At 60.9% G+C, this 114,804-nt stretch carries 102 protein-coding genes and 1 tRNA gene; 57 read left to right on the top strand and 46 right to left on the bottom strand.

The genetic code is table 11. The annotated features are described in order from the left end of the window. Positions 1-579 precede the first annotated feature (579 nt). The 4 genes from AC6GQJ_RS10215 to AC6GQJ_RS10200 all read right to left on the bottom strand — a co-directional run bounded on the left by AC6GQJ_RS10215 (position 580) and on the right by AC6GQJ_RS10200 (position 4,170). Positions 580-2,187 carry a phage/plasmid primase, P4 family gene (locus AC6GQJ_RS10215; RefSeq protein ID WP_500767857.1) on the bottom strand — a complete coding sequence of 536 codons (1,608 nt, stop codon included), beginning with the start codon at positions 2,185-2,187 and terminating at the stop codon, positions 580-582. Then, entirely contained in the window at positions 2,177-2,695 is a 519-nt protein-coding gene (locus AC6GQJ_RS10210) for a bifunctional DNA primase/polymerase (protein ID WP_500767855.1), read from the bottom strand. Before AC6GQJ_RS10210 ends, AC6GQJ_RS10215 begins: the two co-directional genes overlap by 11 nt. Then, positions 2,692-2,883, bottom strand: a complete 192-nt coding sequence (locus AC6GQJ_RS10205; protein ID WP_500773883.1) for a helix-turn-helix transcriptional regulator — start codon at positions 2,881-2,883, stop codon at positions 2,692-2,694. Before AC6GQJ_RS10205 ends, AC6GQJ_RS10210 begins: the two co-directional genes overlap by 4 nt. 150 nt (positions 2,884-3,033) lie before the next feature. Further along, positions 3,034-4,170 carry a tyrosine-type recombinase/integrase gene (locus tag AC6GQJ_RS10200; protein WP_500767853.1) on the bottom strand — a complete coding sequence of 379 codons (1,137 nt, stop codon included), beginning with the start codon at positions 4,168-4,170 and terminating at the stop codon, positions 3,034-3,036. A 530-nt stretch (positions 4,171-4,700) separates the two neighbouring features. Between AC6GQJ_RS10200 and AC6GQJ_RS10195 the strand changes: the two genes are divergently transcribed. From AC6GQJ_RS10195 to cysG, 10 genes are all read left to right on the top strand, one after another. Beyond that, a complete protein-coding gene (locus AC6GQJ_RS10195; RefSeq protein ID WP_500767851.1) occupies positions 4,701-5,285 on the top strand; it encodes an ANTAR domain-containing response regulator in 585 nt (194 codons plus the stop codon). Beyond that, the gene (locus AC6GQJ_RS10190) at positions 5,282-6,424 is read left to right on the top strand and encodes a CmpA/NrtA family ABC transporter substrate-binding protein (RefSeq protein WP_500767849.1); all 1,143 of its coding nucleotides are present in this window, start codon (positions 5,282-5,284) and stop codon (positions 6,422-6,424) included. The genes AC6GQJ_RS10195 and AC6GQJ_RS10190 overlap by 4 nt, the downstream gene beginning before the upstream one ends. A gap of 252 nt (positions 6,425-6,676) precedes the next feature. After that, positions 6,677-8,047: a CmpA/NrtA family ABC transporter substrate-binding protein gene (locus AC6GQJ_RS10185; protein ID WP_500767847.1), complete on the top strand. Its 1,371-nt coding sequence runs from the start codon at positions 6,677-6,679 to the stop codon at positions 8,045-8,047. A gap of 81 nt (positions 8,048-8,128) precedes the next feature. Further along, entirely contained in the window at positions 8,129-9,202 is a 1,074-nt protein-coding gene (locus tag AC6GQJ_RS10180; protein ID WP_500767845.1) for an ABC transporter permease, read from the top strand. A 5-nt stretch (positions 9,203-9,207) separates the two neighbouring features. After that, positions 9,208-10,893 carry an ABC transporter ATP-binding protein gene (locus tag AC6GQJ_RS10175; RefSeq protein WP_500767843.1) on the top strand — a complete coding sequence of 562 codons (1,686 nt, stop codon included), beginning with the start codon at positions 9,208-9,210 and terminating at the stop codon, positions 10,891-10,893. A gap of 4 nt (positions 10,894-10,897) precedes the next feature. Next, a complete protein-coding gene (gene nirB / locus AC6GQJ_RS10170; RefSeq protein ID WP_500767841.1) occupies positions 10,898-13,324 on the top strand; it encodes a nitrite reductase large subunit NirB in 2,427 nt (808 codons plus the stop codon). Beyond that, positions 13,321-13,656: a nitrite reductase small subunit NirD gene (gene nirD, locus AC6GQJ_RS10165; protein WP_500767839.1), complete on the top strand. Its 336-nt coding sequence runs from the start codon at positions 13,321-13,323 to the stop codon at positions 13,654-13,656. The genes nirB and nirD overlap by 4 nt, the downstream gene beginning before the upstream one ends. Continuing rightward, positions 13,653-16,229 carry a nitrate reductase gene (locus AC6GQJ_RS10160; RefSeq protein WP_500767837.1) on the top strand — a complete coding sequence of 859 codons (2,577 nt, stop codon included), beginning with the start codon at positions 13,653-13,655 and terminating at the stop codon, positions 16,227-16,229. Before nirD ends, AC6GQJ_RS10160 begins: the two co-directional genes overlap by 4 nt. Further along, the gene (locus tag AC6GQJ_RS10155) at positions 16,226-17,161 is read left to right on the top strand and encodes a glycosyl transferase family protein (RefSeq protein WP_500767835.1); all 936 of its coding nucleotides are present in this window, start codon (positions 16,226-16,228) and stop codon (positions 17,159-17,161) included. Before AC6GQJ_RS10160 ends, AC6GQJ_RS10155 begins: the two co-directional genes overlap by 4 nt. Then, the gene (cysG, locus tag AC6GQJ_RS10150) at positions 17,158-18,555 is read left to right on the top strand and encodes a siroheme synthase CysG (protein WP_500767833.1); all 1,398 of its coding nucleotides are present in this window, start codon (positions 17,158-17,160) and stop codon (positions 18,553-18,555) included. Before AC6GQJ_RS10155 ends, cysG begins: the two co-directional genes overlap by 4 nt. Positions 18,556-18,644: 89 nt before the next feature. On the opposite strand, the gene AC6GQJ_RS10145 is transcribed toward cysG, so the two are convergent. From AC6GQJ_RS10145 to AC6GQJ_RS10130, 4 genes are all read right to left on the bottom strand, one after another. Continuing rightward, on the bottom strand, positions 18,645-19,634 hold the full coding sequence (locus tag AC6GQJ_RS10145; protein ID WP_500767831.1) for a LacI family DNA-binding transcriptional regulator: 990 nt from the start codon (positions 19,632-19,634) through the stop codon (positions 18,645-18,647). Positions 19,635-19,917: 283 nt separating this feature from the next. Next, positions 19,918-21,327: an NADP-dependent phosphogluconate dehydrogenase gene (gene gnd, locus AC6GQJ_RS10140; protein ID WP_500767829.1), complete on the bottom strand. Its 1,410-nt coding sequence runs from the start codon at positions 21,325-21,327 to the stop codon at positions 19,918-19,920. 51 nt (positions 21,328-21,378) lie between these two features. Continuing rightward, positions 21,379-22,416, bottom strand: coding sequence for an L-idonate 5-dehydrogenase (locus tag AC6GQJ_RS10135; RefSeq protein ID WP_500767827.1), 1,038 nt, complete (start codon positions 22,414-22,416; stop codon positions 21,379-21,381). 7 nt (positions 22,417-22,423) lie between these two features. After that, positions 22,424-23,371, bottom strand: coding sequence for a 2-hydroxyacid dehydrogenase (locus tag AC6GQJ_RS10130; RefSeq protein ID WP_500767825.1), 948 nt, complete (start codon positions 23,369-23,371; stop codon positions 22,424-22,426). Between the two features lie 84 nt (positions 23,372-23,455). On the opposite strand from AC6GQJ_RS10130, the gene AC6GQJ_RS10125 reads away from it, so the two are divergent. The 6 genes from AC6GQJ_RS10125 (at position 23,456) to AC6GQJ_RS10100 (ending at position 28,717) form a co-directional block, all read left to right on the top strand. Then, complete coding sequence (locus AC6GQJ_RS10125; RefSeq protein WP_500767823.1) at positions 23,456-24,223, top strand: SDR family oxidoreductase; 768 nt, start codon at positions 23,456-23,458, stop codon at positions 24,221-24,223. Continuing rightward, positions 24,223-24,720 carry a gluconokinase gene (locus AC6GQJ_RS10120; RefSeq protein WP_500767821.1) on the top strand — a complete coding sequence of 166 codons (498 nt, stop codon included), beginning with the start codon at positions 24,223-24,225 and terminating at the stop codon, positions 24,718-24,720. The genes AC6GQJ_RS10125 and AC6GQJ_RS10120 overlap by 1 nt, the downstream gene beginning before the upstream one ends. Further along, entirely contained in the window at positions 24,717-25,604 is an 888-nt protein-coding gene (locus tag AC6GQJ_RS10115) for an NAD(P)-dependent oxidoreductase (RefSeq protein WP_500767819.1), read from the top strand. Before AC6GQJ_RS10120 ends, AC6GQJ_RS10115 begins: the two co-directional genes overlap by 4 nt. A gap of 120 nt (positions 25,605-25,724) precedes the next feature. Next, positions 25,725-26,753: a TRAP transporter substrate-binding protein gene (locus AC6GQJ_RS10110; RefSeq protein ID WP_500767817.1), complete on the top strand. Its 1,029-nt coding sequence runs from the start codon at positions 25,725-25,727 to the stop codon at positions 26,751-26,753. Positions 26,754-26,846: 93 nt separating this feature from the next. Then, the gene (locus AC6GQJ_RS10105; RefSeq protein WP_500773881.1) at positions 26,847-28,139 is read left to right on the top strand and encodes a TRAP transporter large permease; all 1,293 of its coding nucleotides are present in this window, start codon (positions 26,847-26,849) and stop codon (positions 28,137-28,139) included. Next, positions 28,136-28,717, top strand: coding sequence for a TRAP transporter small permease (locus AC6GQJ_RS10100; protein WP_500767815.1), 582 nt, complete (start codon positions 28,136-28,138; stop codon positions 28,715-28,717). The genes AC6GQJ_RS10105 and AC6GQJ_RS10100 overlap by 4 nt, the downstream gene beginning before the upstream one ends. 2 nt (positions 28,718-28,719) lie before the next feature. Here the strand turns inward: AC6GQJ_RS10100 and AC6GQJ_RS10095 are convergent, their stop codons facing one another. Beyond that, on the bottom strand, positions 28,720-29,043 hold the full coding sequence (locus AC6GQJ_RS10095) for a hypothetical protein (RefSeq protein WP_500767813.1): 324 nt from the start codon (positions 29,041-29,043) through the stop codon (positions 28,720-28,722). A gap of 83 nt (positions 29,044-29,126) precedes the next feature. On the opposite strand from AC6GQJ_RS10095, the gene AC6GQJ_RS10090 reads away from it, so the two are divergent. The 3 genes from AC6GQJ_RS10090 to AC6GQJ_RS10080 all read left to right on the top strand — a co-directional run bounded on the left by AC6GQJ_RS10090 (position 29,127) and on the right by AC6GQJ_RS10080 (position 31,288). Then, positions 29,127-29,954 carry an alpha/beta fold hydrolase gene (locus AC6GQJ_RS10090; protein ID WP_500767811.1) on the top strand — a complete coding sequence of 276 codons (828 nt, stop codon included), beginning with the start codon at positions 29,127-29,129 and terminating at the stop codon, positions 29,952-29,954. 4 nt (positions 29,955-29,958) lie between these two features. After that, complete coding sequence (locus tag AC6GQJ_RS10085) at positions 29,959-30,885, top strand: aldo/keto reductase (protein WP_500767809.1); 927 nt, start codon at positions 29,959-29,961, stop codon at positions 30,883-30,885. 64 nt (positions 30,886-30,949) lie between these two features. Beyond that, complete coding sequence (locus AC6GQJ_RS10080; protein WP_500767807.1) at positions 30,950-31,288, top strand: hypothetical protein; 339 nt, start codon at positions 30,950-30,952, stop codon at positions 31,286-31,288. An 89-nt stretch (positions 31,289-31,377) separates the two neighbouring features. On the opposite strand, the gene AC6GQJ_RS10075 is transcribed toward AC6GQJ_RS10080, so the two are convergent. The 5 genes from AC6GQJ_RS10075 to AC6GQJ_RS10055 all read right to left on the bottom strand — a co-directional run bounded on the left by AC6GQJ_RS10075 (position 31,378) and on the right by AC6GQJ_RS10055 (position 37,231). After that, entirely contained in the window at positions 31,378-32,478 is a 1,101-nt protein-coding gene (locus AC6GQJ_RS10075) for a flagellar basal body P-ring protein FlgI (RefSeq protein ID WP_500767806.1), read from the bottom strand. Beyond that, positions 32,475-33,482 carry a flagellin gene (locus tag AC6GQJ_RS10070; protein ID WP_500767804.1) on the bottom strand — a complete coding sequence of 336 codons (1,008 nt, stop codon included), beginning with the start codon at positions 33,480-33,482 and terminating at the stop codon, positions 32,475-32,477. Before AC6GQJ_RS10070 ends, AC6GQJ_RS10075 begins: the two co-directional genes overlap by 4 nt. A gap of 2 nt (positions 33,483-33,484) precedes the next feature. Next, a complete protein-coding gene (gene flgK / locus AC6GQJ_RS10065; RefSeq protein ID WP_500767802.1) occupies positions 33,485-34,939 on the bottom strand; it encodes a flagellar hook-associated protein FlgK in 1,455 nt (484 codons plus the stop codon). A 43-nt stretch (positions 34,940-34,982) separates the two neighbouring features. Continuing rightward, a complete protein-coding gene (locus tag AC6GQJ_RS10060; RefSeq protein WP_500767800.1) occupies positions 34,983-36,284 on the bottom strand; it encodes a flagellar hook protein FlgE in 1,302 nt (433 codons plus the stop codon). 104 nt (positions 36,285-36,388) lie between these two features. Next, on the bottom strand, positions 36,389-37,231 hold the full coding sequence (locus AC6GQJ_RS10055; RefSeq protein ID WP_500767798.1) for a flagellar motor protein MotB: 843 nt from the start codon (positions 37,229-37,231) through the stop codon (positions 36,389-36,391). A 130-nt stretch (positions 37,232-37,361) separates the two neighbouring features. On the opposite strand from AC6GQJ_RS10055, the gene AC6GQJ_RS10050 reads away from it, so the two are divergent. Next, positions 37,362-38,576 (top strand): MFS transporter, encoded by a 1,215-nt coding sequence (locus tag AC6GQJ_RS10050; RefSeq protein ID WP_500767796.1) that lies wholly within the window; start codon positions 37,362-37,364, stop codon positions 38,574-38,576. Positions 38,577-38,583: 7 nt separating this feature from the next. On the opposite strand, the gene AC6GQJ_RS10045 is transcribed toward AC6GQJ_RS10050, so the two are convergent. The 3 genes from AC6GQJ_RS10045 to AC6GQJ_RS10035 form a co-directional block, all read right to left on the bottom strand. Beyond that, the gene (locus tag AC6GQJ_RS10045; protein ID WP_500767794.1) at positions 38,584-38,814 is read right to left on the bottom strand and encodes a DUF2798 domain-containing protein; all 231 of its coding nucleotides are present in this window, start codon (positions 38,812-38,814) and stop codon (positions 38,584-38,586) included. 79 nt (positions 38,815-38,893) lie between these two features. Further along, entirely contained in the window at positions 38,894-39,646 is a 753-nt protein-coding gene (locus tag AC6GQJ_RS10040; RefSeq protein ID WP_500767792.1) for a hydroxypyruvate isomerase family protein, read from the bottom strand. 30 nt (positions 39,647-39,676) lie between these two features. After that, complete coding sequence (locus tag AC6GQJ_RS10035) at positions 39,677-40,255, bottom strand: DUF1285 domain-containing protein (RefSeq protein ID WP_500767790.1); 579 nt, start codon at positions 40,253-40,255, stop codon at positions 39,677-39,679. 68 nt (positions 40,256-40,323) lie between these two features. Here AC6GQJ_RS10035 and AC6GQJ_RS10030 point away from each other — a divergent pair, with 68 nt between their 5' ends. From AC6GQJ_RS10030 to AC6GQJ_RS10015, 4 genes are read left to right on the top strand one after another with little or no spacing between them, the layout of a single operon-like run. Beyond that, positions 40,324-41,331: an AAA family ATPase gene (locus AC6GQJ_RS10030; RefSeq protein WP_500767788.1), complete on the top strand. Its 1,008-nt coding sequence runs from the start codon at positions 40,324-40,326 to the stop codon at positions 41,329-41,331. Then, positions 41,328-42,209 (top strand): DUF58 domain-containing protein, encoded by an 882-nt coding sequence (locus AC6GQJ_RS10025; protein WP_500767786.1) that lies wholly within the window; start codon positions 41,328-41,330, stop codon positions 42,207-42,209. The genes AC6GQJ_RS10030 and AC6GQJ_RS10025 overlap by 4 nt, the downstream gene beginning before the upstream one ends. Then, positions 42,206-44,977 (top strand): DUF4159 domain-containing protein, encoded by a 2,772-nt coding sequence (locus tag AC6GQJ_RS10020; protein WP_500767784.1) that lies wholly within the window; start codon positions 42,206-42,208, stop codon positions 44,975-44,977. The genes AC6GQJ_RS10025 and AC6GQJ_RS10020 overlap by 4 nt, the downstream gene beginning before the upstream one ends. After that, positions 44,974-47,019, top strand: coding sequence for a hypothetical protein (locus AC6GQJ_RS10015; RefSeq protein ID WP_500767782.1), 2,046 nt, complete (start codon positions 44,974-44,976; stop codon positions 47,017-47,019). Before AC6GQJ_RS10020 ends, AC6GQJ_RS10015 begins: the two co-directional genes overlap by 4 nt. Here the strand turns inward: AC6GQJ_RS10015 and pbpC are convergent. Together pbpC and AC6GQJ_RS10005 are read right to left on the bottom strand one after the other, a co-directional pair. Then, entirely contained in the window at positions 47,016-49,013 is a 1,998-nt protein-coding gene (gene pbpC / locus AC6GQJ_RS10010) for a penicillin-binding protein 1C (protein ID WP_500767780.1), read from the bottom strand. The two genes, AC6GQJ_RS10015 and pbpC, sit on opposite strands and share 4 nt — an antisense overlap. Further along, positions 49,010-54,391, bottom strand: a complete 5,382-nt coding sequence (locus tag AC6GQJ_RS10005; protein WP_500767778.1) for an alpha-2-macroglobulin family protein — start codon at positions 54,389-54,391, stop codon at positions 49,010-49,012. Before AC6GQJ_RS10005 ends, pbpC begins: the two co-directional genes overlap by 4 nt. Positions 54,392-54,545: 154 nt before the next feature. Here AC6GQJ_RS10005 and AC6GQJ_RS10000 point away from each other — a divergent pair, with 154 nt between their 5' ends. Then, positions 54,546-56,738 carry a response regulator gene (locus AC6GQJ_RS10000; protein ID WP_500767776.1) on the top strand — a complete coding sequence of 731 codons (2,193 nt, stop codon included), beginning with the start codon at positions 54,546-54,548 and terminating at the stop codon, positions 56,736-56,738. Here the strand turns inward: AC6GQJ_RS10000 and yaaA are convergent. The 3 genes from yaaA to AC6GQJ_RS09985 all read right to left on the bottom strand — a co-directional run bounded on the left by yaaA (position 56,726) and on the right by AC6GQJ_RS09985 (position 59,953). Further along, positions 56,726-57,496 carry a peroxide stress protein YaaA gene (gene yaaA, locus AC6GQJ_RS09995; RefSeq protein WP_500767774.1) on the bottom strand — a complete coding sequence of 257 codons (771 nt, stop codon included), beginning with the start codon at positions 57,494-57,496 and terminating at the stop codon, positions 56,726-56,728. The genes AC6GQJ_RS10000 and yaaA overlap by 13 nt on opposite strands. Positions 57,497-57,525: 29 nt before the next feature. After that, positions 57,526-59,568, bottom strand: coding sequence for a DNA helicase RecQ (recQ, locus tag AC6GQJ_RS09990; protein ID WP_500767772.1), 2,043 nt, complete (start codon positions 59,566-59,568; stop codon positions 57,526-57,528). A gap of 97 nt (positions 59,569-59,665) precedes the next feature. Beyond that, entirely contained in the window at positions 59,666-59,953 is a 288-nt protein-coding gene (locus tag AC6GQJ_RS09985) for a YggT family protein (RefSeq protein WP_500767770.1), read from the bottom strand. A gap of 122 nt (positions 59,954-60,075) precedes the next feature. On the opposite strand from AC6GQJ_RS09985, the gene AC6GQJ_RS09980 reads away from it, so the two are divergent. The 5 genes from AC6GQJ_RS09980 (at position 60,076) to AC6GQJ_RS09960 (ending at position 64,506) form a co-directional block, all read left to right on the top strand. Further along, complete coding sequence (locus AC6GQJ_RS09980; RefSeq protein WP_500767768.1) at positions 60,076-60,642, top strand: acyl-CoA thioesterase; 567 nt, start codon at positions 60,076-60,078, stop codon at positions 60,640-60,642. A 71-nt stretch (positions 60,643-60,713) separates the two neighbouring features. Further along, positions 60,714-62,084, top strand: a complete 1,371-nt coding sequence (locus tag AC6GQJ_RS09975; RefSeq protein ID WP_500767766.1) for an MFS transporter — start codon at positions 60,714-60,716, stop codon at positions 62,082-62,084. Beyond that, positions 62,081-63,010: a penicillin-insensitive murein endopeptidase gene (mepA, locus tag AC6GQJ_RS09970; RefSeq protein ID WP_500767764.1), complete on the top strand. Its 930-nt coding sequence runs from the start codon at positions 62,081-62,083 to the stop codon at positions 63,008-63,010. The genes AC6GQJ_RS09975 and mepA overlap by 4 nt, the downstream gene beginning before the upstream one ends. Further along, positions 62,983-63,816 (top strand): esterase-like activity of phytase family protein, encoded by an 834-nt coding sequence (locus AC6GQJ_RS09965; RefSeq protein ID WP_500767762.1) that lies wholly within the window; start codon positions 62,983-62,985, stop codon positions 63,814-63,816. The genes mepA and AC6GQJ_RS09965 overlap by 28 nt, the downstream gene beginning before the upstream one ends. Positions 63,817-63,873: 57 nt before the next feature. Next, complete coding sequence (locus AC6GQJ_RS09960; protein WP_500767760.1) at positions 63,874-64,506, top strand: queuosine precursor transporter; 633 nt, start codon at positions 63,874-63,876, stop codon at positions 64,504-64,506. Between the two features lie 266 nt (positions 64,507-64,772). On the opposite strand, the gene AC6GQJ_RS09955 is transcribed toward AC6GQJ_RS09960, so the two are convergent. Further along, positions 64,773-65,162, bottom strand: a complete 390-nt coding sequence (locus tag AC6GQJ_RS09955; RefSeq protein WP_500767758.1) for a SpoIIAA family protein — start codon at positions 65,160-65,162, stop codon at positions 64,773-64,775. Positions 65,163-65,238: 76 nt separating this feature from the next. Between AC6GQJ_RS09955 and arfB the strand changes: the two genes are divergently transcribed. Further along, positions 65,239-65,661: an alternative ribosome rescue aminoacyl-tRNA hydrolase ArfB gene (gene arfB, locus AC6GQJ_RS09950; RefSeq protein ID WP_500767756.1), complete on the top strand. Its 423-nt coding sequence runs from the start codon at positions 65,239-65,241 to the stop codon at positions 65,659-65,661. On the opposite strand, the gene AC6GQJ_RS09945 is transcribed toward arfB, so the two are convergent. Continuing rightward, a complete protein-coding gene (locus tag AC6GQJ_RS09945; protein ID WP_500767754.1) occupies positions 65,658-65,840 on the bottom strand; it encodes a hypothetical protein in 183 nt (60 codons plus the stop codon). The genes arfB and AC6GQJ_RS09945 overlap by 4 nt on opposite strands. A gap of 190 nt (positions 65,841-66,030) precedes the next feature. Between AC6GQJ_RS09945 and AC6GQJ_RS09940 the strand changes: the two genes are divergently transcribed. Then, positions 66,031-66,954 carry a DMT family transporter gene (locus tag AC6GQJ_RS09940; protein WP_500767752.1) on the top strand — a complete coding sequence of 308 codons (924 nt, stop codon included), beginning with the start codon at positions 66,031-66,033 and terminating at the stop codon, positions 66,952-66,954. Here AC6GQJ_RS09940 and AC6GQJ_RS09935 read toward each other — a convergent pair. After that, the gene (locus tag AC6GQJ_RS09935) at positions 66,926-67,849 is read right to left on the bottom strand and encodes a hypothetical protein (protein ID WP_500767750.1); all 924 of its coding nucleotides are present in this window, start codon (positions 67,847-67,849) and stop codon (positions 66,926-66,928) included. The genes AC6GQJ_RS09940 and AC6GQJ_RS09935 overlap by 29 nt on opposite strands. A gap of 112 nt (positions 67,850-67,961) precedes the next feature. Continuing rightward, positions 67,962-69,254: a nicotinate phosphoribosyltransferase gene (gene pncB, locus AC6GQJ_RS09930; RefSeq protein WP_500773879.1), complete on the bottom strand. Its 1,293-nt coding sequence runs from the start codon at positions 69,252-69,254 to the stop codon at positions 67,962-67,964. 167 nt (positions 69,255-69,421) lie between these two features. On the opposite strand from pncB, the gene AC6GQJ_RS09925 reads away from it, so the two are divergent. Further along, on the top strand, positions 69,422-70,039 hold the full coding sequence (locus AC6GQJ_RS09925; protein WP_500767748.1) for a hypothetical protein: 618 nt from the start codon (positions 69,422-69,424) through the stop codon (positions 70,037-70,039). An 11-nt stretch (positions 70,040-70,050) separates the two neighbouring features. Here the strand turns inward: AC6GQJ_RS09925 and pncA are convergent, their stop codons facing one another. Beyond that, positions 70,051-70,647, bottom strand: a complete 597-nt coding sequence (gene pncA / locus AC6GQJ_RS09920) for a bifunctional nicotinamidase/pyrazinamidase (protein WP_500767746.1) — start codon at positions 70,645-70,647, stop codon at positions 70,051-70,053. An 87-nt stretch (positions 70,648-70,734) separates the two neighbouring features. Between pncA and trhO the strand changes: the two genes are divergently transcribed. Then, entirely contained in the window at positions 70,735-71,655 is a 921-nt protein-coding gene (trhO, locus tag AC6GQJ_RS09915; RefSeq protein WP_500767744.1) for an oxygen-dependent tRNA uridine(34) hydroxylase TrhO, read from the top strand. 42 nt (positions 71,656-71,697) lie between these two features. On the opposite strand, the gene polA is transcribed toward trhO, so the two are convergent. After that, positions 71,698-74,493, bottom strand: a complete 2,796-nt coding sequence (polA, locus tag AC6GQJ_RS09910; protein WP_500767742.1) for a DNA polymerase I — start codon at positions 74,491-74,493, stop codon at positions 71,698-71,700. Positions 74,494-74,628: 135 nt separating this feature from the next. Then, on the bottom strand, positions 74,629-74,808 hold the full coding sequence (locus AC6GQJ_RS09905; protein WP_500767740.1) for a zinc-finger domain-containing protein: 180 nt from the start codon (positions 74,806-74,808) through the stop codon (positions 74,629-74,631). A gap of 341 nt (positions 74,809-75,149) precedes the next feature. Between AC6GQJ_RS09905 and AC6GQJ_RS09900 the strand changes: the two genes are divergently transcribed. After that, complete coding sequence (locus AC6GQJ_RS09900; RefSeq protein WP_500767738.1) at positions 75,150-78,053, top strand: error-prone DNA polymerase; 2,904 nt, start codon at positions 75,150-75,152, stop codon at positions 78,051-78,053. 117 nt (positions 78,054-78,170) lie between these two features. Here the strand turns inward: AC6GQJ_RS09900 and AC6GQJ_RS09895 are convergent, their stop codons facing one another. Continuing rightward, positions 78,171-78,728 carry a hypothetical protein gene (locus tag AC6GQJ_RS09895; protein WP_500767736.1) on the bottom strand — a complete coding sequence of 186 codons (558 nt, stop codon included), beginning with the start codon at positions 78,726-78,728 and terminating at the stop codon, positions 78,171-78,173. 78 nt (positions 78,729-78,806) lie between these two features. Between AC6GQJ_RS09895 and AC6GQJ_RS09890 the strand changes: the two genes are divergently transcribed. The 4 genes from AC6GQJ_RS09890 (at position 78,807) to AC6GQJ_RS09875 (ending at position 83,583) form a co-directional block, all read left to right on the top strand. Then, on the top strand, positions 78,807-79,382 hold the full coding sequence (locus tag AC6GQJ_RS09890; protein ID WP_500767734.1) for a Crp/Fnr family transcriptional regulator: 576 nt from the start codon (positions 78,807-78,809) through the stop codon (positions 79,380-79,382). Positions 79,383-79,591: 209 nt separating this feature from the next. Next, positions 79,592-81,106, top strand: coding sequence for a 2,3-bisphosphoglycerate-independent phosphoglycerate mutase (gene gpmI, locus AC6GQJ_RS09885; protein ID WP_500767732.1), 1,515 nt, complete (start codon positions 79,592-79,594; stop codon positions 81,104-81,106). After that, positions 81,103-82,236: a murein hydrolase activator EnvC family protein gene (locus AC6GQJ_RS09880; protein ID WP_500767730.1), complete on the top strand. Its 1,134-nt coding sequence runs from the start codon at positions 81,103-81,105 to the stop codon at positions 82,234-82,236. The genes gpmI and AC6GQJ_RS09880 overlap by 4 nt, the downstream gene beginning before the upstream one ends. A 6-nt stretch (positions 82,237-82,242) precedes the next feature. Then, positions 82,243-83,583, top strand: a complete 1,341-nt coding sequence (locus AC6GQJ_RS09875) for a S41 family peptidase (protein ID WP_500767728.1) — start codon at positions 82,243-82,245, stop codon at positions 83,581-83,583. 39 nt (positions 83,584-83,622) lie between these two features. Here the strand turns inward: AC6GQJ_RS09875 and AC6GQJ_RS09870 are convergent, their stop codons facing one another. Genes AC6GQJ_RS09870 through AC6GQJ_RS09850 form a run of 5 tightly spaced genes read right to left on the bottom strand, consistent with a single transcriptional unit; the run spans position 83,623 to position 89,048 of the window. Beyond that, a complete protein-coding gene (locus AC6GQJ_RS09870) occupies positions 83,623-84,711 on the bottom strand; it encodes a mandelate racemase/muconate lactonizing enzyme family protein (protein ID WP_500767726.1) in 1,089 nt (362 codons plus the stop codon). After that, on the bottom strand, positions 84,704-85,636 hold the full coding sequence (locus tag AC6GQJ_RS09865) for a 2-hydroxyacid dehydrogenase (protein ID WP_500767724.1): 933 nt from the start codon (positions 85,634-85,636) through the stop codon (positions 84,704-84,706). Before AC6GQJ_RS09865 ends, AC6GQJ_RS09870 begins: the two co-directional genes overlap by 8 nt. After that, positions 85,629-86,471, bottom strand: coding sequence for a fumarylacetoacetate hydrolase family protein (locus AC6GQJ_RS09860; RefSeq protein WP_500767722.1), 843 nt, complete (start codon positions 86,469-86,471; stop codon positions 85,629-85,631). The genes AC6GQJ_RS09865 and AC6GQJ_RS09860 overlap by 8 nt, the downstream gene beginning before the upstream one ends. Before the next feature lie 37 nt (positions 86,472-86,508). Continuing rightward, a complete protein-coding gene (locus AC6GQJ_RS09855) occupies positions 86,509-88,308 on the bottom strand; it encodes an IlvD/Edd family dehydratase (protein ID WP_500767720.1) in 1,800 nt (599 codons plus the stop codon). After that, positions 88,305-89,048, bottom strand: coding sequence for an SDR family oxidoreductase (locus tag AC6GQJ_RS09850; protein WP_500767718.1), 744 nt, complete (start codon positions 89,046-89,048; stop codon positions 88,305-88,307). Before AC6GQJ_RS09850 ends, AC6GQJ_RS09855 begins: the two co-directional genes overlap by 4 nt. 79 nt (positions 89,049-89,127) lie before the next feature. Between AC6GQJ_RS09850 and AC6GQJ_RS09845 the strand changes: the two genes are divergently transcribed. From AC6GQJ_RS09845 to AC6GQJ_RS09830, 4 genes are all read left to right on the top strand, one after another. Continuing rightward, a complete protein-coding gene (locus AC6GQJ_RS09845; protein WP_500767716.1) occupies positions 89,128-90,042 on the top strand; it encodes an NAD(P)-dependent oxidoreductase in 915 nt (304 codons plus the stop codon). Beyond that, entirely contained in the window at positions 90,039-91,010 is a 972-nt protein-coding gene (denD, locus tag AC6GQJ_RS09840; protein WP_500767713.1) for a D-erythronate dehydrogenase, read from the top strand. Before AC6GQJ_RS09845 ends, denD begins: the two co-directional genes overlap by 4 nt. 99 nt (positions 91,011-91,109) lie before the next feature. Beyond that, positions 91,110-91,745: a DUF998 domain-containing protein gene (locus tag AC6GQJ_RS09835; RefSeq protein ID WP_500767711.1), complete on the top strand. Its 636-nt coding sequence runs from the start codon at positions 91,110-91,112 to the stop codon at positions 91,743-91,745. Next, positions 91,742-92,275: a DUF421 domain-containing protein gene (locus tag AC6GQJ_RS09830; RefSeq protein WP_500767709.1), complete on the top strand. Its 534-nt coding sequence runs from the start codon at positions 91,742-91,744 to the stop codon at positions 92,273-92,275. The genes AC6GQJ_RS09835 and AC6GQJ_RS09830 overlap by 4 nt, the downstream gene beginning before the upstream one ends. A 4-nt stretch (positions 92,276-92,279) precedes the next feature. Here the strand turns inward: AC6GQJ_RS09830 and AC6GQJ_RS09825 are convergent, their stop codons facing one another. After that, positions 92,280-92,936, bottom strand: a complete 657-nt coding sequence (locus AC6GQJ_RS09825; protein ID WP_500767707.1) for a GntR family transcriptional regulator — start codon at positions 92,934-92,936, stop codon at positions 92,280-92,282. A 201-nt stretch (positions 92,937-93,137) separates the two neighbouring features. On the opposite strand from AC6GQJ_RS09825, the gene AC6GQJ_RS09820 reads away from it, so the two are divergent. The 12 genes from AC6GQJ_RS09820 to AC6GQJ_RS09765 all read left to right on the top strand — a co-directional run bounded on the left by AC6GQJ_RS09820 (position 93,138) and on the right by AC6GQJ_RS09765 (position 106,109). Next, complete coding sequence (locus tag AC6GQJ_RS09820) at positions 93,138-94,163, top strand: TRAP transporter substrate-binding protein (protein WP_500767705.1); 1,026 nt, start codon at positions 93,138-93,140, stop codon at positions 94,161-94,163. Positions 94,164-94,200: 37 nt separating this feature from the next. Beyond that, positions 94,201-95,148 (top strand): TRAP transporter small permease subunit, encoded by a 948-nt coding sequence (locus tag AC6GQJ_RS09815; RefSeq protein ID WP_500767703.1) that lies wholly within the window; start codon positions 94,201-94,203, stop codon positions 95,146-95,148. 4 nt (positions 95,149-95,152) lie between these two features. Continuing rightward, positions 95,153-96,775, top strand: coding sequence for a TRAP transporter large permease (locus AC6GQJ_RS09810; protein ID WP_500767701.1), 1,623 nt, complete (start codon positions 95,153-95,155; stop codon positions 96,773-96,775). Positions 96,776-96,932: 157 nt separating this feature from the next. Then, positions 96,933-98,432, top strand: a complete 1,500-nt coding sequence (locus AC6GQJ_RS09805; RefSeq protein ID WP_500767699.1) for a UxaA family hydrolase — start codon at positions 96,933-96,935, stop codon at positions 98,430-98,432. Beyond that, positions 98,429-99,265, top strand: coding sequence for a shikimate dehydrogenase family protein (locus AC6GQJ_RS09800; protein ID WP_500767697.1), 837 nt, complete (start codon positions 98,429-98,431; stop codon positions 99,263-99,265). Before AC6GQJ_RS09805 ends, AC6GQJ_RS09800 begins: the two co-directional genes overlap by 4 nt. A gap of 72 nt (positions 99,266-99,337) precedes the next feature. Continuing rightward, positions 99,338-100,225 (top strand): NAD(P)-dependent oxidoreductase, encoded by an 888-nt coding sequence (locus tag AC6GQJ_RS09795; RefSeq protein WP_500767695.1) that lies wholly within the window; start codon positions 99,338-99,340, stop codon positions 100,223-100,225. 3 nt (positions 100,226-100,228) lie between these two features. After that, positions 100,229-101,122 carry a DMT family transporter gene (locus AC6GQJ_RS09790; protein ID WP_500767692.1) on the top strand — a complete coding sequence of 298 codons (894 nt, stop codon included), beginning with the start codon at positions 100,229-100,231 and terminating at the stop codon, positions 101,120-101,122. Continuing rightward, positions 101,119-102,000, top strand: a complete 882-nt coding sequence (locus tag AC6GQJ_RS09785) for a sugar kinase (protein WP_500767690.1) — start codon at positions 101,119-101,121, stop codon at positions 101,998-102,000. The genes AC6GQJ_RS09790 and AC6GQJ_RS09785 overlap by 4 nt, the downstream gene beginning before the upstream one ends. Before the next feature lie 29 nt (positions 102,001-102,029). Further along, positions 102,030-103,064: a Gfo/Idh/MocA family protein gene (locus tag AC6GQJ_RS09780; protein WP_500767688.1), complete on the top strand. Its 1,035-nt coding sequence runs from the start codon at positions 102,030-102,032 to the stop codon at positions 103,062-103,064. Further along, a complete protein-coding gene (locus AC6GQJ_RS09775; RefSeq protein WP_500767686.1) occupies positions 103,061-104,068 on the top strand; it encodes a Gfo/Idh/MocA family protein in 1,008 nt (335 codons plus the stop codon). The genes AC6GQJ_RS09780 and AC6GQJ_RS09775 overlap by 4 nt, the downstream gene beginning before the upstream one ends. After that, positions 104,065-105,108: a Gfo/Idh/MocA family protein gene (locus AC6GQJ_RS09770; RefSeq protein ID WP_500767685.1), complete on the top strand. Its 1,044-nt coding sequence runs from the start codon at positions 104,065-104,067 to the stop codon at positions 105,106-105,108. Before AC6GQJ_RS09775 ends, AC6GQJ_RS09770 begins: the two co-directional genes overlap by 4 nt. After that, positions 105,105-106,109: a Gfo/Idh/MocA family protein gene (locus AC6GQJ_RS09765; RefSeq protein ID WP_500767684.1), complete on the top strand. Its 1,005-nt coding sequence runs from the start codon at positions 105,105-105,107 to the stop codon at positions 106,107-106,109. Before AC6GQJ_RS09770 ends, AC6GQJ_RS09765 begins: the two co-directional genes overlap by 4 nt. Before the next feature lie 40 nt (positions 106,110-106,149). Here the strand turns inward: AC6GQJ_RS09765 and AC6GQJ_RS09760 are convergent, their stop codons facing one another. From AC6GQJ_RS09760 to AC6GQJ_RS09735, 6 genes are all read right to left on the bottom strand, one after another. Beyond that, a complete protein-coding gene (locus AC6GQJ_RS09760) occupies positions 106,150-106,821 on the bottom strand; it encodes a cupin domain-containing protein (RefSeq protein WP_500767683.1) in 672 nt (223 codons plus the stop codon). Positions 106,822-106,901: 80 nt separating this feature from the next. Further along, on the bottom strand, positions 106,902-107,669 hold the full coding sequence (locus AC6GQJ_RS09755; protein ID WP_500767682.1) for a LamB/YcsF family protein: 768 nt from the start codon (positions 107,667-107,669) through the stop codon (positions 106,902-106,904). A 4-nt stretch (positions 107,670-107,673) separates the two neighbouring features. Further along, on the bottom strand, positions 107,674-108,702 hold the full coding sequence (locus tag AC6GQJ_RS09750) for a 5-oxoprolinase subunit C family protein (protein WP_500767681.1): 1,029 nt from the start codon (positions 108,700-108,702) through the stop codon (positions 107,674-107,676). Next, entirely contained in the window at positions 108,699-109,445 is a 747-nt protein-coding gene (locus AC6GQJ_RS09745) for a 5-oxoprolinase subunit B family protein (RefSeq protein ID WP_500767680.1), read from the bottom strand. Before AC6GQJ_RS09745 ends, AC6GQJ_RS09750 begins: the two co-directional genes overlap by 4 nt. A gap of 60 nt (positions 109,446-109,505) precedes the next feature. After that, a complete protein-coding gene (locus AC6GQJ_RS09740) occupies positions 109,506-110,714 on the bottom strand; it encodes a winged helix-turn-helix domain-containing protein (RefSeq protein ID WP_500767679.1) in 1,209 nt (402 codons plus the stop codon). Next, positions 110,711-111,739, bottom strand: a complete 1,029-nt coding sequence (locus tag AC6GQJ_RS09735; RefSeq protein WP_500767678.1) for a LacI family DNA-binding transcriptional regulator — start codon at positions 111,737-111,739, stop codon at positions 110,711-110,713. Before AC6GQJ_RS09735 ends, AC6GQJ_RS09740 begins: the two co-directional genes overlap by 4 nt. Positions 111,740-111,870: 131 nt before the next feature. Here AC6GQJ_RS09735 and AC6GQJ_RS09730 point away from each other — a divergent pair. After that, a tRNA-Arg gene (locus AC6GQJ_RS09730) sits at positions 111,871-111,947 on the top strand. 361 nt (positions 111,948-112,308) lie between these two features. Here AC6GQJ_RS09730 and AC6GQJ_RS09725 read toward each other — a convergent pair. Beyond that, positions 112,309-112,887 (bottom strand): lytic transglycosylase domain-containing protein, encoded by a 579-nt coding sequence (locus AC6GQJ_RS09725; RefSeq protein ID WP_500767677.1) that lies wholly within the window; start codon positions 112,885-112,887, stop codon positions 112,309-112,311. 64 nt (positions 112,888-112,951) lie between these two features. Next, positions 112,952-113,278 carry a hypothetical protein gene (locus tag AC6GQJ_RS09720; RefSeq protein ID WP_500767676.1) on the bottom strand — a complete coding sequence of 109 codons (327 nt, stop codon included), beginning with the start codon at positions 113,276-113,278 and terminating at the stop codon, positions 112,952-112,954. Positions 113,279-113,537: 259 nt separating this feature from the next. Between AC6GQJ_RS09720 and AC6GQJ_RS09715 the strand changes: the two genes are divergently transcribed. Further along, on the top strand, positions 113,538-113,729 hold the full coding sequence (locus AC6GQJ_RS09715) for a hypothetical protein (protein WP_500767675.1): 192 nt from the start codon (positions 113,538-113,540) through the stop codon (positions 113,727-113,729). A gap of 422 nt (positions 113,730-114,151) precedes the next feature. Here the strand turns inward: AC6GQJ_RS09715 and AC6GQJ_RS09710 are convergent, their stop codons facing one another. Then, positions 114,152-114,352: a hypothetical protein gene (locus tag AC6GQJ_RS09710; protein ID WP_500767674.1), complete on the bottom strand. Its 201-nt coding sequence runs from the start codon at positions 114,350-114,352 to the stop codon at positions 114,152-114,154. A gap of 2 nt (positions 114,353-114,354) precedes the next feature. After that, positions 114,355-114,567 carry a helix-turn-helix domain-containing protein gene (locus tag AC6GQJ_RS09705; protein WP_500767673.1) on the bottom strand — a complete coding sequence of 71 codons (213 nt, stop codon included), beginning with the start codon at positions 114,565-114,567 and terminating at the stop codon, positions 114,355-114,357. Between the last annotated feature and the right edge of the window lie 237 nt (positions 114,568-114,804).

Here is a 114,804-nt window from a genome sequence, read left to right as displayed (position 1 = left end):
GCGTGGTACACGTCAAGGTCGTGAATGTGTTCGACTTGGATCATGGTCGGTGGCTCTCCTCTAAGAACGCGCTCCCGGTCTTGCGCGAACTGACGTTCAAATACATCGACCCGGCTTTGAATGCCGCCGGTTCCTTCCGACAGGATGGGGCAGACCTCCCTAAAGAAATCCATACATTGGTCTTCGTACGAATAAGTCATGCCAAGCCTACTAGCGGACCAAGTTCGAAGAGCGCCATACTGATAGTATAGCGGGCGGCCTTGTGTCGGGCGTAGGTACATAGGTGGGTATGGCCTAGGCCCCTGATTGCGGGCTCGCCAACTGTGCAGGGTGGCAGGCTTTACATTTAGCAAGGCAGCTGCGTCAGTGGAGGGTACCAACCACCAAGGCGGAATAAGCGGCCAATTGGCAGGTTCTTTAAAGAGCTTCGCAGATGAGTTTTCGTTCATATTTACCTCGGTTTTGCAAATGGGGGGGCTGCTGCGGACGAGGTGTAGGTGGTGTAGCTCTAATCCTAAACTTCTCTAATTTTTTTCTATGGGGAAGTTAAGGAAAGAAGCTACACCACCTACACACCTCTTACCCTTGGTGATGGAGCCGCCGCAGCCGCAATCCCTGCCAGGCCTGACCGCGGCTGGACCGCTTGGGTGCATAACTTTTCTTCAGCATTTCTTGGCGAAACTGAGGCATGCTAAGAGCGCGGATGCCACTCATCCCACACCAAGTCCGATAGTGGATATACAAGGCCTTTGCGCCGACGGTTCCACCTGCGATCGATTCTGTCTCATCCTGAAGAAAGGCCGCAACCATGTCGGAGGAAACAACAAACTTAGCTACCTCTTCTTTAAGATCGCTAGGCAGCGCTAAGCCGATCTCCCGATATTGCCGTAAGCCTTCCAAGAGCAAGTTGAGAATGCCAGAGGCTTCAGCTTCAAGCTTCCGAGCAAGATTTGGATCGCGATCCGCTTCAGGCACCACACTATTGAACGGCAACAAGACTAACCGGCGCGCGAGGGCGGGGTCACCACCGTCAATCACCGGCAGCGCATTGGTTGTCATTACCAAAGCAAACTTTGCCCTGTATTCGACCTCTGCGCTATAGAGGGCGCGGGCGGTGATCTTATCATCCCCAGTAAACCGCTTGACCAACGGTGCGTCGAGGATTTCTCCAGTAGCAAGCTCGGAGGTTACCGCAAGGTGAACACCCTGCAGGCGAGCGACGTCGCTGCGGACTTTATCTGATTTCTGTTTAATCAGGGTGGCCGGTTCTACATTCGCAGAATAGTCCCCGAGAAGGTGGCTAACCGCGTTAATGACTGTCGACTTCCCATTCGCACCTGCGCCGTAGAGGATCGCAAACACCTGTTCCCGAGGGGCGCCGAGAAGCGCATAGCCAAGATAACGAAGCAGAAATGCGGCATGTTCGGGCGGCAGGGCCCAAGAAAGTACCTGCTTAAAGTGAGGGCAATCCGCGTCAGGATCGTAGGTCACGTCAGCGAGCATTGACAGCAGGTCTGTCGCATTGTGGGGCATCAGCTGGCCTGTCTCGAGGTCGAGCGTTCCGTTCCGCAAGTTCAATACTGACGGACGGGTGTCGAAGTCTGCAAGATCAGATACGATGTTTGGGTCGCTCATGATCAAGGTAGTTACCGCATTGATCCGCGTATTGGACAGATACTTGCGAGCTTCACGAACTGCTTCCACGTCGCCACTAGCCTTAACGGCTTCCACAAGGGCCGCCAACTGACACTTGATGCGTTCCTTGGCATAGCTACCGCTTGGATCGTGCTTCCAGTGCCGCCCGTCGAAGACACGCCAGCCGGTTTCGGGGATGTATCTGCAGAAGTATGAAATATCCCCTGCGACGATCCTTGATACCGGAAGGTCATGCAATTCCGCCTTTGGGTCGGCTTGATAATTCCTAGATACACTGTTGGAGATTGACGCAACCTCCCCTGCATCGAGCGGATCTGTACTGTTCAAATTGACTGCCTGAAGCTGCGCAAAAATTTCTCTCTCATCAAAGCCACGGCGCCGGAAGTAACCGGCCAAGCTTGTCAGGTCAGTGTTGCGCCGACCTTCGGACATGAAGTCCGCCGGTGCGTGGTTTGAGTTTGCAGCGGTCGGCCGAGCCAGGGCATTGACCAGCCATTCGGGAGCTTCGGGGAGTTGGATGTTAGTAAGCATTTGTGTTTTCCCACGTGTAGCGGTTACCGGAAAGGTGAACGGAAGGGGGCGCGACCACGTAGCCGCCTTCCCCACGGATATCGATGAAGGGGGCTAATTGGCCCGCGCTGTTGCGGATTTGGGCACTCGGCGCCGAGAGGTAAAGGTGCATGCCACCGCTTCCAGTGGTTACGCAAAAATCCCGGGGGATTTTTCCGTGCTTCGCGTCCAAATCGGCCAAACTCGAGTAGCCAGTCTTGTTCGGCCCGTCGTCCACGTCGATCACGATCAGGCCTGATACGGAGCCGGTCGCGATTCCGATGTTGGCGCTGGGGTGGCTCGTCCACCAATCAGTGATGGTCTGTGGATCGGTGGTGGCAGCCTTGGATCCACCTCCTACGAGAGGATGTTTACCAGCCGAGTTACAGTCGTGCTTACCGCAAGAACACTGGCCGTTTTTGATCCAATAAAGCGGCAGAACCGCCCAGCCGCGCGAAGCGTATTCAAGAGCGTGGTCAAGCATATTCATTGCGAAACTCCTTCGAACTGGCGGGTGGGCTGAGTTTCATTCTTCGCAAGCCACCTTTCGATGGCCTTTTTGCGGTAAAGGACCGTCCGCCCGACCTTGCAGCGGGCAGGTCCGACACGCAGAGCGTGCCAGCGGCTAAGAGTGCGCAATGAGACGCCCAAAAGGGCCGCTACGTCAGCGGGTCTCATATGAGAATTGCTAGTGTCCATCAGTATCTCCATTTGGTTTCTGATGGAGATAGATTTAGCAATGGTTGCCAGATTTCGCAAAGCCGACTTCGCGAAATTGTATTTGATATCAGTGGGTTAATTTCGCGAAATGCTATGGATTTCCCTAACTCACCTATTGACGGTGGACGCGGAAAAGCTGTTCGCGGCTCTCCGAAGAGGGTCATCCATCAGGTGCGCATAGCGCAACGTTGTTTGATGTTGGGAGTGCCCCAAGAGCTTGCCAATGGCTTCTAAAGGTACGCCATCGGAGATCAACACAGACGCAAAAGAATGCCGTAGATCGTGGACACGAAGTTCGTGCAACCCCGTCTCTTTCTTGAGCCAGGCCCAAGGACGGTTCAAATCTGGCATATGGGCGCCGGTCGATGTGGGGAAAAGATAACGGCTAGTCGCGCGTTCTCCCATGGTCTTCAAGAGAACCAGCGCTTCATTCGAAAGCGGAATTCGCTTCCGCTTTCTGTCTTTGCTCTTGTGAGGTGGACGGTTCCACAGGCCTTGGTCAAGGTCGAGGTCTTTCCATTCAAGCGACAGCACCTCGCCCCGGCGGGCCCCGGTGAGGATAAGGAGTCGGATAGCGTTGGCTGCCTGCTGATTTTGCATCCGGTCGAGGGCGTCAAATACCCGCTGGTACTCTGCGGTGGTCAGATACCGTTCGCGCGGATGCTCTGCATTCCTGCGGAACCCATCGGCAGGGTTCTTGTCAATCCAGCCCCAACGAATTGCCAAGTTGAGGGCTTTTCTGAGAACCTCAAGCACCCGATTTGCACGCGTGTTCCCAGCTTCGCTTACACGGGCATGCAGGCGATCCACATGGCTGCTAGAAAGCTCTTGAACCTGAACAAGCTGAAGCTCAGGCAGGATGAATTTCAACCACATGCTGCGTTGATCTGATTGGCTTCTATCGGCAAGGGTTGGTAGGTGGACGCGCTCGTATTCAGACCAAAGGTCTGTGACATTCGGTGCTTTTTTGCGTTGGTTTCGCTCCTCAAGTGGATCTTCACCTTGATCAATCCGGCGTCGGAGACCCTTTGCCGCTTCGCGGGCTGCGGCTGCGCTCCAAGCTGGATAGGAACCAATCGTCAATCGCCGTTCGCGCCGATTGATGGTGTAGTTTAGAATGAAGGCCTTAGCACCGGCCTTGGTGACACGAAGGCCGAAGCCCTTGATGGCGTCATCGTAATGGATTTTGTGGCCTTTTTCTGGCGCATCCGCCCGCTTGGTATATGTCTCTGTGATATTTGGCATGTGTCCGCTCTGTGTCCGGCTTCTGTCGGACATAGGTGGCATAATGTGACTCTTTAGGTCAATATATGACCAAGTCGATTTCCCGAAATTGGATATAATACAAGAGTTTATCCTGAAATTTGCATTATCGACCTTCAGGCTCATAACCTGAAGGTCGTAGGTTCAAATCCTACTCCCGCAACCAACTTCAGCGAGTAATCGCTTTCAGCAAGGCCCGCCTCTCCGGCGGGCCTTGCTGCGTTTCGGGGGCTAACTTTTTGTTCATTTTGCTAGCTGTCCAAGTGGATTTCCTTTCAGCTAGGCCTTTCGCGAAGAGCAGACGTTAGGCTGCAGACCGATTGATAAGGCTTCGTCATACCAGTGGGATCAGAGAGAGATCCGCGAAACTAATCTGAGAACCCGCTCGCAATGTGTGGAAAAGATGGGCGGCCGAGCGCCGAATGCTCATTTGCCGTGCAGTTCAATAAGGCCAAACGCCAGGCGGCTGTCTGTTCGTTGACGTTTCTATAGCTTACGCAAATGACGGTCCCATGAACCGTGACTTGCGCATCCTTGTTGTCGAGCCTGATCCCGAGCGCGTGCTTGGTATTATCGCCGCTTTGACGGAAGCGGGCTGGGAGGATGTCAAAGCCCTCGGGCAGATTTCTGCGCTGGACCGGACGGTCAAGGAATTCATGCCGGATATCGTTCTAATCGACCTTACCAATCCGGACCGCGATACGCTTGAACACATCTCTTTCGCGACGGAGACGTCGAAACGGGCTGTGGCGCTTTTTGTGGACCAGACGGATGAGAACCTGACGCAGGCGGCGTTGAACGCGGGGGTCAGCGCATATGTCGTCGATGGCCTCAAGATGGAGCGGATCAAATCAGTTCTTGAGACGGCAATCGCGCGCTTCAAGATCATGCGGCAGATGCAATCGGAACTGGATGCTGCAAAGCAGGCGCTCGAGGATCGCAAAACCATCGACCGCGCCAAGGGCATCCTGATGCGCCAGCGGAATTGTTCTGAGGATGAGGCCTATACGCTGCTGCGCAAAACGGCGATGGGGCAGAACCGCAAGGTCATTGACGTGGCGCAGGCTTTGGTCACGGCGGCGGATCTGTTGTCATGAAGGATATCGTCCTCAATTGCGGCTATGTGCCATTGGTCGATTGCGCGCCCTTGGTGATTGCCAAAGACCTCGGCTTTGCCGCCGAAGAAGGTCTGGCCTTTAACCTTGTGGCACAACCGTCGTGGTCGGCGCTGCGTGACATGCTGGCGTTGGGCCATCTGGATGCGGCTCACATGCTCTCTCCGATGCCGGTTGCGATGTCGATCGGGCAGGGCGGACTGCCTGCGCGGATTGATGCGCTGATGGTTCTGTCGGTGAATGGCACGGTGTTCGGGGTGTCGAATGCCGTCGCGGCAGAGCTGGGTGACTTGCCGTTCGGCGATGCGCAGGCGCTGTTGGCGGCCCTCGCTGCGCGGCGGTCGGGCCCGCTGCGGATCGGCGTTCCATTTCACTACTCTATGCACCGCCTGCTACTGTCCTACTGGACTTCGTCGGTCGAGGGCCTTGAAGTCCAAGAGATTACGGTGCCGCCGCCGCGCATGGCAGATGCGGTTGCCGAAGGTTTTGTCGATGCGTTTTGGGTAGGCGAGCCTTGGGGCAGCGTCGCTGTGCAGCAGAACGTCGGGCAGCTGATGATGACAGGCAGCGACGTCTGGAATTTTGCCCCCGAAAAGGTGTTGGCAGTACGCCATGATTGGGCCGAGGCCAACGAGGACGCTGCGCGCCGCCTGATGCGGGCGGTCTTTCGTGCGTCGGCTTGGCTGGACGCGCCCAAGAACCGCACACTCGCCGTCGAGATTCTGGCGCGCAGCGAACATCTGAGCATGTCGCCCGACCTGATTGACCCTGCTCTGTCGGGGCAAATCACACCCCGTGTGAACCACGCACCCGAACCTGTTGCGCGCTTTGTGCAGTTTCACAACCACGCGGCCTCCTTTCCTTGGCGTAGTCAGGCGGCGTGGATCGCCCAGCAGCTTGGAGCGCATGCTGCTGGTATCGAGAAGGCCAAGGCGTGCTTCCGGACTGATCTGTACCGCCAGAACCTTGCCGGAATCGGGGCCGACATGCCCGGCGCGTCCGAAAAAGTCGAAGGCGCATTGCGGTTCGAGACCGCCGTTGCCTCGACAGGCGGCCAAATGATTCTTGCACAAGATGCTTTCTTTGACGGCAGAACCTTCGAATTCCCGCGAGAAACGTGATGAATTATTGGGCAGCTTCTGCATTGCGGCAGAAATTGATGCGGCATTGCAGCATTTCCATTGCCGAGAACGCAGCGCCTTAGGCATCATGATCTCAAGGGGCAACGTCGCCCGTTAATCAGCGCTGGCCGATGTAGGTCGCGCACCATTCAAGAGCAAAGCCGCTCGTAGGGACCACGGAACTCCTCCCCCGTGATCTTTACGTGCGGCTTTTTTGTTTTTGCCCCTCGGGGCCGGGAAAGGAACGGAATTATGAAGACGACACTCGCGATGCTATTGGCCACTTCCAGCTTGCTGGCGACGACTGCGGCGGCCCAGTCCCTTGATCTGGAGAAAGAGGAACTGACCCTCGGCTTTATCAAGCTGACGGATATGGCACCTTTGGCCGTGGCCTACGAACTGGGATATTTCGAGGATGAAGGCCTGTTCGTGACGCTTGAGGCGCAGGCGAACTGGAAGGTCCTGCTTGACGGTGTCATCAGCGGCGAACTTGACGGCGCGCACATGCTCGCCGGTCAACCGCTGGCCGCAACGATCGGGTACGGTACCGAGGCACATATCGTCACGCCCTTTTCGATGGACCTGAACGGCAACGCCATCACCGTTTCCAATGAAATCTGGGAAGAGATGCGCCCAAATGTGCCGCTGATGGATGATGGTCGCCCGCAGCACCCGATCAGCGCCAGCGCATTAGCCCCCGTGGTCGAGGATTACCTTGATCGCGGAGAACCCTTCAACATGGGCATGGTTTTCCCCGTCTCTACTCACAACTACGAAATCCGCTACTGGCTGGCGGCTGGTGGGCTCAAGCCTGGCTATTATAGCGAACAGGACATTTCCGGTCAGATCGGCGCGGATGTATTGCTGTCGGTGACGCCACCGCCGCAAATGCCCGCGACGATGGAGGCTGGCACAATCTTTGGCTATGCCGTGGGCGAACCTTGGAACCAGCAAGCGGTGTTCAAGGACATCGGCGTGCCCGTCATCACCGACTATGACATGTGGAGGAACAACCCCGAGAAGGTCTTTGGCATCACCGCCGAATTTGCCGAGGAAAACCCCAACACGACACTGGCCCTGACCAAGGCGCTGATCCGCGCCGCCATCTGGTTGGACGAAAACGATAACGCCAACCGTCCCGAGGCGGTCGATATCCTGTCACGCTCGGAATATGTCGGGGCGGATTACGAGGTAATCGCCAACTCGATGACAGGGTTCTTTGAATTCGAGAAAGGCGATGTGCGCCCTGCGCCGGATTTCAACGTCTTCTTCCGCTATAACGCGACCTATCCATTCTATTCCGACGCGATCTGGTATCTCACCCAGATGCGCCGTTGGGGTCAAATCGACGAAACCAAGTCTGATGAGTGGTATTTCGAGACAGCCGCCGACGTCTACCGCCCCGACATCTACCTACAGGCTGCGCGCCTCTTGGTTGACGATGGCATGGCGAACGAGGCGGACTTCCCTTGGGACAGCGACGGCTTCAAAGAAGCGACACCAGCGAGCGACATCATTGACGGTATCCCCTTCGATGGCCGCACACCCAACGCTTACATCGACAGCCTGCCGATTGGCCTGAAGTCGGGACAGACCGTCATCGACGGCGAAGTCCAAGGCTAAGCCACAGCTGCCCGCCCTGCCACGCAGCAGGGTGGGCGGCGCATCCCCCTACAATTCAAAAGCAGCAGTTGGACACCCGATATGACCGCGATTGACCCTTCCACACTCGATATTGAGGCCCGCCGCCAGCGCCGGTTTGCCCGCATCAACAATGCCGACGCATGGTTCCGCGTGCTTGGCCTGTCATGGATGACGCCAATCCTGAAGGCTGCCGCAGGGGACAACCCACGCGGACAGGCCAAGGAAATCTGGCGTCTTCTGGGGGTGCCCCTTCTTGCGATTGCGGTGTTCATCGGGCTTTGGGCGACGCTGGCGCCGCAAGTGCAGACCTCTCTCGGTGCGGTTCCCGGGCCGGCGCAAGTGTGGGAGCAGGTGGGCGAGTTGCGTGCGGATGCCGTGCGCGAAGGGGAGCGCGAAGCGGCGTTCTATGAACGTCAGGAAGAACGCAACGCCAAACACATCGCCAATGGCGAACCGGATAAAGTCCGCGACCGCGTCTATACCGGCAAGCCGACCTATTACGATCAAATCTGGACCTCGATCAAAACCGTCTTCTTCGGATTTCTGATCGCCTCCATCGTGGCCATTCCGTTGGGTATTGCAGCCGGTTTGTCGGCCACGGCCAACGCGGCACTGAACCCGCTGATCCAGATTTTTAAACCCGTCTCGCCGCTGGCGTGGTTGCCGATTGTCACGATGATCGTCTCGGCCACCTACACGACCAGCGACGGGATGTTCTCTAAATCCTTCCTGATCTCGGCCATCACGGTGACGCTCTGTTCGCTCTGGCCCACGCTGATAAATACCGCCCTTGGTGTCGCGAGCATCGACAAGGATCTCGTCAGCGTTAGCCGCGTGTTGAAGATGAACACATACACCAAAATCACCAAACTGGTGCTGCCCTCGGCTCTGCCGCTGATCTTTACCGGCTTGCGCCTATCGCTGGGTGTTGGCTGGATGGTGTTGATCGCCGCCGAAATGCTGGCCCAGAACCCCGGTCTTGGGAAATTCGTGTGGGATGAATTTCAGAACGGCAGCTCGCAGTCGTTGGCACGGATCATGGTCGCGGTGTTCACCATCGGCATCATCGGCTTCCTGCTGGATCGGGTGATGTATGCGCTCCAGTCCATGTTCACCTTCTCGAACAACCGGTGATCGACATGGGTATTCTGCAATTCAAAGATGTCTCCAAAAGCTACGGCGAAACGCCGGTCCTGAAGGACATCAACCTGGACGTGGCTGATGGTGAATTTGTCGTCATCCTCGGCTTTTCGGGCACGGGGAAGACCACGCTGATCAACCTGATGGCAGGGCTGGAACTGCCCACCACGGGCAGCGTGACGTACAAAGGGGCGCCCGTCACTGAACCTGGTCGCGAGCGTGGCGTGATCTTTCAGAACTATTCACTGATGCCGTGGCTGACAGTGCAGGGCAATGTGGCCTTGGCGGTGAACACCATGTTCCCCGATCTGTCCAAAGCTGAACGTGCCGCCAAGGTGGATCACTATGTGAACATGGTGGGGCTGTCCCATGCGGCCACCCGCCGCCCCGCGGAACTGTCCGGCGGGATGCGACAGCGGGTGAACGTGGCGCGTGCGCTGGCGATGGACCCTGAAATGCTTTTGCTGGACGAACCGCTTTCGGCGCTTGATGCCCTGACCCGCGCCAATCTGGCTGACGAGATCGAGGCGATCTGGGACGAGGACAAGAAAACCTGTGTGCTGATCACCAATGACGTTGATGAGGCGATCATCCTTGCTGACCGGATCATCGCGCTGAACCCTGACGGCACGCTAGGAGAAGAGTTCAAGGTCGACATCCCGCGCCCGCGTGACCGCGTCGCGATGAACATGGATGCATCGTTCAAAGCGCTGCGCGCATTAGTCACGAACTATCTGATGGATGTGGGCATTGCGGCCAAAGTCGAAGAAACACGCGTGTTGCCCAATGTCACGCCAATCCATTCGGTGCCTGCGGCCGTTGCCAAGGCGCAGGAAAGCGTCATCGACGAGAAATTCCTGAACTTCTCGCAACTCGACAAGGTGTATCCGACCCCAAAAGGTCCACTGACCGTGGTCGAGAATTTCGACCTGAAAATCAACAGGGGCGAATTTATCTCGCTGATCGGTCATTCCGGCTGCGGAAAGTCCACCGTGCTTACGATGGCGGCGGGGCTCAATTCCATTTCCAAAGGGGCGATCCGCCTTGATGGCTGGAATGTCGAAGGCGCCGACCCCGAGCGGGCGGTCGTGTTCCAATCCCCCAACCTCTTCCCGTGGCTGTCGGCCAAGGAAAACGTCGCGATCGGTGTCGACAAGGTTTATCCCCGCGCCAGTCAGGCGGAACGTCAGGATGTGGTGGAATACTACCTTGAACGTGTCGGTCTGGCCGACAGCATGGACAAGAACGCGGCAAGCCTTTCGAACGGGATGAAACAGCGCGTCGGCATCGCCCGCGCCTTTGCACTGTCGCCCAAGCTGCTGCTGCTGGATGAACCCTTCGGCATGCTCGACAGTCTGACACGTTGGGAGCTTCAGGAAGTGCTGATGGAGGTCTGGTCGCGCACCAAGGTGACGGCGATCTGCGTCACCCACGACGTGGACGAAGCGATCCTGCTGGCAGACCGCGTGGTGATGATGACCAACGGGCCACAGGCCACGATTGGCAAGATTACCGATGTGAACCTGCCGCGCCCCCGTACCCGCAAGGCGCTGCTCGAACACCCTGATTACTACACCTATCGGCAGGAAGTGCTCGATTTCCTCGAGGAATACGAACACGGCAATGCGCCGAAATCGCCCTCCTCAAGTGGAACACCGAAACCCAATGCAATCGCGGCGGAGTGAAACCATGAAACAGAAACTTGTCGTTATCGGTGCCGGAATGGCCTCCGGTCGGGTGTTGGAGCACCTTCTGGAACAAGATCCCGATGCCTATGACATCACCCTTTTCAACGCAGAGGCACGCGGCAACTACAACCGCATCATGCTTTCGCCCGTGCTGTCTGGCGAAAAAACCTATGCCGACATCGTAACACATGACGACGATTGGTATGCGCAGAACGGTATCACCTGCCGTTTTGGCGAACATGTGACGGGGATCGACCGCGAGGCCAAGACGGTCACAGGTCAGAACGGCACGGTGTCCTATGACAAGCTGCTGATCGCCACAGGCTCTGCCCCTTTCATCATTCCGGTGCCAGGCAAGGATTTGCAGGGCGTCATCACCTACCGTGACCTAGATGACACCAATGCGATGATCGACGCCGCCGCCAGAGGGGGCAAGGCCGTTGTCATCGGTGGCGGTCTGTTGGGGCTTGAAGCGGCGGCGGGACTGGCCGAGCGCGGGATGGACGTCACCGTTCTGCACCTGATGGGCCACCTGATGGAACGCCAGTTGGACGAAAGCGCTGGTTTCCTGCTGCGCCGTGATCTGCAGGAGAAGGGCGTTAAGGTCATCTGCCAAGCCTCAACATCCGCAATTCTGGGCGAGACCCATGTCGAGGGGGTGTTGCTGGAAGATAAAACCGTGCTGGAGGCCGATCTGGTTGTCATGGCCGTGGGCATCCGCCCCGAGACACGCCTTGCCGCCGATGCAGCGCTGGATGTGGCGCGCGGCATCGAGGTGAATGCCCAGTTGCAAACATCCGATCCTGATATCTTTGCCGTCGGCGAATGCGTGGAATTTGACGGGCTGTTGTTCGGCCTTGTCGCGCCCCTTTACGATCAGGCCAAGGTGGTCGCGAAATCACTGTTGGGGCAGGGCGACGCCTTTGTTGCCAAGGAACTGGCCACAAAACTCAAGGTGACGGGCTGCGATCTGTTCAGCGCTGGCGACTTTGCCGAGGGCGAGGGCCGCGAGGACATCGTGTTCCGCGATCCCGCACGGGGCGTCTATCGCCGTCTGGTGATCGAGGATGACACGCTTGTGGGCGCGGTCATGTATGGTGACACCGCCGACAGCAACTGGTTCTTCGGCCTCATACGCGACAAGACCGATATTTCGGAGATGCGCGAAACCCTGATCTTCGGCCCCGCTTACCAAGGGGGGACCCCCCTTGACCCTTTAGCAGCTGTTGCAGCCTTACCGCGTGACGCGGAGATCTGCGGCTGCAACGGAATCTGCAAAGGGCAAATCGAAGACGCGATTGCTGCGGGCGCCTCTGATCTGGGCGCAATCAAAGCCACAACAAAGGCCAGCGCATCCTGCGGAACATGCACGGGATTGGTGGAACAGGTGCTGGCCGTCACGTTGGGCGACGATTTCGTCATGCCTGCCGCTGCGTCGATCTGTGGCTGCACCGACATGACCCACGAAGACGTGCGGCGCATGATCAAGTCCCGCCGGCTGACCTCCATGCCAGCCGTTTGGCAGGAATGCGGTTGGAAAACACCCGACGGTTGCCATGTCTGCCGTCCCGCGCTGAACTTTTACCTGCTGGCCGATTGGCCGCTTGAGTATCAGGACGACCCGCAATCGCGGTTCATCAATGAACGCAAGCACGCCAACATCCAGAAGGATGGCACCTATAGCGTCGTACCGCGCATGTGGGGCGGGATCACAACGCCGGCCGAGCTGCGCGCCATCGCGGACGCGGCGGACAAATACATGGTCCCGACCGTCAAGGTCACAGGCGGCCAGCGTATCGACCTGCTTGGCGTCAAGGGCGAGGATTTGCCCGCCATCTGGGCCGATCTCAATGCCGCCGGAATGGTATCGGGCTATGCCTATTCCAAGGGGCTACGCACGGTGAAAACCTGTGTCGGTACCGATCATTGCCGGTTCGGGACGCAAGACAGCACCGGCCTTGGCATCAAACTGGAAAAGACGCTGCACGGTGCGTGGACCCCTCACAAATTGAAGCTGGCCGTATCCGGCTGCCCGCGCAATTGTGCCGAGGCGACCTGCAAGGATATCGGCGTGGTCTGTGTCGACTCCGGCTATCAGATCAGCATCGGCGGTGCGGCGGGCATGGACGTCAAGGAAACCGAATTGCTGTGCCAAGTTGAGACCGAAGAGGACGCGATTCTTGTGATCAAGGCGGTCACGCAGCTTTATCGCGAGAACGCCAAGTACCTCGACCGGATTTACAAATGGATGGCCAAGGTGGGGCTGGACTGGATCAAGGAACGCGTCGCGACCGAACGCGATGCTTTGGTCGAGCGGTTCGAACTCAGCCAGACCATCTATCGCAAAGACCCGTGGGCCGAACACGTCACCCAAAAGGCCGACCGTTATCAACCCCTCGCCAACCTGTCGCTGGAGGCTGCGGAATGAACGACTGGATCGATATTGCCGCTTTGGATGATGTGCCACAACGCGGGGCGCGGATGATCAAAACCGCCCTTGGATGTGTGGCCGTGTTTCGCACCGCTGGGGACGAGGTCTTTGCGCTCGACAATGCATGCCCACACAAGGCGGGGCCATTGGCCGAAGGCATCGTACATGGCAAATCCGTAACCTGCCCGCTGCACAACTGGGTAATCTCGCTGGAAACCGGAGAGGCGCAGGGCGCGGACGAAGGGCAGGTCGCGACCTATCCGGCGCGGGTGGACGGTGGGCGCATCCTGCTGGATCGCACCTTTTTGCAAGCGCGGAGCGCCGCATGACCCTGACCCGCACAACCTGCCCCTATTGCGGCGTGGGCTGTGGCGTACTGGCCAGTGCGGACGGCACGATCAAGGGCGACCCAGAACATCCGGCAAACTTCGGGCGGCTGTGTTCTAAAGGCGCGGCGCTGGGCGAAACGATTGACCTCGTGGGGCGTCTGCTGCTCCCGATGGTGAACGGGAACGCCGTCCCTTGGGACAGCGCCCTTGAACTGGTTGCCAAGAAGTTCAGCGCGGCCATCGCGGAACACGGCCCCGACAGCGTGGCCTTCTATGCCTCCGGCCAGTTGCTGATCGAGGATTACTACGTCGCCAACAAGCTGATGAAGGGGTTTATCGGGTCGGCGAATATCGACACGAACTCACGTCTGTGCATGGCGTCCTCGGTCGCGGGCCATAAACGCGCCTTTGGCACAGACACTGTGCCGGGGACGTATGAAGACCTCGAACAGGCGGATCTGATCGTGCTGGTCGGATCGAACCTCGCGTGGTGCCATCCGGTTTTGTACCAGCGCATCGTGGCAGCCAAAGAGGCGCGGCCGCACATGCGCATCATCAACATTGATCCGCGCCGCACGGCTTCTAGCGATCTGGCTGATCTGCATCTGTCCATCGCGCCCGATGGGGATGTCGCGCTGTTCAACGGGCTGCTGGCGCATCTGGCAAAGACGGGGCGGATCGACGCCGCCTATACGTCGGCCCATGTGAAAGGGCTGGCCGAGGCGGTGGAAACGGCGCAGGCATCCGACCTCGCTGATACGGGGCTAAGCGCGCAAGACCTCGAAACCTTCTTTGACCTCTGGGCGCGCACGGAAAAAGTTGTCACCGTTTACTCCCAAGGCGTGAACCAATCGCAAAGCGGCACCGACAAGGTGAACGCAATCCTGAACTGCCACCTAGCAACGGGACGGATTGGCAAACGCGGCATGGGGCCGTTTTCCGTCACGGGGCAACCCAACGCTATGGGCGGTCGCGAGGTCGGCGGGTTGGCCAATATGCTCGCCAACCATCTTGAGATTGATAATGCCGACCACCGTGCCGCGGTGCAGGGTTTCTGGAACAGCCCGACGATCTGCACCAAGCCGGGGCTGAAGGCGGTTGATCTGTTTCAGGCCTGCGCCGACGGCAAGATCAAGGCGCTGTGGGTGATGTCGACCAACCCTGCCGTATCGCTGCCGGATGCCGATGGCGTGGCCGAGGCGATCGCGAATGTGCCCTTCGTCGTGACATCAGACATGATCGAAAAGACGGACACCAATGCGATAGCGGATGTGCTGCTGCCCGCTGCTGGCTGGGGGGAAAAGGACGGTACAGTCACGAATTCCGAACGCCGTATTTCGCGCCAACGTGCGTTTCTGAAAGCCCCGGGCGAGGCGCGTCCTGATTGGCGGATCATCAGCGACGTGGCCACGCGAATGGGGTTTGGCGATGCCTTCGCCTACCGCTCTCCAGCCGAGGTATTTGCCGAATACGTGGCGCTTGATATGTCCTTGTCGCCCGAACCCCGCGACCTTGATCTAAGTGTCTTTGCTGACGCTGACTATGTGAACCTGATACCGACCCAGTGGCCGCGCAACGGCCATCGTTTTTTTGCTGACGGGCGATTTTATCATCCTGACGGCAAAGCGCGGATGATCCCCGTGGCGGCGCCGACTTTGACCAAGCCACGGTTTGCCCTGAACACGGGCCGCAATCGCGACCAATGGCACACGATGACGCGCACCGGCAAATCCCAACGGTTGGGCGCACATTTGGCCGAACCTTACGTCGAAATTCACCCCGCCGATGCCATCGAACTGGGCGCTGGGCCGGGTGCGCTGATCGAGGTGGCAAGCCTCTATGGCGCGGCGCTGTTGCGCGCGTTGATCACGGATCGCGCCCCGCAAGGGCAGTTGTTCGCGCCGATGCATTGGACACGCCAGCGATCCAGTCGCGGGACGATCAACAGCTTGACGGCAACTGTGGCTGATCCCGTTTCGGGCCAGCCCGCGCTGAAATCGGGCGCAGTCACCGCGCAGGTTTACCGCGCGGCGTGGTACGGGTTTCTTGCCTGCCGTCAGCAGCCGCGCCCACAGACACCCTATGCTGCCGTGGCCCGCACGACGACGGGCTGGCAGGTCGAACTGGCAGGAGGCGAAACGCCAACTGATTGGGAGGTCGAGGCGCGAAACCTCGCAGGGCTGCAGCAGGCAGAGGTTTCAGTCCATACCGATATGGCCACCGGAACCACACGCGTGGCACTGGTACAGGACGGCGTGATCGAGGCACTTTTGTTCGTGTCGCCCCGCCCTGTTGTCGTGGCACGCAGCGCAGTTATCGGCATGATCGGCACTGAAACGCCCCCGCTTGCGGCGCTTGCCGGACGCAATTCCGCCAACCTGCCTGATCCCGGCGCGACGGTTTGTGCCTGTTTCAATGTGGGGCGCAACACGCTGATTTCTGCCATCGCCGCTGGCGCGGATACTGTTGCCGCCCTTGGGAACGCGACGTGCGCGGGTACGAATTGCGGATCCTGCAAGCCCGAACTTAAAACCCTCATCGCGGAGGCGTCGATGCCGATGGTCGCCGAATGAGCCTTGCCCCGTTCGTTCGCATCGTCGCACGCGGCGCTGGGCGGGCGCGCCCCCTGACAATGGCCGAGGCGCAAGAGGCAATGGCGCTGATCTTGCAAGGAGAAGCCGCGCCCGAAGCCATTGGTGCCTTGCTGATGGTGCTGCGTCTGCGGGGGGAAACGCCCGAAGAGATCGCGGGCTTTACCGCTGCCTTGCGGGCCCACGTGACTGGCAAGCTTCCCGCCGCCGACATTGACTGGCCATCCTATGCGGCAGGGCGCACGCGGGGGGCGCCGATGTTCCTTTTGGCGGCGCGGTTGGTGGCACAGGCCGGATACCGTGTGTCGATGCATGGCTGGAACTCGCATCAAGCCGCCAGCGCGTCGGTGCGCGAGGCGATTGATCTGGCCGGACCGCGCGTGACCTATACGCCGCTCGAAGTGCTCAGCCCCGCGGCGTTCGACCTTCTGAACCTTCGGGATACTTTCGGGCTGCGATCCTGCATCAACACGGTGCTGCGTATGTGGAACCCGTCGCGGGCACCGGTCAGCGTGCAGGGCGTATTCCACCCGTCCTATCGTAGTTTGCAGGCGCAGGCTGCGGACCTTTTGGGCCAGCGCGATCTTGCGATCATCAAGGGCGGCGGGGGCGAATTCGAACGCCACCCGTCAAAGGATATCGCGATTTTCGGTCTGCGGGATGGTGCGCATATCACGGAATCTGCAAATGCCCTTCTGGATGACGCGCGACGGTTACATGAGGCGGGCGAAATCGTCGATCTGCGCGGCCTCTGGCATGGTGCGGTCGAAGACGAGTTTGCCGTCGCGACCGTTACTGGCACCGCCGCACTCGCGCTCTATGCGCTCAAGGCCGCGCCGACGCTGAGTGATGCCGATCACATGGCCCGCGCCCTTTGGAACACCCGCCACCAAACAGAGAGTCTTTCCGCATGAAAACCTTTCCGATGTTCCTGCAAATGGCGGGTCGCCGCGTTGTAATCGCGGGCGGTGGAGAACAGGCCGCCCAAAAGGCGCGCTTGATCCTGAAGACACAGGCACGGATCGAGGTCTTGGCCGAGGAACTAGACCCCGAACTGGCAGAGCTTGCAGCGAGCGGGCGCATCATACACCGCGCCGGTCCGATCATCCCGCAGCATTTTGCCAACACCGCACTTGTTTTCATTGCTACGGGGTGTCCCGGGGTGGACATGGCCTTGCACGCGCTTGCCAAAGTGGCCGGTGCCACAGTGAACGTGGTGGACCAGCCGGATCTTTGCGATGCGATCACGCCGTCCATTGTCGACCGTGATCCAGTGGTTGTCGCAATTGGAACAGAAGGTACTGCCCCCGTTCTCGCCCGCCAGATCAAGACCCGACTGGAAGAAAGCCTTGAACCCCGCCTTGGTGACCTTGCGGCCCTTGCAGGGCGGATGCGAACGGCTGCGGTGGCACGGCTTGCGCCCCGTGCGCGTCGCGATCTGTGGCGCTGGGTATTCAACGATACACCACGTCGCCTGTTCGCAAGCGGTGCCGAGCGGGAAACAGCAAAGCTTATCAAGACGGCCATTCAGACGGGTGATTTCGGCGGATCGGAAGGCGGTAGTGTGAGTCTTGTCGGCGCTGGCCCGGGTTCCAAGGACCTTATCACCCTGCGCGGTGTCCAACGTCTGCAAGAGGCCGATGTAATCTACTATGACCGTCTGCTTGACCCCGAAATCCTTGAGCTGGCGCGGCGCGACGCGACACGCGTGTATGTGGGCAAGGCACCGGGATGCCATTCATGGCCGCAAGAGAAGATCACGCAGACGCTGGTGTCGGCGGCAAAACGCGGTCAACGCGTTGTGCGCCTGAAATGCGGTGACCCGGGCATCTTTGGTCGCAGTACGGAAGAGACCGATGCCCTTTGGGCGGCAGGCATCCCGTTTGAAATCGTCCCCGGTGTGACGGCGGCATGCGCGGCAGCTGCTAGCGCGGGCCGGAGCCTTACCGATCGGGGGGAGATTGACACGCTGGTGCTGACAACGGGGCACCGGACGGACGGCTATGCTGTCCCTGCGTCGATTGCGGACATCCGGCCCGGTACCTGCGTGGCCCTATACATGGGGGTCGGCGCGGCACAACAGATCGTCGATAGCCTGAGTGAACTGCACCCGCATATCCAGTTCGACGTGCAGATCGCGGCAAAGGCACAACGGAAAGGGCAAGTCCTGCTTGACTGCGCCCTTGGGGATTTGCCGGACACGCTGGAGGCCAATGAGATCACCGGCGAAGCGATCCTGTTTGTGCGATGGCCGCGTCGTTACGAGGAAGCTCAACGGGGCGGCGCGGTGCTGGAGGCTGTGTCGTAAACACAGGCCCGCGTTAGCTTGACTGCCAAGGCTCTGCTATCAAAGTGGTCGCGCAATCATGCAAGATCGGTTTCGGCGTGTGGCCGCGCTTATCGGCTTGAGCCGCGGATCAGCAGGCGGGGGGCGATGTGGATTTGTTTAGCGTCGGTATCGTTCCCTTCCATCAGGTCCAACAACAGTTTCGCTGTACGCGCGCCGATCTCGCGCGGGAAGGGGTTGATCGTTGTCAGGGACGGCACGCTGACCTCTCCGACTTCATAGTCCCCAAAACCGGCGATGGAGAGGCGCTCTGGCACCGCGACGCCGCGCCGTTGGCATTCGGTGAGGGCGCCGTAGGCCGACAAGTCGGACACGCAAATGACGGCCTCGGTGTCGGGCAAGACTTGTAGAAGATGCGCCATGGCGGTGGCCCCTTCGCGCATCGAGATCGGGGGCGCGCCAGCGTCGATCAGGCGCGTCGCGTCGAGCCCGTGCTTGTGCATGGCTGACAAAAAACCGGCCCGTCGCGCGGCACCGCGTGCGTCGCGGTCCACCTCGCCGCCGATGAAGGCGATGCGGGTAAGACCTTGGGCGACGAAATGGTCAACAAGGTCGCAGACCGCCTCGGCGTTGGAGAAGCCCACTGCGTGACCGATGGGTTCTTCGGGCAGATCCCATGTCTCGATCACCGGAATGTTGGCGTTTTCCAACAGCCGCCGCGTGCGTGCTGTGTGCCGCCCGCCGGTGACAACGATCGCACCGGGGCGGCGGCGGAGGAGTTGTTCCACCAGCCGCTCTTCCTCGGTCTGGTCATAGTTGGTGTAGCCTAGCAGGATTTGCAGGTTGTTCTCTTTGATCACGTCGGACAGGGCGCTGACTGTGTCGGCAAAGTTCGCGTTGTTCAGCGACGGGATCGTGACGGCAACAAAGTCGGTGCGCTGCGACCGCAAGCTCGACGCGGTGCTGTCAAACACGTAATTCAGTTCGTCCGCAGCCTTCAGGATGGCGGCGCGCGTTGCCTCGCTGACGGAGGTGTTGTTCTTGAACGCGCGGCTCACGGTCATGGTGGAGACGCCTGCCGCGCGGGCGACGTCGCTCATCTTGGGAGGCTTGCGAGATGTGCTCATTAGATTTTTATATCGTTACCTTTTGGCCAAAGAAAGCGTTCGGTTGCGTATGTTGAGGCGCTGACTTGGGGCATTGGGATAGGTTTTGGCGTCGGAACGTCCATTCGGTCAGCTGCGTGGTAAGAGCAGCCTGCAATAACTGTTTGGTAATGAACATGACCGCCGCAAACGGTGAACATTTGCGGCGGTTTATTGTTTTAGGGTGGCTGTCTAACCTGTCGCACGCAGGCGGAGGCAGACCTGCCCTTGGGCCGTATCAGGCCGGTTTCATGCCCCACGGACCGTGGTGGTTACTGCCGCCGTCAATGCGTTCAAACCCGTGCGCGCCAAAGAAATCGCGTTGCCCCTGAATCATGTTCGCGGTGGAACGACCTGTGCGCATCATATCGAAATAGGCGATGCCCGAGGCCAGCGCGGGAACAGGCAGGCCGTGGGAGATGGCTTGGGCCACGGTCTGGCGGAAGTCGGTATCGCCTGCCTTGATCAGATCCGCGAAATAGGGCGCGCGCATCAGGTTGCGGTCGCCATCTTCTTGCAGGGCTTCGGCCATGTCATCAAGCATGGCCGAGCGGATGATGCAGCCCGCGCGCCAAACCTTGGCGATTTCCGGCAGGGGCAAATCCCATCCAAAATCCTCTGACGCAGCGGTCAGCAACTGGAAGCCTTGAGCATAGCACAGGATTTTGCCAACGATGAGCGCCTGTTCCAGCGCGTCGATGGTCAGCGCATCGTCAGCCAGTTTGCGCGGTGCTGCGCCGAACAGTGCTTCGCCCTGGCGGCGTTCGGGCAGGCGCGAAGACAGGTTGCGCGCGGCAACCGCCGCCTCGATTGCTGGAATGGGCGAGGCGAGGCGTTGGGATTCAATGACCGTCCAGCGCCCTGTGCCCTTTTGTCCCGCGCGGTCCACGATCACGTCCAGCATGGGGCGACCAGTGGTTTCATCCATGGCCTCGGCCACTTTGCCCGAAATTTCGATCAGGTAGGATTGTAGCGGCCCCTCGTTCCACTTGGCGAACACCTTGCCGATGGCGGCGGCGTCCAAGCCCATGCCGTCGCGCAGAATGCCATACACCTCGGCAATCATTTGCATGTCGGCATATTCGATCCCGTTGTGGACGGATTTTACGAAATGGCCCGCGCCGCCTTCGCCCATCCATGCGGCACAGGGAGAGCCTTCGTATTTCGCGCTGATCGCCTCGAAAATGTGGGCGACCCGATCCCAGTGCGCTTTGGACCCGCCGCCCATGACAGAAGGGCCATGTCGCGCGCCTTCTTCACCGCCGGAAACGCCAACGCCAAGGTAGGGCAAAGGACCAGCCGCCAGCGCGCGGCGGTTGGTGTCGTGGAAATCGGCATTGCCGGCGTCAATGATCAGGTCGTCTGGGCCAAGAAGCCCGCGCAGTGTTTCAATTTGGTGGTCCACAGCCTCACCTGCGGGGACCATCAGGATGATCGTGCGCGGCTGTGCGATGGTGTCTACCAGCTCTTCCAGCGACGTGGTCGGCAGTACAGAGTCGGCAAGCGCCCCTGCGGATGCGTGGAAATCCAGTGTCACCTGTGTGGTCCGGTTCCAGACTGCGATGGGAAACCCCTTTTCCGCAATGTTCAGTGCTAGGGCGGCCCCCATGGTGCCAAGGCCGACAAGGCCAATCTCTGGTTTTTTCAACGTCTCGCTCCCTTAATTTTTAGGTGTGACGGGTATGGTGTTTTGAAATGGTCAGGCAGTGCCGAACGCGATCTGTGCCTTCATCGTCTGGTTGCGATCTCCGGCAAGGCGAAAGGCGGTTTCGGCCTCGGCAAGGGGTACGGTGTGGGTGATCAAAGGCGTCACATCGATCAGACCCTTTTGCATCAGGCTGACACCGGTAAAGAATTCTTCGTGAAAGCGGAAACAACCGCGCAATTCGAGTTCTTTGGCGGTGATTGCCATCATGGGCAGGCTCATGTCGCCACCCAAACCGAGCTGCGCAATGATGCCGCGTGGGCGCAGGGCCGCAACGCCGGCTGTCAGGGCAGGGGCAGCGCCGGAACATTCATACAGCACGTCGAATGTGCCCTTGTCGGCGGCGAAACGGTCAAGGCCGTCCGGGGTTTGCGCCATGTTGATCACCTCGTCCGCGCCCGCCTTGCGCGCCATGTCGAGGACAAAGGGCGACAGGTCCGTGGCGACAATGCGGTCCGCACCTGCGCGTCGTGCGGCAAGGATCGACAGCAGGCCGATGGGGCCACAACCGGTGACCAGAACGGATTTACCTACCATATCGCCAATGCGGCGCGTCGCGTGGAGCGTTACGGCCAACGGTTCGGCCATCGCCGCCTCACCCGCTGTCAGCCCGTCTGCTGGGGCGCATTGCGCGGCGTCCGCCACCAGATGTTCGCGGAACGCGCCCTGAATATGCGGAAAGGGCATGGCAGAGCCGTAAAAGCGCATGTTCAGGCACTGGTTGGGCAGGGCGCGGCGGCACTGTTCGCAATCATTGCATGGCCGCGACGGCGAAACGGCGACCAGTTGGCCGACTTTCAAACCAGTCACACCGTCACCCAAGGCGGTGATGTGGCCGGAAACTTCGTGCCCGAGGATCATCGGCTCTTTCAACCGGATCGCGCCGAACCCACCGTGGTTGTAGTAGTGCAGGTCGGACCCGCAGACGCCACCAGCGGCAAGGCGGATTGCCACTTGGTTCGGGCCAGGCGTTTCTTCGGGACGCTCCTCGATGCGCAGATCGTGGGCGGCGTGGATGACAATAGATTTCATAGAAGTCTCACAATACCGGTGTCAGAAGGCTCGCGCCCGAGAAGTGTGCGCTCAGGTTGTCGCGCACCAATTTTCCCATTGCCTTGCGGGTTTCGACTGTGCCGGAGGCGTGGTGGGGTTGCAGCAGGATGTTGGGCAGTTCGGTAAAGCGCGGGTCAAAGCGCGGCTCGTTCTCGAACACGTCAAGCGCGGCTGAACCGAGCGTGCCGGTTTCGAGGGCGGTCAAAAGCGCCTCTTCATCAATATTGGCCGCGCGCGAAACATTGATGATCATGCCTTCGGGACCAACCGCTTCGATCACATCCTTGCCGACAATGTGGCGCGACTCGGCCGAGGCTGCCACTGTGACGAACAGGTAGTCAGCATGTGCTGCCAGCGCGACGGGGTCGGGGATGTAGGTCCAGTCGGGGGCATAGTCCTTTTCCGCGATGTCGGAATAGGCGATGTCCATGTCAAAAGCGGCAAGGCGTTTCGCAACTTCGAAACCGATGCGGCCAAGGCCAAGCACGCCAGCCTTTGCGCCGTGAACGCGGCGCGACAGTGGGTGGTTGCCTTTGGTTGCCCAGTCACCCGCGCGTGCCCAGCGTTCCGCGCTGATCATGTCGCGCGCTTGGCACAGCATCATCGCCACGCCGAAATCAGCGACGTCTTTGGTCAGTACGTCGGGCGTGTTGGTGACACGGATGCCCCGTTCGCGGCAGGCGGCAAGATCGACGGCATCGAAACCAACACCATATACCGAAATTACTTCGAGGTTCGGGCAGGCATCAATCATTGCCTTGTCCGCACCCAACTCTCCGCGGGTTGCGATGCCGCGGATCTTGGGGCCGACTTCGGCAAGGAAGGCTGTGCCATCTTCGGCCTCGAAATAACGGTGCACTTCGAACGCCTCATCAAGCGGTATTTGATCCCATTCGGGATAGGCCCCGACCTGAAGAATTGCGGGTTTGTTCATCTTCGACTCCGTCGCTTGACATTGAATGTTATCGATATCATAAATTGACAAAACGAGGGTTGTCGAGAGTAAAAGGACATCAGCATGAGCATTGAATTATTTGATCTGTCAGGGCGCCGCGCCCTTGTGACAGGGTCGTCGCAGGGCATTGGTCTGGCGTTGGCTGCCGGTTTGGCGCGTGCCGGTGCCGAAGTCATTTTGAACGGTCGTGATAAGGAGCGCCTCGCTGCCGCTGCCGAAGATCTGGCCAAGCAGGGTGTCGTCGTGCATCAATTGCCATTCGACGCCAGCGACCACGCTGCCGTGCGTACCGCCGTTGACGGGTTCGAAAAGGAAGTCGGGCAGATCGACATTCTTGTGAACAACGCGGGCATGCAGCACCGCACCCCGCTTGAAGATTTCCCTGCCGACAAATTCGAAGAATTGTTGCGCACCAATATCTCGACCGTGTTCAATGTCGGGCAGGCCGTGGCGCGCCACATGATTGACCGGAACGCCGGCAAGATCATCAATATCGCCAGCGTTCAAACTCTCCTCGCCCGTCCGGGTATTGCGCCGTACACCGCGACCAAAGGGGCCGTGGCGAACCTGACCAAGGGCATGGCGACGGATTGGGCCAAGCACGGGTTGCAGTGCAACGCCATCGCGCCAGGATATTTTGATACGCCGCTGAATGCGGCTCTCGTGGCTGACCCCGAGTTTTCCGCATGGCTTGAAAAACGCACCCCCGCAGGCCGCTGGGGCAATGTCGAAGAACTCGTTGGTGCGTGCATCTTCCTGTCTTCCGCCGCGTCCAGCTTTGTGAATGGACACACGCTGTTTGTTGACGGCGGCATTACGGCGTCGCTCTGATGCGCTTTGTGGTCATGGGAGTCAGCGGGTGCGGCAAGTCGCATATCGGCGCCGCTTTTGCCAAGGCGACCGGCACCACCTATATTGACGGCGACGATCTGCACCTTGACGAACATATCGCAAAAATGGCTGCCGGTCAGCCGCTGACCGATGCGGACAGGGGGCCATGGCTCGACCGCGTTGGCGCAGCCTTGTCCGATGCGGCAGACGGGGCCGTCATGTGTTGCTCCGCACTCCGGCGTGCTTACCGCGACCGGATCGCGGCTGCGGTTGATGGCCCCGTTACGTTCCTGCACTTGTCGGGGTCACCAGAAGTGATCGCAGAACGCCTGAACAACCGCGCAGGGCACTTCATGCCCCCTGCTTTGTTGGAAAGCCAGTTCGCGGCACTAGAGATGCCAAGCGCAGACGAAGCTGTGGTATCTGTCGATATCGATCAATCGCCCGAGGCTGTTCTCGGACAGCTATTGGAAGCAACAAGGGAGATGAGATCATGAAAGTCAGCGTCGCATTGATCGGGGCAGGAGCAATGGGCGGGGCCATCGGCACCCGTTTGGTCAAAACGGGCAATACCCTTACGGTTTTCGATCTGGATCAGGAAAAGGTACAGGCGCTTGTTGCCGAAGGTGCCGTTGCCGCAAATAGCGCAGCCGAGGCTGCGGCAGCATCGGACTATGTCATCACTAGCCTTAATTCGCCGCGCATTATTGACGCCGCCGTGTTTGGTCCGGCTGGCGTGGCTGAAGGCGCGCGAAAGAACACTTTGATCATCGACATGTCCTCAATCGATCCCGAGGCGACCAAAGAGCTTGCTGCCAAGGCAGAAAAGCAAGGCTTGCGCTGGGTCGACAGCCCCTTGTCCGGTGGCGCGCCCAAAGCCTTGAGCGGCGAGTTGACCTTGATGGCTGGCGGAGCCGAGGCGGATGTAAAAGATGCCCACGCCGTTCTGGGCCATGTCGCTTCGAACTACACCCATATGGGACCGGTCGGCGCGGGGCAGACGACCAAGCTGATCAATCAGGTGCTGTGCGGCCTTGGGTTCATGGCCGTTGCCGAAGCAACACGCCTTGCCGTTGATGCAGGTGTTGATGCCGCCAAAATTCCGCAGGCACTGAAGGGCGGGCGCGCGGATAGCGCGTTGCTACAGGAATATATGCCACGCTATGTGGAAAAGGATTACCGCCGCACGGGCCGCATCGACAACATGGTCAAAGACCTGAACGGCGCTCAGGATCTGGCGCGCCGGACCAACACGTCTATGCCCCTGACTGCCATCTGTGCCGAGGTTCACCGCATGATGACAGCGGCAGGATTCGGTCCCGAGGATCAGGCGACATTGATCGAATACTTCGACGGTGCGGACATCAACAAGCTTGGGTAGAAAAGCCTGCCCAACGCTTTGAGGTCGCGCAGCCCTCTGCCTTAAAAACTTTCACAAAGAATTTGACACATAGTTTTTTACCCTCCAATGTTATCGATATCATAACAGGGAGGAACCGCTATGATCTTTACGAAACTTGCCAAGCAAGTCGCAGCGTCGACGGCCATGGTCACCTTTTTTGCAACCGGTGCCATCGCTCAGACAGAGATGACCTATGCGCACTCGGAGAACCCGAGTTCGACGGTCGCAGCCGAAGCATTCAAAACGATGGTGGAGGGTCGTTCGGGAGGAGAGATCCAAGTCAACCTCGTGATTCACGGCGCACTCGGCAGTGACCGGGACGTGGTAGACCAGCTGATGCTGGGCGAAATCGACATGTATGTTGTTGGCGTCCACGGGCTGTCCGCGGTTGCGCCGAACTTCCAGTTCTTTGACGCGCCATATCTCTTTGCCGACCGTCGCGAATTCTATGCGCTGATGGAAGACGACGAATTCGTCTCCTATGTCCGCGATCACCTGCTTGAGAAATCGAACAACTCGATCCGCTTCATGGGCGCTGCCGAAAACTCGGTCCGCAACCTTTATACGGCGGCAGGCCCTATCCGGCTTCCGTCCGACCTTGGCACCACCAAACTTCGCGTCTCACCGGGCCCCTTGAACATCGCCCTCTGGGAAGGTCTGGGGATCGGCAGTGTTGTCGGTCTGTCCGGATCTGAGCGGAACCAAGCGCTGCAAACCGGCATCATTGATGGTGTCGAAGGCAGCCTGTCGGGTGCAGCTGGCAATGGCCACCTTGATATCGTGAACAATATCTCGATGACCGGTCACAGCTATTCCTACATGGCCTACCTGCTGAACGAAGAGTTCTATGGCGCGCTGGCACCCGAACTTCAGTCGGTCTTGAAAGAGGCGATTTACCTTTCGGTCATGATCCAGAACGGCGCGGCCATCACGCTTGAGCATGAAGCCATCGAACAGGCGCGCGCCAACGGCAACGTCGTGACAGTGCTGACAGCGGACGAGCTGGCCCAGTGGCAAGAGGTGGCCTACCCGATTGGGCAGAACTTCATTGCAGAAGAACTGGACCCCGACTTCGTCGAGACGGCGCAGTCCGCGCTCGAAGGCGTTCGCAGCCGCTTTGCTGAGTAAGCCGACAGCCTGACTGTCGATAGCTTAAGGCCGGCGCATGATCTGCGCCGGCTGATTTCACTCACCCTAAAACGAGAGGGCTCTCCCTTGATCGTGTTCATTATGCTCGCCGCACTTATCGTGGGCGTGCTCATCGGAATTCCAATTTTTGCAGCCATGGGCCTGTCTACCTTGGTCCATTACCTAGACACAGGGCGTGAATCGACGCTGATCATTCTGAACCAGCGGATCTTTGACGGGGTGACCTCGTTCACGTTTCTCGCGGTTCCGATGTTCATCCTCGCGGGTGAGATCATGGTCAAGGGATCGCTGATCGACCGCCTTCTTGACGTCGCGCGGGTATTCGTCGGCCATTTCCGCGGTGGTCTGGCGCAGGTCAACATCCTGTCCAGCGTCTTCTTTGCCGGTATCTCCGGCTCGGGTCAGGCGGACATTGCCGCGATGGGGTCAACCATCATGCCCGCGATGGTCAAGGATGGCTATCCCAAGGGCTACGCCGCCGCGCTGACGGCCCAATCCGCGACCCTGTCGCCCACCTTGCCGCCATCCATCGTCATGGTGATCTACGGTGCCGTGTTCGGCGTGCCCGTGGGGGCATTGTTCGCCTCGGGCGTCACGGTCGGCATATTCATGGCAATTGCCTATATGCTCATGGCCTACTTCATCTCGCGCAAGCACAACATTCCCAAACACCCGCGGGCGACACTGCCCCAAGCCATCGCGGCAATGAAAAGCGGCGCGGTGACACTCGGTATGCCTGCGATCATTCTGGTCGGCATTTTCGGCGGTATCTTTACCACGGTCGAAGCCGCCGCAGTCGCCGTCTGCTACGCGTTTCTGGTGACCGTTGTAATCTACCAAACGGTCACTTTGCGCGATCTGGGTCCGATCTTCGTCTCTGCTGCTGTCACCTCTGCCGCTGTGGTGGTGATTTCCGGCGTGGCGCTGTCGTTCTCTTACATCGTCGCGGTGCAGCACATCCCGCAGCAAGTCCTGTCGTTCCTGCTCGAATTCTCGTCGAACCAATATGTGATCGTCGGGCTGATCATCGTGGTGCTGCTGATCGCCGGAATGTTCGTGGGCCGCACGGCCAACATCCTGCTGTTCGGGCCGATCATCATCCCTATCTTTTACCAATTCGGGTACGAACCCGTGCACACCGCTTTGATCATCATCATCGTTCTGGGCGTCGGTCACCTCACACCCCCCGTGGGCGGTGCAATCCTGACGGCCTGCCTGATCGGCAAATGCTCCATGCCGGAGATGCTGAAATACATGTGGCCGATGATCATTCTGGAAGTCGTGCTTGCAGTTGTCATCGTCCTATACGCACCGCTCAGCACCTTCCTGCCTTGGTACTTTGAACTGGGAGGAGTGGCACGATGACCGCGCAAAATCCTGAACCACAGCGTCCCAACGCTCTGCATCGCGCCTTCCTCGTCTACGACCGCCTGCTCGGCGGGGTCGATACGGTGGCAAGATGGGCAATCGGGCTATCCTTGGGCGGGGTCTTTATCCTGCTCGTAACGCAGGTGCTCGTCCGCTACGTCCTGCCCTTCCCGCTGCCGTGGGTCGAGGAAGGGGCCACCTACCTGTCAGGCTATGTCGCCATGATCGGCGCGGCGGTCTGCCTTAGGGACGGCTTTCACCTTCAGGTCGACCTGCTTAGGGATCGGCTTGGACCGCAAATGCAGTTCTGCTTGCTGATCTTCCAGCAACTGCTGGTCCTTGGCTTTGGCCTGTTCCTCGTGCGCTATGGCATCAAGTTTGTCGAACTGGGTTGGGGGCAGACCAGCCCGTCCAGCTACTTCATGGTGTCGCACGCACGTATGGCCATGCCGATTGGCGGGGTGCTGTTGATCCTGCAGGCAATCGCAATGATCGGGCGCGCCGTCATCGGCCTTGTCGAGGCGCGCCGCCCACCGCCCGGACCTTATGACGGGGGGCAATGGGCTGACATGTGATGTCAGTCCGTCAGGCGTTCATAAACGATGTGATGATGGGCGCCGTCATACAAACCTTGAACAGAAGCGAGCGCGGCCATGGCCGCCTCGCGTCGCGGCGATGAAAGGGCCTCTTCAATATGTTCCTGCGATGGATAGTCGATTTCCTGCACCAGAAAAACGTCTGCGCCTTCGGGTTCGGACTGGCGGGGGCGATAGACCCGAACCGCCGTCGAGTGCAGCATCTGTGACCATGCCGGAACTAACCTGTCCCGAACCGCCGCATAGAATTCCTCTTCGTGCCCAGCTTTGATTTTCCCTCGAAATATTGCGCTTCTGGTAAACATGAGCCGTAATCCTTCCGAGGAAAATTGAGTGGGTGTTACCGATATCATAACCTAAAACGTACACAATCCAAGGAGACACACCCGTGTCACAAGCGTCCGCCTTTCTCGACATCGATGCCGATAACGCGATCCACTACATCCACCACGCGCCCAAGGACGACAAGCATACGTTCGTCTTCCACAACTCGATGGGGGCCACGACCGACGCGTGGGAGGACAAGATTGCACCCATGCTGCGTGACCGCGGCTATGGCACGCTCAGCTTTGATTATCGCGGGCAGGGCGACACCCGTTACGGACCCGACGCGTTGTTGGAACCTGCCGAGATCATCGAAGACATCTGTCGCGTCAGTAAAGCTGTCGAACCCGCGAAACCTATCATGGTGGGCCTCTCTATCGGCGGGCAGTTCGCGGCCCACGCCTATCTGAATGGCGCGCAGGCCGAAGCGATGGTGTTCATCAACACCCTGCGCAAACCCAATGCGCAGGTCGAATGGATCAATACGCTCGAGGCGCGATTGATCGCCATGGGCGGGATGCCCTTGGTGCTGGACGTATTGCGCCCGATCCTGTCGGGCCGCGAAGAACTGGAACGCCTGCGCCCCTCGCACCTGCCAGACGAAGGATACACACCCTGGCCTGCCGATCATCCACGCCGCCGCCTCGCCGATGGTGTCAACAAATCCGACTGGAACATCCCTTACGAGGAACTGAAACTGCCGACACTGGTGCTGACCGGTCTGCATGACCGCCTGTTCCGCATTCAGGAAGACGTTGATGAGCTGGTCGGCCGTCTGCCTGATGCCCAAGTGGTGACCTATCGCGACGGCGGGCATTCCTTGCATGCGGAATTTCCGGAACGGTTTGTCGATGATATCATCGCGTTCGCCGACCACCTGAACGCGGCATAGTCGCATGGACCAGCGCCGCCTTGCCGGAACCGATCTTAATGTGTCCGTTGTCTGCTACGGCCCGATGCGTGTCGCAGCCAATCGCGACGACCCCGAACATTCAACCCACGCGCGGGCAATGCGTGCGGCGCTGGATCGTGGTGTGAACTTGATCCACTCAAGCTACGAATATGGTGTGCGGTGGCTGATGCACGATGTCCTCAAGGATCATCCGCTGCGTCACGATCTGCATCACGTGATCAAGGTTCCCGTCCCCGATTGGGACGATAACGGTTTCGATCCGGCAAAGTTCGAGGCGCGGATTGACGAAGCCCTGAGCGAACTTTGCACCGACCGGATCGCGTTTGTACAGTGGATGTGGCGGTGCCGCCCGCATGAAGAGGCCGCGCGTTTGCCGCTGTTGGCGCGCATTGCCGAAGACGTAGAACAAACCTTTGACCGGCTGCGCGACAAGGGAAAGGTCGCGCATCTCGGTTGTTTTCCGTATTTCCCGCAAAGCGCAAAGGCCGCGATGGCCTCGCCCCGCCAGTCCGTTTTGATCGCCTACTACAACGCGCTCGAGCTGGAAATGTCCCCCGTGATCGATGATCTGGCCCAAGACGGTCGCGGATTTCTTGCCATCCGCCCCCTGTTTGAAGGCGTGTTAACGGATCGCTACACGACGCAGGAAGACTTGCCCGATGGGCACCGCCTGAAGAAAGAGCGTTATGCGCAGGCCTTCGCCCAACGCAATGCCATCGCCGCCGCAATCCCTGCCGCGCAGGACGGCATGACGGCGTTCGCCATCCGCTTTCCCCTCATGTCTGCCAACTGCGCCAGCGTAATTGTTGGCCTCAACACCGAAGACCAAGTGCACCAGATTTGTGATCTTACGCAGAACGTCGCCCCCGATCCCGACACCGTCGCGCAGGTCCGCGCGCTTGCCCTCTAATATACTAACGTCCAAGGCCCCGATCCCAGTATCATGCGGGCGCACATACTTTCAGGAGACGACCATGTTCATACGCTGCGCTTTTTTTCGGGGTCATATCAAACCGGGATGCAAAGAAGAGTTCGACGCCCACATCAAGGCAGAACTCGTCGCCCTCTGGACACGTTTCCCCCACGTCCAAGAAGTCCGCATGCTGCGCGAAGTTGAAAGCGACAATCCCGAAACCCACCTCGAAATGGTCCTCGCGCTGCGCTTCCCGTCGCGCGAAGCGATTGCTGAAGCACTGGATTCCGAAACCCGCTATGCCAGCAAAGCAGCCTCGCAACGGCTATTCGAACTCTTTGATGGGGATGTATTCCACACGGTATTTCGTGCCGAAGAGTTCCCTTTGCCTGACGCCTAAAGACGGGAACAGATCGTTAATTGTCAGCTTGTGCAGTCAGCACTTGGGACGAAAGGCTTCGGCAGGCGCACGCGGATATTTTAAGGCACCTAGCGAACGATAAACTCCGCGTGCAATGCGCCGGCGGCCTTAATACTTTTTAAGATATCAATCATGTCCCGCGGTGCGACCCCAAGGGCATTCAAGCCTGCGATCACCTCGGACAAGGACGCGCCATCGGGAATCTCGGCCAAACCGATCCCCGGCTCTTCCTGAATGTCCGCTGTTGTTCGGGGAACGACGACAACTTCGCCCTCGGCAAAGGGGCTTGGTTGAACGGCCAGAGGTTGCTCTTGTATCCTCAGGGTTAAATTACCCTGCGAAACAGCGACGCGAGAGATTCTGACATCGTCGCCCATAACGATCGTTCCCGACCGCTGGTCCACCACAACCCGCGCTTTCCGCTCTGGTTCAACGGGGATGTTTTCAATCCGGCCTAACGCGTGGGCGACGGATCGCATCTTGGTCTGGTTGATATCCAAGGTCACTGTGCCGGAATCCAGCATTGTGGCAACACGCCGGCCAAAACCGGAATTGATGGCGTTCTCGATACGCGCCGCCGTGGTAAAGTCCGGATTGCGCAAGGCCAGCCGCACATCGCTGAGCGAGCTGAGCTCAAAATCAATCTCCCGTTCGACACGCGCACCCGATGGGATCACCCCCGCAGTAGGCACGCCCTGTGTCACCCTTGCACCGTCGCCTTCCGCTACAGCGCCGCCGGCGATAATCGTCCCTTGTGCCACCGCGTAGATCTGTCCGTCGGCGGCGTTCAACGGCGTCATGATCAGCGTACCGCCCAGCAGGCTTTTCGCATCGCCAATCGCGGAAACGGTCACGTCAATTTGGGATCCCGTGCGCGAGAAGGGCGGCAACGTAGACGTCACAAACACAGCGGCAACATTTTTTGGGCGGAACTGTTCGCCCGTCACGTTCACGCCTAGGCGTTCCAGAATGTTTGTCATGATGTCTTCGGTAAAGGGCGCGTTTCGCAGGCCATCACCCGTGCCATCAAGACCAACAACCAGCCCATACCCGACCAGATCGTTGCCGCGTACCCCATCAAATTCCACAAGATCCTTGATACGTACCGGATTTGCCAGAGCAACTTGCACGGTGAACAACACCCAGCAAAGGGAGAGTAACCACTTCATCGGATGAAGTTCACAAATGACATGTCCGACATGCGCGCGGTGACGGCATACAGGCTTTGTAGCTGAAATTGTACGGCCTCCAATTCTGTTGCGGCTTCATACGGATCCACTTGGATAAGAGCGCCCTTCGCAATCAGCAGTGCATTTTCCTCGCTGGCATTGCGGGTCGCGAGGGTCTCGATACGCGCTTCGGCCGTTCCCACTTTGGCTTGCACCGCCGTCAACTCGCCTTGGGCGTTGAAAAGTTTGCGGCCGGAATCTTCAAGGATGGTCCGATGTGCCTCGGTGTCAGTCCCACCTGTCGCCTCACCCGCAATCGCGGCTAAAGCGACGTGTTTGAGTGTGTCGCGCAGAACTTGATCATTTGCCTTCACAGAAAGCTGGACCTCTTCGCCCTTCGCCAACCGGAAGGGAGACATCTCGTTGCTCCCCCCAGAATAGGCCGCTGCCTCAAAACCGGCGGGGTCGTCGAACCACTGATCTGCGGCGTCAATGATGTCTTGGGCGTTCGTCAAACCCGCGATGGCGCCGCGCAAACCAGTCAGGATCGCGTCTGCGCCAATGATCGCTTTTTGATCCGTCGCCGTGCCCGAGAACAAGGCGCGGCCACCTGTCTTGGTGTTCAGCGCGCTCACGATCGTTTCCAGTTCGCTCATCGCCTGACTGGAAAATTGATCTAGTATCGGCCCCACCGCGCCCGGTGACATCGTGACCAAAGTTGTGCCTAAGTCGCCGGCGCTTGTACCGACCCGGTCAAGTGCTGTTTGGACAGCTTCGGAAAACTGCGCCGCTTCAGTTGTGGCGATCTGGTATCCTCCGAGTGACGCCAGATCGTTCTCGATATCGGTCAGGTATCCAATGTTGCCGGCCAATACAGACTTCACGTCGCTGACTTGACCGGTCGCCAGTTCATCGTTCAGGCGTGACATATCCATTTTGAGCGCCGCACCGCGACGCTGCAACATGAATGTCTGCGCCAAATCGCCTAGAGAGAAATGGGCCATGTTCAAATCCTCATAAGGGTGTCGAACATCTGGTCGACGGTTTCAATGACACGGGCATTGGCGGCGTAGGCCTGTTCAATGATCATCAGGTTTTGCAGCTCCACATCGGTGTCGACGCCATTTTCCAACTCTCTCTCCGTAAGCTCGTAGAATCGGGCAGACGCAAAGCTGAGGAGTTGATCCTCACGCAATCGGTTTGACCCGATGTTCGACCCAATGCTCGTGACCAAACCGCTGGCGGACAGTGCGCCGGGTCCGAAGCCGCCGGATGATGGAATATGGGCGGTGGTCAACGCGTCGCTTAGGGCGTTCAGAAGGGTGGCGTCGCCGGATGATCCCGGTGCAAGCGCGCCGAGCCCATCGCGCAAGCGCCAGGTTTCCCCGTCCTTGGCCGGATCCACGCTGGCATTCAATGCAATGCGGCTGGACAATCCCAGATCGGCCAACGGGTCGAGCGGTGCGCCATCGTCGGTGAACAGACCTGCTTGGCCCGTAGCGAGCGTTGGATCGACTGCGGCGTCCTCGAACCGTTCGATAAGGTCCCGCGCCAGTGCGTCGATCTGCGCCTGTGCTGCGGGGGCCAGTTCATCCCGGATTTCAAATTGTGCACCCAGCGTGCCACCATGCAGGCGACCAGCGGTGGAGGAAGTATTTACGGCATAACCATTCACTGTAAGGCCCGACAGGGTTCCATCATTGATGGACATATAGGGTGTCACCAAATTCGCGGCTTCGAAACCAACCTCGGCTGGTTGTCCGTCAAGCAGAATGGACCCGCCCGTGGTATAAAGCGCGACAGTGCCGTGATCGCGGTCGACCATTCTGACGGGTACAATCTCACTGATCTCGTCGATCAGAACTTGCCGCTGGTCTTGTAGGGCGGAAATCTCTGCGTTTTGCGCATTGGCAGCGGTGATGCTGACGTTGATCTGCTGCACAGCCTTAAGCGTGCTGTTTAGCTTCTCGACCTGAGTTGCAATGCTGCGTTCCGCTTCGGTGCGGGCATCTTGGATGCCTCGGGACACGGCGTTAATTGAATTGGCAAGGTCGCGGGTGCTTAGTGCCGCGCTGTCCAACCGTTCTGGCGCGTCGGGTCGGCTGCTTGCTGTGATCAGGCTGTTCTGGAAGTCGGCCAGACGGGCGGAAAGTGACCCCGCCTGATCCGGCGTGCCAATGAGGTCTTCGACCCTGTTCAGAAACGATGACGTGTTGGTCCGGTATCCGAAATCGGATCCCGCGAGGCGCCTGTCAGCGATGGCCTGTGCATCGACATGGCGCGTAACCCCGTCGATGCGCACCCCGCCGGTGTTGCCGATGGATGACGCTGAAACGGCCAGAGTGCGGCGCGCATATCCGGGGGTCAGCGCATTCGCGATATTGTTGGAGACAAGGCCAGAGGCGCGACTGGCCGCGTGCAGTCCGGACATGGCGGAGTTGAGGGCACTGGTGATGGACATATGGCGGCCTCTGGCGTTACTTCAGGTCCAGATTTGGACGGGATTAGCGTTTGATATTCGTCGTTTCCTGCAGCATCTCATCCACGGTCTGGATCACCTTGGCGTTAGACGAATAGGCGCGCTGGGTCTGGATCATCGCGGTAAGTTCACCTGCCACATCCACCGCCGATTCCTCGCGGGCATAAGACACGATGTCGCCAGTCGGGCCATCGCCCGAGTTCCACAGAAAGAAGCTGCCGCTTTCGGGCGAGGGCAGGTAGGTCTGTTGATCCAGCGCGACCATGCCGTTCGGGTTGGGCAGGTCCACTAGCGGAATTTGGTAGATGGTCCTGTTGATCCCCGTGTCGAAAAAGGCCGTGACAAGTCCGTTTGCGTCCACTTCGACATTGGTCATGTTGCCGACGGGCGATCCGTCCTTGGAAATCGACACGGGCGCAAAGCTGTCCGACAGCTGCGTAATGCCGTCGTTATCGCCCAGTGTGCCGATGTTGATTTCCAGCGGCCCGCCTTCTGCGGTGATGATCAAGTTGCCAGTTGCCGGATCATAGGCCCCGCCACTGACTGTGGTGACCGATGCAAGCGTGCCGCCGCTTGCGCGACTGTCGTCGAAGGTCAGAACATATTCACCGACAACCGCACCGTCCAAGGCCGAGTCCGTCAACTGGACCGTCCACTCATTGGACGACCCGGTGCCCGGCACGGTGGGGGTAAAGCTGATGTTGATGTTTTCAGATGTGCCCAAGTTGTCGAAATATTCGACCGCCAGGTACTGGGTTTCACCCAGCGAACCCGCATCGGTATCTGTTGCCGGAAGGTTGACGCCAAGGGACATGGTCGTGGTCGGCTCGCCCGAGAATTGGTTCACGTTGATCTGAACAGGTTCCAGCCCGTCCGAAGTGTCGCGGGGAAATGTTGGCACAGACCCGTCAGGCTGTGCGGGCCATCCCATCAGGACCAGACCTGCCTCTGATACAAGGTATCCTTCGGCATCGGTGCGGAACGATCCAGTGGTGGTCAGGTGCATCAACGGGCTGCCATTCCCCGCGTCTACCTCGCTTGCGAAGGCGACGGGCAGCATGCCTCGACCGCGCACCGCCAGATCGGTCGCATTCGACGTTGAAACCAGCGACCCGCTTTCATCAATCAGGCGCGAGGTCGTGGCGCGCACGCCGCCTGCCGAATACGTCCCGCCGCTGGACGAAATGACCATCGAATGAAAGTCGGTCTGGACCTTTTTATAACCGTAGGTCGAAGAGTTCGCGATGTTGTCCGAAATGGACGCCAGACGCGTTGCATTGGACTGAAGACCCGCAACACCTGCGTTAAGCGAAGAAGATATGGTCATGGACACGCCTTTCTGCTGTATCGACTTGAGTTGAGCCAACAGATAGGCCGGCCTGCTTAACGTTAGGCTAACAGATCAAATCCAATCTATTCGCCTGACTGCTATCAATCGCGGATCAAAACCACTTCAAGCCGGTTGTTGCGGATCGCCATCGGGTCGCGCACGGCAGGTTCCCGATCCGCATGGCCCGTCACCCGCGCAATACGGGACGGCGCAATACCAACTTGTTCCAACAGCTTACGCATCGCATCAGCCTGCGCGGTCGAACTGTTCCAAGTTGAGTTACGGGCCACCACAACCGGCTGCGCCTGCACATGCCCGCCAATCGCGATGTCATTAGAGACAATGCGAAAGGATTCCCGCAGCAGATGCGCAAGGTTGATCAGCAGTGGCGTGGGGATATCCGTGCCTTCGACAAAGATTGGCGCACCTTCGCGGGCAAAAATCTCGATCACCAGCCCCTCATCGGTGACTTCGGTGTTGATGTGCTCCAATTCGTTTTCCATCACCGTGGACTCGCCGCCCTTGCCGATCAACATGGATTCAACGGATTCGAATATCTCGTCCTGTAGCGCGGCTTCTTCCTCACCCGCATCGGATGTGCCTGTCTCGCCTCTTGCTTGCGCCGCCTCGGTAGGCCGGACAGAGGACGCGCCGGTGCCATTTTGCGGCAATGTCTGTTCCGAAAAAATGGAATCGCCGCCAAAGGCCCCTTCGCCACCGCCGGATGTCCGGCTGATCGGAATGGTCGGCGAAAAGTAGTCCGCCAGCCCTTTGCGTTGCTGTTCCGTTGTTGCATTCAGCAGCCACATCAACATGAAGAAAGCCATCATCGCGGTCACGAAGTCCGCATAAGCCACCTTCCACGCGCCGCCATGGTGGCCACCGCCGCCCACGACCTTCTTGCGCTTGATGATGATCGGCCGCGCATTTGCTTGCGCGCTCATAATCCCACACCTCAATTTTCACCCGAGGTCGGGTTTAGGGCATCCGCGTTTCTCCACCGTTAACATCTAGAATTGTAGATACTTGTCACAGCCTCTTGCGCGCGGGCATGCAAACCGGACAGATGGCGGCATGACCGACGCAACACATGACAGCACGTATTCATGGGTCCGGCTGGCGCTGACCCTCGCCATCGCGACGGTGGCCAATGTGGGCATGTGGGCGATCATTGTCATCATGCCCGCGGTCGAGGCCGAATTTGGCGTTGGCCGCGCCGAGGCGAGCCTGCCTTACACCACCACCATGGTCGGCTTTGCCGTGGGGAATTTCGCGGTTGGCCGTGCGGTGGACCGTTGGGGCGTGACCCGCGTTCTGGTGATTTGTGCGCTTGTGATCGCCGCAGGATATGGCGCGGCGATGGCGTCCGGTTCGATCCTTGCCTTGTCGCTGGCGCAACTGGTGGTCGGTTTTGGGACCTCGGTCGGTTTCGGGCCGTTGATCGCGGATATCTCGCACTGGTTCATGAAGCGGCGTGGGATCGCCGTGGCGATTGTCGCCAGCGGGAACTACCTGTCGGGCGCGATCTGGCCAATTCTACTGGCGGGCATTCTCGCGGATAGCGGATGGCGCACGGCCTATGGGGTGCTGGCACTGTGCACGCTCGGGGTTGTCATCCCGCTGGCCTTTGCACTGCGCCGGTCAGTGCCTCAAACCGCCCACGATACGGCCGAGGCCGCGTCGCACGCCAATGCCCGCTCTGTCGGGTTGTCGCCGCGCGCTTTGGCGTGGCTGCTGGGGCTCGCCGGGGTCGGGTGCTGCGTGGCTATGTCGATGCCGCAGGTTCACATCGTCAGCTATTGTGCTGATCTGGGCTATGGTCCCGCTGTCGGCGCCGAGATGTTGGCCCTCATGTTGCTGGGCGGCGTCGCGTCGCGACTGGTGTCAGGCATGCTCGCGGACCGGCTGGGTGGCGTGCGCACCTTGCTGATCGGGTCGATCCTGCAGGCTATTGCGCTTGCGCTCTACCTGCCATCGGACGCGCTTGTATCCCTTTATGTGGTCAGCCTGATCTTTGGCCTTAGCCAAGGCGGCATTGTTCCCAGCTATGCGCTGATCGTGCGGGAATACATGCCTGCGCGCGAGGCGGGCGGACGGGTCGGGTTCGTGCTGATGGCGACCATTGTCGGCATGGCGCTTGGCGGTTGGATGTCGGGGTGGATTTACGACGTGACAGGCAGCTATCAGATGGCGTTCTGGAACGGGATCGCGTGGAACGGTTTGAACATCGCCATCATGCTGTGGCTGTTCGGGCGCAGCCGCGTGCGCCAAGTACCGCGCTTTGCCTGACCAGCAATCAGGGCGTCTTGATCGTCAGCGCCGCAACCAACCGCCGTGCAATTGGCGCAATAACCAGCACGACCGGAAAGGCCACCGCCCAACTGGTCACCCATCCTCCCAGCCACTGCCCGACAAAGCCCGCGACAAATCCGATGGCCATAAAGGTCGACAGGCCTGACACGAGAAAGGACATCATCCCGCTGAGGATGAAGCCGAATGCGATATGTGCGTAGCGTGCGGGGATCATGCGCCGGTCCTTTGAATGTCTTACCTGCGCGCATTTCTATGCAAAGGGACGGGGATGAAAAGTGCGCTGGCGCACAGGGTCACCGCATCCACTGCAACCCTTCTTCGGTCCGCCCTTGAGGTGTGTATTCGGCGCTGACCCAACCGTCATATGCGCTGGCGTCGATGGCCGCAAAAAGGGCGGCAAAGTCGATCTGTCCGGTGCCCGGTGGCGTGCGTGACGGCGCGTCGCCAATCTGGATATGCCGGATCAGAGGCTCCATCGCCTCGAACGTACCCACTGCATCGCCAGTGATAACCTGCGCGTGATAGCTGTCATATTGCAGGCCAAGGTTCGGCGCGCCTATGGCTTCTATTATGTCGGCGGCAAGGTCAAAGCTCGACAGGAAATATCCGGGTTGCGCGATGGTGTTCAGCGGCTCGATGGTCAGGCACAGCCCTTCCGGCAACGCCTCTGTCGCGCGTTTGAGGTTGGCGATCATCGTGGCTTTCGCCTCTGCCCCGGCACCATCGCCGCTGAGCACATGGATCATCGACGCACCCAATGCGTCGGCATAACGCACAGCCCGCCGGATATCGTAGTCGAACCGCTTTTCCCGGCCCGCCGCTGCGGCAAAGCTGCGTGTGCCGCCTGCATAATTCGGTCCGGGCGCGTTTAGCAGTAGCATCTGCAACTTGTTCCGGCGCAGCGCCGTCCGCGTCTCGGGGGCGGGGACATCGTAGGGAAAAAGGACTTCGACCGCTTGAAATCCCGCCTCCGCAGCGGCGTCGAAACGGTCAAGATAGGGCAACTCGGCCCAAAGATGCGTGAGGTTGGCGGCAAATCGTGGCATGGAAAACCCCTTACTGCGGCGCAGTCCGCCTCACGATGGCAAATCTTCGGACCGGATCACGTTAAAGAATTCGCCACCCGACCACAGGCCGAACCAGCCGTCCTTGTGAACACACAGATCTACCAAACGATAGAAGTTCTTGCGATCAATCAAAGCCTCAAGGTTGGCGCGGATCAGGATGTAGGGCGACGGCTCGCCCGTTTCGGGGTCATGGGCAACGCGGATCGGATGGTCCGGCCCCGCCACGGCCACATCGCCGGTCAATGTGGTAAAGGTCAGCGCTTGGGCTTCGCCGCTTCCGTCTACCTCGAACGATACAGCGACAAAGGGGGCGTCATCCACCGTAATCCCCACCTTCTCGACCGGCGTCACAAGAAAGTATTTTCCGTCCTCAAGCTTGAGAATCGATGAGAACAGTTTGACCAGCGCGGGCCGACCAATCGGCGTGCCTTGGTAAAACCACGTGCCATCGCGTGCGATCCGCATGTCCAGATCACCGCAAAACGGCGGGTTCCAAAGATGCACAGGCGGTAAACCGCGCGTTTTTGCAGCAGTAATAGAGGCCACAAGCCCCTCGGCATCCGGTGTCACGCTTTTTTGTCCACTCATATGTTTTGCCATTCCATCCAGAGGCAATAGGTTATCAACTAGCATATATTCCGAATGAAAGAGATGTCATGACCGACGCACAAGATCTGGTTGCCGAAATCGAAGCCCTCGGCGAAAAACTGGCGCAGGCCAAAGCGTCGATCACCAAGCGCTTCATCGGTCAGGAGCGTGTTGTCGACCTGACCCTGACGGCACTTTTGTGTGGCGGTCACGGCCTGCTGATCGGCCTGCCCGGACTGGGCAAAACGCGGCTGGTTGAAACCCTCAGCACGGTAATGGGCCTCGATGGCAGCCGTATCCAGTTCACGCCGGACCTGATGCCTGCCGATATCCTCGGCTCCGAAGTGCTGGACACGTCCGATGACGGCAGCCGCGCCTTCCGTTTTGTGCCTGGTCCGGTGTTCTGCCAATTGTTGATGGCGGACGAGATCAACCGCGCCAGCCCGCGCACCCAGTCCGCGCTGCTTCAAGCGATGCAGGAAAAGACGGTGACTGTCGCGGGACAAGATCGCCCGCTGGGCAAACCGTTCCACGTGCTGGCGACCCAGAACCCGATTGAACAGGAAGGCACCTATCCGCTGCCAGAAGCGCAGCTTGACCGCTTCCTTGTGCAGATCGACGTGCTGTACCCCGACCGCGCCACCGAACGGGATATCCTGCTCGCCACCACGGGTACGATGGATGAACAGGCCACGGCGGTATTCTCGGACGGCGAGCTTTTGGCCGCGCAGACCCTGTTGCGTCGCATGCCCGTGGGCGACAGCGTTGTGGAACTGATCCTTGATCTGGTGCGCGCCTTCCGCCCGAACGAGGCTGACGCGCCAGCCGCTGTGCGCGAGACTGTCGCGTGGGGGCCTGGACCGCGTGCGGCGCAGGCGCTGATGCTGGCGGTGCGGGCACGTGCCCTGCTGCAAGGGCGGCTTGCACCCTCTGCCGAAGACGTGATTGACATGGCCCGCCCTGTACTCAGCCACCGTATGGCGCTGAACTTTGCCGCACGGGCGCGCGGGGACAGCCTTGCCGTCCTGATCGACGAAACCGCTGCCACCCTCAGCCGCCAAGAGGCGGCGGCGTGACGACACCCCTCGTTCTTCGCGAAAAGGCCGAAACCCAAGCGGCACGGCTGCCCGCCCTGCTGGCCCGTGCCGAGCATTTGGCCGGTGCTGTGCTGTTGGGGGACCATGGCCGCCGTCGCGCAGGGATGGGGGATGATTTCTGGCAATACCGGCCTGCGCAGATAGGCGACAGCCGCCGCATGATCGACCACCGCCGCAGCGCCATGGGCGACACCCAGTTCGTGCGCGAACGCGAATGGCAGATCGCGCAGTCGGTGATGCTTTGGGTGGATCAGGGGGCGTCGATGCGCTTTGCCTCTGCCCGCGAACTTGCGACAAAGGCGGAGCGGGCGCGTGTCCTCGGACTTGCGGCTGCGATCCTGTTGATCCGTGGCGGTGAACGCGTCGGGCTGACCGGCACCCGCCTGCCACCACGCCGTGGCCGGATGCAGATCATGCGACTGGCCGAGATGTTGTCAGAAGACGCGGAAGAAGACTATGCACCGCCCGAACACCGCGCCATGATCCCTCATGCCAGCGCACTGTTCATTTCGGATTTCATGGGTGACATCGACGCTGTGCGCACGGCGCTGACCAAGGCCGCAGACCGTGGTGTGCGTGGCGTGCTTTTGCATGTCCTTGATCCGGCGGAAGAGGCATTTCCCTTTCGCGGGCGCACCGTTTTTGAAAGCATTGGCGGCACGCTAGAACACGAAACGCTCAAGGCATCGGACTTAAAAGACCGCTATCTTGAGCGGTTGGCGGCACGCAAGGCCGAATTGCAGCACCTGTGTTCCGTCGCCGGATGGCAATACGGCACGCATCACACGGATACTTCGGCGCAGTCGGGGCTGCTGTGGCTGTGGCGGGCGCTGGATGGCGGAGGGGCGCGCAGATGACGGTATTCGGCCCGCTCGGCTTCCTGTCGCCATGGCTGCTTGCCGCCTTGATCGCGTTGCCGATCCTGTGGCTGATCCTGCGCGCCATCCCGCCCGCGCCGATCCGCCAAAGGTTTCCGGGTGTGGCGCTGTTGCTGGGTCTGCGGGACGAGGAATCCGTGTCGGACCGTACACCATGGTGGTTGCTGCTGCTGCGGATGCTGGCCGTTGCGGCGATGATTATCGGGCTGGCGGGTCCAGTGTTGAACCCCGAACAGGACGGCACGCGCGGCGATGGCCCACTGCTGATCGTTCTGGACGGCAGTTGGGCAGGGGCCGCAGGTTGGCCGCGCCAGATCGAAGCGGTTGAAACCGAACTGCGCCACGCAGGGGCCGCAGGGCGCGAGGTTGCCTTGTTGCACCTCTCAAGCCCCGAACCGGCCGTGTTCCAAGCGGCCAATACGGTCACGACGCGGCTGGCGGGGCTGGACCCCGCCCCGTGGCAGCCGACAGGGGCGGACACCCTTGCCGCGAACTTGCCTGAAGGCGCGTTTGAAACCGTCTGGTTCAGCGACGGATTGGATTATGACGACCGCACGGCAGTGCTTGAGCTGCTTGAGGCACGCGGTCCCGTGCGAGTCACACAAACCATGGCCGACGTGGTCGCGCTGACCCCCGCAACCTATGCAGACGGGCTGGTGCAACTGACCGCGACGCGCAGCGCAACCGGCGTGGAACGCGGCGTGTCCGTGCTGGCGCAGGGCCGTGACCCTGCGGGCAACGCGGCCACGCTGGCCACGGCCACAGCCGTCTTTGGCCAAGAGGACACGGTGGCAGAAACAGCCCTATCCCTGCCCGCCGAACTGCGCGCCCGCGTCACGCGGTTCGAGGTGCAAGGCGCGAAATCCGCAGGGGCTGTCACGCTGGTCGATGACAGCCTGCGCCGCCGTGAGATCGCGTTAATCGCAGGGCGCGAGGGGCGCGAAGGCCTCGAACTGCTGTCGCCGCTCCATTACCTTGAACGCGCGCTTGCGCCCAATGCCGACCTTCTAAGCGGGGCGCTGACCGATGTTCTCCCCGCCAATCCCGACGTGATCGTTCTGGCCGATGTGGCCACTTTGTCCGAAGGCGAAGCCGCCGAGATTTCCGATTGGATCGCGAACGGCGGGCTGCTGTTGCGCTTTGCCGGACCGCGTGTCGCGGCCAGTGACATCTCGCGCATCGACGAAGACCCGCTGATGCCTGTCCGCCTGCGCTCGGGCGGGCGCAGTGTTGGCGGGGCGATGAGTTGGGGATCGCCAAAGACACTGGCGCCGTTCAAGGAAAACTCGCCTTTCTTTGGCCTCAACATTCCCGACGATGTCGCAATCACCGCGCAAGTCATGGCGCAGCCTGATCCCACATTGGCCGAACGTGTGATTGCGGAACTCAGCGACGGCACGCCGCTGGTGACGCGCAAACGGTTGGGGCGCGGGCAGATCGTGCTGTTCCACGTCACCGCGAATGCCGAATGGTCCACGCTGCCGCTGTCGGGCCTGTTTGTCGACATGCTGGAACGGCTTGCTGTGTCGTCTTCTTCTGCCGCGCCCGATGCGGGTGATCTGGAGGGGACGATTTGGACCCCGCAGGTGGTGATGGACGGATTTGGTGTGCTGCGCGACGCGGGCGTGATGGCGGGCGTGTCCGGCCCTGCGTTGCTGTCCGATCCGGCGGGGCCTGAACTGTTGCCCGGCGTCTATGTCTCCGGCGACCGCGTGCTGGCGCGCAACGTGCTGACGGCGGGGGCCACGCTGACACCTGCGCAATGGCCTGCACGGATCGAGGTGTCGGGCCTGACGGCGGCACCGGAACAACCCATCGGCGGGCTGCTGCTGGCTGCGGCCATCGCATTGTTGCTGCTCGACGTGATCGCGTCACTGGCCCTGTCGGGGCGGTTGACCGGTGGAGTACGGGCGGCACGGACCACGGCCCTATTAATGGGCGGTGTCGTGGTGGCACTGGCCTCTGCCACCCCATCGAACGCACAGCAGGATATTGAATCCGAGATCGCCGCCGCCTCCGAAGTGGTGCTGGCCCATGTCATCACCGGTAACCGCCAAGTGGACGAGATCGCCGAGGCAGGCTTGCGCGGCCTGTCTGACACGCTGTTCTTCCGTACCTCGATCGAACCTGCCACCCCCATCGGTGTCGATCTGGAAACCGACGAGCTTGCCTTTTTCCCGATCCTATACTGGCCCGTCACACCGGAACAACCACGCCCGTCGAAAGAGGCATATGCCAAGCTGAACGACTATCTGCGCTCGGGCGGGCTGATCCTGTTTGATACGCGGGATGGCGACATCGCGGGCTTTGGCACGGCCAGCGCGAACGGGCGCAAGTTGCAGGATCTGGCCGCACCACTGGACATTCCTGCGCTGGAGCAGATCCCGAATGATCACGTCCTGACCCGCACGTTCTACCTGTTGCAGGATTTCCCGGGCCGTTATCTGAATGGCGAGTTGTGGGTCGAATCCGCCCCCCCTGGTGCCGAGCGGATCGAAGGCATGCCGTTCCGTAACCTCAATGATGGCGTCACACCCGTCGTGATCGGGGCCAACGACTGGGCGGCGGCGTGGGCTGTGACACCGTCGGGACAGGCGATGCTGCCGGTCGGGCGCGGCTTTAACGGTGAACGCCAGCGTGAACTGGCCTACCGTTTCGGCGTGAACCTTGTGATGCATGTGCTGACGGGCAATTACAAAAGCGATCAGGTCCATGTGCCTGCATTGCTGGATCGGCTGGGACAATGACCGGAACCATACTGTTTGACCCGCTGTTGCCGTGGACGGTGCTGGCTGTACTTGCCGCCCTTGTGGCACTTGGCGTGATGATGGCCGTGATGCGCGGCCTTAGCGGTTGGGCATTGCGCGGGATGGCGGGGCTGGTGGTGTTGGCCGCCTTGTCCGGCCCGTCACTGCAAGAAGAAAACCGCGCCCCGCTTAGCGATATCGTGATCCTCGCCAGCGATGAAAGCGCCAGCCAGCGCCTGCGCGACCGCCCTGACCAAACAACTGCAACCGGCGATGCCATCGCCGCCGCCCTGATCGCACGCGAAGGGACCGAGGTGCGCCGTATCACCGTACCGGACGGGGACGAAGACGCAGGCACGCGCCTAATGTCGGCGGTGTCCGAAGCCTTGGCCGAAGAACCCCGCGCCCGTGTCGCAGGCGTCATCGCGGTCAGCGACGGTCAGGTGCATGACGCCGATCTGCCCGTCGACCTGCCCGCCCCCTTCCACGTGTTGCTGACCGGTAAAGAGACGGATTGGGACCGCCGCCTGCTGGTCAAGAACGCGCCCGCGTTTGCCATCATCGGCGAACCCGTCACCCTCACCCTGCATATCGAGGACAGCGGTGCAGCACCGGACGGGACCGGCATTGCGCCGCTCGATATCTCGGTCGACGGGGCCGCGCCTCAGCGGTTCAACGTGCGGATCGGTCAGGACATCGAACTGCCCGTGACGCTGCCCCATGGCGGGCGCAACGTAATCCAGTTCACGGTACCCGAAGCCGAGGGCGAGTTGACAGACCGCAACAATACCGCGCTGATCCAGATCAACGGGGTGCGGGACCGACTGCGGGTGCTTCTGGTGTCGGGCGAACCGCACGCGGGCGGGCGCACTTGGCGCAACCTGCTGAAATCCGACAGTTCGGTCGATCTGGTGCATTTCACCATCCTGCGTCCACCGGAAAAACAGGATGGCGTGCCGGTCAGCGAACTGTCCCTGATCGCTTTTCCAACACGCGAATTGTTCATGGAAAAGGTCGACGATTTCGATCTGATCATCTTTGACCGTTACAAGCGGCGCGGCATTCTGCCTGCGCTCTACCTCGAAAATGTGGCGCGCTATGTGCGTGATGGCGGCGCGGTTCTGGTCGCTGCGGGGCCGGATTTCGCAGGGGCTGACAGCCTTTACCGCTCGCCTCTTGGCACGGTCATGCCCGCCGAACCCTCTGCCCGCGTGATCGAAGAATCCTATCGCCCGACCGTGTCCGACATCGGCAAGCGTCATCCGGTGACGGCCGACCTGCCCGACGCAGGCGACTGGGGGCGGTGGCTGCGCCAGATCGACGTGGCCGCGACGGAAAACAGTGTGGTCGTGATGGAAGGTGTGGATGAACGCCCGCTGCTTGCGCTTGAACGGGTAGGCGAGGGGCGCGTTGCGCTGCTGGCCTCGGACCACGCGTGGCTGTGGAACCGTGGCTATGAAGGGGGCGGGCCGCAGCTGGAACTGCTGCGCCGTCTGGCCCACTGGATGATGAAAGAACCCGAGCTTGAGGAAGAGGCCCTGACCGCCACCGCGACTGGCCAATCCATGCGCATCCAGCGCCGGACCCTATCCGAAACAGTGCCGCCAGTGACCGTCACAGGCCCCGACGGGACGGTCAGCGAACTATCCCTCTCCGAAGTGCAGCCGGGCCAGTTCGAGGCACTGTTCGAAGGCCCCGAGATCGGCCTTTACCGTCTTGAGAATGGCGACCAGACTGCGGTGATCGGCCTTGGCCCCGCCGCCCCCAAAGAGTTCGAGGCGACGATCGCAACCCGTGACATCATGGCGGATCGCGTGGCTTCGACCCGTGGCGGCATCCTTCGGATGGAAGAGGGTGTGCCACGTATCCGTACGGTGCGCGAAGGGCGTCCGGCAGCTGGGCGCGGCTGGATCGGCATTACGCCGCGCGGTGCCTATGAAACGCAGGATGTGCGGCAGATGGCGCTGTTACCGCCTTGGCTGGTGCTATTGCTTGCGGCGGGCTTCATCACGGCGGCGTGGCTGCGCGAGGGGCGTCGCTAGGGGCGCAACTCAACCGCGACGCGCGCCGATTGCCCTGCGGCGTCGATGACCGCAATGTCAGAGAATCCCGTGGCCAGCATGCCGATGGAAATCTGGCGGTCGCGATGTCCTGTCACCACCGGCACCCCGTTCAACAGCACCGTGAACGGCTGCGCGCCACCTTCGACTTTGATGACCGTATCGGCTTGCGCCAATACCGCGCCATCGGGCGGGAAAGCGACTTCGGGACCGCTCGCCTGCGCTTGCGCGGTACCGAACCGGCGCAGGTTTCGCGGCAGATCGGCGGTGGACAGGATCAGCGTGTCAGATGGCGGCGGAGGCGGCGGCGCATAGGACGGCTTGAGCCGCCCGAACGCCTCAAACAACAGCGGCGCAGCATGTGCGCCGCCAAAGGCACCGGGAACAGGTGTGCCATCAGGCCGCCCGATCCAGACGCCGATCACATGCTGCCCGTCATAGCCGAAGGCCCACGCGTCGCGGTGCCCGTAGGACGTTCCGGTTTTATAGGCGAGGCCACCGCGCGCGCCCTCGGGCGGGGCGATGCCGCGCAGGATATCCCCGACCTGCCATGCTGCACGCGGGGCGATCACCCTCTGCGGCAACCCTTTCGCCTTTCGGTGGTCTGCAACGGGTACAGACAGGCCAAGCTGCGCCAGCCCCGCATAGACGCGGGCCAGATCCTCAAGGCTTAGCCCGACACCGCCAAGGGCCACGGCCAGTCCCGGCTGCGGCCCGGGCAGTTCGGGCTGAGCACCAAAGGCCCGCAGCGCCGCCATCAGGCGCTCTGGCCCCAGTGCATCGGTCAGCGCCACGGGCGGGATGTTCAGCGACAGGGCCAGCGCATCCCGCGCCGTCACATCGCCGCGAAACTGTCCGTCAAAGTTCTGCGGTGCATAGCGCCCGAACCGCGTGGGGCGGTCTGCGAATACAGTCTCGGGATGCGCGAGGCCGCGATCAAAGGCCAGTCCGTAAATCAGCGGCTTCAGCGTCGATCCGGGCGAGCGTTTGGCGCGGGTCATGTCAACAAAGCCGAGCGCGCCACGCGCATCCGAATATTCCGGCGCGCCCACGCGGGCCAGCACGTCGCCGCTGTGATGATCGACGACTATCAGGGCAACCGACACCCCTGCGCGCTGTGCAGCGGCATGGGTGCGCACGACCTGCTCCATCTTGGTCTGCAAGGGGGCGGACAGGGTGGTGACAAATTTGCGTCGCGCCGTATCCTCGGTGCGCAGGGCATCGGCCAGATGTGGCGCAAGGCGGGGCAGGGCGCGCATTTGCGTTGGTACCGGCGCCTGCGATGCAGCGGCCCCGATGCGGGCAAGCACCCGATCCCGTGCGGCCCGTGCCTTGGCGGGGTTGCGGTCAGGGCGGCGCGCCTCGGGCGATTGTGGCAGCGCCACCAATAGGGCGCTTTCCGCAGGTGACAGGCGATGGGGGTCTTTGCCGAACCAGACCCTTGAGGCGCTTCGCACCCCTTCGATCCGCCCGCCATAGGGTGCGTGTTGCAGATAAAGGTGCAGGATGGCGTCCTTGTCCATCTTCCGCTCAAGCGCCCAAGCAAGCCGCATCTGGCGCAGTTTGCCCGTGACAGATCCGGTGCCGGAATTTTCCAGCAGACGCGCCGCCTGCATGGTCAGTGTTGAACCACCCGACACCACATGGCCATTCCATAACGCCTGCGCCACCGCCCGCAGCATGGCACGGGCATCCACCCCATTGTGCCGGTAAAATCGCTTGTCCTCATAGGCGACCAGCATGTCGATGAAATCAGGGTCCACGCCGTGCGGCGCAACGGTCAGGCGCAACCGTCCGTTTTCCACCGCAAAGGCGCGCAATAACTGGCCATCGCGATCCTGCACCTCGGTCGAGGTGACGGTCAGGGTCGCGGGCAGGGCTGTGCGCGCCACCCAAGCGTCCCACCCGTCGCGCGTAAAGGCGCAAGCCAGCAGTATCAGCGCCAGCGCAAATAAGGGGCGGTGCGGCCGTTTCACTCGGTTACCACTGTGCGACCCGTATCGGTGACGGCGCGGTATTCGGCGCGGTACATATCCTCGACCAAGGCGGCGGGGTGGTGGAAGTCACCGGGGCTGACCGCGCGGGCGATATAGGCCAGTTCGAACGCCTCTTTCCCGCGATGGTCCACTGCGGCAAGAAAGCGGTCGCTGCGGAATTCGGTATGCGCCGCGTTCACCGCCTTCAGCCAATCCAGCCCGCGCACATCGCCCGATCGGATCAGGCTGGGATTGTCGATCTCGATCCCTGCGGGCAGCGGATCATCTACCATCAGCCGTGCGCCGATCTCCTCGAACGGGGTCACGCGCAGGACGATGACGCGCCGCTCTCCGATCTTCCAAGGGCCGCTGACGGGCTGGCCTGTCAGGTCATAGGCGGCGCGGCTGATCGCATAGCCGTAGCCACCCGCCTCGACCGGCACACTCGGCACGCCATAGGTGGTCAGCGTCACGTCCTGCACGCTGTCCGAGATGTTGCGGATGCGCGATGTGCCGTCGCCAGCGTGGCGCGTCTGTACCACGGGTCCGGCCTCGGGCTGGTCGTTGACGCTTAGCACGGCTTGTCCCGCATCACTGCGCATGGCTTGGGCGGCCATCAGGATTTGCGCGGCCTCTTGCGTGGAATAGCGTCCGGCTTGGGCCGTGATGCCTGCGGATAATTGCGCACGATCCACGCGGGTGCTGCCCGCCTCGGCTGCCAGATGCAGCACACCAGCGGCGTCGCGCAACGCTGTACCATAGTCGTCGCGCCACGCGGGTGCTGGCGGTGCAGCGACAAGGACAGCGTCTTGGGCCAGTCCGAACATCCGGTCGGCCCGCGTCTGTTCGCCATAGCTTGCCAATGCCGCGCCAAGTTGTGCCCGTGCCAGCGGCGTTGCGAAGGCTGCTGCCTTCACATCCGCGTAGTACCGTAGGTCACCAATCGACGCCGCGCCTTCGCGGGCCAGCACCATGAGGGCATAGGCGATATCCTCGCCCCCGTCGTCAAAGTCCGGCGCATAGTTGATGCGGTTGCGCAGGTTGTTCAAGGCAAGGCGGAGGGGCGTGTCTGGCACCTCGTGACCTTGCGCCCGCGCGCGCGTCAGGAAATCGGTGACATAGGCATCAAGCCAGAAATCCCCAGACCCCGCTTGCCACAGCCCGAAAGAGCCGTTGGACGACTGTCGCGTCAGAACCTGCCGGATGGCGCTGTCGATCCGGCTGTCGATGTCACCGATCCCCGCCGCCTGTGCGGTGCGCGGCACGTAAAGCAGCGGCAGCGCAGCCGAGGTGACCTGTTCGGTGCAGCCATAGGGATAGCGGTCGAGCTGGCGCAACAGCCCCGGCATGTCGAACCGCGCCAGCGGTCCCGCGGCCAACGTGGCCGAGGCCGTGGCAGGGCGCAGGTCGGCAAAGACATTATCGTCAAAAGTAAAGGTTTCGCCCTGCCCAAGGGTAAAGCGCCGCGTGGTCGCGATGATCGGATCATTGGCGCGCACCCCGAGGGTGAGCGTCTTGCGCAGCGTGTTGCCGTCGGGCGTGGTAAGGGCGATGTCGATGCGGTGATCGCCGGTCTCAAGCGCCCGAACAGGCAGCGACAGGCGGGTGGTGCTGCCTTCGGTGATCTCGATACTGTCGGGGGCGTTGCCAAGGGACAGGCCGGTTGCGGTGATCTGCACTGGCATGGAACCTGTCGCACCGCTTGCATGCACGAATTCGACCATCACGCGGCTGGTATCATCGGGGGCAAGGAAACGTGGCACTGCGGCGGAGATGACGACCGGATCGCGGGCCAGCATGTCTTGGGCGGCTTGTCCCACGCCGGTGTCGGACCACGCCACCGCCATCAGTCGGATTGCCCCGTTGAAGTTCGGGCGCGGCACGGTGATCTGCGCGATGCCGTCCGGCCCGACCGCGACGGGACCGCTAAAGGCAGCCATGACCGCTTCTGTCGGGGGTGGGCCTGACCGTTCCATCCCGCGCGCGGCATCACCGCCGGAACGTACTGCACCCATCGCGCCGTTATGGGCATCGATCAGACGCCCGTACATGTCCCGTATTTCGACCCCGAGGCGCCGTTGCCCGAAATAGTGGTCCTGCGGGTCCGGTGCCTCGAACCCTGTGAGGTTGAGGATACCGACATCGACTGCCGCCAAGGTCACAAACCCCTCGGCCCCGTTCAAACCATCGACGCGTACCGAGACCTGGGTGCTGCCTGCCTGCCCGCCTACGGCTTCGGGTGCTTCGATACGCACGCGCAGGGCTTTGTCAGCGGGGTCCACAGCGGCATGGGCCAGCCCCAGAACCCGCGCAGGGCCGCGTGCGCCGTCCCCGTTACGCAGGACAGAGGCGGTGACATAGGCCCCCGTACCCCAGTCCGAGCCGACGGTCAGCGGGATCAGGGTTTCACCTGCTGTGACCGCGATCGCCTGACGGGAAATCACGTCGCTCGACAAGACGGACACAAGGGCCACCCCGTCAAAGGGCGCGTCGATCCGCAACTGTGCCGTGTCGCCCACGTCATAACGCGCGCGGTCCAGCGACATGGACAGACGGTCCGGCGTTGCGCTGCTGTCCACGCCGCCATACCAGCCCGCGGAGAAGCCGACCGAGCTTGCGGTGTAGGCACCGTTCGTCGTCTCGACCACCAGTTCGTAATCGCCCCATTCGGTCGGCACGTCGAGCGTTTGGGGGTCTTGGTTCAGGATCATCTCGCCGCGTGCTACGCGGATGCGTCGCGTTACCGGCTCCCAATTCCAGCTGCCGTATAGCTGATACCATTGATAGCGTGTCTCGACACGGTTCACCGTCCACTGCACGGGCAGATCGCTTGCGCCAAGCGCGATCACGTTGAACTCGGCAGTCGCGCCTTCGGACAGCACATCATCAAACGCCGCGTTGATCCCGATCAGCGCGCCCTCTGGCGCGACCGGACGGGTGAGTGCGCGCTCCACAGGGCGCCCCCCGCTGTCCGAGACGCGCAGGGTGGTTACTGCCTCAAGCAGCACGCCATCGGCCTCGACCTCGGGTAGGTCCAGCGGCACACGCGCCTGCCCATCGGTATCGGTACGACCCCCTTGGAAATAGCTGCGTTGAGGCGAAAATTGAGCATCATGGCGGCCAAAGCGGTAGCCGGGCCAGCCATCAATCTCGCTGCGCCGTTGCAGGCGCACATCCCCTTCGACCACCAGATCGGATCCTGGCGCGCCGAACAGGTATTGCGCATCGACCGAGACATAGGCGGACGCGTTCAGGGGCAGATCACCCTCGGGCATATCAAGTGTGACAGCAATACGGTCGGGGATGAAATCCTCGACCAGAACAGTGGTGGTGGCCAACGGCGCGGCCTCCGGATCGCCCATGATGGCCAGCCGCCACGTGCCGCGCGGGGCGCTGTCGGCCAGCGGTAGGGCAAAGACGTGACCGCCGGCGCGGTCTTTTGTGCTGGTGATGCGGCTGTACTCAACGCCGTCAGGGCGGCTGAGGATCGCGGTCAACGGCAGGCCGGTGATCGCCTGCACGTCGGGGCCGCGTGCAAGGGTGGTGGCATAGACAGTCGCACCCGGACGGTAGGCACCGCGATCGGTGGTCAGGAACACATCAACCGGCGGGGCAGGGCGGCGCCCTTCGACCCCGCGATCCGACAGGTCGAACGCGGCATCGGTGAGCGGTAGAAAGACGAAATCATCCGCTGTTTCAATTTGGATCAACGCGGGCGCTGCGGCACCGCGCCCGCGTACCAGCCCCGCGTCAAACCGTGCAAACCCGTCGTCGTCGCTGCGCACGGTGCCCAGAACCGCATTCGCGCGCGAGATCAGGCGCACTTCTGCATCCGCGACAGCACTGGCGTCGCCCAGTCGGCGCACAGCGGCTGTCAGACCATCGTTGCCCTGCCACGTGCTAACGCCCAGATCGGACAGGACGAACCACTGCGCCGCCGACAGCACATCATAGGAATCGTTGCCCGCCTCGCGCGCGGTCAGCACATAGATGCCGGGTGGTTGGTCGCCCAGCACATCGCCAAGGGGCAGGCGGGTTGTGACCTCGCTGTTGAGGGCTGTCTGCACCTCGCCGGTGCCGCGCCAGACTTCTTGGGCGATCTTGTCGCTGAACTGGTCCGCCTGCCAGCGTGACATTGGACGGCCAAAGAAATCCCCGCGCAGCGATTGCACCAGATTGCGGTCACTTACTCGGCTTAGCACCAGATCGACCGAGCTGAGGTTCACGGTCTCGATCGGGATGCTGGCACCGGCGCTGCGCGGCAGCACATAGGCACGACCCGGAAAGCGGACGACCGGCGCGCGGTCGCGCACATAGAGCGTCAGGTCCACATCCTTGTGCAGCACCTCGCCGCTGGCCGAAGGCAGACCTGACCGCAGCGTGATGCGATAGCGTTCACCGTGGCGCACGCCATCAAGGCACAGGTCAGTCCCGCTGACCGCGGCGACCAGCCCTTGCGCCTCGCTGCGCACGAAAGGTTCGTAGTCTACGCCCGCCTGCACCAGCGGTTCCGAGAATGTCGCGCAGATTTGCGGTTGCGCGGCGTCGCTGTCCACACGGGTGTCGGTGACGCGGAACCCGTATTTCGCGACGGCCTTTTCCAGCGCGTCCGCGATGTCGTCACGCGGTTGCAAGGATTGCGCAAGGCGCAGGGCCGTTACGCTGTCGCGCCCGCGCCCCGTCGCCTCCAGCGCTTCGGCGAGACCTTGCAGCGCACTTGCTTGCGCGGCGGGGCTGGTGGCGCGGACATAGCCATTGAGCGCGGCAGGCACCGCATCGCGGCGTGCGGCATTGCGCAGACGGCTGGGGGTATCGTCCCCCAAGCGCAGCGCCACATAGGCATAGCGCGTCCACAGATCCGGCGCGTCATTTTGCGCCAGCGCGGCCCCTGTCCATGACAGCGCGGCAGCGCGGTCGCCGCGATCCCAAGCCGCCCGCGCTGCGTTCAGAAAATCCTGAACGCTTTGGCCATTGGCGGGATAGCGCGACCCGATGGCGCGGGCGAGGGTGCGGGCGGCGGTTGCGTCTTCCTCGGCCAGACCAAGGGTCGCGGCGCGGACAGTTGCCTGTTGCTGATCCTGTGGGCTGGCGCGCAGGCGCACCGCAGATACCGCCCCGTTATAGGGTTGCTGGTCCGTGATTGCGGATTTCGGAAAACAGGCGTTGGACCGGCTGTTAAACGTGAACGCGACACAGGCGTCATCGGCGCTACACGCGCGCTGGCAGGCATCAAACGTAGTGTCGAAAAAGGCGCTGCGGTCAGCGCCATAGAAATCCATATCTTCCGTCAAGACATAGCGGTCATCGGGCACGATCTGTTGCGCTATGGCGGTGCCGGTCCAGAACAGGGCAAGACAGAACAGGACAAGACGGCACATGATGGAAACTCCGCTAAAATGGATTGGCTGCATATGCCTGTCAGCTTGGCACGGGCGGCTGAGTCCATGCAAACGTTTCGGCGCGGGCAAATTAAGGCGATCTTCACCAAGCGCATGACATATCCGGTGCAAGAGACTGTTGTCGGAGCAATTGATGAGCCTTGCGAACAAGCTTGCGCTAGAAAGGCGTGGACGACTCGCCGCGGAACGTCTGCTTGAGTTGAAGCAGGCGGAACTGTCGGCTGCGAACCGCAAACTCGGCCGCCACGCCGCCGCCCTTCAGGGCGAGATTGTGGAAACCCGCGCCGAAGTCGCAAATGTCAAAACAGAGAACGAGCGCGTCAAAACCGAGCTTGGGCAAGCCAACGCGAAGGTGGAGATCGCGGAACGTCGCCTGTGGCATTCTGTGCAGACGATCACGGACGGGTTCGCGTTCTTCAATTCCGATAACCAGATGGTCGCGGCCAACAGCAGTTATCTCGCCATTTTCGACGGGCACGAACTGATCCGCCCCGGTGTGCACTACGTGACGATCCTGCAGGTGCTGACGGATGAGGGGATTGTGCACACGGGCAAGCTTGCCGCCAGCGACTGGCGCCAGTTGATGACCGAAAGGTGGATGCGCCCACAGCCCGAACCGATCACGATCCGGCTGTGGAACAATCAATATGTGAAACTGGTGGACCGGCGCGGGCAGGGGGGCGACATCGTCTCGCTTGGCCTGAACATCACCGAATCTGTTCGGCACGAAAAGCAGTTAAAACTCGCCCGAGCCGAGGCCGAGGCCGCGAACCGCGCGAAATCCGCGTTCCTTGCCAATATGAGTCACGAGATCCGAACCCCGATGAACGGCGTCGTGGGGATGGCCGAACTGCTGGGCGATACGTCGCTGAACGAAGAACAGCGGCTGTATGTGGATACGATCAAGAACTCGGGCGAGGCCCTGTTGGTGATCATCAATGATGTGCTGGATTACTCCAAGATCGAGGCGCGCAAACTGGAGTTGCAATCCGAACCCTTCGACCTTGAACGCTGCATTCACGAGGTGATCATGCTGCTTCAGCCGCAGGCGTGGGAAAAGGATCTGACCTTGCTGGTGGATTTCGACCTGTTCCTGCCCACCGCCTATGTGGGCGATCCGGGAAGGATCCGGCAGGTGCTGACTAACCTGATTGGCAACGCGATCAAGTTCACCAGCAAGGGCCATGTTCTGGTACGGGTTACCGGCGTACCTGATGTGGAAAACGGGATGGCGACGGCGAATATCGCGATCGAGGATACCGGCATCGGCATTCCCGACGACAAAATCGACCACATCTTTGGCGAGTTCAATCAGGTCGAAAACGAACGCAACCGCCAGTTTGACGGCACTGGGCTGGGCCTTGCGATCTCGCAACGGCTGGTCGAGTTGATGGACGGCGAGATGTGGGTCACCAGTGAGGACGGCGTTGGGTCGTGCTTTGGCTTTCGTATTCCGCTGGTGCTTGGCAATGCGACCATGCCCCAAGCGCCGCCGGTACCCCAAGGGCTGCGCCGCGTGATGGTTGTCGATGATATCGAGGTGAACCGCACCATTCTGCAACGCCAACTTGAACAGATCGGCCTTGGTGTCATTAGCTGCGCCTCCGGTGCCGAAGCGCTTGAGAATATCGGGGATATCGACCTTGTGCTAAGCGATCATAACATGCCCGACATGGATGGCCTTGAACTGGCCGAAGCAATCCGGGGGCGCGGTTTTGATACGCCAATCCTGCTGCTAAGTTCGAACCCCAGCGTCGCGGCCAGCGATCCGGGGGCGGCGCATCTGCATGCGATCATGCAAAAGCCGGTGCCACGATCCGATCTGTTTGCACGGCTCCAATCGGTAGGGCCGCTGGTGACCCGCCCCGAAGCGCCAGAGCTACCGCCGTCCTTGTCGAAAAAGCGCAAGATGCGCGTGCTGGCCGCCGAGGATAACAAGACGAACCAGTTGGTATTCCGCAAAATGGTCAAGACGGCGCAGATCGACCTGACCTTTGCCAATAACGGGATCGAGGCGGTCGATCTGTTTGAAAGCCTCAAGCCTGACATGATCTTTATGGATATTTCCATGCCGCAGATGGACGGGAAAGAGGCGGCGCGCAAAATCCGCGAGATCGAGAAAAAGACTGGCGGACACGTGCCCATCGTGGCGCTAACAGCCCATGCGATGGATGGCGATGATCAGGGCATTCTGGCCAGCGGTATCGACTTTTACCTGACCAAACCGCTGCGCAAGCCCGCGATCCACGCCAAGCTGCGCGAATGTTGTCCCGAGGATGCGCAACGGCCCTTGCCGGAAGAGCCGGATGTGCTTCAGGCGGGGTAGGGGCGTGTGAACACCAGCCGGTCATCGTCAGAGGCGTCGGGCTGGAATCTATAGCCGCCAAGGTCGAACGCCTTGATCCCGTCGATGTCCGTTACGCGGTTTTGCACAATGTGCCGCGCCATGGCGCCGCGCGCTTTCTTCGCAAAGAAGCTGACGATTTTCGGCCCCTGCCCTTTGTCTTCCATAAAGACAGGGGTGATCACGCGGGGTTTCAGCGCCTTTTCAGGCACCGCGCCGAAATATTCCTGACTGGCGCAGTTAACCAGAATGTCTGTGCCTACCGTTTCGGCCTGCGCGTTTAACGCTTTGGCAATATCGTCGCGCCAATATTCGTACAGCGATGCACCGCGCCGTGTTTTCAGACGGCTACCCATCTCAAGACGATAGGGCTGGATCGCGTCAAGCGGGCGCAGCAGGCCGTAAAGGCCCGACAGAATGCGCAGGTGGTCTTGGGCATAGGCGGTGTCGTCGGAGGATAGGGTGGCCGCGTCCAACCCTTGATAGGTGTCACCCGCAAAAGCGAACATCGCAGGGCGCGTGATGTCGGCAGAGGGCGCGTCCTGAAAGGCGTCAAACCGGTCGCGGTTCAGACGGGCCAGATCGTCGCTTAGCCCCATCAGGGACTTAAGGTTGCCCAAGGTCAGGTTCCGCGCCGAGCGCGCCAGCCGTATCGCATCTTCCTGCATTGCAGGCGCGGTCGCCGTCACATCACGTTCCGCCCAATCCAGCCGCTTGGCCGGAGAAATCACCACCAACATCTTGTCACCTCTTTGTCTACGCGCTGGATCTAGCCCGCGTCCCGCAGGACGTCCAGAAAAGCGGGGCCGAAACGTTCGGCCTTGCGATCCCCCAGTAGCCGTTCAAGCGCCATCGCGTCGCCGCCGCGCAATTGCGCCACTTTGGCCAGTTGCGCCGCCGAACAGCTGAGCGGTTTGTCTGTGCCGTCTGTCCCGCGTGCCAGTTCCGCCTGCACGGCCAACAACTGGTCATAAACCGCGCCCGCGCCGCGCCCCGCCAGTTTGCGCCGTGTGGGGTGCAGGGCCGCAGCCTCGCCATTGATGACCTCAAGGAACGCATCCCCGAATTTGTCGAGCTTCTTGGCCCCCACGCCGCTGATCTGCGCCATGGCATCAAGGTCGTTCGGCCGCCTCTCTGCCATTTCGATCAGGGTACGGTCGGGAAAGATGACATAGGCGGGCACGCGCGCGGCCTCGGCCAGCCCGCGCCGCTTTGCCTTGAGCGCCGACAGCAGCGGAGCGTTTTCCTCGGACACCATTTCCTTGACCGCCGGACGACGTTCGGACGCCGCAGCAATCGTGTCGCGGCGCAGGTTGATTTTGGCCTCGTCGCGCAGAATGGGCAACGCGGCATCGGTCATACGCAGCGCGCCGTGGCGGGCGGGGTCGGGGCGCACCAGATCGTGGCCCATCATCTGCCGGAACACAGCCTGCCACTGAGCCTTGGAATATTCCTTGCCCACGCCATAGGTCGGCAGGCTGTCATGGCCGCGTTGGCGAATCTTGTCGGTTTCCGCGCCCAGCAGGATGTCGATCAAATGGCCCGCGCCGAACCATTCCTCGGTGCGCAGCATGGCCGACAGCGCCTTGCGCACGGCGGTGGTCCCGTCGAACACATCTGCAGGGCTGTCGCACAGATCGCAACTGCCGCAGGTCACGTCGGTCTCGCCGAAATAGCCCAGCAGCGTTTTGCGGCGGCATTCCAGCGCCTCGGCCAAACCCAGCAGCGCATTCAGGCGCGCGTGATCTGCCATACGCCGTTCGGGCGGGGCCATGCCTTCGTCGATCTGGGCGCGGCGCAGTTTGATGTCTTCGGGGCCGAACAGGGTCAGCGTTTCGGCAGGCCCGCCGTCGCGGCCTGCACGCCCGATTTCCTGATAATATGCCTCGATGCTTTTGGGCAGGTCGGCATGGGCGACCCAGCGGATGTCGGGCTTGTCGACGCCCATCCCGAAAGCGACCGTTGCGGCCACAATCAACCCGTCCTCTTGCTGGAAGCGCCGTTCGGCGATGCGGCGGTCGTCAGCCTCCATCCCGCCGTGATAGTGGATCGCCGTGTGCCCCGCATCGCGCAGCGCGGCAGCCAGCGTTTCGGTCTTGGCCCGTGTGCCGCAATAGACGATCCCGGATTGCCCTTTGCGCGCGGCGGCGAAGTTCAGGATTTGCGCCCGCGGCCCGTTCTTGGCGGCAAAGGCAAGGTGAATGTTGGGCCGGTCAAACCCGCGCAAAAAGCTGCGCGGCGGGGTGCCATCGAACAGTTTTTCGATGATTTCGGCTTGGGTTTCGGCATCTGCCGTGGCGGTGAACGCGGCCAGCGGCACGTCCAGCGTGCGGCGTAGTTCCCCGATGCGCAGATAGTCGGGGCGGAAATCATGGCCCCACTGGCTGACGCAATGCGCCTCGTCCACGGCGATCAGGCTGACCCCGATGCGGCGCAACATGCCAATCGCAGACCCCGTGCCTAGCCGTTCGGGCGCCATATACAGAAGCTTCAACTCACCCCGTTCCAGCGCGGTCCAGACGGCATCGGTTTCTTCGGGCGTGTTACCAGAGGTCAGGGCGCCCGCGTTCACCCCCGCCTCTTGCAATGCGCGCACCTGATCCCGCATCAGCGCGATGAGGGGCGAAATCACAACGGTCACGCCATCGCGCATCAGGGCGGGCAATTGGAAACACAGGGATTTTCCGCCCCCTGTCGGCATGATGGCAAGGGTATTTTCGCCCTCGGTGACCGCGTTCACAATCTCTTCCTGCCCCGGGCGGAAGCCGTCAAAGCCGAATACGTCCCGCAACAGCGTGGCAGCGCTGGTCATGTCGTGAAACCCTGTCCGTTTTTATGTGGTCTGCTCGTTCGGATACAGACTCACATTTTAAAGGGGTGTGAACAAGGCCTCAGATCACCGGTAGAGGTCAGGCGAGACCGAATATCGCAGGCAGGATAAAGGCGCGCAGTGCGATCACCGCGATGAACGCCACCAACGGCGCGAGGTCCAGCGGGTGCGTGTCCGGCATGAAACGGCGGATCGGGCGATAGATCGGCTCAAGCAGCTTGTTCAGCCCCTGCCAGATTTGCGCCACCAGCGGTTGGTGCAGGTTCAGAACCTGAAAGCTGATCAGCCAGCTCATGATGATGTGCACGATCATGATCGTGTAGACCACGCTCAGGATCAGTTGCAGCGTTTGGTAAATGGCCAGCATGGGTCGCGTCCTTTTCGTTTTCCCAGAACTAGGGTGATGCGCGCCATGGCGCAAGGTCATCGGGCCTAGATGGTTGACGTTTCGCTGCGGTGCCGCAATTTGGGCGCAAGGAGAATTGCCTGATGTTTCCGTTTGTCCGCCTTGCCAAAGATATGTTCCTTGCCTCACGCCAGCCCGCGCTGGGCCTGACGGATGTGCATATTTCGCGGCACATGGTGTGGCCTTGGGATCTGGACGGATTTCTTGAGCTGAACAACGGGCGGACCCTGACCCTGTATGATCTGGGGCGGTTGGGTATGGGCCTGCGCGCGGGCCTGATGAAGACGCTAAAGGCGGAAAAGTGGGGCCTGACCATGGCGGGGTCATCCACCCGATACCGCCGCCGCCTGCACGCCTTCCAGCGGTTCGAAATGCGCAGCCGCGCGGTGTGTTGGGATGACAAGTTCGTCTACATCGAACAGTCCATGTGGAAGTCCGACGGCGAATGCGCGAGCCACGTGCTTTATCGTTCGGCGGTGACGGACCGCAACGGCATCGTACCCCCCGCCCGCGTTCTGGCCGCGATGGGGCAGGACGTGGTTTCGCCCCCCGTGCCGGACTGGATCGCCAGCTGGATCAGCGCCGAGGCCAAGCGCCCGTGGCCGCCAATGTCCGACGTAGCCCCGACAAATCAAAGCGCCGCCGGTTAACCTTTTCTTGCCACGGTGCCTGCGGCCTGCTTTGGTCTTTTCAACAAAAAGAAGTGTGGGGAGGGCAGGGCATGGCCGAGGTCAGTCTGAAAAAACGTATCTGGGGATGGTTCTTTTTCGATTGGGCCAGCCAGCCGTATCACACCGTTCTGCTGACCTTTATCTTCGGGCCGTTCTTTGTGTCGCTGGCGAGCGAGAGTTTTCTGGCCCAAGGTGTGGATACCACACAGGCCAAGGCGAACGCACAGGCGATGTGGTCTTTTACCCTAACCATCACCGGCCTGATCATTGGGTTCAGCGCCCCTGTTTTGGGCGCGCTGGCCGATACCGGCGGGCGGCGCATCCCGTGGATCATCGGCTTTTCGCTGATGCTGGTCGCGGGCGCGGGCGGGCTGTGGTTCACCTCGCCCGATGGCAGCAACCTGATGTGGATGCTGATGGCATTCGCCTTCGGGTTTATCGGGGCGGAATTCGCGCTGATCTTTATCAACGCGCAACTGCCAGCACTGGGCACCGAGGAAGAGATTGGCCAAATCTCGGGTTCGGGGTTCAGCTTTGGCTATGCGGGCGGGGTTCTGTCGCTGTTCCTCTTGCTGTTGGTCTTTGTCGAACAGCCCAACGGCACGACGCTGATCGGGCTTGATCCGCTGTTCGGGCTACTGGATCCCGATACCCGCGAAGGGACACGCAGCACCGGACCGTTTGTGGCGATCTGGTATGCCGTGTTCATGATCCCCTATTTCCTGTGGGTGCGCGAAGTGCGCCCGACCGGCACCAAGACCAGCGTTCGTTTTGCGTTGGTCCGGCTGTGGGGGTCGATCAAAGCGCTGCCCGCCAAGCGCAGTCTGATGGCCTATCTTGGGTCGTCGATGATCTACCGCGATGCGCTGAACGGGCTGTATAGCTTTGGCGGTACATTCGCGCTGCTGGTGCTGGATTTCAGCGTGGTTCAGGTGGGCGTGTTCGGGATCATCGCGGCGATTGGCGCGTCGGTCTTTTGTTTTGTAGGCGGGCGTCTGGACAAGATGTTCGGCCCCAAACCCGTGGTGATCGCGTCGATCTGGGTGCTGATCGGCGTGTGTTTCATGCTGGTGAACCTGTCGCGTGATAGCATGTTCGGCGTGCCGGTGGCCGCCGGTTCGGCGCTGCCGGATATCATTTTCTATGTTTGCGGTGTGCTTATCGGCGGTATGGGCGGCGTCATGCAGGCATCAAGCCGGACGTTGATGGTGCGCCATTGCGATCCTTTGGCCCCGACCGAAAGTTTTGGCCTTTACGGCCTGACGGGGCGGGCGACAGCCTTTATCGCGCCCTTCCTGATCGGGGTGGCCACGGCCGTCACGGGCAGCACGCAGCTTGGCGTTTCGCCGTTGCTGGTCCTCTTTCTTTTGGGGCTGTTTATGCTACGCTGGGTTAACCCAAAGGGAGAGGCGATAGCATGAACCAGATTCGACGTTTCCTGTTTCTGATGGGTGCCCTGTTTGTTGTGGCCTGTGCAGGCGGTGCCGAGGTCGACATCGACGGCACCACGCGCCCCGACATTGATCCCGCCACTTTGCAGAACGTGGCCAAGGGCCAGTTCGGGGCCAAACGCCGCGCCTCGGTGCAGGATCCCGCGCCCTTGGGCAGCTATGCCAAGGGCTGTGTCGCGGGGGCCGAACAGCTGGCCGAAACCGGACCGACGTGGCAAGCAATGCGGCTGAGCCGCAACCGCAACTGGGGCCATCCCGAACTGGTCGATATGCTCAAAAAACTCAGTGTGAAGGCTGCCGCCCAACCTGGCTGGAACGGGATCTACATCGGTGACATGAGCCAGCCGCGCGGTGGCCCGATGCTGACCGGACACCGCAGCCACCAGATCGGGCTGGACGCCGATATCTGGATGCTGCCCGCCGCCAATCTGCGGCTGAGCGTGAACGAGCGCGAGAATATCAGCTCGATCTCGACCCGTCGCGCCAATGGCGCCTTTACCAACAGCAACTGGACCCGTGCCCATCACGAGATCATCAAAGCGGCAGCGCAAGACAAGCGCACCGCCCGCATCTTTGTCTTTCCAGGGGCCAAGGTGCAGATGTGCAAGGATGAAAAGGGCGACCGGCGTTGGCTGAACAAGGTGCGCCCATGGTACGGGCATCACTATCATTTCCACGTTCGCCTTGCCTGCCCCCGTGGCGCGCGCGGCTGCGTGGATCAGGCACCGCCGCCTCCGGGTGACGGGTGCGACGATGCGCAGAACTGGGTGAACGACATCCTGAACCCACCCCCGCCCAAGCCGCGCGATCCCAATGCGCCCGCGCCGAAACCCCGCCGCGAATTGCGGGTAGGAGATTTGCCACAGCAATGTGCTGGCGTTCTGGCCTCGCGCTGATCCTTTGGATTGGTGCGGCGCAGGCAGAAGGGCTGACCTTTCTGCGTGCCGTGCCGATGATACCGGACCTGAACGGGTTTGGTGGCCTGTCCGCAATCGAGATGCAGGACGGCCGCAGCGCCGTTGTGCTGTCTGACAGGGGGCAGGCATTCACCCTGTCCTTTGACCGCAGCAGCGGTGCGATTGACGCCGCGCCCGCAACCCAACCGCGCCCGAACCGCGACAGCGAGGGCCTCGCCCTTGCGGCGGGACAAATGTTTTACAGCTATGAGGGACCGGCGGAGGTCGTCGCCGCTGATGGCACGCAACTGCCGTCCCATCCCGACTTCGCAGGCTTTCATGTCAACGGGGCATTCGAGGCGCTGGCGGGCGCGCCCGATGGTACGCTGTATGTCATCCCCGAACGGACACAGGACGGCGACGCGCCCTTTCCGCTGTTCCGGTTTCGCGATGGTGCTTGGCAAGTGATCGGACACTTGGCGCGGACCGGACCGTTCCTGCCTGTGGGTGCGGATATCGGACCGGACGGGCAGCTTTATATCCTGTGGCGCGCGTTCTCGGCCCTTGGCTTTCGCAGTCGGATCACCCGCATAGATCCTGAAAACCTTACCGCCCCGCAAGAGCTGTTGTTGGCCACCGGATTGGGAGAGCATGACAACCTCGAAGGGCTGGCAGTCTGGCAATCCGACAGCGGCGCGACATGCCTGACCATGGTGTCAGACGACAATTTCCTGAACATCCTGCGCACCGAAGTGGTGGAATACGCCCTCACACAAAGCCTTGCGGGCGGGGCGCGCTGCGATTAAGAGGCCCGAGTTCACTCGAACCAAGTCGCCGCAACCTTGCTAAAAACGGGCATCATTATGACACGCGCACATCTTCCCGGCATTATTGCCATGGCCATCATCGTTGTGGCCTCGAATATCCTTGTACAATTCCTGTTCGGAAACTGGCTGACATGGGGGGCGTTTACCTATCCGCTCGCCTTTCTGGTCACCGACATCATGAACCGCGTCTATGGCGCGCAGGCCGCACGCAAGGTCGTCTTTGCGGGCTTTGTTGTGGGCGTCATCTGTTCGCTGATCGGCACGCAGGTCATGTTGCAGGGGGACGGGTACACCTATCCTGCGGTCACGCTGCGCATTGCTATCGGGTCCGGCCTCGCCTTCCTGACGGCGCAATTGCTGGACGTTGGGATCTTTTCGACCCTGCGTGACGGCGCGTGGTGGAAAGCGCCGCTTGTCTCGACCATCGTGGGCAGTTGTGTGGATACGGCGCTGTTCTTTACCATCGCGTTCTCGGCATCGCTGACCTTTATCGAACCTGCTAACGACGTCAGTTGGGCGGGCGAGGTGCTTCCTATTCTCGGCTTTGGTCCCATGGCACCGCTTTGGGTGTCGCTGGCAATTGCGGATTGGGCGGTCAAACTCGGCCTTGCGCTTATTGCTTTGGCACCATTCCGTGCAATCACCGCGCGTCTTGTCGCGGCTGCATAAATGCGTTGACTTTTACCCGCGCTGTGCAAAGCTGAGGGTGAGTTCAACAAATGTAAAGGAGGTGATCCAGTGTCAAGAAAGGTATTGGAGCGAGGTGTCGGAACAGCTTGGGAGGTCGCCTGCTAGGGCAGCCCCGCGCGGCGCAGACCGCCAAGTTGGTCGGTTGATCTAACCGTCACAACCTCCGAAACATTTCGAAAAGGGCCGCGCGTTTAATGCGCGGCCCTTTTTTCATGCGGTATTATCGTTCGTGGCGTTTGCGGGGATTAGGCCGCGACCGCCTCTGCATCCAGCGACCGCCATGCGGCTACTTCGGAATCATAGGTTTCGGACTGCACGGGGATCAGGCGGCCCATGAAGTCGATCATGTCCCGCGCACTTTCCGGCGCGCCCACCACCACATAGCGGTTCACATTAGACAGCGATTTAAACCGGCTTTTCAGGGATTCCCAGCTCCACCCTGCGCTGGTTTCGGCCCCGTCATAGCGGTCAAAGATCATCAACATGTCGACCTTGCCCTCGTGACTGTCAAAGACCGAGTTCATGAGTTCTGACATCGCTTCCATGTCTTCAGCGCTGACTTCCTGCACGATGCGAAAGGCATAAAGATCACTGCGGCTGGTGGCGACCTGAAGAATGCTTTTGGTGTTCAACATTGAAATTCTCCCGTAAATGTTAGGTTCATCCATTCAACCGCCACGCAGCCAAATATGTTCCGAAACGCGAAATGACATGCTGAAGATTTCAGACACCATCGCCATTCAAGACTGGGAGCTAAGCGAGCAATTCGTGCGCGCCTCGGGTCCGGGCGGGCAGAATGTGAACAAGGTCGCGACGGCGGTCGAACTGCGGTTCGAGGCAGAGCGTTCGCCGTCCCTTCCTGGTCCGGTCAAGACGCGACTGAAGCGGTTGGCGGGCCGACGCTGGACGCTGGAGGGGGCGCTTATCATCCAATGTGATGAAACCCGTAGTCAGGCCCGCAACCGCGACATTGCGCGAGAGCGTTTGAGAGAGCTTGTTCAGAAGGCGCTTGTGGTTCCCAAGCGCCGCATTGCGACACGTCCTACGCTGGGATCGAAAAAGCGCAGGCTTAAGGCCAAGAAGGTGCGCGGTGACATCAAGGCGATGCGGGGCCGCGTCGACCCGACCGATTAATTCAGCGACAGAAGGTCGAAGGACGACCGCGTCGAGGTTGCTTCGCTGTAGTGATCCGGCCCGATGGCGTCGAAGTTCAGTGGCATCGACTGCGCGCGCGTCACGACTTGGGATTGGTTTCCGCAGGCGGCAACAATGCTGGCCAGACCGAGGAGGGAAATTAACACGATACGTTTCACTTTACTGTCCAATACAATTAACCGTTTTCAATTGATGCGAATATGGCAACCAAATGTGGCAACTATTGGGCGGTTGTTCTGAAATTTATGACAATTGTCCTGTTTGCTGTTGATTTGTGAACGTTTGGCGGGGTGCGTATGTGCCGAGGCGGCGCAGCCCGTCGCGGGGCACGGCATCCGGCCCTGATATATGACTGGAAAACACGCTTTGCGCCCCACTGACCGCACGGGATTGGCCATCCTTCTCAGCCTTTTGGCCCTGGTTCTCTTTGATGCGATGGGGCTGGTGATTAAACACCTCTCTTCTACCTATTCCGCGGCTGAACTTTCGGCATGGCGCAACCTGTTCGGGATCGGCCCTGCGGTGATCGCGCTGTACCTGTCACGTCAATGGCGGAGCGGATTTCGGATGCGTCAGTGGAAGCTGGCCTTGGGACGGGGCGCAATCGTGACAGTGGCGCAGTTGTGTTTCTACATGTCACTCGGGCTGATGGATTTTGCGACCGCATCGACGATCACCTATGCCAACGCGCTGTTCATGACCGCGCTTGCCTATCCGCTGCTTGGCGAACGGGTCGGCCCATTGCGTTGGCTGGCAGTGGTGATCGGTTTCGTGGGGGTTCTGTTTGTCATGCAGCCGGGGGCGGACGGGTTCGCCGTGGTCGCGTTACTGCCGCTGGGGGCGGCGGCTTGCTATGCGCTGGTGGGGGTGACGGCGCGGATGATTGACGATGACGTACCCAGTGCGCTGGTCAACCTCTATTCCTCGGCCGCGTCGATGGTCGGGGCGGGGGTGCTTGCGCTGATGTTCGGCGGGTTCACCCCGATCCAAAGCGTGACGGACATGGCGTGGATCGCGGCCTTGGGCGGGTTTGGCGGCACGGCAGTGCTGTTGCTGGTGGTCAGTTACCGCATGACCGAACAAAGCAATCTGGCCCCGTTCAGCTATTTCGGCATCCCGCTGGCCTTTGTGCTCGGCTGGCTGTTCTTTGACGAAACCCCGTGGGATGCCCTGTTTCCAGGCGCGTTCCTGATTGCCGCAGGCGGGTTGCTGATCATCTGGCGCGAACGCAGCCGCAGGCGGCTTAGCGCATCGCCCCCGGTCCGGGAGTAAGCTCAATCGGCTTGCCTGTGGAACGCTTGGCCGGCATCGGCTGGACCGAGGCCATAACCACCGGATCACCGATGGGCTGTGCAGAGACGGGCAGGGCCGTCCACGGTTCGCCAACGGTTTCTGCGGTGGTCTGGACGGGCTGCGCGGCAGATTGCGGCGCGGGCGCAGAGGCCAAGGGCATGTCCAGCAGCGAAATGCTGGAGCGTGCGGAATGCACTTCGCGCGCCAGTTTCGCGGTGGCGACAAGGTGCCAGTCGAGGCCCGTTTGGCCCTGCAGGGACGCCTGTTCGATGTTTGCCTTGGCCACCTTGGCCTGCTGCGAGGTCAGTGTCAGCGATTCCGCAATGCGCGCACGGCTTTGGCGAATACGCTCGACACCGGCATCATATTCTTTTGCGCTAATCGCGCCGATCTCGCGGCGGGTTCTGAGGTCACGCAGTTCCGCGTCCTGTTCGGCCAGCAGTTCCGGCAGGCTGACCTGAAGCACCGACACCTGATTGTTCATACCGCGCAAGCTGCGCACCAGTTCGTTGGCCGACAGCAACTCGACACGGTTAGCAACTTCGCGCTGGCCGCGTGCGTTGCCGACGAGTGCACCAACAGCGCCGCCCGCAGCGGCCCCTGCGACACAGTTCTTGGCATTGCTGGCGGACACAACGACCAGACCACAGCCAATTGCCGCCCCCGTAAGGGCGCCCTTCACCGTGGCGCGGCGCACCAACTGGTCCGCCATCTGGTTCAACATGCGCGCCTGATCTTCAACGGGCGAGGATTGCGCGCTTTGGGTAAAGCCAAGCGCATCGACATTTGATCGCGTCGCTTCTTGTCCGATGGTGCCGCAGCCTGCCAGAAGTGCCGAAATACAAATGGTCGGAATGGAAAATGAATAACGCATAAAATTGCCCTGCCCGTAGCGTTCGTTTTTTTGTATGGGGCGAGGGCTAGGCGGCAAATGTGGTCAGAATTGGGCGATTGTCCACAATTTGAATACAATCGCCCGACTGTGTTTAAACTACAACAGGCTGCGCGGTCTGGGATCCGACACCGAAAACGCGCTTGTAGCGTTCGATTTCGCTGGCGGGGCCCATGGCTTTGTTCGGGTTGTCCGACAGCTTGACCGTGGGTTGGCCATTCGCGCTGACCGCTTTGCAGACAAGGGAGAAAGGCGCCAGACGATCATCGGGTGTCAGCCCTTTGAAGTCGTTGGTCAGCATGGTGCCCCAGCCGAACGACACGCGCACCCGTCCGTGGAATGTCTTGTGCAGTTCAAGGATTTTTTCCGCATCCAGCCCGTCCGAGAAGATAACCAGCTTGTCACGCGGGTCTTCGCCGCGTTCTTTCCACCATTTGATCGCCGTTTCCGCCGCACGTGCGGGGTCGCCGCTGTCGATGCGGATGCCGGTCCAACCGGCCAGCCAGTCGGGCGCACGGGAAAGGAACCCTTCGGTGCCATAAGTATCGGGCAGGATCACGCGCAGGTTGCCGTCATGTTCGTCCTGCCAGTCCTGCAACACGTCATAGGGGGCACGGGCCAGCGCCGCATCGTCCTGCGCCAGTGCGGAATAGACCATGGGCAATTCATGCGCGTTGGTGCCAATCGCCTCCAGATCGCGGTTCTTGGCGATCAGACAGTTCGAAGTGCCCGCAAAAGCCCCTGCCAGCCCTTCGCCCATCGCCTGCACACACCAGTCCTGCCACAGGAAACTGTGACGGCGGCGGGTGCCGAAATCGGCGACGCGCATTCCTTCATGGCCGCGCAACACTTCGATCTTTTCCCACAGCTTGGTCATCGCGCGGGCATAAAGCACCTGCAATTCAAACCGCCCCATGTCGTTCAGAACGGCCCGTCCGCGCAGTTCCATCAGCACCGCAAGGGCGGGGATTTCCCACAGCATCACCTCGGGCCACGACCCTTCGAACGTCAGCTCGTACTGGTCGCCGCGCCGTTCCAGATGATAGGGCGGCAGGCGCAGCGCCTCGAACCAGTCCATGAATTCGGGCGTGAACATCTGGCGTTTGCCATAGAACGTGTTGCCGCGCATCCATGTGCTTTCCCCACGGCTCAGCGACAGGGACCGGATATGGTCCAGTTGCTCGCGCAACTCGCCCTCGTCGATCAGATGCGCCAGTGGCACATGTTTGGACCGGTTGATCAGGCTAAAGGTGACCTGTGTATCGGGTTTGTTGCGAAACACCGACTGGCACATAAGCAGCTTGTAAAAGTCCGTGTCGATCAGGGACCGAACAATTGGGTCGATCTTCCATTTGTGGTTCCAGACGCGGGTGGCAATATCGACCATGAGGGGCAAGTCCTGTTTCGGTGTCAGCCCGTTGTGCCAAGTCACCCGACAAGGGGCAAGGGTGCGCCGCGTTTCAAAATACTTGGCGAAACGGTCGCCACGTGCCATTTTTCCTGCAGAATTTTTCCAAACGCTTTTTTTAACTCAAATATTTGAAAGGTAAAATCATGGCTGACGCAGAAAACCCGCTGATCCCGATCCAGACTAAGGTCATCAAGATCCGCACTCGATTGATAGAGTTCCAGCGCAAAGTGATGGTCAAGATCAGGGCGGTGGTGAACGCCTATCTCGCTTTTGCGGCCAATGTGCGCAAATCGGCCAAGGAACTGGCCCTTGCCGTGGGCAAGGCTGCGGTGGATCAAGTGCTGCGCATGGGGTCCAATCTGATCAACGTAATTCTGTTTGCCGAAAAGCAGTTGATCGAGGCGCTGAAGCTGTCCACGCGCATTCTCAAGACGATCAAAAGCGGCCTCAACAATCCGAGTAAGGTGTTCAAGGCGGTCAAGGCGATGGTGGCCCGCCTTGCCAAGCTTTACCGCATATTTGTGTCGCTGGTGCTGCGGTCGCTGGCCTATATCAATCCGGTCGAACGCGCGCTTTACGTGATCGACAGCATGCGCATTGTCCTGCAGATGGTGTTCCGCTGGATGACGCAGGTGTCGCCTTTGGCCAAGATGGTCAAACTGGTGCGTACCCAGCTCAAGAAATACGCGGCCCTGTTAAAGGCCGAGGGCAAGATCGTAACCGAACTGGTGAAAGAGGCAAACCGCCTGAAACCGGCCTAAGTTGTAGGGGCTCAGGTCAGGGTGACACCCGCGGCCTGCATCCCGTCCCGCGCTGCGGCCAGCGATCCGTCCAGATCAATGGCGCGGCACAGGTCCGTGCGCACGGTGACGTCAAAGCCGAGCTTGGCCGCATCCACCGCCGAAAAGTTCACGCAGAAATCCAGCGCCAGCCCGACAAGGGTCAGCTGCGTGATGCCGCGCGTGCGAAGATATCCCTCCAGCCCCGTGGGGGTTGTGTGGTCGTTCTCGAACAGGGCGGAATAGCTGTCGATGTCGGGGCGGTAGCCCTTGCGCACGATCATGTCGGCGCGGTCCACGTTCAGGTCGGGATGGAAGGCAGCGCCCTCTGTGCCCTGAATGCAATGGTCGGGCCACAGCACCTGCGCGCCATAGGGCATGTCGATCACCTCGTAAGGCGCGCGCCCCGCATGGCTTGACGCAAAGGACGAATGGCCCGCCGGATGCCAGTCCTGCGTCAGGATCACCGCATCGACGTCATCCATCAGGTCATTGATGCCCTTCACAATGGAATCCCCGTCCGGTACGGCCAGCGCGCCGTTGGGGCAGAAATCGTTCTGGACGTCGATCACGATCAGGGCATGGGTCATGGCGGTGGGCCTTTCAGTTGGGTCACGCCTTTTTCGCATTCGTGCGACCCCTTGCACAAGGCCTGTGCCATCGCCTATTTCCCTGCCATGTTTACTATTGCTGCCTTATATCATTTCACCCGCTTTGCTGATCCTGCGGCGATCAAGCCGCCGCTGCTGGACCTGTGTGTCGCCCATGACGTGCGGGGTTCGCTGCTGCTTGCGCCCGAGGGGATCAACGGCACCATCGCGGGACCACGCGCCGGCATTGACGCGGTGCTCGCCCATATCCGCGCCTTGCCCGGATGCAGCGGTCTGGAATGGAAGGAAAGCCACAGCCAGACGCCGCCGTTCGGCAAGATGAAGGTCCGCCTCAAGCGCGAGATCGTGACGATGGGCCAGCCCGATGTGGACCCCGCCGCGCGCACTGGTCACTACGTGGACGCCGCCGACTGGAACGACCTGATCCGGCGTGAGGATGTGGCCGTGATCGACACCCGCAATGACTATGAGGTTGCGATTGGCACCTTTGACGGCGCCATCGACCCGCAAACCGCCAGCTTTGGCGAGTTCCCCGCGTGGTGGGAGGAAAACAAGCATCGTTTCCACAACAAGAAAGTGGCGATGTTCTGCACTGGCGGCATCCGCTGCGAAAAGTCGACGAACTATCTGTTGGGCCAAGGGGTCGAGGATGTGTTCCACCTCAAGGGTGGTATCCTGAAATACCTTGAGGAAGTGCCAGCCGCCGACAGCACATGGCAGGGCGAATGCTTTGTCTTTGACGGGCGCGTCAGCGTCGGTCACGGGCTTGAGGTCGGCCCGCACCTGCTATGCCATGCCTGCCGCCGTCCGATCCTCCCCGAAGATCGCAACCGCCCTGAATATGAACAGGGCGTGTCGTGCCATCACTGCGTGAACGAGACGAGCGATGACGACAAAGCGCGCTTTCGCGAGCGTCAGAAACAGGTGGCATTGGCCCGCGAACGCGGCACAGACCACCTGACCGGACGTATGCTGCCCGACAAGTAAGCCGCTATGGCGGTGGGGCCGCTTGGCCCCGCCTGTCGTTTGTTAGTGTGCTTCGGCCCAGTTTTGCCCGCTGCCTGCATCGACGGTCAGTTTGACGTCCAGATGCACCACAGGGTCTGCGGCCCCTTCCATCACTTTGCGCGCCACGTCGATCAGATCGTCCACCGCTCCATCTTCGACCTCGAACAACAGTTCATCGTGCACCTGCAACAGCATCGTCGCGGGCAAATCCTTGATCGCGTCCGGCATGCGGATCATCGCACGGCGGATCACGTCAGCGGCAGTCCCTTGGATCGGCGCGTTGATCGCGGCCCGTGCGGCAAACCCCGCACGCGGCCCTTTGGATGCGATCTCGGGCGTGTGGATACGCCGCCCGAACAGGGTCTGCACATAGCCGTGTTCTTTCGCGAATGCCTTAGTGTCGTCCATGTATGTCCGGATGCCAGGAAAGCGTTCGAAATAGCGGTCGATGAACCCCTGCGCCTCGGCCCGTGGAATGCGCAGGTTGCGCGCCAGCCCAAAGCCCGAGATGCCATAGATCACACCAAAGTTGATCGCCTTGGCCTGACGGCGCACATCCGGCGTCATCTCGTCCAGCGGTACATCGAACATTTCCGATGCTGTCAGCGCGTGAATGTCGATGCCGTCCGCGAATGCCTGCTTTAGTTCTGGGATGTCCGCGATATGGGCCAGAATACGCAATTCGATCTGGCTGTAATCGAGCGCAACCAGCGTTTTGCCCGCCTCGGCGACGAACGCCTCGCGGATACGGCGGCCTTCCTCGCTGCGGATCGGAATGTTTTGCAGGTTCGGATCGGTCGACGCCAGCCGCCCCGTGGACGCGCCCGCAATGGAGTAAGACGTATGCACGCGCCCTGTGTCGACGTTGATGTGATCCTGAAGCGCGTCGGTGTAGGTCGATTTCAACTTCGACAACTGCCGCCAGTCCAGCACGCGTGCGGGCAATTCATGCTCGGTCGCCAGATCCTCAAGCACATCGGCCCCCGTGGCATAGGCACCGGTCTTGCCCTTCTTGCCGCCCTCGATCCCCATCTCGTCAAACAGGATCTCACCCAGTTGCTTGGGGCTGCCCACGTTGAACTTACGCCCCGCCAGTTCATAAATTTCATCCTCAAGCCCCGCCATCTTCTGGGCAAAAGCGTTGGACATGCGCGACAGCGTATCGCGGTCCACCTTGATGCCCGACCGCTCCATCGCGGCCAGAACCGGCACAAGGGGGCGTTCCAGCGTTTCATAGACTTTGGTGACTTGGGCGCGATGCAATTGCGGCTTGAACTGTTGCCACAGGCGCAGTGTAATATCGGCATCTTCGGCGGCATATTTCACCGCGTCCTCGATCGGCACCTGATCGAATGTCTTGGCGGATTTGCCGGATCCGAGCAGCGGCTTGATCGGGATCGGCGTGTGCCCAAGATAGCGTTCAGACAGCGTGTCCATCCCGTGCCCGTGCAGGCCGCCATGCATCGCATAGGACATCAGCATCGTGTCATCAATAGGCGCGACCGTGATGCCGATCTGGGCAAAGATCTTGGCATCGTATTTCATGTTCTGCCCGATCTTGAGGATGCTCTCATCCTCCAGCACGGGTTTGAGCATCTCGAGCGCAGTCTCAAGCGGCATCTGCCCGTCCGACAGCGCGTCCGAACCGAAGAGGTCATCACCGCCCTGTTTATGGATCAGCGGGATGTAACACGCATGCCCCGCGTTCACAGCCAGCGATATCCCGACAAGGTCGGCGGTCATTTCGTTCAGGCCTGTGGTTTCTGTGTCCACCGCGACATAGCCACGCTCGTAAATCAGGTCGATCCATGTTTGCAACGCGGCGGCATCGCTGACCTGTTCATAGGTCGCGTCGTCGAAATCGGGTGCCTCGGGCGCGTCGTTGGCGGCAGGGGCGGTGGGTTCCTTGATCTCGGGCGCTTCGACATTGAACTGGTCGGCGACACGCTTGGTCAATGTGCGGAATTCCATCTCCGCAAGGAAGGGCATCAACTGGTCGGGGTGCGGGTCGCGTACCTCCAGATCGTCCAGCGTGAAATCAAGCGGCGTGTTCTCGTCGAGTAGCACCAGCTTGCGCGACAGCCTGATCTGGTCGGCATGGTCGATCAGGGTCTGGCGGCGCTTGGGCTGCTTGATCTCTTCGGCACGGTCCAGCAAGGCATCAAGATCGCCATATTCGTTGATCAACAGGGCCGCCGTTTTGATCCCGATCCCCGGCGCACCGGGCACGTTGTCGACGCTGTCACCCGCCAGCGCCTGCACATCGACCACACGGTCGGGATAGACGCCGAATTTTTCGAACACCCCTTCGCGGTCGATGCGTTTGTTCTTCATCGCGTCCAGCATTTCGACACCGTCGCCTACCAGCTGCATCAGATCCTTGTCCGAGCTGATGATGGTACAACGCCCGCCAGCGGCGCGCGCCTGCACGGCAAGGGTCGCAATGATGTCGTCGGCCTCAAAGCCTTCCTTTTCCTTGCACGCGATGTTGAACGCCTCGGTCGCGGCACGGGTCAGCGGGATCTGCGGGCGCAGGTCCTCGGGCATCGCCTCGCGGTTGGCCTTGTACTTGTCATACATCTCGTTGCGAAACGTGTGGCTGCCTTTGTCAAAGATCACGGCCACATGGGTCGGGGCATCGGGGCCTGTGTTTCCCTCGACATATTTGTACAGCATGTTGCAAAATCCGCTGACCGCGCCAATGGGCAGGCCGTCGGACTTGCGGGTAAGGGGCGGCAGGGCGTGATAGGCGCGAAAAATGAACGCGGACCCGTCAATAAGATGCAGGTGACAGCCTTTGCCGAATGTTTGCGTCATGCGATTTACCCCTCGATGTGTTCGAAAGGTATTGCCACGATCCGCAATGTCCTGCCAGCGGCGTTGAAAAGTTTTCTTGTGATGCCGATTGGCTGATCCGCATCCTCAGCCGTGCTTCAAATCGCGCGCGTCGGCTCAGGCGTCCGCCTCGGGCGCGCCATAGACATATTTGCAATCGCAATAGGGGCACTCGACCCAGCCGGTATCCTCGGGGATTTGCAGCCACACACGCGGATGCCCCAACGCACCTTCGCTGCCATCACAGGCCAAACGGCGGGTCGCGACATATTTGGTCTCGGGGGCGTCGATGGTCATGGCTGTGATCCTTGCAAAGAAGCGAGATGTGCTTCCGGTTTATGGAACAAGGCCGCAAGGCAGACAAGGCCTTAGTCGCTCCAATTCCCCCTCCTCCGCGATCCCGAAACGACCCAAAGTCACAAACCCGACCAACAGTCCAAAGACCTCGCAACCGAACGCGTCCCCATCCCCCTTCTCTGTTCCAAAAAATCCCGGGGGAGGCCGCAGGCCGGGGGCAGCGCCCCCCATACAAAACACCTCGAAAACAGAACCCGCCGTCGCCTTCTGACATGCGCTGTTCAAAAAAGAACAAAACGTGAATATGCTAAAGCTCTGCCACAGCCGAATCTGCCACATTCATGTTTGTCGAACTCTCTGCCACATCCAACTTCACCTTCCTCACCGGTGCCTCGCACCCCGAGGAATATATGGAGCGCGCCGCCCTGACGGGGATGGAAGCGCTGGCCATTGCCGATGACAATTCGGTGGCGGGGATCGTGCGAGCGCATACGCAGGCCAAGGCCATCGCGCGTTGCATCCGCGAACGGCGCGACTTTGATACTAAAACGGGGCTGGTTGGCCCGCCACAGCCTGCGCATATCCCGCCTGCATCCGGTGCCTCCATCACCACGGCCCCGCGCCTGATTCCTGCGGCGCGGCTGATCTTTACCGATGCCCCGCCCATCACGGTTGTGCCGCAAAACCGCAACGGGTGGCGGGGCCTGTGCCGGATTCTCTCGCGCGGGCGGCTCAGGGCGCAGAAGGGACACTGCGACCTGCAACTCGATGATCTTGAGGCTTTTGGCGACGACCTTCACCTTCTGCTCTGGCCACAAGCGCCAACGGGGCAGCGCGGCGCGGTCGGGTGGCAACAAACAGCGCAACGGCTGACGCGCCGCTTTGACGGGAAACTCCATATCTTGCTGACGCCGCGTTATGACGGGCGGGATCGGGCGCGTTTTGACCAGCTGGCGGATCAGGCGCGTGCGCTTGGCCTGCCGACGCTGGCCTCGGGGGCGCCGCGCATGCATCACGGGGCGCGGCGCAAGCTGGCGGATGTGGTCAGTGCGGTGCGCCTGAAAACCCGTGTCGATACGCTGGGCCGCGCGGCCCTTGCCAACGGCGAGGGGCGGTTGCGCAGCCGCGCGGACATGCTGCGGCTGTTCGCAGGCCACGAAGACGCGGTGCACCGCACCGGCGCACTGGCCGATAGCATCGACTTCTCGCTCGACCAGTTGCGCTATGAATACCCGTCCGAAATCACCGGCGATGAGACCCCCGCACAGCGGCTTGAGCGGCTGGCCTACGAGGGGCTGAAATGGCGTTACCCCGCAGGCGCGCCGGAAAAGGCACAGCGCCTGTTGCGCCATGAACTGACCCTGATCGGCAAGCTGAAATACGAACCCTACTTCCTGACTGTGCGCGACATTGTCCACTTTGCACGCAGCCGTGGCATCCTGTGCCAAGGGCGCGGATCGGCGGCCAATTCGGTGGTCTGCTACTGCCTTGGGGTCACCTCGGTCAGTCCCGAAATGGGCACGATGGTGTTTGAACGCTTCGTGTCCGAGGCCCGCGACGAGCCGCCTGATATCGACGTCGATTTCGAACATGAACGGCGTGAGGAAGTGATCCAGCACATCTATGAAACCTATGGTCGCCACCGCGCGGGCCTGTGCGCCACGGTGGTGCATTACCGTGGCAAGCGCGCCATCCGCGAGGTGGGCCGCGCCATGGGCCTGTCCGAAGACACGATTTCGGCGCTGTCCTCGCAGCTGTGGGGCTTCTTTTCTACCAAAGGGGTCGAGGCCGAGCGGATGGCCGAGATCGGCCTCGATTTCCGCGACAAGCGCCTGCGCCAGACCATCGAACTGGTGCACGAGATCAACGGCTTTCCCCGCCACCTGTCCCAGCACGTCGGCGGCTTTATCATCACCGAGGGGCGGCTTGACGAACTGGTGCCCATTGAAAACGCCACGATGGAGGACCGCACCGTCATCTGCTGGGACAAGGACGACATCGACAGTCTGGGCATTCTCAAGATCGACGTGCTGTCCCTTGGCATGCTGACCTGCATCCGCAAGGCGTTCGACCTTTTGCGCATGCACCACCAGCGCGATTACACCCTTGCCACGCTGCCCCCCGAAGACCCGCGCGTCTATGACATGTTGTGCGCTGCCGACAGTATCGGCGTCTTTCAGGTGGAAAGCCGTGCGCAGATGAACTTTCTGCCGCGCATGCGGCCGCGCAACTTCTATGATCTGGTGATCGAGGTGGCGATCATCCGGCCTGGTCCCATTCAGGGCGACATGGTCCACCCCTATATCCGCCGCCGCAACGGAGAGGAGGAGGTCAGCTTTCCATCCGACGCGTTGGGTGCGGTGCTGGGCAAGACGCTGGGCGTGCCGCTTTTTCAGGAACAGGCCATGCAGATCGCGATGGTTGGCGCGAACTTTACCCCCGATCAGGCGGACCGGCTGCGCCGCGCGCTGGCGACGTTCAAGAAGCATGGAAGCGTCAGCGCCTTTCGCGCCCTGTTCCTGCGCGGGATGCGTGAAAACGGCTATGACGACGAATTTGCCGAACGGTGCTTTTCCCAGATTGAGGGCTTTGGCTCCTACGGCTTTCCCGAAAGCCACGCGGCCAGTTTTGCGTTGCTGGTCTATGCCTCAAGCTGGCTGAAATGCCACTATCCGGGCATCTTTGCCTGCGCCTTGCTGAATTCCCAACCCATGGGGTTCTACGCCCCTGCCCAGATCGTGCGGGACGCGCGCGAACACGGGGTCACGGTGCGTCCGATCTGCATCAATGCCAGCTTCTGGGACAATGTGATGGAGCCTGACGGGCGCGGCGGGCTGGCCCTGCGGCTGGGGTTCCGCCAAATCAAGGGACTAAGCGAGGAAGATGCCACATGGATCGCGTCGGCCCGTGGCAACGGCTACCAGTCGGTGCGCGATGTGTGGCGGCGTGCGGGGCTGGGGCCGCCCGTGCTGGTCCGCCTGTCCGAAGCGGACGCGTTCAACAGCCTCAACATCAGCCGCCGCGAAGCGTTGTGGGAGGCCAAGGCACTGGCTCCGGGACCGGCCCTGCCGCTGTTTGCCCGCGACATTGATGGCGAGGTGGTGGACGAACCCGCCGCCCTCTTGCCCGAGATGAGCTTGGGCGAACAGGTGGTCGAGGATTTCGTGTCGACACGCCTGACGCTGCGCGCCCATCCGGTGGGGTTGTTGCGCCACATCCTTACCCCGACAGGTGGGAGCATCTGATCACAGCGGACAAGCCGCCTGATTTTCAAAGGTGCGCTTTACGCGGAAGAATCCTGATGAAGCGGGAAGCAACATCCGGTCATAAGGTTCGCGAACGCGTGGGGCGGGGAACTGACGTTACCGTGCGATGAGCGAAGGTCTGCTTTGGGATCGCCGCGCCCAGTTAAATCCTATGAGAAGAACGAGCATCACCGCCAAGGTTGTTGCAATGGACTTGAGGATTGTGGCTGTGCTCACGGCGTATACCAGTGGGGCAGAAACCTCGGGCCAGCTTCGGATCATGGCCAGAACGCCAAGGTTTTCTGCGTAGTCGAACAAAGCGCTGCCAGTCGAAAGGGTAATGCCAAGCTGGATAAGCCTTCTGTTTGGCATGCGTTTCCCGAACCAGAGGATCGTCGAAATCAAGGTGAGCGCGAGCATTGCCGGATAGACCGTGTCCAACGTGATCTGGCGACTAAGGTAATACGCGCGTCCCTGCGCACCTAAGGAGTTTAGAAGCGTGGCGGCCTCTGTCGGGCCATAACCGAACGGGCGCATGTCGAAGGGGGCCTGTCCCGAAATCGCTTGGATATGAGCAAGCGTGACAGTTACCATCAGCAAATAGAGAGATGCAGTGATCACTCCTGAACCAACCGCGATACATCCAGCATGATTTGACAGAATTCGTTTCGTCATTTTGTAAACTCCTTGATCCGTGCCACACATGACCTGTGACGCATTCACCTGCATTATCATTTGATAAGGGACGCCAAGATGGATCTACGGACGTTTCTAACGCAGTCACCTGACCTGTTGGACTGGGCCAACGCCGACGAATTCGCGTCTGCTTGGAAGCAGATCCGTTTGGATAAGGGCGCACACCTGACGTTGCAGGAATACCCTCAAACAGATGAATTCATTCTTTTGGCGGGGTGTTTGACGAGTAGTATCTGCGACCAAGACGGCAAAGAAGTTTGCGTCGGGTTCTATGTGGGCCCGTGTGTTGTTACGCCAAACATAGCAAGAACGCGCAACGGGCTATCGCTTGTATCCATCGTGGCAACGACCGACGCGCGGCTGGCACGGATCGAAAGTGATGCACTTTCAAACAGGATGATTGCGTCTGAACCCGTTCGAAATTGGGCCAATGGTATCCTGCGGGAAACGTTAGGCCGGAAGGTGGATCGCGAGTGGTGCCTCGCTGCACTTGGTGGGGCTGAACGGCTTGCTTGGTTTCGCAAAGAATTCCCAAGCTATGAGGACATCTTTCCACATACGCTGATTGCGTCCTTTTTGGGGGTCACTCCTGTCACGCTGAGTCGCTTGCGGGCTTCCGATAAAAATCGATAGGACGCTGACCTTCGGACAGGTCACAGCCTTTGTGATGCCGCGCTTCAGCCTACGCGGAGTCAGACGCACCAGCATAAGTCAGCTTATCCCAGCACAGATTTGTCAGGGGCCTGAGCTAGGGTGCGGCGGCATTTGGCAAGCGTTCTTTCCAAGGCCGTTCATGCGCGTTAGAACGCAAGGGCAATTCACAATCAAAGGTCGCTAACGAGATGGCACATCCCAAACCCGTTGTTTTGTGTATCCTTGATGGATGGGGCCTGCGCGAGGAAAAGACCGGCAATGCCCCTGCGCTTGCCGATACCCCCACCTTTGATCACATCATGGCAACCTGCCCCAATGCGACGCTGATCACCCATGGCCCCGATGTGGGTCTGCCCCGCGGGCAGATGGGCAATTCCGAGGTCGGCCATACCAATATCGGTGCGGGCCGCGTGGTGGCCATGGACCTTGGCCAGATTGATCTGGCGATTGAGGATGGCAGCTTTTTCCACAATGAGCGCCTGACCACGTGGATCGACGGGATCAAGGCCGCAGGCGGGCGCGCGCACCTGATGGGCGTGATGTCCGATGGCGGCGTGCACGGTCACATCACCCACCTGATCGCGGCGGCGAAGGCCTGCGCGGATGCGGGGCTTGATGTGCTGATCCACGCGATCACGGACGGGCGCGATGTCGCCCCGAAATCCGCGCTGAACTACCTTGAAACGCTGTCTTCGGAACTGCCCAAGGGCGCGCGGATCGTGACCGTGACAGGGCGCTATTTCGCGATGGACCGCGACAACCGCTGGGACCGTGTCGAAACCGCCTTTGCCGCGATGGTGCGGGCAAAGGGCCAGATCAAGGAAAGCGCCGAAGCGACGATCAACGCCGCCTATGCCAACGACAAGACCGACGAATTTATCCCTGCCACGGTGATGGACGGGTACAAGGGCGCACGGGACGGCGACGGGCTGTTCTGCCTGAACTTCCGTGCCGACCGTGCACGCGAAATCATGGCCGCCATTGGCGATCCGACCTTTGACGCCTTTGACGTTGACGGGCGCCCCGACTGGTCCGGCCTGATCGGGATGGCGGATTATTCCGTGGCACACGCTGCCTATATGACCACGGTTTATCCCAAGCCCGAGATCGAGAATACGCTGGGCGCTTGGGTGGCACGGGCGGGCTTGCGCCAGTTCCGGCTGGCCGAGACCGAGAAATATCCCCACGTCACCTTTTTCCTGAACGGCGGTGAGGAACAGCCCGAAAAAGGTGAAGACCGCGCCATGCCGAAATCGCCGAATGTGGCGACCTATGACATGCAGCCTGCCATGTCCTCGGTCGAGGTGACGGACAAGTTCATCGAGGCAATCGAGGCGGGTTATGACCTGATCGTGGTGAACTACGCCAACCCCGACATGGTCGGGCATACGGGCGATCTGGACGCGGCGATTGCGGCCTGCGCCTCGGTGGATCAGGGGCTGGCGCGCGTGCTGCCGGTGCTTGAGGCGGCGGGCGGTGCGATGATTGTGACAGCCGATCACGGCAACTGCGAAACCATGATCGACCCCGACACCGGCGCGCCGCATACGGCGCACACAACCAATCTGGTGCCGGTGGCTGTGGTCGGGGCAGGGGACGTGACCCTGAATTCCGGCCGTTTGGCCGATCTTGCGCCAACGGTTCTGGCGCTGATGGGGCTGGACCAGCCTGAAGAGATGACCGGAAAAAGCCTGATTGCATGAAACGTCTTGCGGCCCTAGCCCTTTGTGCGCTGTGCGGCCCGCTTGCCGCGCAAGAGGATGCGGGCGCATTGGCCCGTGCGGCCGGTGACCTGCTGTCCACCGCTTCGGCGCAGATGGCCGAGGCCGAAAGTGCCCGCGACCGCGTCAAGGCGCTGACCCGCACTGTGCAGGCCTATGAGGCGGGACTGTCCGCGATGCGCGCCGGTTTGCGACGGGCGGCCATCCGCGAGGCGCAATTGCGTGGCCAGCTTGAGGCGCGCGATGCCGAGATCGCGCAGCTGGTCGCTGTACTGCAAACCCTGACGCCGAATGAAACGCCCGCCGCCTTTCTGCACCCTGACGGGCCGAATGGCACGGCGCGGGCGGGCATGTTGCTGGCCGAACTGACGCCCGCGCTGAACCAACGGGCTGAACAGTTGCGCCTTGACCTCAGCGATGTCGAGGGGCTGCGCCTGTTGCAGGAACAGGCAGCGGCGCAGTTGCAGACCGGACTGGCCGAGGTGCAAGCGGCCCGTGCCGAATTGAACCAAGCGATGGCGAACCGGACCGAGTTGCCGCAGCGGTTTACCAGCGATCCGGTGCGCGAGGCGATCCTGATCGCCTCGTCCGAGACGCTGGATGCGTTTTCCAGCGGCTTGGCCAACATCGTGACGGATGATGCCGGATGGACGCCCCCCGATATCGAGGACGAAATCGGCACGTTGCCCATGCCCGCGCGTGGTCTGATCCTGCGCAAAGCAGGCGAACCGGACGCCGCAGGGATCGTGCGGCCCGGCATCTTGCTGGCCACCCGCCCCGGTGCGCTGGTGACCGCGCCAACGGCGGCGACACTGCGTTATGTCGGCCCGTTGCTGGATTTCGGGGCGGTAACGATTCTCGAACCGCGTCCGGGGACGTTGATCGTGCTGGCGGGGATGGGCGTAAGCTATGGTGAAACGGGGCAAATTATTGCCGCTGATACGCCGCTGGGCCTTATGGGCGGGCTTCCTGCCGATGGACAGGCCTCTGCATTGTCAACTGATAGTGAAGGGGGTGGCGCTACGGCCTCGGAAACGCTCTATATAGAGGTAAGACAGGATAACGTGCCCGTGGACCCGATGACGTGGTTCAGCACTGACAAGGATGGATAAGCAGGAATGAAAAAATTCGTCATGGCCGCACTGGGCGGTACGTTGGCAGGTGCGATTGCCACAACGCAGGTTGCAGGCCCGTTGCTGGCACAAGAGGCCGAATCGAACACGCGCGTCTATGAGCAGCTTGATCTGTTCGGCGATATCTTTGAACGCATCCGCAGCCAGTATGTCGAAGAAGTCGAACCAGGCGAACTGATCGAGGCGGCGATTGACGGGATGCTGACCTCGCTAGATCCGCATTCCAGCTATCTCTCCCCCGACGATGCCGCGCAGATGCAGGTACAGACACGCGGTGAATTCGGCGGCTTGGGCATCGAGGTCACGCAGGAAGAGGGCTTTGTCAAAGTCGTCTCACCGATTGATGGCACCCCTGCCGCAGAGGCAGGCGTCGAGGCGGGCGATTTCATCACCCATGTGGACGGTGAATCAATGCTCGGCTTTTCGCTGGACGAGGCGGTGGACCGTATGCGCGGCCCTGTCGGGTCAGAGATTATCATCACCATCGTGCGCGAGGGCGAGGCCGAGCCGTTCGACCTGACCCTTGTGCGGGACACAATCGAATTGCAGGCCGTGCGCAGCCGCACCCAAGGCGACACGGTTGTTCTGCGCGTCACCACGTTCAACGACAAGACCACGCCGAACCTGACCTCCAAACTCGCCGAAGAGGTCGAGGCACTGGGCGGTATGGAGAACGTAAACGGCTTTGTCCTTGATCTGCGCAACAACCCCGGTGGTCTGCTGACCCAAGCGATCCGCGTCTCCGATGCCTTCCTTGAAAAGGGCGAGATCGTGTCGACCCGTGGCCGCGACCCCGAGGATGGCGACCGTTTCAACGCCACGCCGGGTGATCTGGCGATGGGCAAGCCGATTGTGGTTCTGATCAACGGCGGCTCTGCCTCGGCTTCCGAGATCGTGGCCGGTGCCTTGCAGGATCACCGCCGCGCCATCGTTGTCGGAACGAAAAGCTTTGGTAAGGGATCGGTCCAGACGGTGATGCCGCTGCGGGGGGATGGTGCGATGCGCCTGACCACGGCGCGTTATTACACGCCATCGGGCCGTTCGATCCAAGCACTGGGTGTCAGCCCCGACATCGTGGTTGAACAGCCTCGCCGTCAGCCCGCGACTGAGGAAGAGGACGAACCCAAGAGCGCGGTCGGCCAGCGTTCCGAAGCGGACCTGCGCGGCAGCCTTAACAACGACTCACTGAGCGAGGACCAGATCCGCCAGATCGAAGAGGACCGTGCAAAGGCCGACGCCGCCGCGGCGCTGCGCGAAGAGGATTACCAACTGGCCTACGCCATTGATATCCTCAAGGGTCTGAACGCCCTTGGTCCGAAAGAGTAAAAGCACAACGAAGGTGGGCGGCGACGCCCACCTTATTCCTTACAGCGTGACCTCGTGCGGGGTCAGCATGTTCCACGCAAATTCCACCCCGATCCCGGGCACATCCGGTGCAACGGCCATGTGGTCGCGGATCACAAGCGGGCGCGTGGTATAACGGTCAATCGGGAAGCTGTGCACCTCTAGCCAGCCGCTATTAGGCCGCCCGGACATCAATGATACGTGCAATTCCTGCATCCCGTGGCTGCACACCGGTACGCCCGCCTGTTCGGCCATCGCCGCCACTTGAAGCCAGCCGGTGATGCCCATGCAGTTGGACGCATCCGGTATGATGAAATCCACATGCGGGATGGCGCGGGCAAATTCGTGCATCGTATGCAGGTTCTCGCCCTGACTGACCGCCACGCCTGTCGCGGCACGTATCTTGGCGTAGTCTTCGAACGCGTCGGGGATGATGGGTTCCTCGAACCACGTGATGTCGAATTGCTTGAACGCGTTGGCCATCGAAATGGCCTGTTCCACCGTCAGCGAATAGTTGGCATCGACCATAAAGGTGATGTTCGGCCCGATAAGCTCACGCACCGCTTTGATACGGGCGATGTCTTCGGCTTGGGTCGGCTGGCCGATCTTGATTTTGACCGCGTTTTGGCCCCGATCCAGATAGCCCTGAATGCTGTCCAGCAGCTTGGGCAGGTCATAGCCAAGGTCGATCCCGCCTGCATAGGCCTTGCAGCAATCGGACGCGCCGCCTGCGGCCTTGACCAGCGACTGGCCCGCCCCTTTCAGCCGTGCATCCCACAAGGCGATATCGACCGCCGAGATGGCAAAGGATAGGATGCCGCCGCGCCCGACATAGTGCATATGCCAGTCCATCGCGTCGGTCAGCGCCTCGACCGCGTCGCCATCCTGTCCGATCAGGAACGGAGCAAGGTCGTGGTTGATCATTGCCGCAATGGCATGCCCGCCGCGTCCGCCGCTATAGGTGTATCCGGTGCCGCTGCGCCCGTCTGCCAGTGTCACGGTCGCGGTGATCAGGTGGAAATGCGTGTGGTCGCCATGTTTGGCGTCCACAAGCACTTCGTCCAGCGGCACCGCGAACAGGCGTGCGGTTACACTGGTGATCTCAGACATTGAGATGGGCCGTTTCAGGCACAGGGGTCAGCACCTTGCCATCGTCCAGATGCGCGATCAGGTTGTCGACCACAAGCGCCCCCATCGCCGCACGGGTTTCGTGCGTAGCCGACCCGACATGCGGCAACAGCACGACGTTGGACATGGTCTTGAGCGCGTCGGGAATCTTCGGCTCGGCCTCGAACACGTCCAGCGCGGCATAGCCCAAACGCCCGTCCTGCAACGCGGCCACCATGGCGGGTTCATCCACCACGGACCCGCGCGACACGTTGATCAGCGTGCCTTCGGGACCAAGGGCGTTAATCACGTCCTCGTTCACGATGCGGTGGGTCGAAGGACCACCGGGGGTGATGCAGATCAACACCTCTACGGCCTCGGCCATATCGGTCAGGCTGGCATGGTAGGTGTAGGGCACGTCCTTTTTGCCCCGCGCGTGATAGTGAATCTCCGCGTTGAACGCTTCGAGCTTGGTGGCGATGGCCTGCCCGATGCGCCCCAGCCCAAGGATCCCGACACGGCGATTGTCGGCACTGCGGGACAGCGGTGCGCCGCCCTGTTCCCACGCGCCCGAACGGGCGTGCGCCTCGTCCGAGAGGAAATTGCGGAAGCTGGCCAGCATCAACAGGATCGCGGTGCTGGCAACCTCGGCGTTCAGCACGTCGGGTGTGTGCGTGACCAGAATGCCCCGTTCTGCCGCCGTCTTGGTGTCGATGGCGTCATAGCCGACGCCATAGCCACTGATCATTTGCAGGTTCGTGCAGGCCGCCATCACATCCGCAGGCACCCCGTCATGGCCGTTGGTGGCGATATGGGTGATCGCCTCGGCGGGATAGGATGCCTCGGACAGTTTGTGGATCGTGAACCGCTCGGCAAGGCGTGCGTGCATCGTGTCGGTGATGCCGCCGATCTGTAGAAGGTCAGGCATCCATCTTCACTTCCTGACGCTGGCGGCCCAGACCTTCGATCTCGACCTCCATCACGTCACCGACGTTCAGGTAAACCGGTGGCTTCATGCCCATACCCACACCCGGAGGGGTGCCTGTGGTGATCACATCACCCGGATGCAGAGTCATCAGCCCGCTCAGATGTTCGATGATCTCGGCCACGGTAAAGATCATCGTGTTGGTGTTGCCGGTCTGCATCCGCTTGCCGTTCACGTCCAGCGACATGGCAAGGTTTTGCACATCTGCGATCTCGTCGCGGGTGACCAGATAGGGTCCCGTAGGGCCGAACGTGTCGCAGGATTTGCCCTTGGTCCACTGACCGGTCAACTGGGTCTGGAAGTGACGCTCGGACACGTCATTGACCACGCAATAGCCCGCGACATAGTCCAGCGCGTCCTCTTTCGAGACGTATTTGGCGGTCTTGCCGATCACGACGCCTAGTTCGACTTCCCAATCGGTGTGGGTCGATCCGCGTGGCATCACCACATCGTCATAGGCCCCGACCACAGCCGAGTTCGCCTTGAAGAACAGGATAGGGTGTTCGGGGATTGCCGCGCCGGTTTCGGCGGCGTGGTCGGAATAGTTCAGGCCGATGCACAGGAACTTGCCAAAGTTGCCGACGCAGGCACCAAGGCGCGGATTGCCCTCGACCGCGGGCAGGGTGGCGGGGTCAATGCTGCGCAGGCGGTCCAGCGTCGCATCGTCCAGTGTGTCGCCTGTGATGTCGGCCACATGTTCCGACAGATCGCGCAAAGTGTCGCCGTCCATCATGCCGGGTTTTTCGTGACCTACGTCACCGTATCGTACGAGTTTCATCTTGCTCTTCCCTAGTGGTTGTCCCGCTATCAGCGGGTTAGTGGTTATCCCGCGGCATGTGCTTGCGCGAGATATCTTGATAGTCGGTCGATCCGCGCAGGGTCATGCCCTCGTCGAAACGGCCCACACGGTCGCGGAAAATTTCCTGCCATGGGCTCTGGTTTTCCGGTACTGGGTAGCCTCCCGCTGCCAGTATCGCCTCGGCCCGTGCTTGCAGGATGGTGTCATCCACCAGCATGTCCGCGGTGCATTTGCGCAGGTCGATGCGCACCATGTCGCCGGTTTCCAGCAGGGCCAGCCCGCCGCCATCCGCCGCCTCGGGCGACGCATTCAGGATCGACGGTGATCCCGATGTGCCCGACTGTCGCCCGTCACCGACGCAAGGCAGCGCCTTGATCCCCTGCTTCAACAGGTAGGAAGGCGGACGCATATTCACCACCTCGGCCCCGCCGGGATAGCCCTTGGGCCCCGCGCCGCGCATGAACAGGATGCAGGTGTCGTCGATATTCTCGGCAGGATCGTCGATGCGGTGGTGAAAATCCTCGGGGCCGTCAAAGACGATGGCGCGCCCTTCAAAGGCGTCCGGATCGTCAGGGTTCGACAGATAGCGCGCGCGGAAATCGTCGGAGATCACCGAGGTTTTCATGATCGCGCTGTCAAACAGGTTGCCCTTGAGGTTGATAAAGCCCGCGTGCTTTTTCATCGGTTCGGCCACGGTGCGGATCACGCGCTGATCCTCGCTGCGCACATGGCCGCAGTTCTCGCGCATGGTCTTGCCATTCACAGTCATCGCGTCGGGATGGGGCAGCAGGTCCGCGGCAATCAACTCGCCAATGACCGCAGGCACGCCGCCTGCATGCTGGTAATCCTCGCCCAGATATTCGCCGGCGGGCTGCATGTTGACGATCAGCGGAACGTCATGGCCGACCTTCTGCCAGTCGTCATTGTCCAGCGGCACACCCAGATGGCGGGCAATGCCGTTCAGGTGGATCGGCGCATTGGTAGAACCACCAATGGCCGAGTTAATGACGATTGTGTTCTCGAACGCCTCGCGGGTCATGATGTCGGACGGGCGCATGTCCTCCCACACCATATCCACAATGCGGCGACCTGTTTCATAGGCCATCTGCCCGCGTTCGCGGTAGGGGGCGGGAATCGCCGCCGCGCCGGGCAACTGCATGCCCAAAGCCTCGGCAAGACTGTTCATCGTGGTGGCTGTGCCCATCGTGTTGCAATAACCGACCGACGGGGCGGAGGACGCGACCAGTTCCATGAACCCGTCATCGTCAATCTCTCCGGCGGCAAGCATTTCGCGTGCCTTCCAGACGATAGTGCCCGATCCGGTGCGTTCGCCACGGAACCAGCCGTTCAGCATCGGGCCGACCGACAGGGCGACAGCGGGAATGTTTACAGTGGCGGCGGCCATCAGCAGGGCAGGGGTGGTTTTGTCACAGCCGATGTTCAGCACCACACCATCCAGCGGATAGCCGAACAGCGTCTCAACGAGGCTCAGATAGGCAAGGTTACGGTCCAGCATCGCGGTCGGACGCTTGCCGGTTTCCTGAATGGGGTGCACCGGCACCTCGATACAGGTGCCGCCAGCGGCGATGATGCCGTCGCGCACACGTTTGGACAGTTCAAGATGGTGGCGGTTGCAGGGCGACAGGTCGCTGCCGGTCTGCGCGATCCCGATGATCGGCTTGCCCGACTGCAACTCGGCCCGCGTCAGCCCGTAGTTCAGATACCGTTCGAGATAGAGGGCGGTCATCTCCGGATTGTCCGGATTCATGAACCACTTGCGCGAACGCAGATCCTCGATTGTGATTTTCTTGGTCATTGGCCCGACCAGCCTCCGTCGATGATATGGGGGTGCCCTGTGGTGAACCCGCTGTCGTCGCTGGCAAGGTAGACGACAAGGGCGGCGATTTCTTCCGCGGTGGCGACGCGGCCCATGGGCTGGCGCGAGACGAACTGCTTCAGCGCCTCTTCGTAGCTGCCAATCTCTTCGCCCAAGGCGCGGACGCGGTCATGCCAACTGGGGCTTTCCACGGTGCCGGGGCAGATGCAGTTACAGCGCACACCCTTGGTCACGTAATCGACCGCGACCGATTTTGTCATGCCGATCACGGCGGCTTTGGTCGTGCCATAGATGAAACGGTTGGGCGCGCCGATGACCGACGAACAGGCCGACGACATGTTGATGATCGACCCTTTGCCGCGCTCGACCATGCCGGGCAAAGCGGCGCGCATGGTGCGCATCATCGACCGCACATTCAGGTCGAACGCGAAATCCCATTCGTCATCCGTGGCATCCAGAAGCGTGCCGTGATGGACGAATCCTGCGCAGTTGAACAAAACATCCGGTTGCGCATGTTCGACACCGACGCGGATGCTGGTGGCATCCATCGCGTCCAGAACAAAGGTTTCGATGCCTTCGGGCATGTCTTCCAGCAACTCGGATTTCACATCAGTTGCAAACACTTGCGCGCCTTCGGCCGCCATCGCAACGGCGCTTGCGCGTCCGATGCCTTGGCCTGCGGCTGTCACAAGCGCGCGCTTTCCGTCTAAACGGCCCATAGTCTCCCCCCATTCTTTTCCACTGTTGCGTACGGCGTCTGCCTGCGTTTTGGTGGGACCGTAGGATAAGCCGCTGGCATTGACCAGACGGCATGGAAATTTTGGAGGATCAGGGATGGCGACGCAAAAGGTGGCCCTTTTGGGGACCGGATTAATGGGGTTTCACATGGCGCGCAATCTGGCAGAGGCCGGTGTGCCGCTGACCGTTTGGAACCGCACCAAGGCCAAGGCGCAACCCTTGGCGGCCTTCGGGGCCGAGGTTGCCGACACGGTAGAAGAGGCGGTGATCGAGGCCGACATCGTCATTTCGATGATGAGTGACGGGCCCACCGTTCTGGCCGTGGTGAACGATGTGGCGGGCCGCCTGAAAGAGGGCGCGCTGTGGATCGACATGTCATCGACCAAACCGGACGAGGCGCGCGCGCAGGCCGAGGTGCTGGCGCCATTCGGCGTTGCGCATCTGGACGCGCCCGTGTCCGGCGGCACCAAAGGGGCCGAAGCGGGCAGCCTTGCCATTATGGTCGGTGGTGCCGAGGATGACGTGGCCCGCGCCACATCGACCCTTGGCGCCATGGGGGAACCTGTGCATGTCGGCCCGTCGGGGTCGGGGCAGTTGTCCAAGCTGTGCAACCAGACCATCGTCGCCGTCACCATCGGTGCGGTTGCCGAGGCGATGTTGCTGGCCGAACAGGGCGGTGCCGATCCGGCGGCTTTGCGTGCCGCGCTCAAAGGCGGGTTCGCTGACAGCGTCATCCTGCAACAGCACGGCGAGCGTATGACCACGGGCAATTTCGAACCCGGTGGCCTGTCGAAATTCCAGCTCAAGGATCTGGACAACTGTCTGGCCGAGGCTGCGGCGGTCAAGCTGGACCTGCCCATGACCCAAGGCGTGCGCGACCGGTTTGCGCATTTCGTCGACCACATGGACGGGGCGGACAAGGATCATTCTGGCATCTACCTTGAACTGCGCGCGCGCAATGGATTGGACACATGATGCGCGTCCTGATTCTTGGCGGTGGCGGCATGGTGGGGCAAAAACTGGCCCACAGGCTCGAGGCCGAAGGCATCGACGGCAAGCCGGTGCAACTGACCCTGCACGACATGGCCTTTCCCGAAGGCGGGGCAGGCACGGACCGCCGTGTCGGCAACCTGTCCACCTTGGCGGAAGGGGCGGCGCTGGCTGCTGAACGCTTTGACCTGATCTACTTCCTCGCCTCGATTGTCTCGGGTGAGGCCGAGACGAATTTCGATCTGGGCTGGCAGGTGAACCTGTGGCCGATGTGGCATTTCCTTGAAGGTCTGCGCGCACAGCACCGCGCGACCGGCGGGGACTATGTGCCGAAGGTGGTGTTCACATCCTCTATCGCCGTGTTCGGTGGCCCTTATCCCGACAAGATCGGCGACGATTTCCTGTCCTCGCCGCAAACCAGCTATGGCGCGCAAAAGGCGTCGTGCGAGTTGCTGATCCAAGACTTCAGTCGCAAGGGTTTTATCGACGGCATGTCGCTGCGCCTGCCGACGATCTGCGTGCGTCCGGGAAAGGCCAATCTCGCGGCGTCATCCTTCTTCTCTGGGATTATCCGCGAACCTTTGAACGGGTTGGAGGCGATTCTGCCCGTGTCCGACACCGTGCGCCACTGGCATGCGTCGCCCAAATCGGCGGCGGGCTTTCTGGCACATGCGGCAACGCTGGACACGGTGCGGCTTGAAAACCGCCGCGCCCTCAATTTGCCGGGATTGTCCTGCACCGTGGCCGAACAGATCGAGGCCTTGCGCGATGTGGCGGGCAACAACGTTGTGGCGCTGATCAAATCGCAGCCCGATCCGGCCATCGCCAAAATCGTGGACGGCTGGCCCCGCGACTTTGCCCCAGAACGGGCCAAGGCACTGGGGTTCACGGCGGAAACCACATTCCGCGAGATCGTGGATGTCTATGTCGCCGAAGATCTAAAGGGCCGCTGACCCTGTTTGCCCGCGGCACGCTCGCGGGTAAGATCACAAACCGGTGAACCAAACCGGCATGCCTCGCGTTGACCTGTCGTAACCAGACGGGAAACCAGCATGTCCGACGACACCGGCACCCCCGCCGCAGGATATTACAGCGCCTTTGTGCAGACCCTTGCGTGGTTAGCGCTGGCGGGCTGCGTGGTTTTCGCCGTTTCGATCCTAGTTGCCGACTTTGTGGTGCCGGATCACGACTGGATCGCGGACACGATCAGCGACCTTGGTGCGGGCAAATACGAGTACATTGTCGATATCGGCATCTATTGCTTTTCTGCGTCACTGATCTCGGTTGCGCTGTTATGCGCGCATGTGCATCTGGGCGGTTGGAGGTGGAGCGTGGGTACCTTGTGCTTTGCCGCGCTGGCCCTGATCGTGTTCCTGATCGGGGCGCGGAATGAATATGGCGATGCCGACCGCGATGGCGCGGTGATCCACATCTACCTCGTTTATGCCTTGGGTCTGTTGATGGTGCTGATCCCGCTGTTGATGGCGCGGGGCGCAGGCAGGATCGACCCGTTCTATGCCCGCGTTCTGATGACCATCGCCGCGCTTTGGGTCGTCAGCGCGCCGGTATTCTTTTTCCTGCCAACCGGCATCGACGGCATCTACGAACGCTACCTTGGCCTGCTGGCATTCGCGCTGATCGGCGCAATGGCGGGGCTTTTCCTCAAACACAGGAGGTCACAACAGTGATCAGCGATATTGCAGAGATTTTTGTGCGCGTCGGCGTGATTGTTCTGGCCGTGGTGGTCCTGACGCGGATCAACGGGCTGCGGTCCTTTGCCAAAATGTCGAGCTTCGACTTTGCGATCACCGTCGCCACAGGCTCGGTCATCGCCAGTGCCGCGATCTCGCCCAAGGAACCGGTTTGGTACGGGTTGGCAGCATTGGCCGCGTTGTTTGTGGTACAGTGGCTTTTGGCCTTGGCGCGCTCGCGCTGGAAATTCGCGGAAAGCAGCATCGACAATTCGCCGGTGCTGATCATGAAAGACGGCGTGATCCTCGAAGAGAACTTGCGCTTTGTCCGCATGACCAAGGCGGACGTTTACGGTAAGTTGCGCGAGGCGAACGCCTATGATCTAAGCACGGTGCACGCCGTTATCTTCGAGGCGACAGGCGATGTCAGCGTGCTCCACGGCACCAAGGACGACGGCAAAAAGATCAGCGATGCGGTCATTGAGGACGTGCTGGAATACGGCGCGCCCGCGTCAAAGGCCGAGTGATCCCCTATCCCTTAGGGGCATCGTCGCTTGGGCGCATGTGACGCGCCAGATGGTCGTGGATTTTCTGCCGCGTCAGCGCCTCGTCCCCCGCCATGGCGGCGTCCAGAATCTGCTGGTGCTGGCGGATGTTGTTCGAGATGAAATCGAAACTCCGGTCCTCGACCATCAATTGCTGACGGAAGCGGCAATAGACCTGATGGTGCGTTGCCAACAGGCTGGCCGACCCGCAAGCCGAGATCAGCATCTCATGAAACTGCCGTTCCGCATCGAACCACAGATCAACAAAGGGCGTCACATCATCCGCCGATTGCAGCCGCGTTTCCAAATGGCTGAGCTGATGGTGCGCGGCGGTCAGGCGGGCCTCCCATGCGACGCCGCCATAGCGAATCGACATCGCCGCACCTTCGGCCTCAAGCAGTACGCGCAGGTGGGTCAGTTCATGCACCACATCATTGGATTTCTCGGGCACGCGAAACCCGCGCTGTTCGCGGAACTCGACCAGCCCGAGAGTCGACAGGCGGAACAACACCTCGCGAATAGTGCTGGCGGAACAGCCGAATTCGGCGCGCAAATGTTCGGCCCGTAGCTTCTGCCCGTGCTCAAAACCGTTGGTCATCAGGCGATACCGCAGGCTTTCGTAGATGTTGTCGTCTTTGAGCATGAGGGCCTTCCCGAGATCGAATTTTCCTGATCGGTAAATCACAAAATCTCGAAATTCCATCAGAATCTCAAAAATTTTACAAATTTCACATTTAGAGTTGTCGTGCGGAATTTCTGCGCTTAGCCTCACTCACACGCTGCGCCACAAGGGGGCCAAAGATCTCCGGCATGCGCGAACACATAGAGTATCTGGGAGGATAACATGACATTCATCACGAAAGCGGCTTCGGTCGCTGTCGCTGCAACACTTGCAGCCACCGGTGCCTTGGCTGATGCCCACGCCACCAGCAAATTGCGCATCCAAACGCACTATGCGCCTGAAACCGTATCCGGCAAACTGGCAGCGGAGTTCATCGATAACATCCAGACCATGTCCGGCGGCGGCATCGAGGTCGAGATGTTCTACTCTTCGTCCGTGGTCAAATCGGTTGAAACCTTTGACGCGGCATCCTCCGGTATCCTTGACTGCGATATGACAGGCGGCGGCTACCAGACCGGCAAGAACTCGGCTTTCCAGTTTGTGGGCGACATCATGGGCGGCTATGAAACGCCCTACCAACAGCTAAGCTGGCTGTACTATGGCGGTGGCCTCGAAGCGGCGGCACCTTTGTACAACAAGTACGGCATGGAGCTGATCGGCTGGTGGGTTTACGGTCAGGAATCCTTTGCCTCGTCCAAGCCGATCGCAAAAGTGGAAGACTTCAAAGACTGGAAATTCCGCTCGCCCCCCGGCATGGAAACAAAAATCTTCGAGCGTCTGGGCGCATCGCCTATCGTGATGGATTTCACCGAAATCTTTACCGCGCTTGAAACGGGCATCATCGACGGTGCGGACGCATCCGGTCTGGCCAATAACGTTGGTCTGGGTCTGTACGACATCGTCGATCACGCCAACTTCCCCGGCTTCCACTCGATGCCGTCCGACCACCTTGCCTGTAACAAGGAAGTCTTCGACGCGATGCCGGAAGCACATCAGCGCATCATGAAAGTTGCGATGGAATCGCTGGCACTGCGCACCGCGCTGACATTCGAAAAAGCGAATGCCGAAGCGGCTTCGGAACTGCGTGCAAAGGGTGTGACACTGTCCCAGTGGGCCCCAGAAGAACTGCAGAAGTTCCGTGATGCGGCACAGGCCACATGGCCCGAGTTTGCGGACACACCAGAAGCCAAGGCGCTGGTTGACTCGCATATCGAATATCTCACGCAACTGGGCCTCGTGTCCGAGTAAGCGACAAATTGGGGCCGCGCATCTGCGGGGCCCCATCTTGCCCGCTGCTGTCGACGGGACGGGCGCGGGCCTTTCTACTCAGGGGGATTTTGCGATGCAGGTGCGTTCCGGCACTCTGGTCGAATGGCTGGTGCCATTGGCCTTTATTTTCGCCACGGGATGGGTTGTGTGGCACATGCCCGCCTTTACCTTGGACTTCTATCCCCCCGAAGGTCAGTCCGATCTTGATAAGCTGTCGGCCCTGTTTGCTCGCGGTGACGTGACGCCCGGACTGGGTGGGTTGTTCGGGGGCTATGCCGATATCGTTGACTGGCTGGCTCTACTTTCTATTCCGGTTTTCCTCTACCTTGGTGTGCGAACGGTGCGCCGCGCGGGTATGGAGTTCGAAAGCTGGCGCCCTGCCGACCGTCTTGCGGTGTTTATCGGGCGCGTCACCATGATGCTGGTGGTCTTGCTGACCCTCGTGATGCTTTACGAAGTCATGCTGCGCTATGTGTTCGAGGCCCCGACCCTGTGGGCGAACGAGTTGTCACTGTGGCTGGCGGGCTTTGTGTTCCTGTGTGCGGGCCTCTATGCCATGCAACAGCGCAGCCATATCCGCATTGTCCTGTTGTATGATGCGGTGCCGCGTTGGGTGCAGCGCATCTTTGACACGATCTCGACCGTGCTGATCGTGGTTTTTGCCTTCTTCCTGATCTACGGCGGCTATGGCGAGGCATTTGCCAAGTTCTATCGCTGGGAAACCTTCGGTACGGCCTTTGATCCGCCAATCCCAGCGACGTTGAAACCCATGGTCCTGCTGATTGTCGGGTTGGTCGCCTTGCAGGCGGTCGTCAACCTCATCTCTGACTGGAACAAGGAAGAGGTCCATTACGGCGGCGACGATCTAGACGAAGAAGAAATCGAGCGCATCAAGGCGCAGGTGGGCACCGATGGTGTCGGTGACCTCGACGTGACGGGGCAACATACGGCCGTGAAGGAATAGACTTATGGATATCGGAACCATCTCTCTGGTCCTGATGCTGGGATTGATCCTGCTGCTGGCCATCGGCATGCCACTGGGCCTCGCGTCCGCTGTGCTGGCGGTGCTGGTGCTGGTGATGAAATTCGAACCCGGCCTGCTGATGAACCCGCTGGCCTTTGGCGACGGCATCCTGACCGGCAGGCCCGGATCGGGGCCTCTTAATATCCTCGCGCAGAAGATATACGGGCTCTTAACGGACTATGTCCTCATATCCATTCCGCTGTTCATCTTCATGGCGGCCCTGCTGGAACGCTCCGGCATCGCCAAAGAGATGTATTCGTCGCTGAACGTCTGGCTGTCGCGCACGCGGGGCGGTATCGCCATCGTGACCTCGATCATGGCGGTGATCATGGCGGCCATGTCCGGCATCATCGGGGGCGAGGTCGTGCTGTTGGGCCTGATCGCGTTGCCACAGATGTTGCGGCTCGGCTATAACCAGAACCTCGCCATCGGGGTGATCTGTGCCTCGGGCTCGCTGGGCACGATGATCCCGCCGTCGATTGTTCTGATCATCTATGGCCTCATCACCGAAACCTCGATCAAGGCGCTGTTCACCGCGTCCTTCATTCCGGGTTTTATGCTGGCGTCGTTCATCATCATCTACATCATCATCCGCACTCAGTTGCGCCCCGAAGATGCACCGTTGCCCGATCCCGTTCCGGGGGAACCGCAAGGCGCGGACAAGCTGAAACTGTTCCTTGCCTTCCTCACGGTTGTCGTTGGCGGCTTCAGCGTGGCGCTGTTCCTGCGGGCGATGTTCTTTGAATTCTCGGGATCGAACGCGGCCAACACGGGCGAAGCGGCCTTTTGGGGGACCAGCGAATATATCGCCATCTTCGGCGCCATTGTCGCCATCTGCCTTGGCCTTGTCTTCTTTGTCTTCGGGCGCGAACGCACGGCGACAGGGTGGAGCATGGGCAAAGGCCTTGTGCCGCCAATCGTGGTGATCGGGGTTGTTCTCGGCTCTATCTATGGCGGGATCACGGGCATCACCGAAGCGGCAGGCATGGGCGCCTTTGCGGTTTTTGTCATCGCGCTGCTGCGGGGCGAGGCTTCGCCGGCCCTTGTGTGGGAATCCCTGATGCGGACTCTGAAATCCACCGGCACGATCATCTGGGTGACCATCGGTGCGGCGGCTCTTGCGGGGGCGTACACCATTGTGGGCGGTCCGGTTTACGTGGCGGACTTCATCGTCGGATCGGACCTGCCGACCATGCTGGTGATTCTGATGATGATGCTGATCCTGCTGTTCATGGGCGCGTTCATGGACTGGGTCGGTATCGTTTTGCTGATCATTCCGGTGTTCCTGCCCATCGTGCTGCGCCTGCCGATTGAGGAAATCGGCCTGTTCGGAGAGTTGAACCCGCGTCATGTGGCGATCTGGTTCGGGGTCGTGTTCTGTATGAACATGCAGGTCAGTTTCCTGTCGCCGCCCTTCGGTCCGGCTGCGTTCTACCTCAAGTCGGTGGCACCTCCGCACATCACGCTGACGGATATCTTCAAAGGGTTCCTGCCCTTCATCGGTATCCAGCTGGCGGCACTGTCGGTCCTGCTGATCTATCCGCCTATCGTATCTTTGCTGCTGTAAAGGTGCACAATGCTTTGCCCTGCTTATGCCACCTGCGCACGCCCTGACCGGCCCTTGACCGGTCAGGGCGGCGCGCGGATGACAGGCAGGGCGATGCGCGCCGTTTCCAACCACCATCGGGCGTTGACCGCGCCCGTTTCCGCCTGAGAGGCACCCCATGGACTTTATCCGCCTTGACCCGACAGACACCGTCGTAACAGCCACCCGCGCCTTGCAGGTCGGCGTCACGATCGAGGATACGGCCACCCGCGCGCTGATCCCTTCGGGGCACAAGATTGCCACCCGCGATCTGGCCAAGGGTGACGTGATCCGTAAATACGCGCAAGTGATCGGCTATGCCGCGCAGGACATTGCGGCAGGCGATCATGTACATACGCACAACGTCGAATTCCGCGCCACGGATGTGGAGTATGAATTCGGGACGAACCTGCGCCCTGTGACCCCTGCCACGGGGGATACGTTCATGGGATACAAGCGCGAAAACGGTCAGGTGGGTACGCGCAACTATATCGCCATCGTGACCTCGGTGAACTGTTCGGCCACGGCGGCGCGGATGATTGCGGCGCATTTCACGCCCGACATTATGGCGAACTATCCCAATGTCGACGGGGTTGTCGCTTTTGTCCACGGGACGGGCTGCGGCATGGCCAGCGACGGTGACGGGTTCGAAGCCTTGCAGCGCGTCATGTGGGGCTATGCGCGCCATCCCAACCATGCGGGCGTCTTGATGGTCGGCTTGGGTTGCGAGATGAACCAGATCGACTGGCTGCTGGACGCATGGGGTCTGAAACAGGGGCCAACCTTCCAGACGATGAACATCCAGTCCGTCGCTGGCCTGCGCCGCACGGTCGAGGCGGGGATCCAGAAGGTAGCCGCCATGCTGCCCATCGCGAACGAGGCCACGCGCACCCCGTGCCCTGTGTCGGACCTTAAGGTGGCGTTGCAATGTGGCGGGTCGGACGCGTGGTCGGGGATCACGGCGAACCCAGCACTAGGCTATGCAACCGACCTGCTGGTGGCGCAAGGCGGCACGGGTGTGCTGGCCGAAACGCCTGAGATTTACGGCGCCGAACACCTGCTGACAGCGCGCGCGGTTGACCGCGCCGTGGGGGATCGCCTGATCGGACTGATCAAGTGGTGGGAGGATTACACGCTGCGCAACAAGGGCAGCATGGACAACAACCCCAGCCCCGGAAACAAGGCGGGCGGTTTGACCACGATCCTTGAGAAGTCACTAGGCGCGGCGGCCAAGGGTGGCACGACGCCTCTCACTGGCGTCTATAAATACGCCGAGATCGTCAAGGCGCGCGGATTCACCTTTATGGACAGCCCCGGCTATGACCCTGCATCTGTCACGGGGCAGATCGCGGGCGGTTGCAACCTTGTGTGTTTCACCACGGGGCGGGGGTCGGCCTTTGGCTCTAAACCCGCGCCGACGATCAAGGTGGCCACAAACACCGCGATGTTCGACCGCATGACCGAAGACATGGACGTAAACGCCGGTGCCATGCTGACCGATGGTGTGTCCCTCGAAGAGAAGGGCCGCGAGATTTACGAACTGTTCCTGCGCGTGGCGAGCGGCGAAGCCTCCAAGTCCGAGGCACAGGGGCTGGGCGACTACGAATTCGTCCCATGGCAGATCGGGGCAGTGATGTGAGCACGCTTCGTGCAGGTCTGATCGGCGCGCATATCTCGCGCACGCGGCTGCCGGCGGCGCTGGAAATCATGTGCGCCGAGGCGGGTTGGATCCTAGAATTCGAGTTAATTGATACGGGTGCTATGGCGGGGTTCGATTTTGTCGCGACGCTGGATCGCGCGCGGGGCGACGGTTGGAGTGGCATGACGGTCACGCATCCGTGGAAGACGGACGCACGTGCCTATGCGGGTGATGGCATGGCCGCCGAGGTCGCGCATCTGGGGGCCAGCAACACACTGGTCTTTGGCAACGGCGTCACGGGATATAACACTGATTATACCGGCTTTGCGGCTGTCATTGAAGCGCTTGATTCTTTGGGCGATGTGGTTGTCATGGGCGCGGGTGGCGTTGCCGAGGCCGTTGTGCCCGCCCTGTGCGCGCAACTGCAACCAAAGGCCCGCGTTGGCATCTTTGATCTCGACGCAGACAAGGCGGCGGCGCTCGCTCAGCGCTGTGGCGCGCAGGTCGAGGTGGTCGACCGCGATGCGCGCGCCGACTGGGTCGCACGCGCCCATGGTCTGGTGAACTGCACGCCGTTGGGCATGGCCGAATACCCCGGATCGTCCTTTGACGGGTTCGAGGTAACGAACTCACCTCCCAAATGGGCGTTCGACGCAGTCTATACGCCTGTCGACACACCGTTCCTGCGCGCAGCATCCGACGCGGGCCTGACCGTCCTCACGGGGTTTGACCTGTTCAAGGCAATGGCCCTGCGCAGCTTTCAGGCCTATACCAACCTGTCCCTTGATCCGGCAGTGATCCTGCCGCGTCTTGATGCGCTGAGGCCGGAGTAACACCATGGCCCACCGCATCTGCACCGCAGTTTCTTTCAGCCTTTTTAAATGCCACCCAACGGAGACGTAGACATGAGCAAACCAACAATCGGATTTATCGGCCTTGGCCTGATGGGCGGGGCCATGGTCGGTCGCCTTCAGGATTTGGGATATACGCTGACCGTGGTGGCAAACCGCACGCGCACCCACGTGGATCAGGCCGTGTCGCGTGGCGCGACCGAGGTGGACAGCGCCAAGGCCGTGGCCGAAGCATCCGACATCGTGATGCTGTGCATGGACACCTCGGACAATGTTGAGGCGCGGATGCGCGGCGATGACGGTGTGATTGCGGGGCTGAAGCAGGGTACCGTGGTCATCGACTTTGGCACCTCGCTTCCCGCGTCCACCAAATCGCTGGGGACCGAGGTTGCCGCCGCAGGCGGTCAGTACCTTGATGCCCCACTGGGGCGCACACCGTCCCATGCCAAAGACGGGCAGTTGAACATCATGGGCGCGGGCGACAAGGCCGCTTTTGACAAGGTTAAACCCGTGCTGGACGATCTGGGGGAAAACGTGTTCCACCTTGGCGATCTGGGGGCGGGCCACACCATCAAGCTGATCAACAACTTCTTCGGGATGACCGTTGCCAACGCCATGTGCGAAGCCTTTGCCATGGCCGATGTCGCGGGCGTGCCGCGTGAGGATCTGTACAACGTGGTGGCAGCAGGGCCGCTGAAATCCGGCATGATGGAGTTTGTCAAAGGCTATGCAGTGGATGGCGATCCGAACCACCTTGCCTTTGCGATCAAGAACGCGGCCAAGGATGTCGGGTATTATTCCCAGATGGCAGCGGATGCAGGGGTTGAATCCATCATGTCGAAATGTGCCCTGTCGGCGATGACAGCCGCCCGCGACGAAGGGCGCGCCGAAGACATGGTCAGCCAGATGGTCGACTTCTACGCCGACCGGTTCAAGGGCTAACCCTTGGCCATCGCAGCTCGCGCACAGCAGGACCGCGCGGCCCTTGGCATCATGATGACGCTGGGGGCCTACGGGTTCTTTTGCCTGATCGACACGTCGGTCAAATGGCTTGTGCTAGCGGGGCTGCCTGCGTTCCAGTTGGCGTTCATGCGCTATCTACCGCATTTCATTATTTCGACCCTTCTGGTGCTGCGGCAGGGGGCGACATTGTCGAACTTCCAGACCGACCGCCTTGGTCTGGTGATGCTGCGGGCGTTCCTGCTCGCTTCGGCCACGCTTCTTAATTTTATCACGCTGAAATACCTTTCGTTGACGGTCACAGGGGCGATCATGTTCTCGGCCCCGATCATCGTCTGCGCCCTGTCTTGGCCACTGCTGGGCGAACGTGTCGGGCCGTGGCGGTGGGCGGCGATCATGCTGGGTTTCGTCGGGGTGTTGGTAGTGATCCGTCCGTTCAATGCGGACTTCCACTGGATCGCCTTGCTGAACGTCTACAACGCGGTATCGCTCGCGCTTTATTCGATCATCACGCGGCGGATTTCGGGCTTTGTCGCTGCCGAGACGATGCAGTTCTACATGGGGGCCTTTGGCGCGATTATGCTGGCACCCTTTGCCTTTCAGGTCTGGGTCATGCCCGAAACACCCCTGCAATGGGGGCTGATGATCGGCCTTGGCGTCTGGGGCTGGGCAGGTCACGAGATTTTCTCGCGCGCGCATAGCTACGCCCCTGCCAACACGCTGATGCCCTATACCTACAGCTTTCTCATCTACCTCGCCGTGGCCAGTTATGTGGTCTTTGACGACATGCCGGACGGATGGACCCTGCTTGGGGCGGGCATCATCGTCTGCTCGGGCTTTGTGGTCTGGTGGCGCACTGGCCGAAAGGAACACATATGAAAATCGCAGCAATAGGAGAGGCGATGATAGAGCTGTCCCTGTCAGGCGACAGCGCAGCGGTCGGCGTGGCGGGCGATACGCTGAACACCGCGATCTACCTCAAACGCAGCGCGCCCGATCTGGTGGTCGATTATATCACGCGGCTGGGCACCGATGCGTTTTCCGACCGCATCGCCAAGGTTATTTCGGATGAAGGGATCGGCACGGACCACATCCGGCGCGACCCCAACGGCACGCCGGGCCTGTACGCGATCACTACCGATAACACGGGAGAGCGGTCGTTCACTTACTGGCGCGACAGCGCGGCGGCACGGATGACATTTGCAACCGATGCGGGGCCGGATTTCTCGGCGCTCGCGGGCTATGACGTGGTTTACCTGTCGGGAATTTCATTGGCGATCCTGCACGCGGATGTGCGTGACGCGCTGCTGGCGTATCTGGAGGGGTTCCGCGCCTCGGGTGGACTTGTCTGTTATGACAGCAATTACCGTCCGCGCCTGTGGTCCGACGTAGAAACCGCGCGCCGCGTGAATGACGCGATGTGGGCGATGGCGGATATAGCCTTGCCCTCGATCGACGATGAACAGGCCCTGACCGGACAAAGCGCGGATGAGATCGCCCAACGCTTTGTCGCGCTTGGTCGAACGGGTGCGCTGAAACGCGGCCCGCAGGGGCCGATGTGTCTGAAAACTGGCGCGACCTATGCGTTTCCGCAAGCCGAGAAGGTGGTCGATACCACGGCGGCTGGTGACAGTTTCAACGGTGGCTATCTGGCTGCGTCGCTGACGGGTGCGGCGCAGGACGCGGCCTTGCGGGCGGGGCATGATCTGGCGGCAAGAGTGATCGGGCATCGCGGGGCGATCCTGCCAGCGGACTAGGGGCGGCGTCCTGCAAAAGGGGGGAAGCGATGGACGTGGTTTTGATTGGCATGGGCATGGTGGCACAGGCTCACCTACTGTCCCTGCGGGATACGGATAAGGATTTGCATCTTCGCGCCGTGATCGGGCGCGACAAAAACCGTACGGCAGCGTTTTGTGAGCAGGCGGGTGGTGTCCTTGGCTATGACGTTGCGCCAGCGACTGACCTTTCGAAGCTCGCGACGGCGCCGGACATGGCCATCGTGATCACCCCGCCCGATGCGCGCATAAGCTATGCCGAGGCGCTGGCCGAAGCGCGCATTCCAACCCTTGTGGAAAAACCGATTGAACGGACGCTTGCCGCCGCGCGCACTATTGTCGGACACTATGCCCGTACGGGCACCAAGCTTGGCCTGTGTTTCCAGCACCGCAGCCGCGAGGCCGCCCGCAACCTGAAAGGGCAGATCGATAGCGGCGATCTGGGCGAAATCGTGCACGTGGACATCCGCGTCCCGTGGTGGCGCGATCAGGCCTATTACGACGCACCTGGGCGCGGCACCTATGCCCGCGACGGCGGCGGCGTCATGATCAATCAGGCAATCCATTCGCTTGATCTCGCCCTATGGCTGGCAGGGCCCGTGGCGCGGGTGCAGGCGCAAATGCGGACCAGCCCCCTGCACAGGATGGAGGCCGAGGACATCGCCGCAGCTTTGTTGTCGTTCCGATCCGGCGCGTCAGGCGTGCTGAGCGCGACCACGGCTGCCTATCCGGGAGATGTCGAAAGCATTTCCCTGACCACGACACAGGCGCAGGTGACCTTGCAAGGCGACAGCCTGCGCATCAACTGGCATGACGGACGACAGGATATGTTCACCCCCGACAGCGACGCCGCCACAGGGGGCGGGGCGGACCCGATGGCCTTTTCCCACGCATGGCACCAGACGGTGATCGAGGATTTTGCCAACGCCGTTAGCACAGGCGCCGACCCGATGGCACCGCCAACCGAGGCACTGCATGTGCACGCGGTCATCCACGCGATGGAACAGGCGGCGCGGCGGGGCCGGATCATGGACGTGTCGGAATGAGCCTCAGCTTCATCGCTCTCGGGCTGGATCACCGCCACATCTACGGCATGACCGAAAACATGCGCCGCATCGGTGCGCGCTGTTTGGGGTTCTGGACCCATGGTGACCCGCAACCGCTTGAAGGATACACCAAGCGGTTCCCCGACCTGCACCGGTTCGCCACGCTGGACGCGGCACTGGCGGCGGGGGCCGATCTGGCGCTGGTGTCCGCCATTCCCGCAGACCGCGCCGCCCTGTCGATCCGTGCGATGCAGGCGGGCCATGACGTGATGACGGACAAGCCCGGATGCACAACGCTGGAGCAACTAGACCAGATCAGGGACTGCGTTGCGCAAACAGGGCGCATCTGGTCGATCAACTTTTCCGAACGCTTCGAGGTGCCTTGCGTCACCCTTGCCGATCAATTGGTGCAGGACGGTGCCATCGGACGCGTTGTGCATACCACGGGCCTTGGGCCGCACCGCCTGAACCGTGCCACGCGGCCCGATTGGTTCTTCCAACGTGCCAGATATGGCGGCATCCTGACCGATATCGCCGCGCACCAAATCGACCAGTTCATGCACTTTACCGGCGCGGAAACGGCGCAGGTGACGATGGCCCATGTGGCAAACCACGCCAATCCAGCCGACCCCGAGTTGCAGGATTTCGGAGAGCTTTCGCTGCGCAGCGATGCGGCCTCGGGGTATATCCGCGTTGACTGGTACACGCCGGATGCGCTGCCCAATTGGGGTGACGGGCGGCTGACGCTGCTGGGCACCGAGGGATATATCGAGTTGCGTAAATATGTGGATGTGGGTGGGCGCGAAGGGACGGACAGCCTGCTTTTGGTGAATGGCACCCGTTGTGAGGTGCTGGATGCGCGCGGCGCGGGCCTGCCCTATTTCGACCGGCTGGCCCATGACATCGTCCACCGCACGGAAACCGCCATGACACAGGCGCATTGTTTTACGGTGATGGAGCTTGCCCTGAAGGCTCAAGCCATGGCCGAAGGGGCGGTGCAATGATCCGCGTGGCAATCCTTGGCGGCGGGATTGGCGCACAGCACCTTGCGGCCTATCGCGATCTGCCCGCGTTCAAGGTCACACACCTGTTCGATCAGGATGCTGCGCGGCGCACTGCCCTGTGCGGTGACGACATCATCGCGCTGGACAGTCTTGAGGATGCGCTGGCGGCCGACGTGGATGTGATCGACATCTGCCTACCGCCACGGCTGCACGCCCTCGTGGCGATCAGGGCGCTTGAGGCGGGCAAGCACGTGATCTGTGAAAAGCCGCTGGCGACGTCCATGGCGCAGGTGGATGCGATGGCGGCGGCGGCCAAAGCGTCGGGCAAGCAGGTTTTTCCGGTGTTCCAATACCGCTTTGGCCCCGCCTTTGCGCAACTGATGGCTTTGCAAGCGGCAGGCCTGTGCGGTGCGCCCCGGGCGGCGGCGCTGGAAACCCACTGGAACCGTGGCGCGGCCTATTACGATATACCATGGCGCGGCACATGGGCCGGAGAACAGGGCGGTGCGGTGCTAGGTCATGCCATCCACGCCCATGATCTGCTGACCCGCTTTGTCGCGCCGATCACAGCCGTCAGCGCGCGGCTTGGCACCTTGGTGAACCCGATCAGCACGGATGATACGGCGGCGTTGATCTTTGAACTGGAGGGCGGAGCGCTGGCGACGAGTTCGATCACTCTTGGCCATGCGCGGGATGAAACGCGCCTGCGCTTTATCTATGAGAACCTGACCGCAACCTCGGGCAGCAACCCCTATGCGCCAGGAACGGAGCGTTGGATATTTACGGCCCGCGACGCTGACCAGCAGGGCGCGGTGGACAAGGTGGTGGCCAATGCGCCAACGGGCAAAGCAGGGTTTGCAGGCTTTCTTGAGGCGGTCGCCAATGCCTTGGCAGGACAGCCAAACGCGGCAGTGACGCTGGCCGATGGGGCGGCGTCAATTGCGCTGGTCACGGCGATCTATGCCGCCGACCGCAGTGGCGCACGCGTGGTTTTGCCGTTGGGGTCGGATCATCCGCTGTATCACGGCTGGCAACCATGACGCGGATCGGGGTGGTTGGGGCCGGATTGATCGGCCAACAGCACCTTGCCGCGATTGCGCGCACGCCCGACATCACCCTATCGGCGGTCTGCGATCCCGCATCGCCCCAAGGCGACTGGCCGCTGGTCGAGGATATCGAAAAGCTTGCCGCCATATCGGACGGGGTCATTCTGGCGGTGCCGAACGCACTGCACGCACCGATGGCATTGCAGCTCATCAAGGCGGGTTGCCCGATGCTGATCGAGAAGCCCCTGACAGGCACAGCCGCCGAAGGGGTCGAGGTCGTGCAGGCCGCTAAGCAAGCGCAAGTGCCGATCCTTGTGGGCCACCACCGTCGGCATAATCCGGTGATCGCCAAGGCGAAACAAATCATCGATGACGGGGCGCTTGGCACTCTGACGACGGTGCATGGCCAATGCTGGCTGCCCAAACCTGCGGCCTATTTCGAGGCAGCATGGCGGCAGGGTGCGGGCGCGGGGCCGCTGTTGATCAACCTGATCCACGATGTGGATGTGTTGATGCATCTTTGTGGGCCGGTCGTGCAGGTACAAGCCTATGAAAGCAACGCGGTGAGAGGGGCCGAGGCCGAAGAGGTCGCGGTCGCGATCCTGCGCTTTGCCAGTGGTGTTCTGGGCACGCTGAACCTGTCGGATGTCGCCTTGGGTCCGTGGAGTTGGGAGATGACGGCGGGCGAAAATCCGGCCTATCCGAAGACTGATCAGGCAAGTTACCTGATCGGTGGGACGCAAGGATCGCTGTCTTTGCCGAACCTTGCTGTGTGGAGCCAGCAGAACGGCCCTGACTGGTGGGCGCCGATGGCGCAGACGCGGATGCCGGTGGCCCTGTCCGATCCGCTGTCGACCCAACTGACCCATTTTGCCGAAGTTATCGCGGGGCGTAGTGCGCCACTGGTCAGTGCCGAGGACGGGCTGCGGGCGGTGCAGGTCATTGAGGCGATCAAACAGGCCGCGCGCACGGGCGTGCCTGTCGGTATTGGCTGACGCGTCACCCTGTCTGAGGGGCGGTTCAGGGAGAGCCTTTTTAGCCTTTAACCATCTGGCGCAAATGCCCTGTCTTGACCCACAAACGCGCGCCGTTCGGGCCTGCAACCACTTGCGATTGCGACTCCGGTGCCAGCCGCAGCCAGTCCCGTGGCCCTAGGTCGGCGTCATCTACCGTGATCGACCCGTCAAGCACTAGAACCTCGGCACCGTCCGGTGCCATGAAGATATGCTTGGCCCTGCTTGACCAATATTCCACCGACACATGCTCTCGCGCGCCGCGGAACAGCGTCGCGGTGTCCACCCCACTGCGCGAAATATCCTCGGTCGGGGTCAGCGCGTTCATGTCGATGCAGACCTGTTCGCGGTCTTCGGGGTCGAACTGCCACAGCTTAACGAAGATCGTCGCACCGTCATCGGATCTGGGCGTGTGCGTGCTAGTCGGCGGGTTACGCACATAGGTGCCTGCGGGGAAATCGCCGGTTTCGTCCTGAAACACACCGTCCAGCACGACATATTCCTCGCCCCCGTCATGCGTGTGGGCGGTGAACGTACTGCCGGGGGCAAAGCGGACAATCGTGGTGGCACGGGCGACTTCGTCACCGATCCGGTCTAGCATCTTGCGTTCGACACCTGCCCCGGGCGAGGCGCGCCACGGATTGTCGTCAAAGGCGATCCGCACATCCTCGGTAAAATCCGCGTTCAGTTCCATGGCCGATCCCCTTGTTCCTGACAGGAAGGTAGACAGCGCAAGCGATTAAGCAAGGTGCGGGTACCGCAATGGCGGTGGCCCTAGCCGCGCCGCCCGTCGAAACTGCGCACCTCGATGCCTACCGCCTCGAGGGTGCGGCGCACGTTGGCGGCGATCTCAACCGCTTCGGGCGTGTCGCCATGACAGCAGATGCTGTCGATGGGCGTGTCGATGCGTGTGCCGTCTTCGGTGATGATGGCCTGTGCCTTCACCATCTCGACCATACGCTTTCCAGCCAGTTCCGCGTCGTGGATCACGGCCCCTTCCTTGCGCCGGTCCACCAGCGTTGCATCCGCGTTATAGGCGCGGTCGGCAAAGATTTCGCAGGCAAAGGCCGCGCCAAGGCTGCGGGCCGCACGTTCCTGCGCGGTGGCGGCGAGCACCATGATGATGGCGTCGGGATGGGCGGACAGGGCGGCTTCGTAACAGGCGCGCGCCATCGCCTCGTCTTCCGAGGTCATGTTGCCCAAAGCCCCGTGCAGTTTGATATGGCGCACGGTCGCGCCCATGCTGCGCGCCATGCCAAGGCTTGCGCCCACCTGACAGCGGATGGAGTTTTGCAGCGATGCGATAGGCATGTCGATGCGCCGACGCCCGAACCCCTGTAGGTCGGGAAACCCGGGATGTGCGCCGATGCCGACGCCATTTTTCATGGCGATGCCCATGGTTTTTGCCATCACGTCTGGATCGCCCGCATGGGCCCCGCAGGCGATGCTGGCCGAGGTGACAGTGTTCAGCAAAGCGGCATCGTCGCCCATGTTCCACGGGCCAAAGCTTTCGCCCATATCGGCATTCAGATCCACGCGCATGACTTTATCCTTCTTCTTCGTCAAAGGCGGGATCCGTGGCCGAAACCATCCCGCCGATCAGTTGATAACTTAGCAGATCCTGCATGCTCGCAGGGTCGCGCACGAGGGGCGCAACCGCGCTGGACATGCTGCGCAAGGCCGCATCGGCGCGGGCCTGAATGGCGGCCCCGTCGTCCAGCGATACAAGCTGGAACTGGAGGGTCGCGCCTGCCGGTGCCTGCGCCACTTTGGGCAGATCGCAAGGCAGCACTGTGCCGATGCGTGGATAGCCGCCCGTTGTCTGGCACTCGGCCATCAGTACGAACGGTGTGCCGTCGCCGGTGATCTGGATATCGCCCGCGACGATCACCTCGCTCACGATGCTGAGCGCTTTGGGGTTGGAAAACCCTTCTCCGTCGCTGTCCATACGCACGCCCTGGCGGTTGGCGCGGGGGTCGCGGCGAAATTCGGTTGCCTCGAAACGGGCGCGTATGGCGGGGTCGAAATCCTCGGTCTGCATGCTAGGCACTATGCGGATTATGCCACCGGTCAGGCGCGGTTCGGGCGCGATGGTCATGCCAGTGTCGCGGCCTTTGTCCTTGCCTGCGGGCAGGGTCATGCCCGCTTGGATCAGCGTGCCGATACCACAGGAAAGATGCGCCGCGCGCGATCCCATGACCGTTTCCGTTTCGAACCCGCCGCCGATGTGAAGGTAGCCATAGGTGCCTGCGCGGGTTGGCCCGATCACCAGTTGCGCGCCTTTGGGCAGGGCGTGGCTGGCGTTCCACGCAAGTGTGGAGCCGTCAACCTGCGCCGTCATCACTGCACCTGTGAGCGCTATGCGCACATCCGCGAGTGCTTCGAACGTGCCGCCAGTACCGACCATTTCAACCACAGCGTTCTGCGCGCTTTGTCCCAACAGCGCCGCACCTTCGTAAACGGCCAGCACATCCATCGCGCCGCCCCGCGTCAGCCCTTTGGACAGGTATCCGGGACGACCAAGGTCTTGGACCGCCATGGCGGGGCCCGCCTGACGTACCAACAGACCGCTCATCCCGACACCTCGTAGGTTGCGCCGCCAAGGCCATCGGCATTATGCGCCTCGATCCGTGCGAGTTCCTGTTCCGTGATCGCGGTGAACCGCACCTCGTCCCCGGGTGACAGGGGGAACGGCGCGTTATGATGCGGACGGAAACAGGCGAAGGCAGATTGCCCCACATGCCGCCAGCCGGTTGGTGTATCCTTGGTAAACAGGCACAGCTGTCGCACCGCAGCCACCACTGCCCCTGCGGGAATGTTCGGCGTCAGACCCACCTGACGGGGGATGTTCCACGCCTCGCCCATTGTGCCCAGATAGGGTTGTCCGGGGGCAAAGCCCAACGTCAGAACCCGCAGCCGCGCGCTGGTCAGGTCCGCCACCGCTTGTTCAAGGCTGAGGCCAGCGGCCTCTGCCGCCTCGGCCAGTTGCGGGGCGCGGTCGCCGCCGAACACGGCCGGAATGGTCCACAAGGTACGACCCGTCGGCAGTTCCGCAACGCGCCAGTCCTGAGACTGCAACACATCGAACAGCCGGTCTTTCAAATCTTCAAAGCGATGCGCCGACAGGTCCACCCGAAAGAAGGCAGAGACAAGCGTGCTGCTGCTTTCTGCGATTTCGGGCCAGCCTTGCGCGTCGATGGCCCCGCGAAAGGCGATGGCGGCATGGTTGGCGGCATCGGTTGCGCGGTCCCCGAACGTGACCAGCACACCGCTTAGCCCGACAGACCGGATTGTTGGAGTATACGAGGCGTCTTGCATGTCGCGACCCTAGCGCGTCCGTGCGCGCGCGCAATCGGTTAAATCGGGTCGCGCAGCCAATTAAATCGGGTCGCGCAGCCAATTGTCCTCAAAGGTCACGTGGCTGACATCGGCCAGTTTCAACACCCTGTCCAACTCGGCCTCCAGCGCGCGCTGCCGCCCCTTGCCCCACCGCACGCCCCGTTCGGGCCACAGTGCGCGCACGCGCAGCACGTCTTCGGCGCGAAAGGCCTTGAGGTCGATCCGCCCGACCAGTCTGTCGCCCTCTAGCAAGGGAAAGACGTAATAGCCGTATTTGCGTTTGGCCTCGGGCACAAAAATCTCGATCCGGTAGTCAAAGCCGAACAGCCGCTCGGCGCGTTTGCGGTCACGCAAAGCGGGATCAAAGGGGCTGAGCATCCGCAGCCGAGGTGTCGGGTCTGTTGTCTGGCTGGGACAGTCGGGCAGGTCGGGCCATGCATAGGCGGGGCGCACCGCGCTGTTGGTGCCAGTGACTTGGACCATAATAATCCGCCCTGCGGCGAGTGCTTGGGCACACCAGTCTTTCGCCTCGGCAGGGGTGATGTGATCCCAGAACGCTGCCAGTTCCCCATGGGTGGCAAAGCCTAATCGCGTCAGTGCCTCGCGGCAGCACCAGTCGATTGTCTCTTCGGCGTCGGGCGTATGGGCGGCCACGCTTTGGTCGATCACACGCTCTGTCAGGTCATAGTATTTCTGGAAGCCCTGCCGTTTTACCACGGTCAGCGCGCCGCTGCGCCACAGATATTCAAGCGCGGTTTTGGACGGGTGCCAATCCCACCAGCCGCCTGAACTGCGCGCCTCTCCATCACCGACCTGCGCCGAACAGACGGGACCGCGTTCGCGGATCATATCAAGCACGGACTGGAATTGACCCTCGAACCCGTCGCGCCGCCAGTTCTTCCAGCGCGCTTTCAGCATCACAGCATCTCGTTCGCGTCGCAGTTGCCAATAGGGGTAGAACGCCATCGGTACGACCGCCGCATCGTGGGTCCAGTGTTCGAACAGCGCACGATCGCGTTCATACAGACGTTTCAATGCTTTGGGGCGATAGCGTGCCTTGCGCGAAAACAGGATCATGTCATGCGCCCGCGCCACGGTATTGATGCTGTCCAGTTGGACAAAGCCTAGCCGCGTGATGACATCCAGCAGGTCGGCGCCGGTGGCGGGGCCTTGGGGCGCGGCGCTTAGCCCATGGCGGTCCATGAAAACACGGCGCGCCGCGTCATTGGACAGGGTAAATAGCGTCACAGCCGCGCGTTGCGGCGCAGCGTGTCCCCATAGGAAATCTTGGGCGCCAGCGTGATCAGCTGCGGATCGGTGCGCCCTTCGGCGTGATCAAGGATGATCTGCGCGGCCTTGCGTCCTATATCCAGACGGCAGGCGTCCATCGTGGCCAGCGCGCGTGGCAATCCGTCAAGCAGTTCGACCCCGTTGAAACCGGCAAGCCCGATCTGACCCGGCACATCCACGCCCTGTTCCAGCAGGTACAACAAGCCACCAGCGCCAATCATGTCATTGGAATAATACAGGAAATCGAGGTCCGGATTGGCATCCAGCATCGCCTTGGTCATCTCGCGACCTTTGGCAAGGGCCGACCCGCCGGAATAGAAATCACGTGCCTCGATCTCGATCCCTGCCTTGGCAAGTACTTCGGTCAGCCCCTCGAACCGCTTGCGCGCACGGTGGTCGCGCGGCATCGACGTGCCCATGAACCCGATCCGGCTATAGCCTTGTTTGAGGATCGCGCGGGCCATGTCTTGCCCTGCCAGACGGTGCGAAATCCCCACCATGCTGTCGACCGGCGTGCCGTCGGTATCCATAATCTCGACCACAGGAATAGCTGCATTCTGCAACATCGCGCGGGTCGCGTCGGAATGTTCCAACCCCGCGATGATTACCCCCGAGGGACGCCAAGACAGCATCTCGTAAAGAACCCGTTCTTCCTTGTCCCGCATATAATCGGTGACGCCGAAAACAGGTTGCAGCGGCGTATCATCCAGCACTTGGTTGATGCCATTCAACACTTCGGGAAAGACCATGTTGCCCAGTGACGGGATGATGACCGCCACAAGGTTCACATGCTGGGACGCCAGTGATCCGGCGATCTGGTTGGGCACATATCCAAGGGTCTTGGCGGCTTCCAACACCTTACTGCGCGTCGCCTCGGAGACGTCCCCGCGGTTGCGCAAGACGCGGCTTACGGTCATTTCCGACACACCGGATGCGGCAGAAACGTCACGAAGGGTCAGCGGGCGTTTGGGGCGATCGGTCAAGGGCATTCCTTTGCACTTTGCGTGGACCGAGTTAGAGGGAAAAGGGAATGAAATTCAAGAGCACACCGCCCGAATGCGTCTCGCCCAAAAGGGTGACAAGGCCGCGATCAACGGATATTGCAAGCGCGTAAGGCCCCGTGGCTCAACTGGATAGAGCAGCCCCCTCCTAAGGGGCAGGTTGCAGGTTCGAATCCTGCCGGGGTCACCAAAGTCCATTGAAAATATAAGCTATTTTTGCGCGACTGTGCGGCTGTACGCAAAAACGTGCGTATCGTTTTCCTCGCTGATAGGGCGCGAAAACTGATTTCTCGTACAAAACCTGTGCAAAATTCGACGCCCGTGTTGGCTAAAGGTTGTCAAACATGAGTCGCCATAGCTGTGATCCCGATATCGCTGCAAGCGTTGGCTTGAATGCAGCGATCATTTTCCAGAACATCACCTTTTGGATCGAGCAGAACCAAGCCAAAGGTTTTGCTCCGGCGAGAGGTCGATGCTCGGCACAAAGAAGGGGTTGGCAATCTTCAAGCTGGCCAGAGCCAGCGACAGGATCGTGCGGATTTGTGTGTGCATCAGGAAGCTCCAGTCAGTCGATCACGCACAGCCATGACGCGGCGCACGTGATTTTGGGTTTCTCGGTAGGGAGGAATGCCGCCATAGCGCGCGACCGCGTCTGGCCCCATGTTATAGGCGGCAAGTGCGAGTTCGGGTGTGCCGAACTGCGCCAACATCATCAGAAGGTAGCGGGCAGAGCCATCGAGGTTTGCCTGCCAGTCATGCGGATCCACACCAAGCTGTGCGGCCGTCGCGGGCATCAACTGCCCGAGGACTATCGCGCCAGCGGAGCTACGCGCATTCGGGCGATAGGCGCTTTCGATCTCGATATTGGCTTGGAAGAGGGCCTGCCATTCCGTCACAGACAGCCCGGCGCGGCGCAACGCGGGGTGCCCGCCATAACGATGCGCGGTGCTTTCAAGTGCTGAGAGGATTTCAGGTCGGGGAACTGCGCGGGCCGGTGCAGGAGGGCGAGCTTCAGGCTCAGGCGCTGTGAAAACGATCAGCTCTGGCGGGTTTGCACCAATCCCGTCAACACAGCTTTGCGCAAAGCCTGATTGGGGTGTTTTGGTCTCCAGCTGGCCATCGGCCCGCATGGAGAGCGCGAAGCCTTCAGAATAGGCGGGTGCAGCAAGGAATGCAACGAGGACGGCGAGTGGCTTAGCTCGCGTCTTCCAGTGTGTGCGAGGCGACCTTGCCCTCAAGCATGGGGATCGAGGCGATCGAAACGCCAAGGCCCGCAAGGAAGCTGGACAAGCCGTTGATTGTCTTGAACTCTCGGGCAGCCATGTTGTTGCGCGCTGTAACGAGCAGACGACGCGTCTCGCCATCAGGCGAGACGCAATGCACGGTCCAAACCCCGGACCACTGAGCGCCTGTACGTTTGGGCGTAACACGGCACACAACATCCGCCGAATGACCCTCGGCAAGCAGCGTGCGCAGCCCGTCTTCACTGACAACATTAGGGGCGTCTTGCATCAAATTCATAGGATCGAACCTTGCAGAATTGTGCATTGACCCGGCTGCCCCTCACGGGACTACCGAATCGATATAATAATATAATATTGTATTCAATAGGCGTAATTTGCATTATTGCCTACATCATGCTTTGAAACAAACTTACTGCAATGGAGTGGTCGAGCCAAGATAATATGGCGCTTTTGCAACGTACGTGGGGGGGCTGGCCTCTCTGAGTTGGGGATCTGCCGCAATAGCAGGCAGCTGCCTGCCACCTGCGCCGCCCTGGATGCCGACCAATGCCGATGATGTGCGGGCCTATGCGAAATTGTTGAGGCGTGACGCAGAGACGTATTTTTCCGATGTCGAGCGGTACTTCCGTTGCCAGGACGAGGAGCGTCGTGAGGTGTTTGAGCAGGCGCGTGAGGTCAGCGAAGACTATGCGCGCGTTTTGGAGCTCCAGAGCCGCGCAACGGAATGATGCTTACCCTGACTGCAAAGAAAGCTGCCGTTCGCCGCGCCATGCATACAGGTCTGCAATGCCGGACAAAACTGCCATGTGGCTCCAGATAGAAGCTCAGGTTTGGAACGCGGATATGACCGTAAGAAGCACGAAAAAGATCAAAAAGAACGAATAGAGCTTCAATTTCGTCTTGCCGATCCTGACAACAATGACTTCGCACTCGCTTGGCTTGCCAAGAGGTTGTTCTACAGGAATTATTTCGTTGTAGGTCTCTATGAACGGAACTTCCGAGGATCGAAGTCGATCATGTTTTTCGTCTAAGCGTCGCCTCGGGTCCAAGTGCTGGTCCTCTCGATATACATTTATTACTGTTTTCCAAATGTGCGCCAACGCTACTCTACAATAGGTTTAAATAATGCAAAATGGGCTCATAGCAGCCGTTAGCTGGGCTTTGCGCCAATGTACGGTTCAGCAGCGCCATTTTGGGAGGTTGGCAACTCGTTCGAGTTGTCTTCGTCCAATGCAGCCTGCGTCTCACCGTTATTCCACCGATACAGCAGGCCGATTTCTTCGCCCGTTTTAATGCAAAAAACACGACCGATTGCTTTGGCGGTTGCGCGATCATTCTCAAAATTGGGCAAAACTAGCCCCTCTCGTAAAACAATTCTTTGCGAGCAACATCGAGAGCAAGTGCAATCTGCTCCAGAATATCGATTGATGCTGAATTCTTGGCGAGTTCGATCTCGCTGATGTAGCTGCGGTCCACGTCCGCAGCCAAAGCTAGTTGTTCTTGGCTCATACCTTTGGAATTTCTTAAATTCCGGATGTTTAGCCCTACATGTTCCCTCAATCTCATGGCCTGTATTCGGCCATATCGCTGAGATTGCTCTACGGAATATATTCCACAAAACGCGCGCGAGCTTCACAAAGAGCATACTCGCATATGGTGTAAAGGTTGAGGTTGGCCGCAAAGTTTCAATAATATCGTTCTGTAGGCAATAGGATATATTTGAAATGTGGTGCAGGTTGATCAGAGATTGGGTTTTGGGAGCTACACTGGCTCTTCTTGCCAGTGTAGCTCCACAGGCGGCGA

Source organism: Tateyamaria sp. 7Alg 36 (genome assembly GCF_059882455.1).
Note: the sequence above shows the minus strand (reverse complement) of the source record. Positions and strands in the feature narration are given on the sequence as shown.

Bases quoted from the DNA above. Each gene is read 5' to 3' on its own strand.
- AC6GQJ_RS09960 (WP_500767760.1), top strand. From the start codon at position 63,874: ATGACACGCGCACATCTTCCCGGCATTATTGCCATGGCCATCATCGTT.
- AC6GQJ_RS10215 (WP_500767857.1), bottom strand. From the start codon at position 2,187: ATGCTTACTAACATCCAACTCCCCGAAGCTCCCGAATGGCTGGTCAAT.
- AC6GQJ_RS09980 (WP_500767768.1), top strand. From the start codon at position 60,076: ATGTTTCCGTTTGTCCGCCTTGCCAAAGATATGTTCCTTGCCTCACGC.
- AC6GQJ_RS10075 (WP_500767806.1), bottom strand. From the start codon at position 32,478: ATGAAGTGGTTACTCTCCCTTTGCTGGGTGTTGTTCACCGTGCAAGTT.
- AC6GQJ_RS09855 (WP_500767720.1), bottom strand. From the start codon at position 88,308: ATGACCAAGAAAATCACAATCGAGGATCTGCGTTCGCGCAAGTGGTTC.
- AC6GQJ_RS10040 (WP_500767792.1), bottom strand. From the start codon at position 39,646: ATGCCACGATTTGCCGCCAACCTCACGCATCTTTGGGCCGAGTTGCCC.
- AC6GQJ_RS10070 (WP_500767804.1), bottom strand. From the start codon at position 33,482: ATGGCCCATTTCTCTCTAGGCGATTTGGCGCAGACATTCATGTTGCAG.
- AC6GQJ_RS10145 (WP_500767831.1), bottom strand. From the start codon at position 19,634: ATGAGCGACGTCGCCCGCGCGGCAGGCGTCTCCACCATGACCGTGAGC.
- AC6GQJ_RS10005 (WP_500767778.1), bottom strand. From the start codon at position 54,391: ATGTGCCGTCTTGTCCTGTTCTGTCTTGCCCTGTTCTGGACCGGCACC.
- AC6GQJ_RS09875 (WP_500767728.1), top strand. From the start codon at position 82,243: ATGAAAAAATTCGTCATGGCCGCACTGGGCGGTACGTTGGCAGGTGCG.
- yaaA (WP_500767774.1), bottom strand. From the start codon at position 57,496: ATGTTGGTGGTGATTTCTCCGGCCAAGCGGCTGGATTGGGCGGAACGT.
- AC6GQJ_RS09750 (WP_500767681.1), bottom strand. From the start codon at position 108,702: ATGAGCGGTCTGTTGGTACGTCAGGCGGGCCCCGCCATGGCGGTCCAA.
- cysG (WP_500767833.1), top strand. From the start codon at position 17,158: ATGAAAACCTTTCCGATGTTCCTGCAAATGGCGGGTCGCCGCGTTGTA.
- AC6GQJ_RS09825 (WP_500767707.1), bottom strand. From the start codon at position 92,936: ATGCTCAAAGACGACAACATCTACGAAAGCCTGCGGTATCGCCTGATG.
- AC6GQJ_RS10055 (WP_500767798.1), bottom strand. From the start codon at position 37,231: ATGAGCGCGCAAGCAAATGCGCGGCCGATCATCATCAAGCGCAAGAAG.
- AC6GQJ_RS09765 (WP_500767684.1), top strand. From the start codon at position 105,105: ATGACGCGGATCGGGGTGGTTGGGGCCGGATTGATCGGCCAACAGCAC.
- AC6GQJ_RS10180 (WP_500767845.1), top strand. From the start codon at position 8,129: ATGACCGCGATTGACCCTTCCACACTCGATATTGAGGCCCGCCGCCAG.
- AC6GQJ_RS10185 (WP_500767847.1), top strand. From the start codon at position 6,677: ATGAAGACGACACTCGCGATGCTATTGGCCACTTCCAGCTTGCTGGCG.
- AC6GQJ_RS10000 (WP_500767776.1), top strand. From the start codon at position 54,546: ATGAGCCTTGCGAACAAGCTTGCGCTAGAAAGGCGTGGACGACTCGCC.
- AC6GQJ_RS09770 (WP_500767685.1), top strand. From the start codon at position 104,065: ATGATCCGCGTGGCAATCCTTGGCGGCGGGATTGGCGCACAGCACCTT.
- AC6GQJ_RS10030 (WP_500767788.1), top strand. From the start codon at position 40,324: ATGACCGACGCACAAGATCTGGTTGCCGAAATCGAAGCCCTCGGCGAA.
- AC6GQJ_RS09850 (WP_500767718.1), bottom strand. From the start codon at position 89,048: ATGGGCCGTTTAGACGGAAAGCGCGCGCTTGTGACAGCCGCAGGCCAA.
- AC6GQJ_RS09860 (WP_500767722.1), bottom strand. From the start codon at position 86,471: ATGAAACTCGTACGATACGGTGACGTAGGTCACGAAAAACCCGGCATG.
- AC6GQJ_RS09805 (WP_500767699.1), top strand. From the start codon at position 96,933: ATGGACTTTATCCGCCTTGACCCGACAGACACCGTCGTAACAGCCACC.
- gpmI (WP_500767732.1), top strand. From the start codon at position 79,592: ATGGCACATCCCAAACCCGTTGTTTTGTGTATCCTTGATGGATGGGGC.
- AC6GQJ_RS10060 (WP_500767800.1), bottom strand. From the start codon at position 36,284: ATGACCATATCTTCTTCGCTTAACGCAGGTGTTGCGGGTCTTCAGTCC.
- AC6GQJ_RS10155 (WP_500767835.1), top strand. From the start codon at position 16,226: ATGAGCCTTGCCCCGTTCGTTCGCATCGTCGCACGCGGCGCTGGGCGG.
- AC6GQJ_RS09755 (WP_500767682.1), bottom strand. From the start codon at position 107,669: ATGCGCGTGGATCTGAATGCCGATATGGGCGAAAGCTTTGGCCCGTGG.
- nirD (WP_500767839.1), top strand. From the start codon at position 13,321: ATGAACGACTGGATCGATATTGCCGCTTTGGATGATGTGCCACAACGC.
- AC6GQJ_RS09780 (WP_500767688.1), top strand. From the start codon at position 102,030: ATGGACGTGGTTTTGATTGGCATGGGCATGGTGGCACAGGCTCACCTA.
- AC6GQJ_RS10210 (WP_500767855.1), bottom strand. From the start codon at position 2,695: ATGAATATGCTTGACCACGCTCTTGAATACGCTTCGCGCGGCTGGGCG.
- AC6GQJ_RS10125 (WP_500767823.1), top strand. From the start codon at position 23,456: ATGAGCATTGAATTATTTGATCTGTCAGGGCGCCGCGCCCTTGTGACA.
- AC6GQJ_RS10135 (WP_500767827.1), bottom strand. From the start codon at position 22,416: ATGAAATCTATTGTCATCCACGCCGCCCACGATCTGCGCATCGAGGAG.
- pncB (WP_500773879.1), bottom strand. From the start codon at position 69,254: ATGGTCGATATTGCCACCCGCGTCTGGAACCACAAATGGAAGATCGAC.
- AC6GQJ_RS10160 (WP_500767837.1), top strand. From the start codon at position 13,653: ATGACCCTGACCCGCACAACCTGCCCCTATTGCGGCGTGGGCTGTGGC.
- AC6GQJ_RS09795 (WP_500767695.1), top strand. From the start codon at position 99,338: ATGAGCAAACCAACAATCGGATTTATCGGCCTTGGCCTGATGGGCGGG.
- AC6GQJ_RS09720 (WP_500767676.1), bottom strand. From the start codon at position 113,278: ATGAATTTGATGCAAGACGCCCCTAATGTTGTCAGTGAAGACGGGCTG.
- polA (WP_500767742.1), bottom strand. From the start codon at position 74,493: ATGACGCAAACATTCGGCAAAGGCTGTCACCTGCATCTTATTGACGGG.
- recQ (WP_500767772.1), bottom strand. From the start codon at position 59,568: ATGACCAGCGCTGCCACGCTGTTGCGGGACGTATTCGGCTTTGACGGC.
- AC6GQJ_RS10020 (WP_500767784.1), top strand. From the start codon at position 42,206: ATGACGGTATTCGGCCCGCTCGGCTTCCTGTCGCCATGGCTGCTTGCC.
- AC6GQJ_RS10015 (WP_500767782.1), top strand. From the start codon at position 44,974: ATGACCGGAACCATACTGTTTGACCCGCTGTTGCCGTGGACGGTGCTG.
- pncA (WP_500767746.1), bottom strand. From the start codon at position 70,647: ATGACCCATGCCCTGATCGTGATCGACGTCCAGAACGATTTCTGCCCC.
- AC6GQJ_RS10050 (WP_500767796.1), top strand. From the start codon at position 37,362: ATGACCGACGCAACACATGACAGCACGTATTCATGGGTCCGGCTGGCG.
- AC6GQJ_RS09880 (WP_500767730.1), top strand. From the start codon at position 81,103: ATGAAACGTCTTGCGGCCCTAGCCCTTTGTGCGCTGTGCGGCCCGCTT.
- arfB (WP_500767756.1), top strand. From the start codon at position 65,239: ATGCTGAAGATTTCAGACACCATCGCCATTCAAGACTGGGAGCTAAGC.
- AC6GQJ_RS09835 (WP_500767711.1), top strand. From the start codon at position 91,110: ATGTCCGACGACACCGGCACCCCCGCCGCAGGATATTACAGCGCCTTT.
- AC6GQJ_RS10085 (WP_500767809.1), top strand. From the start codon at position 29,959: ATGGACCAGCGCCGCCTTGCCGGAACCGATCTTAATGTGTCCGTTGTC.
- AC6GQJ_RS10195 (WP_500767851.1), top strand. From the start codon at position 4,701: ATGAACCGTGACTTGCGCATCCTTGTTGTCGAGCCTGATCCCGAGCGC.
- AC6GQJ_RS09705 (WP_500767673.1), bottom strand. From the start codon at position 114,567: ATGAGATTGAGGGAACATGTAGGGCTAAACATCCGGAATTTAAGAAAT.
- nirB (WP_500767841.1), top strand. From the start codon at position 10,898: ATGAAACAGAAACTTGTCGTTATCGGTGCCGGAATGGCCTCCGGTCGG.
- flgK (WP_500767802.1), bottom strand. From the start codon at position 34,939: ATGTCCATCACCAGTGCCCTCAACTCCGCCATGTCCGGACTGCACGCG.
- AC6GQJ_RS09905 (WP_500767740.1), bottom strand. From the start codon at position 74,808: ATGACCATCGACGCCCCCGAGACCAAATATGTCGCGACCCGCCGTTTG.
- AC6GQJ_RS09975 (WP_500767766.1), top strand. From the start codon at position 60,714: ATGGCCGAGGTCAGTCTGAAAAAACGTATCTGGGGATGGTTCTTTTTC.
- AC6GQJ_RS09890 (WP_500767734.1), top strand. From the start codon at position 78,807: ATGGATCTACGGACGTTTCTAACGCAGTCACCTGACCTGTTGGACTGG.
- AC6GQJ_RS10110 (WP_500767817.1), top strand. From the start codon at position 25,725: ATGATCTTTACGAAACTTGCCAAGCAAGTCGCAGCGTCGACGGCCATG.
- AC6GQJ_RS09935 (WP_500767750.1), bottom strand. From the start codon at position 67,849: ATGCGTTATTCATTTTCCATTCCGACCATTTGTATTTCGGCACTTCTG.
- AC6GQJ_RS09925 (WP_500767748.1), top strand. From the start codon at position 69,422: ATGGCTGACGCAGAAAACCCGCTGATCCCGATCCAGACTAAGGTCATC.
- AC6GQJ_RS09715 (WP_500767675.1), top strand. From the start codon at position 113,538: ATGCCGACCAATGCCGATGATGTGCGGGCCTATGCGAAATTGTTGAGG.
- AC6GQJ_RS10120 (WP_500767821.1), top strand. From the start codon at position 24,223: ATGCGCTTTGTGGTCATGGGAGTCAGCGGGTGCGGCAAGTCGCATATC.
- AC6GQJ_RS09940 (WP_500767752.1), top strand. From the start codon at position 66,031: ATGACTGGAAAACACGCTTTGCGCCCCACTGACCGCACGGGATTGGCC.
- AC6GQJ_RS09870 (WP_500767726.1), bottom strand. From the start codon at position 84,711: ATGTCTGAGATCACCAGTGTAACCGCACGCCTGTTCGCGGTGCCGCTG.
- AC6GQJ_RS10200 (WP_500767853.1), bottom strand. From the start codon at position 4,170: ATGCCAAATATCACAGAGACATATACCAAGCGGGCGGATGCGCCAGAA.
- AC6GQJ_RS09725 (WP_500767677.1), bottom strand. From the start codon at position 112,887: ATGCGGGCCGATGGCCAGCTGGAGACCAAAACACCCCAATCAGGCTTT.
- AC6GQJ_RS10130 (WP_500767825.1), bottom strand. From the start codon at position 23,371: ATGAACAAACCCGCAATTCTTCAGGTCGGGGCCTATCCCGAATGGGAT.
- denD (WP_500767713.1), top strand. From the start codon at position 90,039: ATGATGCGCGTCCTGATTCTTGGCGGTGGCGGCATGGTGGGGCAAAAA.
- trhO (WP_500767744.1), top strand. From the start codon at position 70,735: ATGTTTACTATTGCTGCCTTATATCATTTCACCCGCTTTGCTGATCCT.
- AC6GQJ_RS10115 (WP_500767819.1), top strand. From the start codon at position 24,717: ATGAAAGTCAGCGTCGCATTGATCGGGGCAGGAGCAATGGGCGGGGCC.
- AC6GQJ_RS10035 (WP_500767790.1), bottom strand. From the start codon at position 40,255: ATGAGTGGACAAAAAAGCGTGACACCGGATGCCGAGGGGCTTGTGGCC.
- mepA (WP_500767764.1), top strand. From the start codon at position 62,081: ATGAACCAGATTCGACGTTTCCTGTTTCTGATGGGTGCCCTGTTTGTT.
- AC6GQJ_RS09895 (WP_500767736.1), bottom strand. From the start codon at position 78,728: ATGACGAAACGAATTCTGTCAAATCATGCTGGATGTATCGCGGTTGGT.
- AC6GQJ_RS09810 (WP_500767701.1), top strand. From the start codon at position 95,153: ATGGATATCGGAACCATCTCTCTGGTCCTGATGCTGGGATTGATCCTG.
- AC6GQJ_RS10095 (WP_500767813.1), bottom strand. From the start codon at position 29,043: ATGTTTACCAGAAGCGCAATATTTCGAGGGAAAATCAAAGCTGGGCAC.
- AC6GQJ_RS09865 (WP_500767724.1), bottom strand. From the start codon at position 85,636: ATGCCTGACCTTCTACAGATCGGCGGCATCACCGACACGATGCACGCA.
- AC6GQJ_RS09785 (WP_500767690.1), top strand. From the start codon at position 101,119: ATGAAAATCGCAGCAATAGGAGAGGCGATGATAGAGCTGTCCCTGTCA.
- AC6GQJ_RS10205 (WP_500773883.1), bottom strand. From the start codon at position 2,883: ATGAGACCCGCTGACGTAGCGGCCCTTTTGGGCGTCTCATTGCGCACT.
- AC6GQJ_RS09760 (WP_500767683.1), bottom strand. From the start codon at position 106,821: ATGGAACTGAACGCGGATTTTACCGAGGATGTGCGGATCGCCTTTGAC.
- AC6GQJ_RS09985 (WP_500767770.1), bottom strand. From the start codon at position 59,953: ATGCTGGCCATTTACCAAACGCTGCAACTGATCCTGAGCGTGGTCTAC.
- AC6GQJ_RS09820 (WP_500767705.1), top strand. From the start codon at position 93,138: ATGACATTCATCACGAAAGCGGCTTCGGTCGCTGTCGCTGCAACACTT.
- AC6GQJ_RS09745 (WP_500767680.1), bottom strand. From the start codon at position 109,445: ATGCAAGACGCCTCGTATACTCCAACAATCCGGTCTGTCGGGCTAAGC.
- AC6GQJ_RS10175 (WP_500767843.1), top strand. From the start codon at position 9,208: ATGGGTATTCTGCAATTCAAAGATGTCTCCAAAAGCTACGGCGAAACG.
- AC6GQJ_RS09955 (WP_500767758.1), bottom strand. From the start codon at position 65,162: ATGTTGAACACCAAAAGCATTCTTCAGGTCGCCACCAGCCGCAGTGAT.
- AC6GQJ_RS10190 (WP_500767849.1), top strand. From the start codon at position 5,282: ATGAAGGATATCGTCCTCAATTGCGGCTATGTGCCATTGGTCGATTGC.
- AC6GQJ_RS10080 (WP_500767807.1), top strand. From the start codon at position 30,950: ATGTTCATACGCTGCGCTTTTTTTCGGGGTCATATCAAACCGGGATGC.
- AC6GQJ_RS10045 (WP_500767794.1), bottom strand. From the start codon at position 38,814: ATGATCCCCGCACGCTACGCACATATCGCATTCGGCTTCATCCTCAGC.
- AC6GQJ_RS09775 (WP_500767686.1), top strand. From the start codon at position 103,061: ATGAGCCTCAGCTTCATCGCTCTCGGGCTGGATCACCGCCACATCTAC.
- AC6GQJ_RS10100 (WP_500767815.1), top strand. From the start codon at position 28,136: ATGACCGCGCAAAATCCTGAACCACAGCGTCCCAACGCTCTGCATCGC.
- AC6GQJ_RS09900 (WP_500767738.1), top strand. From the start codon at position 75,150: ATGTTTGTCGAACTCTCTGCCACATCCAACTTCACCTTCCTCACCGGT.
- AC6GQJ_RS09965 (WP_500767762.1), top strand. From the start codon at position 62,983: ATGTGCTGGCGTTCTGGCCTCGCGCTGATCCTTTGGATTGGTGCGGCG.